This window comes from Plantactinospora sp. ZYX-F-223 (assembly GCF_039649625.1).
In the GTDB taxonomy this organism is placed as follows: Bacteria; Actinomycetota; Actinomycetes; order Mycobacteriales; family Micromonosporaceae; genus Plantactinospora.
The window spans coordinates 173014-288356 of record NZ_JBDJAV010000004.1; the positions used below are offsets into that span (position 1 = coordinate 173014).

A 115343-nucleotide genomic window follows, 5' to 3' on the forward strand; every position below is an offset into this window, starting at 1 on the left:
CCCAGCCGGCGGTGCGGATTTCGTCGACGACACCAAGCTGCTACTGCAGTTGGAGATTGAATACACCGACGGTAGTACGCAGACCGTGGCCTCGGACGGGACCTGGCGGGTGACCGAGGGGCCGACAGTTTACGACAACATCGCCACCGGCGAGACATACGACGCCCGGCGGGCGCTGCCGGGTTGGGTTACGCCCGGCTACGACGCCACAGGCTGGTCCAGCGCTGCGGTCCTCTCGCCCCCGGCGCAAGAGATTCGGGCGCAGTCGATGCCTCCGATCACCGCGACCGACATCAAGCCGGTGCGCATCACGGAGCCGAAGCCGGGCGTATATGTGTTTGACATGGGCCGGACCACAGCTGGTTGGGCCAGACTGTCGGTTTCCGGTCCGGCCGGCAGCGAGGTCAGGATGCTGTATGGCGAGGAGTTGAACGACGACGGCACGGTACGGAACCTCGGCCACCACGACCCGGAGCGCAGCGACGCGCCCGGACAGCTCGACATCTATCTCCTCAACGGCAAGGGCAGGGAGGTCTGGGAGCCTGGATTCAGCTACACCGGTTTCCAGTACGTCCAGGTGGAGGGCCTGCCCGAGCGGCCCAGCACCAACACCATCACGGGTCGGCAGGTACACAACGCGGTCGACTCGGTTGGCCGCTTCACGTCGTCCAACCGGCTGTACGGTCGCATCCACGATGCGATGCGGGCCACCATCCTCAACAACCTGCAGAGCATTCCGACCGACAGCCCGACCTTCGAGCGGCGCGGCTGGTCCGGCGACGCGCACGTCGCGCTGCCGACGATGCTCTACAACTTCGACATGGCCGCCTTCTTCAAGAAGTGGCTGGACGACTTCGAGGACAACCAAGTGGATACCGCGCAGAACGGGAGGGTGACGGTCGTCGCGCCATGGCCGAACGACTTCCGATCCGGAAGTATCTCCGCGGCCTGGACCGGCGTGCTTCCGGCACTCACCTGGGCTCTCTACGTCAGTTACGGTGACCGCACCGTGCTCACCGAGCACTACGGGCTGCTGACCAGGTACATGGATTTCATGCAGACGCAGCTCGACGACGGAATCATGAGTGTCGAGCAGTACGGCGACCACTCGTCACCCTTCGGGGCGAACCCTCAGGAAGACCGGCGCCTGGTCGGCACGGCCTATTTCTACAAGTCGGCCCGCGAGATGGCGCAGATCGCCACTGTGCTCGGCCGAGCCGCCGATGCCGCGCGCTACACGGCCCTGGCCGACCATGTGCGGGACCGGTTCAACGCCGTCTACTACGACAAAAACGGCGGCTACTACGACACCTTCGAGGGGTTCGAGTACAAGCAGACCTCCAATGCCGTGCCGCTCGCCTTCGACATGGTGCCGGAGGCGCACAAGGCGTCGGTGGTGCAAAGCCTGGTCGACGACATCAAGGCTCGCGGTTGGCACCTCAACGCCGGAATCCTGGGCACCAGCGTGCTGCTGCCGGTGCTGTCTGCGTACGGTCACCACGACGTTGCGCATCGGATCGCCAGCCAGACCACCTATCCCAGTTGGGGCTACTGGATCGAGAACGGGGCGACCACGATCCCGTCACGCTGGGCCATCCTTCCGGGATCCAACAACCACTACATGCTGGGCACGGTCGACCAGTGGTTCTACAGTGATCTCGCGGGCATCACGCCGTCCCCGTCCGGGCCCGGCTACGAGAAGTTCCTCGTTCGGCCGCGCATCGGTTTACTCGGGCACGCCACCGCGACGCACGAATCCATCCGGGGCCGGATCGCGGTCGGGTGGGAGCGCGACGACGACGTGTTGACGCTCACCGTCACCGTACCGGTCAACTCCTCCGCGACGGTCTATGTGCCCACCAGCGACAGTGACAGTGTCACCGAAGGCCGTCGGCCAGCCGACCGGGCCGAGGGCGTCAGGTACGTCGAGACGCAAGGCGGGTACGCGGTCTACGAGGTGGGTTCGGGCACCTACCATTTCGGCTCGAAACTGTAGACCCCGCGGGACTGGGCTGGGAGCGGGTGCGCACCGAACTCGACGCGTACCTCCAGCGCGTATCGCCGGTCGACTCGGCCTTGCCGCCTCGACCTGCCACGCCGTGCGCCAGCCGGGCCGGGGCGGCCCGGCTGGCGCGCGCTTCGATCGGCTCGCGGGTGTGATGGTAGATCGGCCGGGCGGCAAGGTCGCCTTGGACATCCGGAAGGACATTTCGACCTGCAGTAGCCGGCTGTAGTCGCCGATCACCTGCTCGGGCTCCGGGTTGGGCAGGTTGGTGATGTAGCCCTTGATCCCAGCCAGGGCACGGTTACGGGCTTCCACCGTCCGGTGCACCCTCTTGACCGCCCCGGTCAGCCGCACGTACCGGTTGCGCTTGACCGGCTGAATTTGGGTGCTGATGTTACGCATTAGCCCGGCGGAGGCGTTCGGCTGCCTGCACCCGCAGCGCATCAGCGCCCGCCGGAGCGCCACCGCACAGTGCCATCTCCCGGGCGTTGTACGCAGCCATCCACAGGCTGGCCGCCCATGCGATCTCCAGCTCCACGGCCGTGAACAGGCGCCGTCGAATGTCTTGATAAGCCACCAGGAACGCCTCGGAGCTTTCGATCGGCGCCAGCGTGGGCGGCCCGGAACTGGCGAACGACCCGCTCGCCGCTCCCACAAGCGCCGCCTCCGGCTGCCATGCCAGGCTGTCCCAGTCGTGCACCGCCCACACCTGCCGGCCCTGCCACCGCAGGTTCTGCGCCTCGAAGTCGGCGTGGCCGAGCACGCACGGCAAGCCGGCGGCCAGCAGCCGCTCCCGGGCCCGCTCAGCCGTCTCGACAATGTGCTCGGACACGGCACTCTGGTCCCGGCTGTCGAGAATATCGATCGCCGGCCACACCCCAGAATCGGTGTGGTCCCAGCGCACCCAGGGCGGATTCGGCAGCGGCGGCGCGACACTCACGCCGGCAAGTTCGGCCATCAGCCCGGCGAACACCTCCGCGCAGCGCACAGCAATGTCCGGGGCGTCCCCGTGCAACACCTCGCCTCCGGGCCGGAATTCTTCGGCGTGCACGGCCAGTGCACCGACACCGACCACCGGCGTGAGCGGCCGGGCACACGGAAACCCGCGCTCGGCCAGCCGGGCCTGCGCCGCGACACACGACGAGGCCCGGCCCTCGTCGGCGCGCGCCTTGACCACGATGTCCCTGCCGCCGGCCAACCGCAGACCAAACACCATCGAGACCTGTCGCGACTGGAACAGCACGCCGGCGGGTTCGCCGCCCAGATGGTCACGACACCAAGCCGGCAACCAGTCCGGCAGCTCGTCCAACGCCACACTCAGGACTGTGCCATAGTCACCGAACGCACCGGACCAGACCCGACTGCCGACGCCGCGCCAAGGCTGAGCGGTGACCACGACCGCGCGGACGGCTCCTATCCTGGCGGCTGTGGCCGCCACATGGACGATCGCTGACGCCTGGGTCTTCTCCTCTATCGAGGGAACCGGTCCGGACGACGGCTACACCCTCACCCACGTCATCGCGAAGGCCGACGCCATCAACCACGCCGTCCTGACCGAGGCCGAGTTCACCCAAGCCGTGCCCCGCTTGATCGCCGCCGGCCTCATCGGCGCCCGAGCCGAAGCCGACCGCTACTGGCACACCGAGACCGGACAGGCACTGTATCGACAACGGACGAAACGCCGCGGCGCCTTCGGCTGGACCGATGCAATACCAGCAGCACTACGCAGGCTCGGCAAGCCCCAAGACACCGCGTGGGCACTGCCCACCGGCGTCTTCGACCGCGCGACCCGGGAATATCTACAGCGAGCCGACGCCACCCTCAGCCAACACAGCGTTCGGCCTCAAGATCCAGCAGATCTGCCCTAACGCACCTTGTCGTAGATTTCGAGTTCGTGCACGCGCGCCACGTCGATCTCGTCCGTGGACCGCTCGGTGACCACCAGGCGAACCTGGTCGGTGGGGCCGGAGTCGATCGGGATGTCGACCACCGGAAGGGTGTTGCCGGTGAAGGCGCCGACCTGCGCCCAGGTGCCGTCAGAGCCGCGGGTCTGCACGATGCCGGCGACGATCCGAAGGGAAAGGGTCCCTCCGCCGGTGTAGAGCCGCACCAGCCTCGGCGTGGTCGGCGCGGCGAGGTGGACGGTGATCGACGGCTGCGCGTCGCCGAGGGCGGAGAGCCAGCGGCTGGCGTTCGAGGTGGCGTTGCCGTCCACCGCCAGGTCGCCGGTGTACCGCGGCTGGTATGTCGAGCTGACCTCGACCGGCCGGTTCAGCGCGAGGTTCGGGCCGTCCGGAATGTACACCTCGGGCACCTTCCACTCGGTGCTCGGCGAGTATCCGACGGTCCCGTCCGGCAGGCGGGTGGCGACGCGCACCTGCACCACGGTCGGCCGCTCGAGGGTCGACAGGTCCAGGGTCTGCGTGAAGGCATACCCGGTCTCGTGGGCGGTGTCGGTCCAGGTCTGCGCCCCGGCAACCCGCCACTGCGCCCAGCTCTCGACCGTGGCGAGGTACGACCAGAAGACCAGTGGCGTCAAGGGTTCGCCATCGACCGTGACACCGCGCAACTCCGGCCCCAGCGGGTCGTCGGAGAGGCTCACGTCGACAGCGAGGACGGCGACGCCGTTCGGGGGCAGTGAGAGCGACCACTCGGCGTCGCCGGTCCTGGCGACCTTTCCGGTGACGGCCCGCCAGCCCGTCCAACTGGCGCGACGGCCCGGTTCGACGCCGCGCGGGTTGAGCGTCACGGTCGCCGAGGTGGCCCGGCCGAGTTGGTTGAGCGCCACCACGTACGCTCGGGTGCCGTCGGTGGAGCGCGCGGTGATGACGTCCACATTGGGGTCGTCGACGGTGAGCAGGGTCCGTGGCATCCACAGGTCCACCGGCTGTCCGTACAGCCGGCCGGCGGCGAAGCCGTACGGCCGGTGGGAACCCACCTTGGCGGTGCAGAGTCCGGGCGGGAAGCTGACCTTGCCGCCGGTGCGCAGGTGGGCTTCGGCGAGCAGGTAGTCCAGTACCCACCCGATGTGCCACCAGCCGTGCCATGGGTAGACGCTGTCACCGCCGTTGCCGGCCGACCAGTAGTACGACGGGATGCCGCTGCTGGCACCGACGAAGGCGTCGCGGCCGCGGGCCGCGGCCCGGGCCAGGTCGAGAAAGTGCACGTCGCCGGTGAGCTGGAAGAACCGCACGAACGCACCGGCGTGGCTGGCCAGCAGGATGGGCCCGGCCCATCTCGCGCTGCCGGTGTAGCCGGACCGCTCGTAGCTGAGGCCGACCTGGCTTGTCTGCCAGTCCGCCATTTCGACACCGTGGAAGGTCTTCGTGGTCGTGGTGGCGGTGGGATGGTCGAAGATGTGCAGCGTGTAGAAGCGGGCGCACGCGATCGCCGCGTCCCGATAGAACGGGACGCCGGTCAGCTCGTGCAGGTCGAGCAGGGCCTGCGCGGCGAAGATGACGGAGAAGTCGCGGGTCAGCCGGGCGTCGTCGCAGACCCCGACGAAGTCACCGGTGGTGACCGCGTGCTCGATGAACCAGTCGGCGCCGCGGCGGGCCGCGGCCAGGTACCGGGCGTCGCCGAGGATCCGGTACGCGGCGACGAAGCCGTACCAGGTGGCACGCAGATCGGGCAGCTCCGGGTACTGCCGGACGTCCGGCTTCTCCCGCTGGTAGCCGATGTCGAAGCTGCCGTCGTCGTGCTGCCAGCTCAACAGCTTTTCGGCGCCGAGCCGGATCCGATCCCGGATCTCGGTGTCCGACGGGTCGAACAGGGCGATGTTGCCCATGTCGGCGAGCGTGTAGAAGGTGGTGAAGATCGGCGAAACGTAGTCCGGGGTGGGGTTGTTGGTCCAGGGAAGCTCGCTGACCCAGCCACCGTTCATGAAGTACTCGCCGAGCGCGGCGCCGTGGAACGGCCCCTCGGTGGTCTGCTGTTGGGCCAGCTTGAAGTTCCGGGCCACCGGCAGCCGGTCATGGCGGATGATCGGGTCACCGGTGAGCCTGTCCATCATCCACATCGCACCGACGTCGGAGAGCTTGCCGCTCTCCGCGCCGAGGGTCAGCCCGGCGTACTCCCAGGTGTGCCACTGGGAGCGTGGCGAGACGATGAAGTCGTGCATCCGGTTGATCCGATGCGACAGCGAGTTGGCCGCACTCGCCAGGGCCAGATAGTCGCCCAGCCGGTACACGTCCCGGGTGGCATGTTTGGCCACCTCGTACCAGCCGTCGTCGCTGAGCACGTACCGGAACGTCGCCGTGACCGACTCGCCGGCGGCGAGCTGCGAGCCGGCCTGCCCGAGCACCGGGTAGACGCTCGTCGGGCTGAGTTCGCCGGTGAGCGCCCGTAGCGACATGCCCACCTGCCAGGTGCTCTGCGTGGAGGCGTTGCTGGCCCACGGGTCGCGGGCCAGCGACGGGTCGGCGATGACGGCGAGAGTGACGTCCTGGGTGCGGCTCCGCAGGATGGCGCTGAGGCTGGTCGTCGTGGCCTCCGTGGTCACCAGCGGTACCGTCGGCACGCCCACCTGGTACTGGTAGGTCAACGTGTCGTCGGTCGCCGAGGTCGCCGACGACCAGTAGCCAGGAATGACGCCCCAGCCGAGGTCGTCGTCGGCAAGAGTGCCGAGCGTCGGGCTGGGGATGGAATACCAGCCGGCGCTGTTCGGCGTCCAGGTGAGGGTCACCAGGACGTCGGTCGCGGCGGCAGGGTCGAGCCGCCACACCGCCCGCATGGTGCCGGTGGGCTGCGTCGCGACGAAGGTGATCGTCTGCCCCCGCCGGCTCGCCCGCTGCGGAAGGAACGACATCCGGGTTCCGGCGGTCACCCGCCGCACACTGTCGGCGTCCGGAGCCGAGCCGGCCGACCAGATGCCGTACCGGCCGGACGGCGTGAGGACGGTCCGCCAGCCGTTGTGCCGCTTTCTCCGCAGCCAGGTCAATGCCCAACCGTCGGGGGTGTGCTGCCATCTCAGGCTGATCGCGTGGTTCTGCAGGACAAGGGCGTCACCGTCGCCGCCGCCGTCGGTGGTGCCGGCGGCGGCACCGGATGCCAGCAGGGCGGGCACTGCGGCGCCGGCGCCTCCGGCCGCGGCGTACCGGAGCAGGGCGCGGCGGGCGAGTCCCGCTTCGGGCCGGGTCATGGGAACCTCCGAGTGCGGTCGAGCAGGTGCCTGCGAGAGCCGACGGTCTATCTGCGGGGAGATTGGCTCGACGGTGCGAACGCGAGCGGGCGTCATCGACCGGGCGGGACCTGCGTCAGGCGGATGTGGTCGAGGCCGAGTCCGGTCCCGCCGCCGGGTCCGGGTCCGTCGACCGCGAGTCGCAGCCGGTAGGTGCCGGGGCGGGCGATGGTGAAGCGTCCGCAGGAGAACTCGCGGAAGGCGGTGCCGACGTCGATGGCCGGCGCGAAGGTCTCTCCCGGTCCGACGCCGACGATCGAGGCACTGACGACGCCCGCTGCGGCGTCCTGCCGGCACCGGGCCGTCACGACGTAGACACCGGGCAGCGGTACCGGCACGGACAGCTCGAGGTGGTCGCCCGGTGCCGCCGCCGCGTAGTCGAGCAGGCGGTATCCCGACGCGTTCGGATCGACGACGGCCTCGGCGGCACCCCCGCTGACCCGCCACCGCGCGGTCTCGGCCGGCAGGCGGAACTCCCTGATCCGGGGACCCCGCCGCAGCGAGTCCTCACCACCAGTGAGCCATGCCAGGTCGAAGCGCGCGAGCGCGACGTGGTCGACGGCGTTGTTGGTGCTGACATCCTTGCCGTACAACACCAGGATCGTCCCGTCGGCGAGCCGGGCGATGTCCGAGTAGCTCGACCGTCCGGGGTAGACGGTCCTGCTGTAGGGGTAGCTGCATCCCTCGTCGTAGCTGAGGCTCACGGTCAGGTTCTCCCGCGCAGCGGTGCTGTCCGGCCGGCTGAACAGCGTCCGGGAGACGGCATGGCTGCCCGGACCACCGGTGTAGCGGGTGAAGCTGGCATCCACGGCGGTGAAGTGTGCCACCGACGAGTCGAACACCAGTGGCGACCACGACTCGCCCCGGTCGACGCTGACCGCGGTGATCCGGGGGTGGACGCCGCCGCTGGAGTACCGGCCGTTGAGGACGATCGAACCGTCGGGCCGCTGCACCAGGCGTGACTCGTTGACCGGGTATATCGGCGACACCGGGGCCACCCCGCCGGCCCGCCAGGTGGCGCCGTGATCGTCGCTGACGATCACGCCGACCCCGTACCGCCGCTGGTCGGCCGGGAACGCCACGCCGCGCCGGTGCCACACCTGCTGCACGAGCCGGCCGTCGGCGAGCTGGATCCCGTGGCCCGGCCCGGGCAGATGGAACGTCCATTCGTGCTCGTCACCGTCGAAGAGACCGGTCACCTCGCTGCGGTCGGACCAGCTTCGACCGTCGTCGTCGGTGAACCGGAAAAACACCCGGCTCGCCGCGTTGTGCTCGTTGAGCGCGTAGAAGACGAAGACCCGGCCGGTCCACCGGTCGACGAGCGGCGTCGGGTTCGCCCAACTCTCCTCCCCCTCGCTTGCCTCGATCGCGATGCTGTCGCCCCAGGTGGCCCCGCCGTCGACGCTGCGTCGGCACACCACGTGGTGTGCGCCGTCATCAGCGCGGCTCAGGCGCGCCTCGCTGAAAGCCAGCACCGTGTCCCGAGTAGTGACCGCCAGGCCGTAGACGAAGTGCGTCACCACCCCGTCCTCGCCACTGGCCCAGACCGTCGACTCGGCGAAGAACCCGTCGCGTGCCACTGGTGTGGAGCCGGAGCCGAGGGCGGGACGCGCGCCGAGGACCGCCGCGCCCGCTGCGGCCGCACCGGCGGCCAGGACGGTTCGTCGTGGTACGCCGTGCCGGCTGATGGGCAGGACCATGCGAATGTCTCCTTGGACGGAGGGCTCCGGGCATTGCACGACGTCGACGAGGTTTTCCGGACGTTACCGCCGTCCTGATCATGACACCAGACGCTAATGGGTATTAGCATTTCCGGCTCGTTTCTTGCCGCTGGCCGTCAGGAGACTCGTGCCAGCTCCCTTGACACTGCCGCAACCCCCGGGTGAAGCTTGCGATCACCACAGTCGGGCGCATTAGCAAGGGGCAGGAATGACCCGCGGACCGGCGAGGCGACCGATCCAGGCCGACGTCGCCCGCCTCGCCGGCGTCAGCCAGACGACGGTCTCGCTCGTGCTGAACGAGCGCGACGCGGGCGTGCGGATAAGCCCGGCGACCCGGGAGCGGGTGCTGAGCGTCATCCGCGAGTTGGGCTACGTCGCCAATGCCTCCGCGCGGTCGCTCGCCGGCGGGCGCAACAGGATCATCGGCGTCTACACCTTTGAACCGGTCTTCCCCACCACCAGCCTCGACTTCTACTTCCCGTTCCTGCTCGGCATGGAGCAGGAGGCCGCCGAGCTCGGGTACGATCTGCTGCTGTTCACCGGCGTTGCCGGCGGCCGGCAGATCTTCCGGGACGGGTCGACGCGGCTGGCCCTGGCCGACGGTGCGCTGCTCCTCGGCCGCTATCCGAATGTCGAGGAGATCGAGCAGCTTCGCGACTCCGGTTACCCGTTCGTCTACGTGGGACATCGCGAGGTCAGCGGTCCGCCGATCCCCTATGTCGCCGCCGACTACGCCCGAGCGACGCAGCGGCTCACCGAGCGGCTGTTCGAGGTGGGACACGAGCGGGTCGTGTACGCGCGGATCGGCAACGGTGACGCCCAACCGAGCCGCGACCGGGAGAAGGGGTTCCGGCGCGCGGTGCCGGCCGGAGACCTGCGCCGGCCCGTCGGCCCGGTGTGGACACTCGAGTCGCCGGACGAGGTGGCGGGGTTGCTCGCGGAGATCCGGCGGGCCGGCGTCACCGCGGTCGTCGCGGAGCAGCACGTCCTCGCCCAGGAGCTCCTGGCGTGCGGTGAGCGGCAGGGCATGTCGGTTCCGGGCGACCTGAGCATCGTCGTTCTCGGTGACTCCACGGGTGCCCGCGGTGACGACACGCCCTGGACCGGGCTGGTGGTGCCCCGCGAGCAGATGGGCCGACAGGCGACCCGGCTGCTGGTTCGGCTGTTGAAGCCGGCAGAGGAAGCGGAGGCGACGGAGGCGGCCCAGTGCGAGAGCGCCGAGTGCCCGCTCGTGCCGGGCGCCACCGTCGCGCCGCCGCCCGTACCGTCGAGACAGCGGCGACCCCGCCGACAACCACGGCAGACCCGAGTGTCGACATCATGATGCCGGCTCTCCGGACCGCGACCACACCGACGGCTCACGACAGCCGCGCACGCACACGCCGGGCGCGCCCGAAGCCGAGCCCGTCCCGGTGGTACGGGCCGGTGGGCCGGCTCGTACCACCGGGACGGTTCCCGCCGGTCGATCAGTAGCGCATCGGCGGCCCGTCGGGCCGGAGCGACGAGCTGAACCGGGGCTCGCGTACCAGATCCTTCCTCGGCTGGTCGGGGCCGCGCCGGACGCCCGGCGCCGCCGGCTTGGTCGTGCTGTAGAGCCATGCGGCGAAGAACTCGTCGAGAGACTTCCCGGAGATCTGCTCGGCGAGCGCGATGAATTCGTCGGTGCTGACCGTGCCACCCGCCCGGGAAGCCGTCCAGGTGCGCAGGATGTCGAAGAAGGCGGCGTCGCCGACGGTGACCCGCAGCGCCTGTAGCGTCATCGCCCCGCGGCTGTAGACGACCGGGGAGAGCAGCTCCGCCGCACCGGGATCGCCGATCTTCAGCTGCCAGCTCGGTGATTCGGCGGGGAACTCCCGGTAGTAGTAGTCGAAGGTTTCCTGGGGCGTCGAGCCGCCGTCGTGCTCCTCCCAGAGCCACTCGGCGTAGGTCGCGAACCCCTCGTTGAGCCAGATGTCCCGCCACTGCCGGACCGTCAGGGCGTCGCCGAACCACTGGTGGGCCAGTTCGTGGACCACGACGCTGTCGGCCTGGCTCTGGTACGCGAAGAAGTCGGGTGAGTAGACGGGCCGGGTCTGGGTCTCGAGCGCGAAGCCGAGTGGCGCCTTGTCGACGATGGCGCCCGCCGTGGGGAACGGGTACGGGCCGAACGCGTCGGCGAGGAACTCGATGATCTCGGGCTGGCGGCCGAGTGCCCGATCGATGACGCTGCCTGCGGACGGCAGCCCGTCGACCGTGGTGGCGGCCCAGGTGTTCGGGTTGGCGGGACTGCCCGCCGGAGCGCCCGGCGTGGTCCAGCCGTCCAGGACATCCCCGTCCGCCTCGAAGGAGGTGTTGCCGGCCCCGGTGGAGACGGTGAGGTCGTCCAGGTATACGCCGGTGCGCTCGGTCGTGTCGTCGGCCGGGCCCGGCGCCTTGGTGACGTAGGAGAGCGAGACCTCCACCCGCTTGCCTGCGTACGCGGCCAGATCGACCGTCCACCTGCCGTACTCGCTGCCATAGTTGAACGAACTCTGCGCGAACCACCTGCCGGTGGTGCCGGATGGCGCGCACGTGCCGTCGGGCCCGACGCTCAGGTAGTGGGCGAGGAAGGGATGCGTGCCGGGGATGCTGTCGCACATCGACCCGGCGTAGTCCCTGGCGTAGCCGTCGGCGTCCGGCAGGGTGGTCCAGTCGTCCGACCCGACGGTGTGCGCCTCGACGAAGAAGAAGCCCGGGTCCGGCGTGTCCAGGCTGGCCCAGAAGCTGAGCTGCGCGCCGTCGGCGGGGACGTCGATGGTCCGGGAGAGCCGCTTGTAGCCAGGCGCGCCGCTCCGGGAGTAGAGCAGCCGGTCCCCGGTGCGTGGCCGCACGACCGGCCCGGTCAGCTCGCTGTCGACCGCGTCCCAGTAGCGGATCCCGTCCCGTTCGTACGCGCGCAGGTCGAACCGGCCCACCGTGGCGGTGGCCAGGTATGAAGCCATCGGCTGCCGGGCGTCCCAGCTCCACGTGGTCCGGCCGTCCCGGCTGGAGCGGCCGGTCAGGACGCCGTTCGAGACCGCCGTCAGGCCGTCCGGCACGGTGATCCGGATGGTGTACGACGCCTTGTCGCTCGGGTGGTCGTTGACCGGGAACCAGGTGGCGGCGACGTGCGGTTGGCCGGCCACGACCATGCCGTCTGCGGTGTGGACGAAGCCGGAGGTGCCGATCGCCGGGTCGTCGATCGTCTGCGGTACGCCGTCGTAGCGCACCACGGTGGTGAAGGTGGCATTCCGGGCGACGCCCCACGCCGGGGTGACCGTCAACTCGCCCCCGTCCCGGCTCCACCTGGCCGAGTGCCCGCCGACCGTGACCGAACGGACGGTCAGCCCGTCGAGGTCGAGGTTGAAGGCGGAGAGGTTCTGCCTGGCGACCGAGGTGATCGTCGCGACGCCGGTCAGCACGTCGGTGGCGGGGGTGTAGCCGATCTCCAGCCGGTAGTGCTGGACGTCGTACCCCCCGTTGCCGTCGAGGGGGAGGTAGGGGTCGCCCGCACCCGCCGCGCCGGGGCTGAAGGTGCCCTGGGCGGCGGCCATCGCACCGGCCGGAGTCGGGGCCAGGACGACGGCGAGTGCGGTCGAGATGACGAGTGTCGCTCTGCGTAACATTTGTTCTCCGCGGGGAGCTGGGACGACTCTTCCTCGGCGGCCGACGTGGACCTCGGTCCGGTGCGCCCTCCTATCGACTCCGTAGGCCAGCGCGACCACCGACGCGCTCACGATACGGAGCGGAGCGGCCTGACCCGCTGTCTACTGCCGACACATTCCGGCCCTACACCTTGTCGGTACCGCTGGCAGCGGTCTGGTGGGGCACTTCCGATGGAACAGGTCGAGCGCCGGGTGGGCGTGATCCGCGGATCTCCGGTACCGCCCCGGCGGCACTTCGGACCGGTCGCAGCCCGGACTCGTCAACAACAGGGAAGGACTGCCGAGGCACCGAGTGGTCGCCCCGTCGTGAGCACGCGTACTCAGGGAGGCTCGGCCCGGGTGCCTTCCATCGATTGTCGGCGATGGGCATGATGGTCCGCATGCGAAGGACACTGATTGTGATCACGGCCCTGATCCTGGCGGTCGTGTCGGTTGGCGGGCCGGCGGTGGCGCAGCAGCGGCCACCGGAAATCCCTGACCGGGTCATGTTGCAACCGGAGGATCTCCGGGGGGCCGTGCCGGGGCCGGTGGAGGACGGACTGAGGTGGCCGCTGCTGCCCCAACCGTGCCCGGACACGCCAATGCCGCAGCCGGTCGTGAGCCGCGCCGAGGCAGCGGACCTCAGTACCCGGTTCCGGGTCTACCAGAACGTCGCCTGGTACCGCGGCGACGGGGCACATGCGTACGTCACCGAGCTGAAGGCGCAGCTCGCCCGGTGCGGGGTAGGTGGCTACGACGAGGGCTTCGACCCGGTCGCCGAAGACCACCTCGGGCCGGACACGGTGCTGTTCCTCCGCACCTACGACGAAGGCGACCGCTACGTCGGCTACGTCGCGGCTGCGGTCGGCCACTACCTGGTGGTGGTCATGATGTCGGACTCATACCTGGGAGCGGCCGACCTGACCACGCTGAACGGGCTGGCCGGTACCGCGATGAGCCGAGCGGCGGCGTAGCCGGCGAGGCCGGGGATCACCCCCTCGAACGGTCACCGGGCATCGACTGCTCCGGCTGCACCCTTCCGGGTTGCCGGCGCCGCGAGCAGCGCCGGCAACCCGGGAACCGGTCAGCGGTCGATGGAGACGAAGAACGGATCGTTGTTGAGGATCCGCTGGGGCTGGTAGAAGCCCAGATTCAGGTACCGGCGGCCGGATTCCTGGTTGTCGAGTTCTCCGATGAGCCGAGAGGATCCGTGCCAGGTCCGCCACCCGTTGGTGTCTCCGTCGGCTGCGCTACTGCTGGAGCCCGCCTCGTCCAGGTCATCGGGTGCTGGCGCCACGCTCCCATCACTCCGGACACCAGGTCCGACGAGTGCACGCAGAGCGCGACCACCCCGCGGGCGGGCGACCGCAGGACCGCGATCGCCCGCACGCCGCCTGGCAAGGTCACTTCGTCAGCGCCTGCATCTGCTCGCGGGCCGTGGTCAGGGCGTCCTTCGGGGACGCCTTCCCCACCAGTACGGCCTGTACGCCGGTGGCGAGGGCCTGTTCGATCTGGGCGAACTGAGGGTAGATCCAGAACGGGTCGGGTTCGGCGGACGCCCCGATGCTGGCGGTGAACTCCTTGGTGAACACGTCCGCCTGGACCTCCGCACCGGACAGCCCCGCCGTGGTGGTGGGCGGAAGCCCTGCCTTGGCGAACCAATCGGCGCCGTACTTCGGGTCGCTGGTGAGCGTCGCGGCGAACTTGGTCGCCGCCTCGGCACCGCTGCCCTGCACGACCGCGATCGCGTGTCCCCAGGCCAGGTTGCGCGACTTCGCTCCGGTGGTCAGCACTGGCCGGGGGGTGGGCCGCAGCTTCTCGCCGAGTTGCTTGTCCGGGGCGGTCTTGAGGACCGCGCCCCGGCCCGCGATGGCGTCCTCGTAGTAGCCGACCTTTCCCTGCGCGAACAGGGCACGGGCGTCGAACCGGTTCACGTCGGGGGCGATGAGCTTCTCGTCGTACAGCTTCTTGTACCAGGTGAGCGCCGCTACGCTGGCGTCGTCGCCGACGACCACCTGGCCATCCTGGACGACCGGCGAGCCGAACGCCCACATCCAGGCGATGAAGTCCTTGAGCTGGTCGACCTTGGTCATCGCCGCCCACGGCACGATCCCGTTACCGAGCCCCTTGAGCGCGCGCAGCGCCTGCTCGAAGTCCTCGATGGTGGTCGGCGGGGTGCTGATGCCGGCCTTGCCGAGCAGTTCGGAGTTGCCGATCAGGCCGATCCCCGCCGTGGTCCAGGGCAGTCCGTACTGCTTGCCCTGGACCTTCCCGATGTCCAGCGCCGCCTGGGTGTAGCCGCCACCGGTCGCCGGCGAGCCGAACTCCACCAGCTTCCCGGTGGCGGCCAGGGTGGCGAGCCAGGCGACGTCCACCTGTACGGCGCCGGTGAGCGTGCCGCCACGGACCTGCAGCAGCACCTGGTTGAGATAGTCGTTGTACGGGTACGACGCGGTGGTGATCTTCGCGCCGTTGGCGCTGGCGTACGTGTCGAGGAGCGCCTGGAGCGCGTCCTTCGTCGACGCCTCGTTGAGCGACCACCCGGTGAACGAGAAGTCCTTCCCGCCGTCGTCGCTCGACGACCCGGCGGATCCGGTGGTCGACGGGGCGCAGCCGGCGAGGGCCCCCGCGCCCAGCGTGGCGCCGGCACCGAGGCCCACGAGCCGGAGCAGGTTACGGCGGGACAGCGAGCTGGCGGGAAGACTGCCTGACGATGTCATCTGGAATCTCCTGTGGTTTCGGGACGAGGTGTGTGGCGTCATGTCCGGGCCGCCCGGAGCCGGGACGGTCGGCGCGGGATGCGGGGCGTCAGCCCTTGACCGCGCCGGCGGTGAGGCCGGCGACGAGGTAGCGCTGGAGGATGATGAAACCGATGACGACAGGTAGCGATACGACGAGCGAGGCGGCCATGAGGTCGGGCCAGGCTGCCTGGAACTCGCCCAGGTAGGTGTTGACCAGCCCGGGAGGAAGGGTCTGCTTCTCCGGGCCGGCGAGGGTGAGGGCGAAGATGAAGTCGTTCCAGCCGCGGATGAAGGCGAACAGTCCGGTGGCGACGAGGCCGGGCAGGCTCACCGGCAGCACGATGCGGTGGATGATGGCGCCCTGCCCCGCGCCGTCCACCTTGGCCGCCTCGATCAGTTCGTCCGGGATCGTGTCGAAGAAGCCCTTGAGTATCCAGACACAGAGCGGCAGCGTGAACGTCGTGAAGGAGAGCACCAGCGCCAGGTAGGTGTTGAGCAGCCCGTACGCGCTGAAGACCAGGTAGAGCGTGATGAGCAGGAGCGCCTGCGGGAACATCTGGGAGGCCAGCACCAGGTACATCAACGACCGCCGGCCGCGGTAGCGGAACTTCGCGAAGGAGTACGCGGTGTAGCCGGAGACGATCACCGTGAGGACCGCGGTCAGCAGCGAGACGACAAGGCTGTTGCCCAGATAGCGGGCCAGCGCCGGGTTGTCGGCGAGGTTGGTGAAGTGCTCGAAGGTCACCGTCCGGGGCCACAGCCGGGGCGGGAAGGCGAACACCTCGTCGTTCGGGGTGAGTGCGGTGACCAGCAGCCAGTAGACCGGGCTGAAGGCGAAGGCGCCGATCACGGCGACGGTGACGGCCGCACCGAACGGCCGGGGCCGGCGTTGGCGTCGGGCGCCTGGCGAGGCGGCGGGGGTACCGGCATCCTTTGCCGGCAGAGTCCTGGATTCGGCGATCGTCACGACTTCTCCCCTCGTTCGGCGGCCCAGACGTACACCACGACGAGGACCGACAGCAGCGCCATCCAGAGCGCGCCGAGCGCGGCGGCGCGGCCCAGGTCGAAGCCCTTGAACGCGGTGTCGTAGACCGAGACGGCAAAAGTCGTGGTGGCACCGGCGGGCCCGCCGCCGGTCAGCACGTAGATCGTGTCGAAGTGCTGGAAGTTCCAGATGGTCTCCAGCAACAGCACCACCCCGACGATGCCGCGCAGGTGGGGCAGGGTGACGTGCCAGAACCGGCGTAGCGTACCGGCCCCGTCGAGCGCGGCCGCCTCGTGCAGCGTCTGCGGCACGGTCTGGAGGCCGGCCAGCAGCATCACCATCATCCAGGGGAAGCTGGCCCAGGACTTGGCGACGATCACCGCGAGCATCGCCGTACCGGGCTGCCCGAGCCAACTGATCGGGTCGTCGACCAGGCCGAGGCGTACCAGCAGGCCGTTCAGGACCCCGTAGTTGGCGTTGAAGATCCACATCCAGACGAACGAGACCACGACGCCGGGGATGATCCACGGGAAGAGGAACAGCCCTCGGAGTACGGCCCGGCCGGGCAGCCGGGTGTGCAGCGCGAGCGCGAGGGCGAAGCCGATCGCGAACGGGATGAGCGTGCTGGCGACGGTGAACACGAGGGTGTTCTGCAGCACCGGCCAGAACTGGTCCGCGAGGACGGTCCGGAAGTTGTCCAGCCCGGCGAAGCTGCGCCCGGGCAGCACCAGGCTCTGCCGGAACAGGCTCGTGGTCAAGGACCCGACCAGGGGATAGAGCACGATCGCGCTGAACAGCACCAGCGCCGGCAGGGTGAGCAGGAAGCCGAAGGTACGGTCGGAGAGCCGGCGGCCGACGCTCATGACACCACCTCTGGCGTGCTGAACCGCTGCGGTGTGACGTGGGCCGGGCCGACATAGCCGAGACCGATGCTGATCGAGTCGGCCGCTTCGATCACGGCCCGCACGAGTTCCGCCTCGCGGTGCGGCAGGTCGATCGCGGACAGCGGGCCGGACACCGACAGGCCGGCCACCACCGCTCCGGATCCGTCCCGGATCGGCGTCGCGACGCAGGCCCGGCCGAGGGCCAACTCCTCGATCTCGGTGGCGTAGCCCCGGGCCAGCGTACGGGCGATCTCCTCGTCGAGCTGCTCGTGGCTGGTGACCGTGTGGGGCGTGTAGGCCGGCAGCGTCTCGCCCGGCAGCACGCTGCGCCGCTGGTCGGCGGTGAGCCCGGAGAGCAGCGCCTTGCCGAGACCGGTGGCGTGCAGCGGGTTGTACTGCCCGGCGAGGACGAACGACCGGGGGGCGTTCCGGCCCTCGAAGTTGAGCAGGTAGAACAGCCGGTCACCACGTCGTACCGCGACGTTGGCGCCCAGCCCGAGCTCGGCGGCGAGGTTCTGCGCCGTCTGCCGGGCCTCCCGGTGCACCGGGTGGTTGTTCAGGACCGAACCGCCGAGCGAGACCAGGTCGAGCCCGAGCCGGTAGAGGCCGCTGATCGGGTCGCGGTCGACGAAGCCGGCGCTCTCCAGGGTGGCCAACAGCCGGGACGCGGTGGAGAGGCCGAGGCCGGTCGCCTTGGCCACGTCGGAGACGCGCATCTCGGACCGCCCGGCGCTCAGGGCGCGCAGCACGCCCAGTGCCCGCTCGACGCTCTGGTTGCTGCCGGATTCCGCTGCCATGTGAGACCCTCTCTGAAAGTTACTTGCGCGATCCGGGAAGTTAATCCCGGAGGTTGCACGCGGTCAACGCCCGGATGCCGTGGCGATCGGCCTCGGCATCCGGCGTCGACCGCTCGTCAGGGCCGGGTGAAGCGGACCGCGTCCGCCCGGGTGGCGCCGGAACCCGCCGTCAGCGTCACCGCGGCGAGTCCCGCCGGTAGCTGGTACGTGCCGATCGAGTGCCACGACCCGCCGGTGGCGCACTGGTCGACCGGCACCGTCACCCCGCCGACCGTGTACCTCGCGTCGGCGCTGCAGACCGTGTTCCCGGGTGACCAGACCTCGACCTGGTAACTGCCGGCCGGCAGGACCGCGCGCCAGGTGGCGGTGAGCCCGGCCGTTCGGGTGTACCGGCTGCCCGACCCGTCGAAGCCCTTCAGGCTGCTGGAGAGCCAGCTACCCGACTCGCTGTACGCCGGGTTGTCCGGATCGCAGGTCGACGGCGTCCCCTCGTTGGTGACGACGACGGCCTGCGCCACCTCGCCGGGCAACGGCTCGATCGAATGCGGCTCCGACGGCTCTCCGCCGCCGACGCTGTTCGTCGCGGTCACCCGGTAGGTGCCGGCGACACCCTCGTTGTCGAACACCAGACTGGTGCCGGTCGCCGACCCGACGACCAACTCCGGCGTGGTGCTGCCGCACTCCTGCCGCAGTTGCGCCGTCACCACGTACGACCGGGTGCCCTCGACCGGGTCCCAGCTCAGCGTCGTGGTCCCGGTGCCGGTGTCGTGCTCCAGGCCGGTGACCCGCCCAGGCACGGCGGTGTCCCGCGCGACGGTGTGCCCGGCGGTGCCGCCGCCGGTGAGCCGGTACGTGTGTCCCTCGGCGACCGGGAAGCGCAGCGCACCCGTGACCGGGTCGATCCGGTAGCCGACCCGGGCGCCGGTCCTGGTGTCCCGCACGGTCAGCGAGCGGGGATCCCAGCCGGTGTTGGCGTTGGAGACGGTGACCGCGTCGCGGCCCCGGCCTGCGGTGTAGCGGGAGCCGGTCGAGACCGGGTACACCTCGGCCGTCAGCGCCCCGGCCTTGCCGGTGACCAGGACACCCTTGCCGCCGGCAAAGGCGGGGATCCGGTCGGCGCCGATCGCGTAGTTGCGCAGGGTCGTCGGTCCGTGGAACACCGCTCCGGTCTCGATGTCGATCCACTTGCCCGCCGGCAGGTAGACATCGCGCGTCTGCGCCGTGCCGAAGTCGGCGCCGAAGACCGGGGTGGCGAGCAGCGACTCGCCGAACATCCACTCGTACTGCCGGGTGGTGTCGTTCGCCAGGCCGTAGGTGGCCGGGTCGTCCGGGTAGGCCAGCGGCAGCGGGGTCACCGCGCTCGGGAACCCGGTCTCGTACCCGTCCAGCACGGCGTCGTAGATATACGGCCGCAGCGCCTCGTGCCACAGCGCCAGCCGCTTCACCGACGCCGCGTAGTCCTCGCGGCCGAGTTCCCACGGGCCCTTGCCGAAGGTCAGCACCGGCAGCATCGCGTTGAACTGGGCGTTGCGGACGAAGTACCGCTGGTACGCCGGGTCCCCCAGCGACGGTCCCGGGGTGCCGCCGACGATGTCGGGGGACAGGTTGCCGGCGCCGGAGGCGGCGTAGTTGAGCAGGTTCACCGGCATCCGGTCCGGGTCCTCGTGGTAGACCTCGCCGGTGCCGTAGATGGTGTCGTTGATCCGGAGCATGTCACCCGGCACCGAGTACGCCGCGTTGCGCACCATCAGCAGTTCGCTGGCGTCGTGCAGCGCGTTCTGGACCGCGTTCCAGTTGCCGTCGAGGTGGAAGTTCGGGTCGTAGAGCATGGTGTCCTCCTTGAACCCGTCCACCCCCCACAGCCGCAGCCGGTCGACAAACCAGCGCACCGCCTCCGGGTTGGTGCCGTCCAGGACGTAGCTGGCGCCGGACGGGAACTGGGCCCGGGTCACCACCCGCGGCGTACCGTCGGCGTTGCGGAGCAGGTAGCCGTGGTCCAGCGCCTCCTGCAGGAACGGCCCGTCGTAGCTCGGGTTGTGGTTGCCGCCGTCGGCCGGCAGGGCCTTGAAGTTGTTGCGGGCGCCGAGCAGGAGCTTGATGTCGTTGTCGGCGAAGAGCTTCTTCAGCGCGTCCGGATCGGGGTAGCGCGGGTTGGGCAGCCCGTCGTCGCGGCCCTCCTCGGCGGTGTCGTCCCACATCCCGAAGCTGTTCGTGGTGCCCTCGACCTTGTTTCCGCGCGGTCCCGGCCAGAAGCCGGACCCGACCACGCCCCAGCTCAGCGGGTAGCCGTGGTCGAGGAACCCCTGGACCGTGTCCATCACCGAGGACTGGTACGTGTTCCAGGCGAGCGCGCCGTACGCCTCCCAGCCGAGCCCGAAGGCCGACTCGGCGGGCTTGGCGTCGACGTACCCGTGCCGGTGCCGGGCCTGCCGGTAGTCGGCGTACACCTGGCGCAGGTCGCGGCCGACGAAGTAGTACAGGCTCTGCACCTCGTCGACGCCGGCGGCGCCGAGCCGGTTCTCGTCCGTGGTGAGACCGACCCGCTTCTGGCCCTCGGCGAACCACACCTGGCCGAACCGCTGCTTCGGAAAGACGGTGAAGGTGGTGATGAAGCGCTTGCAGCTACCCTCGTTGGTCAGGTTGTCCAGCACCAGGCCGGTCAGCTCGGTGCTCGGCCGGACCTGGACGTTGCCGCTGCACGGTGTGCCCTGCTCCGGCTGCCCGTCGGCGAACGAACCGTAGTCGCCGAGCCCGTACGCCGGGGCCACCCCGCCGGTACGGAAGTCGACCGTGCTGCTCTGCCCGGGCAGGTCCGGCACGGTGACCCGGGCGTACGTGTCGGTCGGCTGGATGTGCACGGTGACCCGCGCGCCGTCCGTCATCGTGACGGCCAGCACGGCGGTGGCGGCCCGAGGGCTGGAGACCAGCCGGGTCTCGGCGGCATTGCTGAAGTCGGTCGCGGCGGAGGTCTTGATCCGCAGGCCGGAGGTCGGGTGGGCCGGCGCGACGGGCTTGCCGGTCGGGGTCTCGAACGAGTACCGGAAGCCGTCCTTGACGATCCGCATCCGGTAGGTCGTACCACGGATCACGATGCTGTCACCGGCGTCGACCACCCGCCGGTCCGGTCGGTCGGTGTCGGGTTGGCCGGCGGCGGGGGCTGCGGCGGTGAGGCCGAACCCGACTATGACCGTGGTGGCGACCGCGGTTGTCCGCGTGGCGCGTTTCCGCATGATGGGCTCCTGAGTCACCGGGCGGCGGGGGCACGCCCTGGGGTGAAGGTGTGGAGTGAGCGACCCTGTATGGAAGTTGCTTGCGCGATACGGCAAGATATCCCGCATGTTGCACAAGGTCAACCGCCAGCCGGGAGTCTGTAGTGGAGATTGAGCGGGTCGAGACCCACGTGGTGAAACTGCGTCCACCGGAGGCGTACCTCGGGGCGCGGCCGGACGGCGGCGACGGCGACTCGTACTATCTCCGGCCCCCGTGGCGCAGCCTCTACTCCGACCGGTTCGAGACGCTGCTGGTCAAACTCACCTGCGTCGACGGCACGTACGGCTGGGGTGAGGCCCTCGCCCCGGTGGCGCCGGAGGTGCCCCAGGCAATCGTCGACCGGCTGCTCAGCCCCGCGCTGATCGGCCAGGACCCGCGCCGGGTACGCCCGCTCTGGGCCCGGCTCACCGGGCTCATGCGGGAACGCGGTCACCTCGTCGGGCACCAGGCCGACGCGCTGGCCGCCGTCGACACCGCCCTGTGGGACCTCGCCGGCAAGGCGTACGGCGCACCGGTGCACGCCCTGCTCGGCGGCGCGTACCGCACCGAGGTGCCGACGTACGTCTCCGGGCTGCCCAAGCCCACCGACGCGGCCCGCGCCGAACTCGCCCGCGACTGGGTCCGCCAGGGGGTACGCGCCATCAAGCTGCACCTCGGCCACGGGGTCGACGCCGACCTCGCCACCTACGACGCGGTCGCCGCCGCCCACCCCGAGCTACGCGTCGCGGTCGATGCGCACTGGGCCTACGACAGCGCGGACGCCCTGCGCCTGGGTCGGGCCCTGGACGAACGGCGGGCCTGGTTCCTGGAGGCTCCGCTGGTTCCCGAGGACGTCGACGGCCACCGGGAACTGGCCGCGGCGATCGCCACCCCGGTCGCCATCGGCGAGGCGCTGCGCAACCGGTACGAGTTCCGGACCTGGCTCGCCGCCCGCGCGGTCGACCTGTGCCAACCGGACGTGGCCCGGACCGGGATCACCGAGGCGATGGCGGTCGCGGAACTCGCCGCGGCCCACCACGTACCGGTCGCTCCGCACCATTCGGTCGGCCTCGGGGTCGCGGTCGCCGCCGGCTTGCACCTCGCCGCCGCCGTCGAGGCGATGCCGGCGTTCGAGTTCCAGCCGGGAACCATGGCCGTCGCCAGCCGCATCCTCACCGCGCCGCTGCCCGGTGGCCCGGTCTCCTTCCCACTCCCCGACACCCCCGGCCTCGGTGTGGACGTCGACCTATCTCTCCTGGAGGACATGTGACCCGATCGTCCGAGGTACGCGGCCTGATCCCGGTGCTCGCCACCCCGTTCGCCGACAACGGTGAGCTCGACCTCGACTCGTTGCGCCGGCTGGTCGAGTTCCAGGTCGCGACCGGCGTCGACGGGGTCGCGCTGTTCGGTTTCGCCAGCGAGGGCTTCGCCCTCTCCGACACCGAGCGCGCCCGGATCCTTGACGTCGTGACCAGCGTGGTGAGCCCACACCTCCCGGTGGTCGCCGGGGTGGCGGCCACCGGTACCGCCGAGGCCGTCGAGCAGGCGCGCCGCGCCGCGGACCGTGGGGCGAGCACCGTGATGGTGGTACCGCCCTTCATGGTGAAGCCCAGCGCCGCGCAGGTGGTCGACTTCTACGGCGCGGTCGCCCGGGACGGCGGCCTGCCGGTGATGGTGCAGGACGCCCCGGGAAGCACCGGAGTGACCATGCCGGTGCCGCTGATCGCGGAGGTGTCCAAGCTGGACGGCGTCGCCTCGGTCAAGGTGGAAGCCCCGCCGACCGCGCCCAAGATCGGGGCGGTGGTCGAGGCCGTCGCCCCGGACCTCCTGGTGCTCGGCGGGCAGAACGCGCTGTTCCTGCTGGAGGAGTACCGCCTCGGCGCCGTCGGCACCATGCCCGCCTGCGAGTTCCCGGACCTGCTGCGGCCGGTGCTGGAGACCTGGGCGGCGGGCGAGGTCCGGTCCGCCCGCGCCGCGTTCAACCGGCTGCTCCCGCTCATCCGGTTCGGCCTGCAACCGGGAATCGCCTGGTCGGTCCACAAGCACGTCCTGGTCCGTCGCGGCATCATCGACTCCCCGGCGGTCCGGCCACCAGCGGTGGACGCCACCCCGGGCACCCTGGCCGCGCTCGCCGACATCCTCGACGACCTGGGGCTCCGGTGACCCGGGGAGTCCTGGTCGTCGGCTCCGGCTCGCCGATCGGCCGGGCGATCGGCCGCGCCTTCGCCGACGCCGGGGACACCGTGGTGGGTGCCGCGTTGGAGCAGGTCGACGACTCCCCGTACGCGGCGGACCTGGTCGGGGACTGCGCAACCGCGACCGGAGCCGAGGCCGCGGTAGGCGTCACCGTCGAGCTGGCCGGCCGGCTCGACGTGGTGGTACTCGCGGCGGCCGCCATGCCGGTGGCGCCGATCACCGCGACCACCGATGCGCAGTGGCGCTCGGCGCTCGACGCCACGCTCGGCACGGCGTTCGCGGTCAGCCGCGCGGCGCTGCCGCTGCTGGCGGCGACCGCCCGGCCCGACCGCCCTCGGCTGGCCGGCCCCGCCATCGTCGCGGTGAGCTCGGTCAACGCCACCCTCGCCGCACCCGGCCTGCCCGGGTACGCGACCGCCAAGGCCGGGCTGGAGGGGCTCGTCCGCCAACTCGCCCTGGAATACGGCCCGGTGGGCGTACGGGTCAACGCCGTAGCGCCCGGCCTGATCGGCGGCGACGGGATTCCCGACGCGTCGGCGGGCTACCCGCTGGGACGTACCGGCACGCCGGAGGAGGTGGCGGCGGCGGTGTTCTTCCTCGCCGGCGCGGGCTTCGTCACGGGCGCGGTGCTGCCGGTGGACGGCGGCCTCACGATCGCCTCCCCCGCCGCCTTCCTCCGGCCGGACCTGCGGGCCAGATGGCTGGCACCCGGCGGAGCGCCGTAGGGCTGGCACCGCACCCGACGCCGGACCTCCGCCCGGTCTTGGACACGACGAGCGGGAAACATGGTGGGCCCAGAACCCGACGCCTGGACGCCGTGCCCAGCCCTCGGCCAGGTCAGCCGCCGCCGTCGCTGGTGACCTTGACGGCGGCACCGAGGGTCGGTGCCGCCGTCCTGGCGAGTTCGCCGGCACGGTCCAGATCCGCGCTGTTCGCCACGACGATGCTCACCGCCGATCCTGTCGCACGATCGCGTCGCAGCGTCGCGCCGACGACGCGGTACCGAGCGACCACCGCGTCGTACGCGGCGATCGCCTCGGCGGGGAAACCGTCGTTGAAGTCGGTCTCGACCCGGAGCGAGGGCCGCACGCCACGCTCGGTGCTGACCTCTAGCGAGGTCACTTTCGAGAGTGGCTGGTGCTGGTCGCCGTCGGCCATCATGTCCTTGAACAGCGCCATCGCCCCGGCGGAATCGACCGCGGTGACCTTGATCTCCCAGCGGTCGGTCTTCTCTTTCCAGGGCGCATCCTTGATGTCGCCGGTCACCACCCGGTGGTCGTCCGTCAGTGAGTGCCACAGCGCCAGTGCCTTGCCGGCGCGGGTCTTGTCCGCGACAACGGTGAAGGTGATGCCGTCCGCCGTGATCCGGCCGGTGGTGTTGTCGTGACCGGCGACGTACTCCCTCAGCTTGTTCGCCAGCTCGGTCACCCGGTCGGCCGAGGTGCCGTCCTTGAGGATCAACACGCCGCTCGCCGTTCCGAGGAAGGGCAGCGTGTTGTTGTCGGTGGTGTGGATTTCGGCGACGTCCGGCGTGCCGGCCCAGTCGTCCTCGAAATCCGCGGCGAGTGCCGAGCCCTTGTCGATGGCGCAGCCGGTCAACAAGGTCAGGCCCAGCGCGAACGCGATGATCGACACCGGCCACCGCAGGCCGTTTCTTCCCAATGTCGTCTCCTTCAAGGGGTAACCGGCCGGGGCCGATCAGGCCGAGACCTGGCCTGCAGGGGTCGCGACCATCTGAAGCCTGCGGTGGTGTTCGCCGACGGTAAGCAGGTTAGCCTCCTTGATCAAGGCGAGGGCGCACCGGGGGCCTGATCGCCAGCTTCTCCCGCGGCACATGGTCGGCGCCGTCGTGGCCCTGCGCCGGCGGTCGGCCAGGGCCTGACCGGGTGCTGCCGAGTGGGCCCTCGCTCGGTCACGCTCCGGAGCTGCCGCACACTATGCCGACGACCCGACGGGAGGGTGCTGTGACAGTCCGCGGAACAGGCCGGCCGGTGATCCGACCGGAGCTCGCCGAGGAGCACGACGGCCGGGCCGGAGGGCCACGACATCGCCACCACCGTCCACGACCACGGAACCCGACCGTGGTCGACCGCGTCCGACGGGTCATGGCGATCGGCCGTACGGCAACCCGGATCGGGGTGGTGGTTGCGCTCGCCGTCACGATGCTGGGAGTCGATCCCGCGACGTCCGGCGCCTGCGCCTGCGGGGCGTTCGTCGCCAACGACAAGCTGCGTGCGCAGCAGGAGACCGCGCTGGTGGAGCTGACCGGCCGCACCGAGTCGATCACCCTCTCGGTACAGGCGCGTTCCGAGGCGACCCAGGCGGCGTTCCTGATGCCGGTTCCCGCCCGCGCCCGGTTCGAGGTGGCCAACGGGGAACTGTTCAGCGAGCTCGACCGGATCAGCCGCCCGGACGTCGAGGTGCGGCGCGTGCGGGTGGACGGTGACGGCGCGGGTGCACCCCCGCGGTCCGATCGCGGCGCCACCGTCGTCGACCACATCGAGATCGGGCCCTACGAGGTCGCCCAACTCGCCGGCACCGACGCCACCGCCGTGGCGCGCTGGCTGGGCGACAACGAATTCACCCTGCCCGCCGCCCTCGAAGGCGCGCTCGGACCGTACCTCGCGGAGGGTTGGCTCGTCGTCGCGGTGCGCCTGGCCCCGACCTCCGGCAGCCTCTCCGCCGGACTGCCGCCGATGCGGCTGGAGTTCGAGACCGACACTCCGGTCTACCCGATGCGACTGTCGGCCACGGCCGAGGGCAGTCAGCCGCTGCGCCTGTACGTGCTGGCCGACCACCGGATGGATATCAGCAATCCGGCGCCCAGCGGCAAGGCGCCCGATCTGACGTTCGCGGGCGAGGTGAAGCCGGACCCGCAATATCCGACGCTGTCCGCGGCGTTGGTCGGCCCGCGTTTCCTGACCCGCTACGACGGGGAGTTCAGGCCGGCGCAGATCACCGACGACATCCGCCTCACCCGCTCCGCGACCGATGAGCCCCACCGCGCGGTCGTGATCGTCAAGGAGTACGTCCGCTCGCCGTGGCCGATGCCCGCGGTGCCGCTGATCCTGCTGGGCTCGGCGCTGGTCGCCATCGCCATCGCCGTCGTGGTCGTACGCCGGCGGTCGGCCAGGGCCTGACGGCGTGCTCCTTGCTGGGGCTCACCCGATCACGCTCCGGAGTTGACGCACACTGTGCCGACGACCCGACGGGAGAGTGCTGGGACAGTCCGCGGAACCGCCGGCCGGTGACTCGCCGCTACGCCCCTGAGCATCCCTTACCCGCAGTACGGGAAGGTCGACGTGTCGCCAGTGGACACGCCTGCGGTGCGACGGCAAAAACGATTTGACGGCGACGATAGTCTGATCCTCCGTACTTTCGGCGGACCGCGAGTCGCGAGGGGGCCCCCTGCCCTCTCCAGACTCAGGAGCCGCAATGCGCCGGGCGCCCGCCCTCTCCTTTCTCCTCGTCACTGTCTTCCTCGACATGCTCGGGCTCGGCCTGATCGTGCCGATCGTGCCGGCCCTGATGACGGCCGTCACCGAGGACGCCGCCGCCGCGGTCTTCTGGTCCGGCCTGCTCGGCTCGATCTACGGCCTGCTGCAGTTCGCCGTCTCGCCGCTGCTCGGTCGGCTCTCCGACCGGTACGGCCGACGGCCCGTCCTGCTCGCGTCGCTGGCCTGCCTCGGCCTCGACTGGCTGGCCCATGCGATGTCACCCAGCCCCTGGACGCTCCTGGTGTTCCACGCCCTCGCCGGTGCGTGCGCGGGAACGAACACCGTGGTCAACGCGTACATCGCGGACGTCACGGAGCCCGGGTCGCGGGCTCGCGCGTACGGGTTGATCGGCTCCGCGTTCGGGCTCGGCTTCGTCGCCGGCCCGACCATCGGCGGCCTGCTCGGCGCCGTCGACGTACGCCTGCCGTTCTTCGCCGCGGCCGCGCTGTCCTTCGCCAACGTCGCGTACGGCTGGTTCGTCCTGCCCGAGTCGCGGCCCGGTGACCGGACCACCCCGCTCACCCTGCGGCTGGCGAACCCGGCCGGCGCGGTCGCCGTCGTCCTGGGCCGGCCGGTGCTCGGACGGCTCGGGTACGCCCGCTTCTGCGCCGATGTCGCCCGCATGACCCACCAGTCGATCTGGACGTTCTTCCTCACGTACCAGTTCGCTTGGAGCACCACGCACGTCGGCGTCGTGATGGCGGCGGGCGCGTTCGCCGGCGCGGTCTTCCAGGCGCGGGCCGTCGGTCCGGTCGTCCGACGGCTCGGCGACAAGCGTGCCGCGGTGGCCGGCAGCCTGCTCGGCGTCGCGTCGCTGGCAGGTACGGCGTTCGTGTCCGTGCCGTGGATGCTCTACGTCCTACAGGCGGTCGGCGTGCTCGGCTCGGTCGGCGGTGCGGCCGCGCGATCGTGGATCTCCCGCAACGTCCGGGCCGACGAACAGGGGACCGTGCAGGGCGCGCTGACCGGGATCGGCGCCATTGCCGAGACCGTGGTGCCGGTTGCGGCTGGCACGGCGTTCGGGTGGTCGCTGACGTACGCATCACCAGGTCTGGTCTTCGTCGGTGCGGCCGCTTTCGCGGCCGTGTCGACGCTGCTGCTCGCCGCTACGCCCGACACCCGGACGGCGCCGATCGGCTAATGCCGGTGCGGTCGTCTGGGCATGCACAGGACTCCGAGGGTTTCCTGCGCCGCCCGGACGACCGCGCCTCAACTCGTGGCGCGACTCCACCGACGTGCGGCGGCTGTGAGCGTCGTGCCGGACCTTCGGCGTGGACGCGACGAGTTCGACGAGGGGCGTCTATGCTGCCTCGCACGCCGGGCACGTGCTGCGGGGCGCCGAGCACGAGGACCGAAGGGACACCGGTGACACATCCACGCCAGCGAGCTGGAGCGAACGGGCAGCGTGCGCTGTCCGGAGAGCTGGGGACGGCATGAGCGGACTCGGGAGGTGGAGCCTCGGTATCGGGATCGGGCTCCTGGTCGTGGCCGTACTGTGCTCGGTGCTGACCCTGGTCCCGGTCGCGGTGATCACCGGCATCCTGGGCCTGGTCGCGCTCGGCATCGCCGGGTACGACGCGGTCTACTACTGGCTGGACCGGGTCGGCCAGCGCCGTCGGGAAGCCAGGGCCCGGGAACGCCAGGCCCGCGAGGGCCGCTGAACCGGAGAGCCGGAGAACCGGAGGCCGTTCCCGCACAGGAACGCCAGACCCCGAACCGAGTTCGGCACCCTACAGGTGTCCACGAGGTCTCCGGTTCAGGTTCCGCGTGGTCGCTGAACCCACACCGGAGACCTCGCTACATCACGACCTCCGAGATGCGAAGACTGGTCGAATCCCGGGACCCATTCGTCGCCCGCTCCGGCGCCTCAGTACGTGTAGAAGTACCAACCGATGTCGTAAAAGCAGCCGTGCGTGCGTTGTCCGGTCGCGGCCACCGCGTACTTCCAGTAGTTGCAGGTTCCCTCATCGGCGTAAGGGCCGTAGTAGGTAGCCGATTCCGTGGCCCGTACGGGGGCGACGGAGAGTAGCAGTGTCGCGAGGGTGGCGGCCGCCGTCATAGCGATCCCCCTGGTGATGTGTCGTTTCATGCGACCGGTCCTTCCCGTCGAATCGTCGTGGTACGGCTGGCTGCCCGAGTACGAACCAGTGTTTGCAGCCACCGTTCGCCTTACGGAGAAAGCGACGCTAGCTGCGCCTCCCAACGCTCGCCTCATCCACGTGCGCACGCTACAACCGCGTGGTTTCAACCCGGCTTCATCCGATTAGGGAAAGCAATCCTGCCCCGACGTCCGGCCACGCCCCGGCATGTCTGCGCCAGCCGGAGGGACGTGGCCCCCTCCGGACCGTCGGCGGCCGGCCCGGATGAAGGTCTCGACCCGGGCTTACCCCGCGCCCCTGTCGGGGGTGCTGCCCGGATCCTTTGCGGTATGTCCAGTATTCGGACAAAAACTCGCTATCGTCGGTTGGGTGGATGTTCGGGGCTGAGGCGGCGGGAGGGGGACGGGCGATGTCGCGGGAGCGGGTCGGTGACCGTGTCATCGGGGCGGTCGGTGCCGCCGCGGGTACCGCCGCGGATCCCAGGGCCGGGGTGGGGCAGCTCCGCGGCCGGGTGGCCCGGCCGGCTGCGGTCGGGATCGCGGTCGCCCTGGTCGTCGGTTATCTGCTCGGCCGCCGCCGTCGCTGAACCAGTTCGGCCGGCCGGATACGGGGGACCAGTCATGCAGGAGATTGTCGGAGAGGTCGTTGCCCGCCGCCTGGTCGAGTGGGGCGTCGACACGATCTTCGGGCTGCCCGGCGACGGGATCAACGGCCTGATGGAAGGCTTCCGTCGACAGCGGGAGCGGCTGCGGTTCGTACTGGTCCACCACGAGGAGGCCGCGGCCTTCATGGCCACCGGGTACGCCAAGGCGACCGGGCGGCTCGGCGTCTGCGCCGCCACCTCTGGCCCAGGAGCGATCCACCTGCTCAACGGGTTGTACGACGCGAAACTCGACCACGTCCCGGTACTGGCCCTCACCGGCATGTCGGAGACCTCGGTCATCGGCTCCCAATACCAGCAGGAGGTGCACACCGACCTGCTCTTTCAGGACGTCGCCGGCTACAACGTGGTGGTCATGAACCCGCAGCAGGTGCCGGGTGTGGTCGACATCGCCGTCCGCACCGCCCTGGCCAGGCACACGGTGGCGCACCTGACCTTTCCGAACGACGTGCAGGTGGCGGCGGCCGCGGCCGACCCGTACCGGCATGTCAGCCCGGGAGCCCCGCCACGCAGCAGCCCGTCGGTCGCCCGTCCTCCGGTGCCGGCCGTGCAGGAGGAACTGGAGCGGGCCGCCGAGGTGCTCAACGCCGGCCGCAAGGTCGCGATACTGGTCGGCGTCGGCGCCCGGAACGCCCGCGACGAGGTGTTGGCCGCCGCCGACCGCCTGGCCGCGCCGATCGTCAAGACGCTCCCCGGCAAGCAGGTCGTTCCCGACGAGCATCCGCTCGCCACCGGCGGTCTCGGGCTGTTGGGCACGAAGCCGAGCGAGGAACTGATGGAGGAGTGCGACACCCTCCTGATGGTCGGAACGAACTTCCCGTACGCCAGTTACCTGCCCTCTCCCGGGCAGGCGAAGGTGGTCCAGATCGACCGGGACACCGACCAGATCGGCATGCGGCTGCCGGTAGCGGCGGCGGTCACCGCCGACGCCGGGCTGGCGCTCAAGCAGCTCGTACCGATGCTGCGACCGGCCTCGGACCGCTCCTTCCTCGGCAAGTACCAGCGGGCCCGCGACGAGTGGCAGGCAGACATGAAGTCGCTCTGCGACCCGAGCCGGCACCCGATCGCCCCGCAGTACGTGGTCGGCTGCCTGGACGAGATGGCCGCCGACGACGCGATTCTCACCTGCGACTCCGGCACCATCGCCACCTGGTCGGCACGGCACTGGACGATCCGGGGCGGCCGGGAGTACTACCTCTCCGGCAACCTCGCCACGATGGCGTGCGGCCTGCCGTACGCCATCGCCATCCAGCGCGCGTACCCCGGTCGGCAGGTGATCGCGTACGTCGGGGACGGTGGCTTTGCGATGCTGATGGCGGAGTTCCTCACCGCGGTCCGGCACGAACTGCCGATCAAGGTGATCGTCAACAACAACAACGCGTACGGGCAGATCCTCTGGGAGCAGATCGTCCTCGGCTATCCCGAGTACGCCGTCCGGCACCCGCAGCCGGAGCCCGACTTCGCCGCCTGGGCCCAGAGCTGCGGCGGGTACGGTGCCAAGATCACGGAGCCGGGCCGGGTCTCCGCCGCGATCCGGGCGGCCCTGGCCCACCCGGGGCCGGCGCTGTTGGACTGCCAGGTCAACGCCGACGAGCCGCCGATGCCCGGCAAGGTGCGCTACGAGCAGGCGAAGGCGTTCACCGAAGCGTTCCTGCGCGGCGAGCCGAACCGGATGGCCAAGCTGGCCACGGTCACCCGCGACAAGATCAACCAGCTTCGGTCATGAGCGAGTGTGGCGAGCGGGTCATCGGGCGCGGCGTGCCGGCTGGCGGCACGGAGCGAACCGGAGTACCGAGATGAGTGCGATACACCTGCCCGACCCGGTCACCCGGGCCCCCGGGCCCGTCGAGGGGATCGACCTGTCGGGGCTCGCGGCCGACCTGCGCGCCGTGGTGGACGGGGAGGTGCGATTCGACGCCGGCTCCCGGGCCGCGTACTCGACCGATGCCTCCAACTACCGCCAGGTCCCGCTCGGGGTGGTGCTGCCACGTACCGTGGAGGCGGCCGTGGCGGCGGTGGCGGTCTGCCGGCGGTACGCGGCCCCGGTGCTGTCCCGTGGCGGCGGTACGAGCCTGATCGGCGAGTGCACCAACGTGGCCGTGGTGCTGGACTGGTCGAAGTACTGCCACCGGGTGCTGGAGGTCGACCAGGAGCGGCGGACCTGCCTGGTCGAGCCGGGCATCGTCCGGGACACCCTCAACGAGCGGCTGGCGTCGTACGGGTTGGAGTTCGGCCCGATGCCGGCTACCCACGACCACTGCACCGTCGGCGGCATGCTCGGCAACAACTCCTGCGGTGCCAGCGCCCAGCGCACCGGCAAAGTGGTCGACAACGTCGTCGAACTGGAGGTGCTGCTCTACGACGGCACCCGGATGTGGGTGGGCGAGACCAGCGACGAGCAGTACGCCGAGATCCAGCGCGGCGGCGGCCGGCGGGCCGAGATCTATCGGCAGCTCCGGGCGCTGCGCGACGAGTACGCCGACGACATCCGCGCCCGCTTCCCGAAGATCCCCCGCCGGGTCTCGGGCTACAACCTCGACAGCCTGCTGCCGGAGAACCGGTTCCACGTCGGCCAGGCGCTGGTCGGCGCGGAGGGAACCCTGGTCACGATCCTGCGTGCCCGGTTGCGTCTGCTGCCCACGATCAAGGCACGGTGTCTGGTCGTGCTCGGCTATCCGGATCTCGCCGCCGCCGCCGACGACGTGCCGCGCGTCCTGCCGTACGACCCGATCGCCCTGGAGGGGATCGACGACAAGCTCATCGACTTCGAGAAGCGCAAGCACCTGCACCCGGCGGCCCTGCACCTGCTGCCACCGGGCGGCGGCTGGCTGATGGTTCAGTTCGGTGCGGACACCGAGCGGGAGGCCGACGAGGCCGCGCAGCGGTTCAGCGCGGAGATCCAGGGCCTGGACGGGCCGATCGTCTTCCGCTTCGAGAAGGAGGCCGACGAGGCGCAGCTCTGGACGGTCCGGGAGGCCGGCCTCGGCGCCACCGCCTGGGTGCCCGGCATGGCCGACACCTATCCCGGTTGGGAAGACTCGGCCGTCCCGCCCGAGCGGCTCGGCGCCTACCTGCGCGACCTCGATCGGCTCTACCAGGAGTTCGGGTTCGAGCAGGCGTCCCGCTACGGGCACTTCGGGCAGGGATGCGTGCACAGCCGGATCCCCTTCGAACCGCGCACCGCCGACGGCGTACGACAGTTCCGGTCCTTCGTGGAGCGCGCAGCGGACCTGGTCGTCTCGTACGGCGGCTCGTTCTCCGGCGAGCACGGGGACGGGCAGGCCACCGGCGAACTGCTGCCCCGGATGTTCGGCGAGCGGGTGGCTCGCGCCTTCGGCCAGTTCAAGGCCATCTTCGATCCGACCGACCGGATGAACCCCGGCAAGGTGACGCCCGCGTACCCGATGGACACCCAGTTACGGCTCGGCGTGGACTACAACCACGGCCCGGTCGACACGGTGTTCCGCTACCCGGAGGACGCCGGCAGCTTCCCCCGGGCGGTACTGCGCTGCGTCGGGGTGGGCAAGTGCCGCCGCGAACACGGCGGGGTGATGTGCCCGTCGTACATGGTGACCCGGGAGGAGGAGCACTCCACCCGGGGCCGGGCGCGGCTGCTCTTCGAGATGCTCGACGGTACCGACCGGGGCGGCACGATCGGCGACGGCTGGCGCTCCACCGCGGTCCGCGACGCCCTCGACCTCTGCCTCGCCTGCAAGGGCTGCAAGTCCGACTGTCCGGTGAACGTCGACATGGCCACCTACAAGGCCGAGTTCCTCTCCCACCACTACGCCGGGCGGCTGCGACCCCGCGCGCACTACTCGATGGGCTGGCTGCCCGCCCTGGCCACGGCCGCGTCGCGGGTGCCCTGGCTGGTCAACAGCCTGACCCACGCGCCTGGCCTGGCCCGGCTGGTCAAGTCGGCGGCGGGCCTGGACCACCGCCGTGAGCTGCCGCTCTTCGCCGAGCAGACGCTCCAGCGCTGGTTCGCCGACCGGACCCCGAGCGGCGACGGGTCGCGGGGCGAGGTGGTGCTCTGGCCGGACACCTTCACCAACCGGTTCCACCCGTCGGTCGGCCGGGCCGCCGTCGAGCTGCTGGAAGCCGCCGGCTGGCGGGTACGCATGCCGGCCGAGACCGTCTGCTGCGGCCTCACCTGGATCTCCACCGGCCAGTTGCACACCGCCAGACGGGTGTTGCGGCGTACGGTGGCCTCGCTGCGGCGTCATCTGCGGGCCGGCGCACTGGTGGTCGGTCTGGAACCCTCCTGCACCGCGGTGTTCCGGGCGGACGCCTTCGACCTGTTTCCCGACGACGAGGACGTGCGCCGGCTCAAGCGGCAGACCGTGACCCTGGCCGAACTGCTCCACGAGCACACCCCCGGCTGGCGGCCGCCCCGGCTCTCCCGGACCGCGTTGATCCAGACCCACTGCCACCAGCACGCCGTGCTCGGCACAACCGCCGAAGAGGCGGTGCTGCGCCAGGCCGGGGTGACGGCGCACTTCCTCGACTCCGGCTGTTGCGGGCTGGCCGGCAACTTCGGCTTCGAACGGGGGCACTACGAGGTCTCCGAGGCCTGCGCCGAACGGGTGCTGCTGCCGGCGGTACGCGCCGCCGAACCGGGCGATGTCATCCTCGCCGACGGGTTCAGCTGCCGTACCCAGATCGCGCAGGGTGCGGCGGACGGGCGCGCCGCGATCCACCTCGCCGAGCTGCTCCGCGCCGGGCTGCGCGGCGACCACGGCGAACCGATGCCGGAACGCCGCTGGGCGCAGCGCCCGGACCAGCCCACCGCGCCGCTGCGGGCGCTGGTCGGCGCGGCGGCCGGGGTCGCGGCGACCGGCGCGCTGATCGGCGCGCTGACCGCGCTGGCCGGCACCCGTGTCCCGGGGCGCGGGCCGGGCGCGTCCGGGACCGGCACCACTCGCCGGCGGTGAGCGGAGTGCGGCTGGTCGCCCGGGCCTACCGGGTGCCGACCGACGCGCCCGAAGCAGACGCCACGCTCACCTGGTCCAGCACCACCCTGGTGCTGGCCGAGGCGAGCGCGGACGGGTTCACCGGGCTCGGCTGGACGTACGGGCCGGCGGCCACCGTCGGTGTCGTCACCGAGTTGCTCGCGCCGGCCGTGGCGCGGATCGACCCGGACGACGTACCGGCCGCCTGGCTGGCGATGCACCGCGAACTGCGCAACGCCGGCCGGCCCGGGATCGGGGCGCTGGCCCTCTCCGCGGCGGACAACGCACTCTGGGACCTCAAGGCCCGCCGGCTGAACCTGCCGCTGGCCCGCCTGCTCGGTACCGTACGGCGTCGGCTGCCGGTCTACGCCAGCGGCGGATTCACCAGCTACGACAGGGAGCGGCAGCACCGGCAGTTGGCTGCCTGGACACGGGAGCAGGGCATCCCCCGGGTGAAGATCAAGATCGGCGGCTCCTGGGGGGCCGAGGAGGAACGCGACCTGGCCCGGATGGCAGCCGCCCGTCGCAGCATCGGCGAGGACGCCGAACTCTACGTCGACGCCAACGGCGGTTACCGGCGCAAGCAGGCGATCCGGGTGCTGCGGGCGGCCGGCGACCTCGACATCCGGTGGTTCGAGGAGCCGGTCAGCTCCGATGACCTGGCCGGGCTGGGCATGGTCCGGGACCGGGTGACCGCCGACGTGGCGGCCGGCGAGTACGGCTACGACCTGGCCTACTTCCAGCGCATGGTGCCGTATGTGGACTGCCAGCAGGTCGATGTGACTCGGTGCGGTGGGATCAGTGAGTTTCTCCGGGCGGCGACGGTGGCCGCAGCGGCCGGACTGGAGGTCTCCGCGCACACCGCGCCGAACCAGCACCTCGCCGTCGCCGCGGCGGTGTCGAACCTACGACATCTGGAGTGGTTCCACGACCACGTCCGCATCGAGGCACTCCTCTTCGACGGCGCGGTGCAGGCACTCGGCGGCGACGCCCCGGTGAACCTGACGGAACCGGGCAACGGGCTGGCGCTGCGGCACACCGACGCCGAGCCGTTGCGGATAGCCTGACGGCCTCTGATCCACCGACCGCCGGATTTCCCCGCCCGTCGGGGTCGGACAAGCCACGCACCCGACGGCGACTTCGGCCAACTCGGTCCATGCCAATACTAATAGACGATCGTTGATATTTCGAACCGTAGGTGTGATACTTGCTGGAAGCGCTCCCACAGTGATCGTCAGCGCCGAGGAACGGAGGATGTACAGTGCGTTCACACAAGCCCGATCAATCCGGTGGGCGATCTCGGTCAGCCGCCCGCAAGCCCCTTCGAGCGCTTGTCGTTGTGCTCAGCATGGTGCTCGGCACGCTGACCTGGACCGGCACGGCTCAAGCTCACGGCACCATCATCAACCCGTCGTCTCGGGCCTACCAGTGCTGGAAGGACTGGGGAAACAACCACACGAACCCGGCCATGCAGCAACAGGACCCCATGTGCTACCAGGCGTTCCAGGCCAACCCTGACACCATGTGGAACTGGATGAGCGCGTTGCGCGACGGCCTCGGTGGACAGTTCCAAGCCCGTACCCCCGACGGACAGCTGTGCAGCAACGCCCTCTCCAGGAACAACAGCCTGAACAACCCCGGATCGTGGAAGGCGACCAACGTCGGCCGCAGCTTCACGGTCCAGCTGTACGACCAGGCCAGCCACGGTGCCGACTACTTCCGGGTCTACGTCACCAAGCAGGGGTTCAACCCAACCACCCAGCGCCTCGGTTGGGGAAACCTCGACTTGATCACGACGACCGGGCGTTACGCGCCGGCGCAGAACATCTCGTTCAACGTCTCGACCTCTGGGCGCACCGGCCACCACATCCTCTTCGTGATCTGGCAGGCATCGCACCTGGACCAGGCCTACATGTGGTGCAGCGACATCAACATCTCCTGATCCGCAGGAACGACAGCCGCGGAACTACTCCGGCCCAGGACATCGTCCTGGGCCGGAGTAGTTCCACCGACGGTGGCCCAGCCGGCCGTGCGGAAAGACCGACCGGCAACCGGGCTGCTAGCGTTCGGCGGCATGTGGACCGAGGCGCTCGTGGCCGGGCGCCCGGCATGGCGGCACACCCCGTCCGGGGTGGTGTTCCGGAAGGTTCCGGGCGGCACGTTCCGGATGGCGCCGCCGACCTCTCTCCCTGGCAAGGCTGCGACGAGTGGCTGCTGCTACTCTCCGCCACCCGGTACGAGCACGCCCAGTTCACCGCGGTACGCCCGGTCGCACCACTGCCACCCCACTGAGAGCTGTCCCCAGCGGATCCAGCTTCTGGCCAGTGCCAGCGTAGAGGCTTGGTCACGACAACCCGGCGAGCAGGTGCCGTGCCCGGGCCCGGTCGTCGGCGCATACATCGTCGAGATCGCCCGGCACCGGTGTGTCCAGGCACAAGCGAAGCATTTCGACGGCCTCGGCGCGCCGGCCCTGCCGGGCCATCAGATCGCCGAGACAGCAGAGGACGACAACCCTGGTGACACCGCCGGTGTCGGCATCCCCGGCGGCCAGCGCGTCCCTGAGCGTGCCCTCCGCCCGCGTCACCTCGCCCCGGTCGAGCAGACGAAGCGCCTTGGCCAGAAGCAAAGGTGCGGGCAGCGGCATGGAAGCATGATGACAGTTCACCGAGCAGTCCTGAGCAACCAGCCGCTGCCGCAGCCTCGACCGCACGACGCCCAGATCGCCACAGATGACGAGGACGTCACGCCTCACCCGCTGCCACGAACGTGACGCCCCCTCCCCTCACTCTCCCCGGACTGGACACCGGTCAGGGTCGCGGTGAGGCCCCAGGTGGCGTACGGCAGCGTGACGGAGCCGCCCAGATCGTCGACCGCCGTGCCCACGTCCGCCAGCACCGCCGCCACCCGGTCTGGCGGCAGACTACTGAGCCCGCCCGAGGTCGACACGAGGTCCAAGAGCTCGTCGCGGGTGTACGAGCGCTTCCAGTCGTACCGCCACAGTTCGGGCTCGCTGAACCCGCCCGCCTCGCGGATCCCGTCCGCAGCCCTGGCGTACAGCGCCTGGTACCCGTCGAGGATCGAGCCGTCGGCAGGGCCGCCGAGGTTGAGCGGTGAGTCAGGGACCACGCGGCGGTACGCCGCGGCGAGGGCGTCCGCCACGGTGGGCGGAAGCTGGTACACGTGCCCGAACGGCGCCAGCACGCCGGCCGGCCGCAGGATCCGTGCCGCCTTCGCCGCACCTGCGATCGGGTCGACCCAGTGCCAGGCCGTACCGGAGACGACCGCGTCGAAGGTGCGCCCGGCCGGCTCCCACGCCTCGAAGGTCGCGACCTCGACCTTGAGGCCGGTCCCGCGCGCGAAGCCGGCCATCCGGGGATCGGCCTCGACACCGAGCACCGCGCGGCCGGCGGCCAGGAACTGGCGGGCTTCGATGCCGGTGCCGCAACCGATGTCGAGGAAGTCGGTGCCCGGGCTGAGAGCCACGATCCGCTCGATCATGGCGTCGGGGTACGGGGGCCGGCTCCGGTCGTACCGTTCGGGGTCGACCCCGAACGACTCCGCCATGCGGCGGTGCAGGTGCGGGTTTGGGGTGGGCGAGGACGGTACAGTGGGCATGCGCCCACAGTAGTGGGCGCATGCCCACTACTGCAATCGTGTTCGCTCAGTGAGGGAAGGACGCCCGTTGCCGACCGGCGTAGCATTACAAGATCCACGCCGACAACTCTTCGACGCCGCGGTGCGGGTGCTGGTCCACGACGGTGTCACCGGCCTCACCAGTCGGGCGGTCACCACGGAGGCGGGCGTCGCCAAGGGGGTCCTGCATCGGCACTTCGCCGACTTCGACGCCTTCCTCGCCGAGCTGGTGCTGGAGCGCATCGCTCAGGTCGAGGCCCAGGCCAGTGCCCTGCGGGAGGCAGCCGGGACCGGTAGCGTCGCCGACAACCTGACCCGTGCCCTGATGACCCTCTTCGAGCCGGTCATGGTCGCGATCGTGGTCCTCGTCATCGCCCGGGACGAACTGCGCACGCGGCTGCGTGCGGCCGGCACCGCCCGGTTTCCGCTCGTCGGCGAGGGCGTGGCCATGATCGCCGGGTACCTGACGGCCGAGCGGGACCATGGCCGGATCGCCTCCGACACCGACATCGACACCCTCGCACCCACCCTGATCGGCACCGCGCACCTGCTCTTCACCGAGCAGCCGGGCAGCCCACCGGAGCCCGCGGCCGTCCGCAAGGTCGTGACCACGGTCCTGGCCAGCGCCATACGGTGACTGCCGCCCCATCCCCGACCCAGGCAGTCAAGGGATTCGCTCATCGACTTCTCGTCACCGGTGGTACGCCCATTTAAAACGACGTGGGGATCGGGGCAGTCCGGAACGTCCGGCAACTGCCGGCGCCCTGCGCCGGTCGCGACACGTCAGGCGCGGCCCGCCGACTTGTTGTCCTGCCGGCCCGTGTCTACTGTGCGGTGATGCTCTCGCGACTGTTGACGGTAACCTTCGATGCGCACGACGCGGCTCGCCTGGCGCAGTTCTGGGCCGGCGTCCTCGGCCGGGAGGTCGTCGAGGAAACCGGCAGTGCGCTCCTGCCCGGCGACGATGCCCAGCTCAGTCTCCGGTTCGTCCCGAGCCGCGCGGAGAGGGTGGGGCTGAACCGCATGCACCTTCACCTGACCAGCACCAGCCTCGCCGACCAGCAGCACAAGGTGGCGACGGCGCTGGGGCTCGGCGCCGGCCACCTCGACGTCGGGCAGCGCCCCGAGGAGGGGCACGTCGTCCTGGCCGACCCCGAGGGCAACGAGTTCTGCGTGATCGAGCCGGGCAACGCCTTCCTTGCCGGTTGCGGCCTGCTCGGGGAGCTCGCCTGCGACGGCACCCGGGAGGTCGGCCTCTTCTGGAGCGAGGCGCTGGGCTGGCCGCTGGTGTGGGACCAGGACCAGGAGACCGCGATCCAGTCACCGAACGGCGGTACGAAGGTCGCGTGGGGAGGCCCGCCCGTGGCCCCGAAAGAGGTGAGGAACCGGCAGCGCTTCGACCTCGCCCCGGCCGGCGGTGACCAGCAGGCGGAGGTCGACCGGCTGGTCTCCCTCGGGGCCACTCGGCTCGAGGTCGACCAGGACGGCGCCGTCGTGCTGGCCGATCCGGACGGCAACGAGTTCTGCGTCAGGGGGAGCTGACCACAGCGCGACCGGGTTGCCCAGGAGGTCAGGGCGGCGCCCGCAGGTGGGCGCCACCACCGGCGGCCACGGCCAGGATCAGCCGATCAACGGCAGCGATATCTGATAGCGGGGCATCCATCACCGGGTCCCGGCCTCACCTGGCTGGCCCGGGACTCCAGGTAACGTCGCTCGGCGATGCTGGCGGTGGACTTCGCGGCGCGCCGGTAGTGGTCGTACGCCCCGGCCGTGTCGCCGGTCTTCTCCAGTAGATGCGCCCGTACGGACAGCAGCCGGTGATGCCCGGCCATCCGCTCGTCGTCATCGAGTGTGCAGAGCAAGGCCAGTCCGGCCGACGGCCCCTCGATCTCGGCGAGCGCGACCGCCCGATTGAGGGTGACCATCGGGTTCGGAGCGATTCGTTCCAGGATCAGATAGAGGGCGTGCACCTGCGCCCAGTTGGTCTCCTCGGCCGTGGTCGCGTCGTCGTGCGTGGCCGCGATGGCGGCCTGTAGCTGGTACGGCCCCAGCGCCGGGCCGGCCAATGACGCCTTGGCCAGTTCGGTGCCCTCGTCGATCAGTCCGCGGTCCCACTTCGTGCGGTCTTGCTCGTCCAGCGGCACCAGGTCGCCGGCTGCCGTCGTACGCGCCTTCCGGCGAGCGTGGGTCAGCAGCATCAGCGCGAGCAGCCCGGTCACCTCGTCGTCCTCGGGCAGTTGGGCGTGCACCATCCTGGTCAGCCGGATCGCCTCGTGCGCGAGGTCGGCACGGTGCACCTCGGTGCCGGAGGAGGCGGCGTACCCCTCGTTGAAGATCAGGTAGAGCACGTGCAGGACGACCCGTAGCCGCTCCTCGCGCTCCGCGCCCTGCGGCAGGCGGAACGAGCTGCCGGCCGCCTTGATGCGCTGCTTGGCCCGGCTGATCCTGGCCGCCATCGTCGCCTCCGGCACCAGGAACGCGCGGGCGATCTCGGCGGTGGTCAGGCCGCCGACCGCCCGCAACGTCAGGGCGATCTGTGAGGCCGCGGTCAGCGTCGGATGACAGCACAGGAACAGCAGGACAAGGGTGTCGTCGGTGTCCGGTACGTCCTCGGGCACCAGTTCGGTGGCTACGGCCGACTCCCGCTCGCGGCGCGCGCGGTCACTGCGCAGCTGGTCGATGAACCGCCGGGACGCGACGGTCACCAGCCAGCCGCGCGGATTGTCCGGCACCCCCTCGGCCGGCCACCGCACGGTGGCGGCGAGCACGGCCTCCTGCACGGCGTCCTCACACCCTTCGAACTGGCCGTGCCGACGCACCAGCGCGCCGAGGACCTGCGGCGTCAGCTCACGCAGCAGGTCCTCGATGCCTCGTGCCGTCATGCCTCCAATTGTCCGTCAGCGAACATCACCTGCCGCACCTCGACACCCAGACCCTCAATCGCGGCGTCCGGGATCTGCAGTGCCAGCTCGATCGCCCGCTCCTTGTTCTCGCAGTCGATCAGGTAGAAACCGCCCAGATACTCCTTCGACTCCAGAAAAGGGCCGTCGGTCACCACCGGCTGGCCGTTGCGTACGCGCACCACAGCGGCCTGCGACGGATCCACCAACGCCTGCGTGGTGATCAGCTCGCCGGACTCCTTCAGCGCCTCGATGAACGTGCCGTGGCCGTCGCCGATCGCCGCCCTCTCCTCGTCGGTCAGCGCGTCCAGCACGGCCGGGTTGATGTGCAGGCTGATCAGGAACTGCATCCTGGTACTCCTCGTGGTTCGCGAGCCCTGGTTGGCCCTTCGCCGGTTGGTCGGAGCCGCCGCCGCCGTCTTGACGTCCCGGCCAGGACTTTCGCATGAGGTTCTCCACCGTCGCACCACCCGGACCGCGAGGTCGTCATTTCGGGTGACGCCCGCCGTGGCAGACGGGAGAGATTTCTCCCGTACTGATGTCAAGAAGCTCTCGGCCGTTCCGACCAACCTGCGACACGTCGAGAGAACAGGAAATTTCGGATATGCGAGTCAACCGGGCATGGCTGGGACTGGCCGTCCTCATGATGCCGACGTCGCTCGTCGCGATCGATACGACGGCGTTGCTCCTCGCGCTCCCACGGCTGAGCGCCGACCTGGGTGCCACCAACGTCCAGCAGTTGTGGATCAGCGACAGCTACGGCTTCATGGTGGCCGGCCTGGTCATCACGATGGGTACGCTCGGCGACCGGATCGGCCGCCGCCGGCTGCTGATGATCGGCGGGGCGGCCTTCGCGGTGCTGTCAGTCGTGGCGGCCTTCGCGGCCAACCCGCTGGTGCTGATCGTCGCGCGTGCGCTGCTGGGCGTTGCCGGCGCCTCCCTGGCGCCGTCCACCCTTGCCCTGATCACCAACATGTTCCGGGACGTCCGACAGCGCGGGCGGGCCATCGCGATCTGGGCGGCCTGCCAGTTCACCGGCGGCGCGCTCGGTCCCGTACTCGCCGGACTCCTGCTCCAGCACTTCTGGTGGGGATCGGTGTTCCTCGCCGCCGTGCCGGCGATGGTGCTGCTGCTGGTCGCCGGGCCGGCCCTGCTGCCGGAGTTCCGCAGCGACCACGTCGGCAGGCTGGACCTGGCCAGCGTCGGGCTGTCGCTCGCGGCCGTGCTTCTGATGGTCTTCGGCATCAAGCAGTTGACCGTCGAGCACGTGTCGGTCGTACCGGCCGCGGCCCTCGTCCTCGGCGCGGTCATCGGCTACCTGTTCGTACGCCGGCAGTTGCGGCTGGATACACCGCTGCTGGACCTGCGGCTGTTCCGCAGCCGCCCGTTCACGGCCGTACTCATCGCGCTGGCCTTCGCCGGGATCGCCATGGCGGGTACGGGACTGCTGGTGACCCAGTATCTGCAGGGCGTGCTGGGATTCTCGCCGGTCGCGTCGGCGATGCTGTTCGCACCAATGGGCCTGGGCACCGCGGTCGGCACCATGGCCGCGCCGGCGCTGACCCGGCGGATGAGGCCGGCGACCGCGATCGCCGGTGGGCTGGTGGGGTCTGCGCTCGGCAGCCTGCTGCTGGTCGGCGTGCACGGTGCGGGCGCCCTGCCGATGGTGATGATCGGCATCGCCGTGCTGGCGTTGGGCACCGGTCCGCTGTTCGCGCTGGGAACCGGGCTGGTCGTCGGGTCCGTACCGCCCGAGCGGGCCGGTTCGGCGGCCTCGATGTCGGAGACCGGCAACTACTTCGGTGGCTCGCTCGGCTTCGCGCTGCTGGGCGTGCTGGCCGCGGTGGTCTACCGCAGCGGGATGGACGGCACGTCCGACTCTCTGGCCGGCGCGGTCGCCGCGAGCCGGCATCTTCCCGCCGGTCAGGGCGCGGATCTGCTGCACAGCGCGCGGGAGGCGTTCACCACCAGCCTGCACGTCACCGGCGTCGCCGCCGCGATCATCTTCACCGGACTGGCCGTACTGGTCCTGACCATGCGCCCGGCAACCCGGACCGCCCCGGCCGTACTCCCCGAATACGAGACGACTCGCGGATAGGACCCTGCCGGTCGCTCGCGGCGGAAGTCCACCGGCAGGGACTCCGTCGTAGGCTGCTATCTCGCACGTGGTGGACAGGAGGTTGAGATGGCCGAGACGACGCTGACCGAGACGATGCTGGCCGAGGTGATGGCCGAGCTGGCCGAGCTCGAGGACCCGAAGATCCGCAAGGTGAACGAGAAACACGGTGACGATCATGGTGTGAACCTCGGCAAGCTGCGCGCACTCGCGAAGCGGCTGAAGACGCAGCAGGAACTCGCGCGCCAACTCTGGGAGACGGATGAGACCGCGGCGAGACTGCTGGCGATCCTGATCTGCCGACCGAGGGCGTTCGGGCGTGACGAGTTGGACGTCATGTTGCGTGCGGCGCGCACACCCAAGGTGCACGACTGGCTCGTGAACTACGTGGTGAAGAACAACCCGCACTCCGAAGAGCTTCGCCTGGCCTGGTTTGCCGATCCGGATCCGGTGGTCGCGAGTGCCGGCTGGGCGCTGACCACCGAGCGCGTGGCCAAGAAACCCGAGGGCCTCGACCTCGCAGGACTGCTCGACGTCGTCGAGGCGGAGATGAAGGACGCCCCGGATCGCCTGCAGTGGGCGATGAACCACTGCCTGGCTCAGATCGGGATCGAGCACGCCGAGCACCGGGCCCGTGCGATCGCCATCGGCGAGCGCCTGGAGGTGCTCAAGGACTACCCGACTCCCCCGGGCTGCACGTCTCCGTTCGCGCCCATCTGGATCAGCGAGATGGTGCGCCGACAGCAGGCCCAGTAGGAAGGTTCACCCGCACGCTCGTTGACCGTCGGGCCGCCGGCGACGAGGACTGGAGCGGGTGGCAGGCCGCAGCTCGGACGTGGTGCGCGGATATGCCAGACCAGGTACCCTGCGCGCGGCAGATATGGGCGCGATTCTGGCTGGCGGGGACCGCGCTCACATGATCATAGATCGATCGGTTCGATGACCTGCTTGCGGGCGTGCTGGTAGATGATCGAGCTGCGGAAGCCGACGATCTCGCGGCGTCCGCTGAACTTGTCCATGAGGAAGGCGTGCCGGCCGTCCACGCTGGGCACGGCGACGTGGACCAGGAAGTCGTCGCCGCCCGCCACGACGAACACCGACAGCACCTCGGGCAGATCCATCGCGTACTTCTTGAAACGGTCGATGACCGTACGGCTCAGGGGCCGGACCTGCACGTGCAGCAGGGCTTGGACACCGCGGTTGAGCGCGGGCAGGCTGATCTCGGCGTGGAATCCGGTGATCACGCCGCGTTCCCGGAGGGCGCGTACCCGCTCGAGGCAGGTGGACGGCGCGATGCCGACCGCGCGGGCCAGTTCGCGGTTGGTCTGCCGTGCATCCGTTTGCAGGCGTTCGATGATCGCCGTATCAAGTTCGTCCACGACCCAGATCTTGCCACTTCTGTCGAACGATGTTCGGGAAGAGCCGGACGGCGCCGGTCACCTGCCTAATGTCGGCCCGCTGCGGCAAACGAACGGCAGGGAGCCATCATGGTCATGAGCGGGATCGACACCGACTTCACGCACGAACACGTCGTCGTCAGGCAAGGCGCACGATCGGGCCTGCCGATCGTGGTCGCGGTGCACTCCACCAAGCTCGGGCAGGCCATCGGCGGCTGCCGGCTCGCACCCTACCCGCACTGGAGTGACGGGCTCACCGACGCGCTGCGGCTCTCCGCCGCGATGTCGGACAAGTGCGCGCTCGCCGGTCTGCCCAACGGCGGTGGCAAGACCGTCGTCGCCCTGCCCGTGGGCGGCCCGCCGAGCACTGCCGACCGCACGGCGGTGCTGCACGACGTGGGCGACGTCATCGCCGGTCTGGGCGGCAGCTACGCCACCGGCCCGGACGTGGGCACCGGACCGGACGACATGGTCACGATCGCCGAGCGCACCCCGTACGCGTTCTGCCGACCGGTCGACGCCGGCGGCAGCGGCGACTCCTCCGAGTACACCGCGGTCGGGGTACTCGCCGCACTGCACGCTCTGTGCTCCGAAAGGTTCGGCTCGGACGACCTGTCCCTGCGCAGCTTCGCCGTGCTCGGCCTCGGCCGGGTCGGTGGCCACGTGCTGCGGATGCTCGCCGACGCCGGCGCGACCCTGGTCGCCAGCGACATCGACGAGAGCTTGCGTCCGCTCGCCGACGCCGCCGGTGCCGCCTGGGTCACTCCGCAGGAGTGCCTGAGCGCCGACGTGGAGGTGCTCGTTCCCGCCGCTCTCGGCGGCCTGCTGACCGCGCGTTCGGTGCCGGCGCTGCGCTGCGTCGCGATCGCCGGACCGGCCAACAACCAACTCGACACCCCGGCCACCGCCGACCTGCTGCACCAGCGCGGCATCCTCTGGGCGCCGGACATCGTCGTCAGTGCCGGCGGCATCATCCACGCCACCGCCGTCGAGCTGCTGAACGAGACCTCCGCCCAGGCCACCGTCCGGGTCAGCGGCATCGCCGACACCCTCGCCAGCATCCTGCATACCGCCCGAACCACCGGCTCGACCCCGGCCGAAGCCGCGCGCTCCCGCGCCCGCCAGCGCATTCACGGCGGTCGTGGCTAGCCTCTGCCGCCACCACTCGGCACTGCAAAGGCAAGGCCACGCTCGGCCAGCGCGGCGGCCAGGATGCTGACCGCCCGCGGCCCGACCCCGTGCAAGGCCAGTAGATCCCGGCGCCGGTGGGCGGCCACTTCCGCCAGCGTCGTGATACCGGCTTCGAGCAAGGCGCTGTTGGCTGGCCGTCCGATCGGTGGCAGGTCACCGATCTGCACGGGCACATGGCGAGTACTCACGCGATCACGATAGTTCCGCCGCGCTGCCGACCCGCGACCCCACGGAGTGCGGCGGCTCCGACCTGCCGCAGGGCTCCCGCAGTGCTGCCATCATCCCGACCTCCAGGCTCCGCCTCGTGCGTGCGGTCACCGGGTCTCCGGGCCGATCGGGTTTGCGGTCAGGCCCGGCACCGCATCGGCGTGGATACCGGTCCAGGTCACGCACCCGGACTCCGCCAGTACGAAGATCGCCGGGAATCCCTCGATACCGAACGCGTGCCGCATCGCCTCGTCTGCGTCGACGACGATCCGGGCCACCGGGTCCAACTGGTTGAGGAACCGGGCCGACGCGCCGGGTCCCGTCACCACGGCGAGCACCCGCCCGGAGCCGCCCGGCCACCGGGCCGCCACCACCCGGAACCGTGCGCGCTCGCGGCGGCAGGATGCGCAGGTGGGGCTGAAGAAGCCGACCAGCGTGTCCGCCGGTACGTCCGGAGTGACCGGGCGGCCGCGGGTGTCGTGAGCGAGAAAGCCTCCCACGGTGTCACCGCGGGACAGTGCACGCGCGGGAACTCCCTGCCTCTCCACCTCCGACAGCAGTTCGGACTGGTAGCGCAGGCGCCGCACGACCGCCGCCAGCAGGGCGGTGTTGAACGCGCACACGATGCTGTTGAGCACGACGGCGGCGACGAGCACGGACATGACGCGGCCTCACAGACGAGCGGTGAACAGGGAGGTGATCTCGTGCAGGCGGGTGATGAAGGTGGCCAGCGCGACGGCGGCCAGCGCACATAGCAGGATGGCGTCCCAGCGCATCGATACGGCCCCGGTCGCGAGGTGGCTGCTCACGAGTCCGCCGAACACCACGCCCAGCAGCAGGACGTTACGGGCGATGGCGGTGTGGCGGGTGGCGGAAACCGACGAGCCGAAGCAGCCGCACTCCAGTGCCTGCCCGGATTCCGGGGACCGCGCCAGTGCCCAGGTGAAGCCGCACAGCAGCACGCCGGCCACGCCGAGTCCAGCGGTGGAGAGCGGGCCCGCGGATGTGGTCACCGCCACGGTCACCTCGCCGGCGACGACGAGCCGGGCCAGCGCCGAGGCCGGTTCCTCCGGCAGGCCCGTCAACAGGCGGGTGGAACGTCGGAACCGCGCGTACGCCGCCCGGCTGCGAAGCTTGCCGAACGCAGAGAGCGCGAACACCACGACGACCGCGCCACGGCAGACCAGGCAGAGGTACGGGAGCACCGCGCTCATCCGAGTTCCTGGCGGTTCTCGGCGGCGACGGTCAGCAGGGGGATGTGGAAGTCCTCCGGGTACGGCTCGTCCACCGCGGCGCCGTCCACCGAGACCCAGGCATGCGCACCAAAAGGCGGATACCGCCGTACGCCGGCGTGCCACACCGGCCAGCCGCCTTCGAGCCGGCACAGCAGCACGGTGGCGATCGAACGCGGCAGGCATCCGAGTGGACCGCTACAGAAGGCGCTGATCGCGACGGTGTCCCGGCGTGCGGTGGCCGCCTCCGCACGACTCGCCGGACGCGCGCCACGGCTCAGGCGGTGCAGTACTCGATGAATGCGATCGGGCTTCTGCACGGCCAGCAGCCTGGCCATGGCAACGACCGCGCGCACGACCAGCCGCCGCCGCATACCCAGGCGCCGGGGGTCGTGTTTGAGTACCTGTTCCGAGGTCACGCCGCGACCACCAGTCCAGCCGCCTCCAGGTCGGCGATCAGCCCGGGCACGTCCGCGGCCATCGCCGCGGCATCGCCGTCGAACTCCTCCTCGAGTCGTGCCGCCGCGTGCTCGGGGCTCCCGTCGGCCAGCAGCGAGGCGAGCACCGCCGCCGCGGTCGGGTTGAGCGTCCAGTACTCGCCGGAGCTGGAGTCCAGGAGCACGCCGCCGTACTCGGTCGGCGTCCAGGACACCCGGTCGGGTAGCTTCCACGTCATGGTCGTTCCTCATCGGATAGCGGGTGCGGGCTCCACGGTGCGTAGCCAGGTCTCGCAGGCCAGAGTCTGGTCGAGGTCGTACCAGGTGCGGTCGTCCGGATCGCGAACGGCCGCGCGCAGTGCATCGGCGTCCACGAGGCCGTGTCCGGCCAGCCGCGAATCGTCGGCGAGTGCGAGCAGGTCGTCGCGGTACCGGTGGGCGCCACGGGCGGCGGCGATCGAGGTGTCGGCCTTGGTGTCCCGCGCCAGCAGAGCCGGTGACAGCACTCCCTGCATGGCGGCGCGGATCAGGGGCTTGTAGTCCCGGGGTGAGGTGATGTGTGCGGGGTGCGCCGCCAGGCATGCCTCGAGGACCTGGTCGTCGAGGTACGGCAGAGCCGCGGTCACCCCGGCCCGGCGGGTCGATTGGGCGAGGTGCCGGGCATTTGCCGCACCTGCGTACACCCCGGCGAGCCGGCCGTGTAGCCCGCGGTCGCCGGAGAGCGGCACTGCCGCGGCCGCCCGCTCGCGCAGTGCCTCGCCCAGCCCCGCCCTGGCATCCGCGGTGAGCCACGGCGCGATCGCGACCGGTGCTCCCCAGCCGAGGAGCGGACGCACCCGCGCGCTCCCGGCACCGTCAAGGTCCTCGCCGAGCGACGCCATCCAGCGGCCGTACGAGCGCCTGTCCACGACCGCCCGCAGCGTGTCCCGGCGTCGCCACCGGTATGCCGCGCGCAGCAGTCGCAGGTGACGAAGAGCCTGCCACGGATGCGTTGCCAGCAGGGTCAGTTGCATCATGGGGTCGGCGGTGAGCAGTTCGTCACCGCCGAACCCGGTGAGACGGGTACGAGCGCCGTGCGCGGCAGCCCGGCGGGACACGGCGAGGAAGCTCGCTCGGTACAGCACCGCGGCGGTCGGCTCGTCGAAGCGGTCCTCCGCCCGGAGGATGCCCTCGTACGGCAGGGGGTTCGCCTCGCCGTCCACCACCTCGTGGGTCACGGAGCCGAGTTCGGCGGCGGCCCGGCGGGCCCACGGCAGGTCGTCGTCGAGCGGGTCCGGGCTCACGCACGTCAGCCCTACCACCCGGCTGCCGCTGCCGACGGCCAGCGCGCACAGCGACGTCGAATCCATGCCGCTCAGGTCGCTCGCTATCACGTCGTGGGCGCCCGCGCGTACGGCCACGGCCTCGGACAGCGCCCGACGCAGCCGGTCGGCGGCGGTGGCCAGGTCGAGCACGGGTTCGGGAGCGCGCCATCGGGTCACGATGCGCGGTGCCGCGGCACGATCCAGAAGTAGCCGCCCGTCCGGAGGTACGGCGTGCACTCCGCGCCAGACCGGCTGCCAGAAGATCGGCCAGGGGGCGTACGGGGCAAGCATCCGCAGGGCAAGCGCCTCGTCGTCGACCTGCGCGCCGCCCAGCCCGGCCAGTACGTCGGCCCGGTCGCCGGCGGCGGTCTGCTCCCCCACCGAGACGAAATAGACCCGGCGGTATCCGGACAGGCTGCCGTGCACCGCCGTCCCCGCCGGGGTCGCGGCGAGCGCGTGGAAGCTTCCGGGCAGGCCCTGCAGGGCAGCGCACATCTGCGCGGCGTCGCGGGCGCCCGCACCGCGTCGTTCGAGGTCATCCGTTGAGAGACGGTGTTCGCCGAGCGCGACGAGGCGGCGGTCGCCCAACTCGGCCACCGCCACCTCGTCGTCCGTCCACCGGCCGAGCAGCCATGGGCGTCCGGAGGCATGGGTGAGCATCCGCAGCCCCGTGGCCCGCTGCCGGAGCGGCTCGGCGAGCGCGCGACCGGCCTCGGTGTCTGGGACGACCACGAACCACGAAAGCCCGGATGCCATGTCCGGAACGGCCACCATGGGCACTACCCCTCTGTCTCGGTACGGTGGGCTCGTGCCGTCAGCTGCAGATCGAACGCGGCTTCTGGGTGACGAACGACTCCCGGCAGCTGGTGAAAAGGCTGCCAGCCGTCTTGCGGGCGAAGCTGCCTTCCTTCGACAGGGTGGGCCGCTCGTAGGCCTTCTTCTTCACCATCTCGATGTACCTCCTCGGTGTGAGTCGGGCTCCGGCGTCCTGAGCCCGTCGTGCGAGCACTATCCGAGGTGGATCTATACTGCCGCGATATCGGAGCTTTGTTTCCGCACCTGCGCACCGGCTCCGGTGAGCAACTGGGTCGCGGCCAGCCCGCGGTAGAGCTCGCAGCCGTCCACGAGGTCGGCGTGCGTGCCTACCGCACGAATCCGGCCCGCGTCCAGCACGACGATGCGGTCGGCCCGGGTCACCGTGGACAGCCGGTGCGCCACCATCACCACCGTGGTGGTCCGCGAGACGGCGGCGACGATCTCACCGAGCGCACGTTCGTTCATGGCGTCGAGCTGCGAGGTCGGCTCGTCGAGCAGCAGCAGCCCCGGTCGGCGCAGCAGGGCACGGGCGATCGCGATGCGCTGCCGTTCCCCGCCGGACAGCGACGCACCGCGATGGCCGACCTCGGTGCCGAGGCCGTCCGGCAGCCGCCGTAGCAGCGGCACGAGGCGGGTCCGTTCGAGGACCTCCGCGAGCCACGGCTCCGGCACGTGTGCCGCGCCCATCGTCACGTTGTCCCGCAGCGTTCCGGACAGGACCGGAGCGTCCTGCTCGACGTAGCCGATCCGGGCGCGCAGGTTGGCCAGGGGCCATTCCCGTACGTCGCGGCCGTCGATCTCGACCCGACCGGTGGTGGGATCGTAGAAGCGCTCGATCAGCGCCAGCAGGGTCGTCTTCCCGGCACCGGAGGGCCCCACGATGGCGGTGAGGCCGGTCGCCGGCAGCCGCAGGTCGACGTGCTCCAGGATCGCCGGGCCGCCGGGCCGATGTCGCAGCGAGACGTCCCGGAACGTCACCGTCACGGGCGCCGCGGTGCTGCCCGCCGGGGCGTCCACGGGCCGGTCCAGGTCCTCGGCGGCGAGTTCGGCGATCCCGTCGATACGCCGGACCGCGGCCAGGCCCGCCTGTAGCCCGGTGAAGCCGCCCACCAGCTGGGTCACCGGGCCGCCGAGGTAGAAGAGGTACAGCAGGAAGGCCACCAGAGACGACACGGCGAGACCGCCGGCGGCGACCCGCGCCCCGCCCACCCCCAGCACCACGATGAAGGCGACCTGGACCGCGAGGCCGGTGGCGATGCCGGCCAGCGAGACCCACCGCGCCGCCTGCCGCCCGCGCCGCCACGCCTGCCGGGCCGCGTCGTGCACCGCGGCGGCCTGCCGCTCCTCGGCGCCGTTGGCCTTGACCGTCCGAAAGGCGCCCAGCGTACGCTCGAGGACCGCTCCCATCCCGCCGACCGCCTCCTGCGCCTGTTCCCCGGCGCTGCGGATCCGCGGGACCAGGGCCAGCGTCACCGCGGCGAGCATCAGCAGCACAGTCAGTACCACCGTGAGCAGGACCGCATCGAGCCGCGCCATCAGGACCACCGCGCCCGCGATCTGGAAGGTCCCCGCCACCAGGTCGATCACGTTGCTGGTGGCCGCCGCCCGCAGTTGCGTGGTGTCGCCCGTCGCCCGCGACAGCAGGTCCCCGGGCTCGGCGCCGTCCACGACCGCGACGCGCAGGCGCAGCAACCGGGTGACAAGCCGCCGGCGCGCGGTCAGCACGACGCTCTCGGCGGTCAACTCCACGAGGTACATGCCCCAGACCCCGACGATCACGCTGAGCAGCAGCAGCGATACCAGCAGCAGCATCGGCTGGTGGTACGGGGTGCCGCCGGTCAGCGCGTCGATCAGGCTCTTGACCACCATCGGCTGGGCGAGATTGGCCAGTCCGCCGAGGAACATCAGGACCGCTCCGCCGAGCAGTCCACGGGCGTGCGGACGGACGTAGCTCAGCAGGGACGCCAGCGGCGCCCGGCCGGCGGCACGGGTGATGGGAAGCATGCCGTCGTCCTCACCGGGTGTCGGAGGTGCCGGTCGGGATCGGCGCCGGCCCACCGACACCCTCCGGCGTGGCCCGATACTCCAGCTATATCGGAACCTTGTGGCGGCGGACCGCAACCACCCGCCCGGCGACCGCGCCGCGCGCCCTCCCAGCCTGATCACCATCTCGCGCAGCCCGGCAGGCAACCCTGCCGCCCGGATCCGTCGACCGGCCGACGGATCCGGGCGGGCGCGTCACCCCTGCCTGGCGGCGGCCAGGGCCAGGACGGGGTGGCGAAGGTTGTACGACCCGGTGGTGTGCAGGACGGCCTTCTTGAGCATCGCCACCGGACGGCCGGTGCGCACCTTCCCGCGCGGGCTGCCGTCGAGGTCGGTGGGCTGGAGCAGGCCGTCCCACTGGCCGAGGCTGACGCACAGGGCATCCGTGCTGACGCGCAGCGGCGTGGGGGTGCGCCCGGCCAGGCGGTCGGTGATCGCATGGAAGGCGCACGCCGCCGCCAGCCCACCGGGTCCGCAGCCCATCCGCAGCACCTGCCCGTCGCGGGTGTGCGCGGCGGCGGCGTCCCCGATGCCGTAGACCTCCGGGTGCGACTCCGAGCGCAGAGTGCCGTCCACGAGCATCCGGCCGCGCTCGTCCACGGCCAGTCCGGCCTCGCGCGCCAGCTCCGGTACCCGGAATCCGGCGGTCCACGCCACCGTGTCGGCGTCGATGCGCGTGCCGTCCCCCAGCAGCAGGCCCTCCGCGTCGACCTTGGCGACCTTGGCGTCTTCCCACAGCTCGATGCGGAGGCGGTCGACGGCCCGGTGCAGGTACTCCCGGCCCCGCTCGGACAGCCCCTCGCCCAGAATCCCACTGGTGACCAGCCGCACCGTGCGGTCGGGGTAGGTCTCGGCCAGTTCGGTGGCCGTCTCCAGACCGGTCGGCCCGGCACCGACCACCGCGACCGTGCCGGCGGTACGCATTCGATCGCGCAGTTGCTCGGCCTGCTCGGCAACGGCGACGGCGACGGCGTGCCCGGCCGCGCCGGGGACGGCGCCCAGGTCGGCGTGGCTGCCCAGCGCGTACACCAGCAGGTCGTAGCCGACCGGCTCGGCGGCGTTGGCCAGTTCCACCCGCCGCCCCTCGGTGTCGATGCGCGTGACCTGGTCGATGATCAGCCGGATGCCGGTGCCCCTGAACAGGTCGTGCAGTGGCGTGTGCCGCACCTGCTGGCCGGAGGCGAGCTGGTGGTTACGCATCCGCTCCACGAACCGGTCGCGGTTGTTGACCACCGTGACGGTCGCGCTGGTGCGCCTGGCGAGCACCTTGGCAATCATCACGCCGGTGTAGCCGGCGCCCAGGACCGCGATGTGCGGTGTCGTTGTCATGAACGTTCTCCCTCAGTCGTTCGACACCGGATGAACGGGAGACGGAGGCGATTCGTGACAACGCGACCAGCGGAACGATCACCTCTTCTGCCTGGCGAAGAAGGCCAGCTTGTCCGGGTTGGTGATGGTACGGAGGGCGATGATGCGATCGCCGTCGAACTCGGGGACGGTGACCCCGGAGAGCTGGCCGTCCAGGTACAGCACGAGGGCGGGCTCCCCGTTCACCACGTCCGGCGTCATGCGGATCCGCTGCGCGTACCCGGTCAGGGCGACCAGGTAGCGCAGGACCTCCTCCCGGCCGACCAGCGGGCGCCGCATTGCCGGCGCCTTGCCGCCACCATCGGCCCAGGCGACCACGTCCTCGGCGAGCAGCCGCTCCAACGCCGGCACGTCGCCGCCGAGGGCGGCCGCCAGGAACCGCTCCAGAAGCTGTCGGCGCTGCGCGGGCGGGACGGGGAACCGCTTGCGCGCCGCCGCGACATGCTGCCGCGCCCGGCGGTACAACTGCCGGACGTGCGGCTCGGTCACCTCCAGGATCTCCGCGATCTCGCGGTGGCTGTGACCGAACGCCTCACGTAGCACGAACACCGCCCGCTCCGGCGGAGTGAGCCGCTCCAGCAGTACCAGCATCCCCAGCGACAGCAACTCCCGCTGCTGCACAGTCTCCAGCGGGTCGAGCCCGCCGCTGCCGGTGACGACCGGCTCAGGCAGCCACGGCCCGACATAGCGCTCCCGCTGCGCCCGCGCCGAGGTGAGCCGATCCAGACACAGGTTGGTGACCACCTTGGTCAGCCACGCCTCCGGCGAGACGACGGTGTCGGTACGCTCCCAGCGTAGATAGGCGTCCTGCACCACGTCCTCGGCCTCGGACGCCTCCCCGAGCAGCCGGTACGCCACCCCGAACAGGCGCCGGCGGTTGGCCTCGAACCGCTCCAGCCGCTCCTGGGTCACGCCCATGACCGACTCCGGCCCGCGCCAGTGGAGGCCGGGGCGGGCGCGACCTTGCTCGCACGTCGGTCGCGCGGGTGGGGGGTGAAGGACATCACGGACGCACTTCCGATCGGCTCCCGGCAAGGTCGGACACCGACCAGCGTAACCACCTGCTCGTCGGGGCCGGTCGAGCGACCGCTGCGGGTCGACGCGCTCCGATCCGTCGTCGTCCAGTGTGCTCCGGACGCGGAGGGCGGTCAGGGTACTGAACCTGACCGCCCTTGCCCGCACCTGGCGGTACCCGTACGCGATGGGTTTGAATTCGGTGGAATGGCGCCAAGCGCGACCTGTGTTGACCGCCGGTGGCCGGTTCTGCCCGGTCACCGGCGGTCGGGGTGCTTCGCTACCCGATGGCGAAGCTGGGGTGCGGCGGTTGGTTGTAGGCGGTGTTCTGCCAGGCGACGGCGACCCGGTACTGCCGGTCCTGCATCAAGGAGGGCCGGGCGATGCTGGTGGAGTCGGTGGTGGAGTAGATGCGCAGCGCCGAGTTGTTCGACGTACGCCAGATGACCTCCTCCCGCCAGTCACCGAGGATGTCGGCGGAGAGTGCCGGGGTGGACTTGGTGCCGTTGTTCGAGGCGACCCCGGATCCGGTGAGCAGCCGGGTGTCGCCGCCGGTCCCGTACTTGTCGATGTGGGTGCCGTCGAGCAACTCCCGCTGCGCGTCGCCGTCCCACCAGATGACGAAGTTCGCCGAGGACGGGTTCCGGCCGATCGAGGCGCCGGAGCTGTTGTACAGGTTGCCCATCTGGGTGCCGGAGCCCCAGAACTCCGCGCCGGGGCTGCCCGCGTAGATGTCGGCGGCCACGCCACGGCCGGGTCCCTCCGCTCCCCCGTTGTTCGGCCGCTGCCAGATGACCTGGCCGTTGCTGCCGGCGTGCACGTCGGCAGCCGGCTGACTGCCGGACTCGTGGATGGTGAACACCTCAAGGCCGGCCCGGTTGGGGATCAGGTCGCCGACATGCATCGCGTCGCCGTGCCCGAAGCCGGTGGAGTACATCAGGGTGCCGTTGTCGTTGATGGTGGCCGCACCGTAGACGATCTCGTCACGGCCGTCGGCGTCGACGTCGGCGATGGACAGGTTGTGGTTGCCCTGCCCGTACGCACCGCCGCTGCCGGAGTCGTAGGTCCAGCGCCGGGTCAGACTGCCGTTGCGGAAATCCCACGCGACGATCACGGCCCGGGTGTAGTAGCCCCGCGCCATGATCAGCGACGGTCGCTGCCCGTCAACGTACGCGGTGCCGGCCAGGAACCGGTCCACCCGGTTGCCGTAGTTGTCTCCCCAGGAGGAGACGTTGCCGCGCGCCGGCTCGTAGTTCACGGTGGACAGTACGGCGCCGGTCTGGCCGTTGAACATGGTGAGGAACTCCGGGCCGGCGAGGATGTAGCCGCTGGAGTTGCGGTGGTCGGCGTTGGCGTTGCCGATCACCTGCCCGGTGCCGGAGCGGGTGCCGTCGGCGGTCTTCATCGCCACTTCCGCGCGGCCGTCGCCGTCGTAGTCGAAGACCTGGAACTGGGTGTAGTGAGCACCGGCCCGGATGTTGCGGCCGAGATCTATCCGCCACAGCCGGGTGCCGTTGAGCTTGTAGGCGTCGATGTAGACGTTGCCGGTGTAGCCCGACTGTGAGTTGTCCTTGGCGTTGGACGGGTCCCACTTGAGCACGATCTCGTACTCGCCGTCGCCGTCCAGGTCCCCGACGCTGGCGTCGTTGGCCGAGTAGCTGTACGACTCACCGCTGGGCGTTGAGCCGCCGGGCGGGATCTGCAAGGGCACGTCACGTGAAGTGGCGAACGGTACGACCTCGGGCTCGGCCGCGGAGCGCAACTCCACCCCTGCGCTGATCGGGCGGACGGAGTAGGTCGCTTCTGCGGGCGCACCGGCGTCCAGGTAGCTGGTGGCCGTGGTGATCGGCGTGGGATTGATCCTGACTGAGCCCCGATAGACGTTGAAGGCGGTGCCGGGCGGATCGGTGCGCAGCAACCGCCAGGACACGAAGTTGCCCCGGTCGGAGCGGATGGCGATCACTCCGCGGTTCAGCTTCTCCGTCGTCGCGTGTGCGCCGGCCGGCGCGGAAGCGGCTCGGCCGGGGAACGGGCCGGTCGCGGCGTGTGCGCCGGTCGGGGTGACGATGCCGGCAGCCGCGACGGTGATGGCGGTTGCCGCGGCGAGCACGAGCCGCGGAGCTGACCGGACCTGGCACAGACCGGTCGGGGGGCGGTGGTTGATACGTTTCATTGGGACCGTCCAGGTAAGGGGTGCACAGGAACGCGCACCGAGGGATGTGCGTGGCCTCGTACCGGGCGATGCTCGTGACGTTCGATGTTGCGCTGTCTACAGAGGACGACGGCCGGTGTCGACAAGAACGGCATCGTCCTTGAGCGGCGTCGGCCCACCGGCCGCGACTGTTAGCGCTAACAGATGCGACGACGCTCCGGACGAGGCCGCCCCGCCCGCCGCGCACCCCGAGCCCGGTCCCGAGTCCCCCGCCGCCCCTGGGTCGGTCTACAGGACAGCCGCCACAAGATCGGTCAATACGCTTACATAGACGAATGTAAACATCGAGCGTATGCGCGTCAAGTGCTCTCCGACGGACCAGCCAGGACAAACACCGCTCCTCCGCCGCCGGTCCGGGCACTTATGCCGGCACCCAGAAGCGAGCACCGAACCCGTTCACGAGCGCAGAGCCCCCTCCCCGACCAGCCCGAGGCGCACCGTCGTCAACCTTGACATCGCAGTTACAAGCGTCAACACTTCAGCACAAGCCCGAAACAACCGCCCCCGACAGAACCAGGCGGATGTGAACGCTAACATCAAATTGACCTGATCCGCAGCCCGGCCGGGTCGGCGCCGACAGGCTCGCCACGTTCTCGTCTCGGCACCTGGCGGTGTCCCACAGCCTGCTGGAGGACCCATGATCAAGCGCAGGACGCTGCTCGTCGCCGCGGGCGCCGGAGCGATAGGTGGCGCGATCGCTGGCGGCCCAGCCCGCGCCGACGCCACGATCGCGATCGATCCTCGCGCCGACCACGGCGGGTGGGAAGGTTGGGGCACGTCGCTGGCCTGGTGGGCCAACGTGTTCGGCGACCGGGACGACTTCGCGGACATCTTCTTCACCACCAGGTCCGTGGCGTACAACGGCGGCACGCTACCCGGCCTCGGACTGAACATCGCCCGCTACAACCTGGGCGCCTGCAGTTGGAACAGCGTCAACGGCGAGACGATGGTGGCCTCCCCCAACATCCCCCGCTTCAAGCAGATCGAGGGCTTCTGGCAGGACTGGCACAACGAGGACCCGGCGTCGTCGGCGTGGAACTGGAACGTCGACGCCAAACAACGCGCCGCGCTGGGCAAGGCGGTCCAGCGGGGGGCGATCGCCGAACTGTTCGCGAACTCCCCGATGTGGTGGATGTGCCTCAATCACAACCCGTCCGGCGCTGCGGACGGCGGTCTCAACCTCCAGTCGTGGAACCACCGTCAACATGCCCTGCACCTGGCGGTGACCGCACGCTACGCCCGCGACCGCTGGGGCGTCACCTTCCGCACCGTGGATCCCTTCAACGAACCGTCGTCGAACTGGTGGCGGGCCGACGGCACGCAGGAAGGGTGCCACATCGACGCCACCACGCAGCGCAGCGTACTGGCCAACCTGCGCACCGAACTGGACCGGCAGGGCCTGACCGGGATCGCCATCTCGGCGTCCGACGAAACCAGCTACGACCTGGCGCGTACCACCTGGAACAGCTTCGACGCCGGCACCAGAGCGGTGGTACGGCAGGTCAACGTGCACGGATACCAGGGCGCCGGCGGTCGACGCGATCTGCTGTACAGCGACGTGCGCGCCGCCGGGAAGATTCTCTGGAACTCGGAGGCCGGCGACAGTGACGGCACCGGCATCACCATGGCGCGCAACCTGTGCCTGGACTGGCGCTGGCTGCATCCGACCGCGTGGTGCTACTGGCAGGTGATGGACCCGAGTGCGGGCTGGGCAGCCATCCAGTACGACTTCAACACCCTGCGCGCCGGCGCCGTGCAGCCGAAATACTACGTACTTGCCCAGTTCACCCGGCACATCCGCCCCGGCATGCGGATCATCGACACCGGCGTGGACTACGCCGTCGCCGGGTATGACCCCGCCGCTCGCCGGCTGGTCATCGTCGCCGTCAACACGGGCGCCGCCCAGACCCTCACCTTCGACATGTCCGGCTTCGGCCAGGTGACCGGCGGCTCGGGCGGCCTGGTGCCGCGCTGGTCCACCGTGCCGGCCGGTGGTGACCGCTACACCGAACGCCAGGACGCCCGGGTCGACGGCAAACGGGTCAGTGTCGCCTTCCCCGCGGCATCGGTGCAGACCCTCCAGGTCGACGGCGTCACTGTGTAGCCCCGCGACCGGACCTCGACCGATCACCGGGTCGCACCGCGACGAGATCTCAGGGATGGCCATGGACCAGTTGCAGCGGATGAGGTGCGACACCCGCGACGAACGGGCACGGTGCCTCGACCAGTACGCGACGTCGCCGTGGAGTGCCCGGATCCCACCGCCGGTATCGGCACCACGATGCCAGACGTCCGAACCCACCGACCATCGCCGTCGCACAGTCAGGGTTAACGCAGCCGTGCCGTTCTGTGCCGCCCATGACGCCCGGACCGGGCCATCGCAGCGCTCCGTTCGAAGCGTCCCGTCTCCAGGAGTTGAACATGTTCGTCGTTGACCGGCCCGCCGGCCTGGACCGTCGGCCACGTCGCCTCGGCGCCGCGGTGGCCAGCACGGTGCTCGTCGCCGGCCTCATCACGCTCATCCCCGGCCAGCAGGCCAACGCCGCCGCGATCGACCCGTTGGCGTACTACCAGATCGTGTCCCGGCACAGCGGAAAGGCGGTCGAGATCGCCGGCCAGTCCACCGCCGACGGGGCGGCCGTTCAGCAGTGGGCCCGGACCGGTCAGACCAACCAGCAGTTCCAGTTCGTCGACGCCGGCGGCGGTTACTACAAGCTGCGTGCCCGGCACAGCGGCAGCCTCGTCGACATCTCGGGCGCCTCCACCGCCGACGGCGCCAATGTCGTGCAGTGGCCCGACAACGGCGGTACCAACCAGCAGTTCCGGGTCGTGGACACCGACAGCGGGTACGTCAAGCTCGTCAACCGCAACAGCGGCAAGGCCCTGGAAGTGTGGGACTGGTCGACCGCGGACGGCGGCCGGATCTCGCAGTACACCGACACCGGCGGTGCAAACCAGCAGTGGCAACTTGTCCGCACCGACGCGCCCGTGCCCACCACCTACGCCGGCTACCTGTTCAGCTACATGACCGGCGAGGGTAGCGCCAACGGCGAGCAGATCTACTTCGGGTTGAGCCAGGGCAACGACCCGGTCCGGTGGCGCCAGCTCAACGGCGGACAGCCGGTCCTCACCTCCAACGTCGGCACCAGGGGTGCGCGGGACCCGTTCATCATCCGCTCTCCGCAGGGCGACCGGTTCTACCAGATAGCGACCGACCTGCGCATCTACGGCGGCGGGAACTGGGACGCCGCGCAGCGCACCGGCAGCAAGTCCATCGTGGTCTGGGAGTCCACCGACCTGGTGACCTGGAGCGCCCCCCGGCTGGTCCGGGTCTCGCCCGACACCGCCGGCAACACCTGGGCGCCGGAGGCATACTACGACGACAGCATCGGCCAGTACGTGGTCTTCTGGGCTTCGAAGCTCTACGCCGCCACCGACCCGAACCACACCGGCAGCAGCTACAACCGGATGATGTACGCGACCACGCGCGACTTCCGCACCTTCAGCCCCGCGCAGGTCTGGGTGGACAAGGGCTACTCCACCATCGACTCCACGCTCATCAAGCACAACGGCACCTACTACCGCTACACCAAAGACGAGCGCAGCTCCTCCCAGTCGGCGTGCGGCAAGTTCATCCTGGCCGAGCGGTCCACCACGGTCCTCAACCGAAACTACTCGTTCGTCCGGGAGTGCATCGGCCAGGGCTCGCTGAGCCAGGGCGAGGGACCGCTGGTGTTCAAATCAAACACCGAGAACCGGTGGTACCTCTACATCGACGAGTACGGCGGCCGTGGCTACATCCCATTCAGCACGACCGACCTGACCACCGGCCAGTGGAGCATGGTCTCCGGCTACACCATGCCGGGGCGGCCCCGCCACGGCACCGTCCTCCCGCTGACCCAGGCCGAGTACGACGGCCTCGCACGACGCTGGGGATGAGGAGCGCACAGCCGTCGGGTAGCTCCGGGCACCGAGGTAGGCCGACGCTCCGGGCCACGACGCCCGCTCAGCGCTGGTCCTGGCGGACGCCACGCGCACGGTCCTCGCTGGCCGGATCGACGTCCTGGACATGATCACGCCAACGGGTCAGGTGATCGAAGTGTCGGCTCAGCACGCACGCGTACGCCTCGGATCGGGCAACCTCGCGTAGGCTGACCTGTTCCTCCAGGACCTCTCGGGCGAACCTCCGCATCTCCTGGTCCGGCGCGCGGTCCCGGAGTTGGCGTAAGCCCGCCAGCAGTACTCGGGCGGCCTGCTGGTCGCCCCCGGTCATCGTCACCAACTCGTCGTAGACGGTCACGGTTGCCTCGGGTGGTCGTACGGTTGGGCGGGCAGCTTCAACGACTTGAGCGCGTCCAGGTCGGTCAGGGCCTTCACCGCTCCGGCGATGGCCTGCAGAGCGGTGGTGGCGGCCTGGATCTTGCCGGCTGCCTTCTGGATCAGCTGCTGGATGCGCAGCACCTGTGAGGCGGCCAGGGTACCGCCGGCCCAGCCGCCGATCCCGGACCAACTCGTCAGCACACCCAGCCCGGCGCCGAGTCCGCCGACCAGCACCGCGTCGGTGATCGCGCTGATGATCCCGGCGACCTGGTTGGCGAGCAGCCAAACGCCCTGCGCGGCCTCCTGGTACTGCGCGGACACCTCACGCAGCACGGACTGCGCTCGGTGGCATGCCGCCGCCACCTCGACGAAGTACGCCGTCGCGCCGCTCGCCGCGTTGCCGGTCCAGTACTGGTCGACCTCGTCCGTGGCGTGCTGGATATTGCGGCCCACCTCGGCCAGACACGCACCCAACCGGTCCAGGGCGAGGCCGTAGCGGGCCAGCGCTCGCCAGTCACCGGTGAACGGTGTGGTCAGCGACCTGATGACGTCGTAGCCGAGGGTCTCGCGGAGCAGCCAGTTCAGCCAGGATGCCGGACTGACAGGTTCGAAGACCGCGTTCAGGTCGAGGTACCCGTTGCCGACGCTGGCTTCCGGTTCACCGGGGTCGGTCAGATGGTGAGTGGGGTCGCTCCCGGCGTACAGCGGCCCGGGCGGGACCGCGGCCGTCTCGCGCCAACCCGGCGGCTGGTACCACGCCACGGGCGCGGCGTAGCCGCGGTCCAGTTCGGCGGCGGCGGCAATGTCGGTGTTGACGTAGTAGTGCGCGGCGGAGAACAGCTCGAAGGCCGACTCGCTCAGCAGGTCCTCCAGGTGGCGCAGCGCGTCGACGAGGTCGTCGCTCGCGCTCTCGTGGGCGGAGCGAAAGAGGCTGATCAGCCCCTCTTCCTGCCAGCTGAAATCGGCGTATCCGTAGATGTAGGACCGGGCCGCGAACACATCCCGGCCGAGGTCGCCGATGCGCGAGGCGAACGATTCAAGCCCGGTTGCCTCAACGCGCAATGTGCTCATCCCGCTCCCCGCGTCGCCGTGCCTGGTTCGTCCTCGCGTGTCGAGCCGGCGCCGTGAGCCGGTGCACGGTGCCAGCCAGTGCCTCCGCATCCGGTACACCACCGACCGGGCGGCGCAGTCGGCCCGGCGGCAGCGCCGCCGAGGTGGCGTATCACGGCTATCAGGGTATTGACGTGCGGACCTGAGCTGTGTCAGGTGAACACCCCACACATGTTCATTCTCGGTACCGTTGGCGGCGTTAGAGTGTCTGCCGGCCTGCCTGACAAGCTGAGGGGCGGTGGGCACGGTTCCAGGCTTCGGTGGTGTGGTGAAGGCGACCGACGGCGGGGAGCCGTTGGTGCTCCTGTCGCGGTTCGGCCGGCGCTTCGCGGCCGTTGTCCGGGTCGCGATCTTCGGGCCGGTCGCCGTCATCGGGCTGCTTCGTGCCACGGACGAGCACGTGGCGTCGACGGCACTGGTGGTCGGCGGCGTCGCGGTGTGGAGCGCGGTGTACGTGTGGTGGCTGCTCCGACGCACGGACCTGTGGGGAGCCGGGGTGGACGCCGCGGTCATGGCCCTGGTGTGCCTGAGCATCTTCTGGACCGACGCGGCGGAGCACGAGAACATCGGTTGGATACGCCTGCTGGTCAGCTTCGCCTGCGTGACCTATCAGTGGTATACGCCGCTGGCGTACGGCATTGCGGCGACCGCGATGGCTGCCGGGACGTTGCTTGCCGTCGTGCTGATGTCGGCTGCGGCGGCGAATGTGGTGCACGCCGCGATCTGGGTGCTGGCGATCGCGACGCTGTCCCGGGTGGCGTGGCTGCTCGTGGAGCAGGGGGCCCGCAGCGCGGATCGTCTGGCCCGGGACGCGGAGAACGCGCGCAGGGCGCACCAGGTCGCGGCCGCGGTCCGCGCCGACGAGCGGGAACTGGTCAACGCGCTGCACGACACCGCTGCCACGACTCTGTTGATGGTGGGCGGCGGTGAGGTGCGGCCCCGGAACGACTGGCTCGTACCACGGGCCCGGCGGGACCTTGAGATGCTCCGTGCGTACGGCGAGCAGGTGGATTCTCACGCCGATCTGGTGCAGCTCCTAGGGGCGGAGGTGGAGGCGGTGAGCCGGCTGCCGGTACACCTCTCGACCCCCTCGGAACTGCGGGTGCCCTACCGCGTCGGCCGCGCGCTGGCTGACGCGGCGCGCGAGGCGATGAACAATGCCGTCCGGCATGCCCGCGCACCGGAGATCAGGGTGCGGCTCAGTGGAGGGCCGGCCCGGTTGCGGCTGGATGTCGCCGACGATGGCGCGGGCTTCATCCCCGAACAGGTGCCTGCCACCAGGCGAGGTCTGCGGGACTGCATCAGCGGCCGGTTGGCCGCGATCGGCGGTACTGCGACGGTCACCTCCCGGCTCGGCGAGGGCACGCTGGTGCGGCTGGAGTGGCACGGTGGATGACGATCCCCGGCAGGCGATCGAGCGAGCCACCCGCGCCCAGCTGATCGCTCGGCTGCGGGTCGGGGTCCTGGCCGTCGCAGCGAGCGGTCTGCTGCTGCTGAGCCTGCCCAACATTCTGCGGCACTGGAAGCTGTACGAGCCGGCGTGGGTGCAGATGTGCGCGTTCGCCCTGCTCGCCGGGCTACTGTCCGTCGAGACGGTACTGGTGGCCCGTGGCCGACTCTGGCCGGTGGCGTGGCGATGGCCGGCCGTGGCGGTGGTCCTGCTCTGTTCAGCGCTGTCGTACGCGGCGCTGCCCTACGGCCACGCGGCCCTGGCCGGTGACTGGATCTTCGGCGAGGCGACCTGGGTCGGCCTGGTGATCCTGCTGAGTCAACCGCTGCGGGTCCATCTCGGATTTCTCGGCGCCCACTGGAGCGTGGCGCTGGTGAACGTCCTGTTGTCCAGCGACGGCGATCGGGCCATGCTCCTGCGGTTCGCCACGGGGTCGATCGGGGTCATCGGCTACCCGATGTGCATGGCGATAGCTGCCGCCGCGTTCCGGAACATCGCCGCGTCGGCGGCCACCGCCACATGGGAAACCGAGCGGATATCGGTCGCGGAGGCCGCGGCGGCCGAATCACACCGACGGCGACAGCAGCGGCTGGCCGACTTGGACCACAGCACGATCCCGTTGCTGGAAGGGCTGTCCAGCGGACGGCTCGACCCCCTCGACCAACAGGTCCGCCGCGCTTGCGCCATCGAGTCGGCCCGGATGCGGCGGCTGTTCGCCGAGGTCGACATCGCGCAGAACCAGCTCTTGCACGAGCTGCGGCACTGCGCGGATGTCGCGGACCGCAAAGGCGTACTCGTGGAGCTGGACGTCCGAGGCCAATGCCCGGACCTTCCGCTGCCGGTCCGTCGCGACCTCACCGAGGCCCCGCTCACCATGCTGGCCACGGCGGCGTCGTGGGCGCGGGTCACCGTCATCGGCACTCCCGACCTGGTTTCGGTCAGCGTCGTCGCCGACTGCGGCCAGGTCGACCTGCCGCGGCCCGAGGTGCCGGGGGTACGGCTCGACACGTTTCGTAACGAGGAGAAGCTGTGGGTGGAGGTGCGATGGCGGGCGGACCCATCACGGCAGTGATCGTTGACGACCATGTAGCGATCGCCGCAGGCGTGCGCTACTGGTGCAGCCAGGCGCGGCCACCGATCGAGCTGATCGACGCGCAGGCCCGGTTGGCAAACGTGTGGACGGGCCCGGGCGCAAAGGCCGACGTGGTCATCCTCGACCTGGAACTGATGCCCAAGACGCCCGCCTTCGGCGAGCTGAGCCGGCTTGTCGACCACGGTCGCCGGGTCATCGTCTACTCCCAGCACACCGACAGCCGTACCGTGCTCAAGTGCGTGAACCTCGGTGCGCTCGCGTACCTGACCAAAACCGAGGGGCAGGAGCACCTGGTACCGGCCATCCAGGCGGCCGCGAACGGCAAGCCGTACACTGCGCCTTCGCTCGGCGGAGTGCTGATAACCGACGATGATCCGGGCCGCCCCCGGATCTCCCGTCGCGAGGCCGAGGTGTTGCGCGCCTGGTTCGCCTCCTCCTCCAAGGAACTCGTCGCCGCCAGGCTGAACATCAGCGTGAAAACCGTGGACACGCACATCGAGCGGGTACGGGTCAAGTACGCCAATGTCGGCCGGCCGGCCCGTACCAAGAGCGACCTCGTGACCCGAGCCCTCCATGACGGCCTGATCACACTCGACGAGCTGGACGAGTAAGCCGTCACGAACTGGACAGGCCGATTCGACAAGTATCGACCGAGTCACGCCGGTCATCCAGGCAGAGGTTCTCCCCGGATGAGTCGGACCCGTTCCAGGCGGCCGGCAGTGCGCGACGTGGTTACGACAGGCCAGCCTGGTGGGCGAGAATGGCGGCCTGGACCCGGTTCTGTGCGTCGAGCTTGATGAGGATCGAGCTGACGTGGGCCTTCACGGTTCCCTCGACGACGTGCAGGGAGCGGGCGATCTGGCTGTTGGAGTGTCCGGCGCCGAGCAGCGCGAGAACCTCGCGTTCCCGCTCGGTCAGCGACCCGACGCGCCGTGCCGCATCGGCGGCCCGGCGGCGGTGGCTGTCGCGGTAGGTTCCGATGACCTGCCGGGCGATGGCCGGCGAGAGGAAGGCGGCTCCGTCGCTGACGGCGTGCACCGCGGCGATCAGTTCGCGCGGGTCGGCGGCCTTGAGCAGGAACCCGGCGGCGCCGCCGCCGAGCGCCCGGGCGATGTACTCCTCCTCGCCGAAGGTGGTGAGCATCACGATGCTGGTGGCCGGTACCGTGGCGGCGATCTCGTCGGCCGCGGCGAGTCCGTCGAGAACCGGCATCCGGATGTCCAGCAGCGCGATGTCGGGACGGTGGGCGCGGCACAGCTCTACGGCTCGGCGTCCGTCCGCGGCCTCGGCGACGACCTCGATACGGTCGTCGGTGTCGAGGATCGCCCGGACACCGGCGCGGATCATGGCCTCGTCGTCGGCCAGCAGTACCCGGATCGGGGTCACCGTTACATCCTCTCCATCCGGTCCTTGGCGACGAGTACGTCTTCGCTGAAGCAGAGTCGGTAGAGGCCGGCGGCCTCGCTGAACAGGCTGGCCCCGGCTTGGAAGTAGGTGCAGGTCGAGCCGGCCGGTTTGGATGGCTCGTTCAGGATTCGCGGCACCGGGTCGATGTCGCGTGGCGGCAGCTGCGGCTGGATCTGCGCACGCGTCTGGCCGAGCCGCAGGTCGTGGTACAGCTCGTCGGAGAGCCCGGTGCGTGACACGGTGTACATCTGCAGGAGGACGAGGGCCGCGACGAGCAGCAGCGCGGCGCCGAGGGGAAGGGCGGCGGACTGCATCTGCCGGCGGCGGGTGAGCCGTCTCGTGCCTTGCAGTTCGAACGCGGCGGGACCGTCGTCGGGCCGCGATCCGGCGTCGTCGGGCAGCACGGCGGTGACAGCCCAGCCGCCGTCCGGCCGGGGTCCGGCCTCGAGCCGGCCGCCGACCAGCCGGACCCGTTCGTCCAGCCCGATCAGCCCCTGCCCGCTGCCGGTACCGTCGCCGGGCCGGACCGGTGCCTCGTTCACGACGTCGATCCGGGTGCCGGCGTGCTGGCGGGCAATGGTGACGGTGACCTGCGCACCGGGTGCGTGTCGGGCGGCGTTGGTCAACGACTCCTGGACCACGCGGTGCACCGCCTGGCTGGTCATCGGCAACCACGCCGGACCTGGTCCGTCACGGCGAAGCCGCACCGGCATGCCGGCCGTGACGGCGCGACGGACCAATTCGTCGATGCTCTCGTCGGCCGGTTGCAGATCGGCGGCGGCATCGGCGTTGCCGAGTACCCGGAGGATGTCGCGCAGCCGTTCGGTGGCCCGGACCGCGCTCGCCCGCAGTTCGCCGGCGGCGTGACGGTGCTTGTCGGTGAGGTCGCCGGCCAGCTCCAACGCACCGCTGCGCAGCGCGATCAGGGCCAGTTCGTGTCCGAGCGAGTCATGCATGTCCCGTGCGATCGTCGCCCGCTCGCGCAGCCGGGCCTGTCCCGCGACGATCGTGCGCTCGCGCTCGCCGTGCTCGGCACTCAGGCGCCGGTAGCGGCCCACCCACCACGGCAGCACCGAGACGACGAACAACAGCAGGACCAGCGAGAGCCAGTACGACAACGGATCGGTGGAGCGCCACAGCGACACCCCGAGCCCGGCGGATGCCGCCGCCGTGAAGACCCACAGCGCGACCGAAAGCGAAGCCATCCGCCGCCCGGCCACGAAAGCCGGCACGATCGCCACCAGGGGCAGCCAGGCGCCGGTGGTGAAGACCTCCGAGACCGAGGCTCCGGCCGACACGATCAGCAGCGGTGTCCACATCCGGTCCGCCCGGTCGTAACGCACCAGGCCACGATACATACGCCGGTGCCGGCGGCACCCTTGACGAAAGTCAGGGGCGGGCCTGACGACAGACCGATGTCCGGCAGGCCGGCTCCTCGTAGCGTCCGGGACATGATCAGAGCCCAAGGACTGCATAAACGGTACGGCGGGAAGGTCGCCGTCGATGATCTCTCGTTCGATGTACTTCCGGGTATGGTGACGGGTTTCCTCGGTCCCAACGGGGCCGGTAAATCCACCACCATGCGTCTGATGCTCGACCTCGACCACGGCGGCGGCGAGACCCTGTTCGACGGACGCCGGTTCGGCACGATCCGGCATCCGATGCGCCAGATCGGTGCCGTACTGGAGGCCAGGGCGTTCCACCCGACCCGCACTGCCCGGAACCATCTGCGGATGCTGGCCGCCGGCGGCGGGATCCCGGCGGCCCGGGCGGACGAGGTGTTGGAGTTCGTCGGGTTGGCGGAGGTGGCCCGGAAGAAGCCGCGGAGCTTCTCGCTGGGCATGGCGCAGCGGCTGGGGCTGGCGCAGGCCCTGTTGGGGGATCCGCGGACGCTGATTCTCGACGAGCCGGCCAACGGGCTGGACCCGCACGGCATCCACTGGCTGCGCGACATATTGAAGTCGCTGGCGGCGCAGGGCCGCACCATCCTCGTCTCCAGTCACCTGCTGTCGGAGATGGAGCTGATGGCCGACGAACTGGTGGTGATCGGCCGCGGAAAAATGATCTACAACGGCGACGTGGACGGGTTCGTGAGGCAGTTCACCCAGGCGACCGTCCAGATCCGCAGTCCCAGGGCCGACCGGCTCGCCCAGGCGCTGAAGGGCACCCACGGCGTCGAGGTCGACGTCGCCGATGACGGTACCCTGCGGGTGTCCGGGGCCGATGCGGCCGCCGTGGGCGAGATCGCGTTCGCCAACAGCATCCCACTGCACGAGTTGACCACCCTGACCGCGTCGCTGGAAACGGCGTTCATCTCCGCCACCGGCGCATCAGAGGAGTACGTCGCCCGTCAACTCAGCACCGCCGGCGGTGCCGCATGATCGACGCGTTGCGCTTCGAATGGGTACGCCTGCGTACCATCCACTCGACGTACTGGCTCGTCGGCCTGGCCCTGCTCGTCAACGCCGCGGTGGCGCTCCTGGTCAATCTGGCCACCCGTAACAACCCGCTGGACACCGACATCGTCGGGGCTACGGTGACCGGCGGAGGCACCGCCTCGCCGCTGCCGCTGCTGGCGGTGTTCATGGCCGCCGTCGGCATCCTCGCCACCGGTCACGAGTACCGGTACGGCACGATCCAGCCAACACTGACCACCATTCCGCGACGAACCACGGTCCTGACCGCCAAGCTCGCGGTCGTCGCGGCGGCGGCGGTGGCGGTGGCGGTCGCGTCCATGCTCGTCAACGTCGCCGTCGGCCTCGTCTTCTGGGGTGAATTCCCCGAGCTGACCGAGCAGCCTCTCGGTGCGGCGCTGCCCGGCTACGTCCTGCTCGTCGTGCTGTGGGCGGTGCTGGGCGCCGCACTGGCCCAGGTGTTCCGCAGCGTGCCGGCGGCACTGGTGGTGATCCTCGTGACGCCACTCGTCGTGGAACAGACGATCTTCAGGCTGTCGCTCGTCCCCGCGCTCGACTGGCTCGCACCCGTGATCAAGTTTCTGCCGTTCTCCGCCGGCCTGCGGCTGGTCGACCTCAGCGGAACCGCCGCTCTCACCGACGCCGACAACTTCGACCTGTTCGGCCGCTGGGCAGCCGGTGGCGTCTTCACCGCCTTCGTCGCCATCATCCTGACCGCCGCCTGGGCGTTGTTCGCGCGCCGGGACGCCTGATGGGAGCCCTGCCCCCTCGGTCAGCCTCGGGTACCGGCCGGCGTCGCGACACTCTCGTATGCCGGATCGGTGTCCGGTGCGCCGACATCCGCCGGCTCGACGGGCGCGGCCGCCGGCTCGACCTCGGTACCGGCCACGCGCCGCCGACGGCGACGCCACCAGAGCAGAACCAGCACCGCGCCGACCAGCACGAGCAGGTAGAGCAGTGTCCACGGAACCGTCCAGGCCGTCCCGCTACGGGTCACGGCGGGCAGTGCTTGCTCGCTGCTCGTGGCGTCGACGCGCACCGTGGCGGTGAGCATGCCGGCCGGTAGCACGCCGTCGACCCGGTGGACCAGGGTCACCCGTGCGCCGGGCAGCAACTCCGGCAGGGTGACGTCCTGGCTGCCGGAGAGCGGTACGCCGAACAGGCCGGTGGTCCGCAGCCGGGCGGCGCCGCCGACCCGGACGTTGCCGGGGTTGCGGAGCCGGAAGGTGATCGTCGCCGGGCCCCGGGCGAACGGCACAGCCGGATTGGCGTACGAGACCTGCACCGACTCGACGTCGACCATCGGTGCCAGCGGCCCGTTCACCCGCAGGTAGATCCGTACGCCGACCCTCCGCTCCACGTTGACCCGCTGCCCCGCCGCGTCGGTGCGCGCTTCGGCGACCGAGGCGACGATCCCGGCAGCGTGGTCGCCGGGGGTCGCGTTCCGTGGAACGGTCACCCGGAACGGCAGGACGATCCGCTCACCGGGGCGCAGGGTCCGGGTCTGCCGGCCGAGGTCGACCCAGGCGCCGACGTCGCGCGCCGGCTGGCTGGCCGGCGGAAGGGCGAACGCCCCGTCCGTCGAGGTGGACGCGTCGGTGGCGTACACGGTGAAGGTGAGCGGCCCGGTTGACCGGTTGGTCACCACCACCCGGTCGTCGTGTTGCTGGCCCGGGCCGAGGTCGTAGCTGAACTGGCTGCGCGGGCCGGTACCGGCCGCGGCGGCAGGCTCCACGGTCCAGCGGAACTCGTCGCCGGGGGCGGCACCGGCAGGACCGGGGACCGCCGTCGACAGGATCGTGGCGACGGCCAGCGCGGCGACGACGCGGCAGGGTCGGGGTGCGGTCATGGTGGCTCCTCGCTCGTCGTCGCGACGACCTGGTCGACCGGGCGGCCGACGTCCTCGCGGCGCCCGGTCCCGGAAGCGGCTCTGGGATGGTGTGTGACGGCGGACGTGCGGCGGAGGTACCACGGCTGCCCGTGGTACCTCCGCCGCCGGTCGGCCGTCGGCCGGTCGGACCCGGGTGGGTCAGACCAGCGTCAGGGTGAGGTTGCCGGCGTAGCTGCCCGGCGTGGTGGTGTCCGGGATGCCGAGGCTCAGCCCGGCACCGCACTCGAAGGTGCCGGCGCTGCTGCCCTCGTCGGCCCGGCACAGCGTCCTGGCCTCCCCGAGGCCGGAGCCCGGCGCCGCAGCGGCACCCGCGGTCGCGTTGCCGCTGCCGCTGACCCTGCTGGCCTTCGGCGTCCAGCCGAGCTGGTTGCCGTCGATGGTGGCGGCGGCCGGTCCCACGAAGTCGTCCACCTGGCCGGTCAGGTTCCAGCCCGCGCTGGTGCCGCGCAGGTCGGTCACCGTCGCCGAGTTCAGCGTGCCGGTGGCCGTGCCGCCGACGACGCCGCCGGAGAGTGCGACGTTGGTACCCGCCACCTCCAGGGAGAGCCCGCCGCCGAGGATCTCGGCCGTGATCCGCTGATCCTTGTCGACGGCGCCCGGGGCGGTCACCTGGACCCTCACCTCGGTGGAGGTCGACGGCTGGTACGCCGCCGGGTCCGCCGGGGTGAACTGGGCGGTCAACGAGTTGTTCCCCACCGGCAGGGCGGAGGTGGTGATCCGGGCGGTACCCCCGGAGACCGGTGCGGTGCCCAGCGAGCTGCTGCCGTTGCGGAAGGCGACCGTGCCGGCCGCGACGGCCGGGTCCACGGTGGCGGTGAGGGTCACGGCGGTGCCGGCCTCGACCGGACCGGCCGGGCTGGTGCCGAGCGCGGTGCTGGTCGGCACGGCCGGGTCGACGGCGCCCTTGACCCGCCAGTTGCCGCCGTCGACCGTGATGACGGTCTCGAAGCGGTCCTGGTGTACGCCGTTGAGCTCGCTGAGGCACTCGATGACGACGACGTAGTCGCCGTTCGCCGGCGTGCCGGCCAGCGCGGTGGCCATCGACCGGTTCGCGGCGAGGGTGAACGGAGCGGTGTCGTAGCCGGTGTCGCTGGCGATCCGGTTGAGGTTGGCCACCTGACCGCCGACGGGGCCGACCCGCAGCGCGGCCTGGTCGCCGAAGCCGGTGGGGCAGGCCGTCGAGGTGGTGGCCTGGGTCAACATCGGGTTGTCGGTGACGGTGCCACCGGTCGGGTTGAGGGTAAGGGTGCCCGCCGCCGCGGCCTGGGCCGGCGCCGCGACGCCGACCAGGCCGACCGCGGTCAGCGCGACCGTGCCGGCCAGGGCAGCCGCCCGGCCGAGCAGGGCCTCTGTTGCTCTCATGAATCACTTCCTTTTGCCAGGAGTGCGGTGCGGCGGCTCTCCCACGTCGGGAGCGGTCACCTGCCGCGACCTCGATCAGGCTGCACACGGGCCGTGACCCGTCGTGCAGGCCATCGCCAAGGCCGGACATGCGGCAGGAGAATTGCGGGTTACCGCCGAACCGACGTAGGGCTGACGGCGCGAGGAATCGGGTTGATCCACCGTGTGAATGGCAGGTGTCAAAGGCGGCGCGAGCAGGCTGTTCACCTTCTGGTAGCCATCGCCGACCCGGTGGACGCGACCGACCGGTCGGCGCGACGGACTAACCGAACCGTCCGTGCACATAGTCGTAGGTACGAGAGTCCTGTGGACTGTCGAACATCACCTCGGTCGGACCATGCTCGACGATGGCACCGGGCGTACCGTGCTCGGCGAGGAAGAACGCGCACTGGTTGGAGACCCGTGCCGCCTGCTGCATGTTGTGCGTGACGATGACGATGGTCACCTCGGTCACCAGTTCGGCGATGGTCTCCTCGATGCGCCGGGTCGAGGTCGGGTCGAGCGCCGAGCAGGGCTCGTCCATCAGCAGTACCCGCGGCCGGACCGCCAACGAGCGGGCGATGCAGAGTCGTTGCTGCTGCCCGCCGGAGAGCGCGCCGCCCGGGGAGCGGAGCCGGTCCCGGACCTCCTTCCAGAGCCCGGCCTTGGTCAGGCACTCCTCGACCAGCGCGTCCCGGTCGTTACGGCTGATCCGGGTGCCGGTGAGCTTCAGTCCCGCGACGACGTTGTCGTAGATCGACATCGTCGGGAAGGGGTTGGGCTTCTGGAAGACCATTCCGACCTGCCGCCGGGCGTCGGTGATCCGGCGGACCGGTGCGTACAGGTCCTGGCCGTCGAGCAACACCTCACCGGCCAGCGCGGCGCCGGGGATCAGCTCGTGCATCCGGTTGAGGATCCGCAGGAACGTGGACTTCCCACAGCCCGACGGGCCGATCAGGGCGGTCACCTCACCGGCGGCCATGGTGAGCGACACCCGGTCGAGCACCTTGTGCTGGCCGAACCACGCGGAGATCGACCGGGCTTGCAGGGCCGCCAGACCGCCGTACGGCCCGGTCGGGGCGGTGGGCATCACGGACGTACTGTCGAGGCTCATCTCGGCTCCGTCGTCAGTAGAGGTTGGGCAGGAGTCGGACGGCCTGGTCCGCCACGGTGAGGCCCAGGACGGTGAGCGGCGGCATCCCCGACACCCATGCCTGCCAGCCACCCCAGCGGGCCCAGGCCCAGCTCACCGCGTAGGCGGTGATCAGCAGCGCCTGACCCCACAGCACCAGCGGCACCCACGCGGCGGGGTCCCCGGCCATCGCCTGCTCGGCCGCCGTCAGGGACTGCGCCCCGAACCGCCGCTGCGGGGACGGTTGGACCGGCGAGACCAGGTCGGCGTCGGCGTACAGAATGTTGTCCGGCAGGTACGGCCGGCCGTCCGCGGTGGCCAGGGTGAGCCGGCCCGCCCCGTCGGCCAGCCGGGGCGGCAGCGGGTCGCCCGGCCGGCGCAGACCGGTGACCCGGTACCGGTGCTCGCCCTGCCCGGTCACCACGACGATCTCGTCGCCGGGGGTCAGCAGCGACAGCCCGGCGAACGGGCCGCCGTACCCGGCGCGCCGGCCCAGCAGGACGCTGGTCCCGGCCTGGCCGGGCAGCACCGTGTCGCGGCGGTGCCCGGGACCGTTTTGCAGCACGGCTCCGGTGGTCCCCTCGAAGACCACCTGCCGGGTGCCGAGCACGGGGATCCGGAGCACCGCGACCGAGGTACCGGGGCGCAGGAGGTCACCGTCGAGATCGGTCTGGCCGACCGGTGCGATCCCCTCGGCCAGGTCCTTGCGGAAGTCGGCGTACGCCGTCTGCTGGGCCCGCTCGTAGCGGAACTGGGAGATCAGCGTCAGGTGTACGACGAAGGCCAGCAGCAGCACGCCGAGCAGCGTCAGTACGGTGCCGGTGACGCGTACCGCCGGGATCTCGACGGGTCGGGGCCTGCGGGTCGGGGCGGCCCGCGACGGCGAACCCGCCGGGCCAGCCGGTACGGCACCGGCAGCGGCATCGGGTGCCGACCGGGGTGGCGCGGCCGCCGGTCCCTGGTGGCGGCCGACCGGTGGCACGGTCGGTGGGTCGACGGTCGCGGTCACGGCTGCCTGCTCCCTCGTCGGCGGATCAGCGGTACGGCGGCCACACACGCCAGCAGGGCGATCCCACCGAGGGCCCAGGGCAACGGTGAGGCGCCCTCGTCCGGCCGCGAGGCCAGGTCGGCCGAGGGGCCTGCCGAGGTGGCCGCGATGGTCGGTTCCCCGGGGGCACCGGTCGGCGCGGAGGGCGATGTCGGGGTCGCACCAGGGTTGGCGCCGGACGGCGAGCCGGTGGTCCCCGGTGCCGCGCCGGCGGTCGGTGCGGCCCGGCCCCCGGTGCCGTTCCTGACCCGCCAGGTGTCGCCGCTCACCACGATCCGCGACTCGAAGCGGTCGGGGTGCGTACCCAGGGTGTCGCTGACGCACTCGACGACGATCGCGTACTCGCCGTCGCCGGGCGGCCTGCCCTGGGAGGTGGCCATGGACCGGTTCGGGTGCATGGTGATCGGTGTCCTGTCGTAGCCGCCCGCCCCGCCCGGCCGGGCGATGTTGCTGTACGGGCCGCCGGCGGGGCCGACCCGCAGCAGCGCCGCGGAGCCGTACCCGGCCGGGCAGGGTGCCGAGGTGGTCGCCGAGACGAGCATCGGGTTACCGCCGACGCTTCCACTGGTGGGCGTGATGGTGAGCGTGCCGAGAACCGCGCGCCGGGCCGGCACCGCCGCCGCACTTGGCGACTGTGCCGAGAGCCCGGCCGCGGCCGCCAGGACGGCCGGGAGCAGCAGCGCCGCTCCCCGACGTCTCAGTGAACCCCTTCCCACCGCCCCTTGCGGTCGGTGGTGTCCGCCGGCGGGAGTCGGGGCGTACCCGCCGGGAGGTTCAGGTCGGCCAAGGTCCAGTGATCCGGGTACGGACATGTTTTCCTCTCTCCTGCCCTGGGCGGACGGGCCGACCGGGCTTCCGGCGGCGGACGACCGGCGTTGTCGTGTCCGGCTACCGGGCCGGCCGGTTTCCCGCACCGGCACCGGTCGGTCCGGCGCGCTCGCCCGGACGATCCGGCTATGCCTGGGTGTCGCGGCGCCGGGCCAGCAGCATCGCGGCCACGCCGGTGCCGACGAGGACGAATCCACCGGTCAGCAGGGTCGGCAGCGAAGCGCCGGTAAGCGCCAGGTTGCCGCCTCCGCCGCCCTGGACCGGACTCGGGCTCTCCGTCTCGGTCGGAGTCGGGCTGCCCGTCTCGGTCGGGGTCGGGCTGGGGCTGCCCGTCTCGGTCGGGGTCGGGCTCGCCGTCCCGGTTGGGGTGGGCGTGGGGCTGCCCGTCGGGGTCTGACTCGCGGTCGGGGTCACCGTGGGGGTCGGTGTGGCGGAACCGGTCGGGGTGGGTGAACCGGTCGGCGCCTGCTTGACCGACCAGGTCGAGCCGCTGATCGTGACCACCGCCTGGAACCAGTGCTCGTGCGGTTCGGCCAGCTCGGTCAGGCACTCGATGGTGATCCGGTAGTCGCCGTCCGCCGGCGCCGGGTGGTTTCCGTCGTCGGGGGTCGGGTCCAGCGCTCTGCTGATCGACCGGTTGGTGCCGAGGGTGAAGGGGCCGGCGTCGTAACCGGTGGCGCTGGCGATCCGGTCGAGGTTGCCGCCCGTCGGGCTGCCCGACTGATCGGCCGGACTGATCCTTATCTGCGCCTGGGCCCCCCAGCCAGCCGGGCAGCCCGCCGAGGTCCGCGCGGTGAACGCGGGTGCCTGTGCCGAGCCGTCTGTGACGTTGCCGCTGGTCGGGTCGATGGTGAGGGTGCCGAGCGAGGGTGCCGCCTGGACGGGTGAGGTGAGCCCGACCAGCGCCGCGGCGATCAGGCCGGCGCCGGAGAGCAGCCCGACCGCGACGACGGTTGAGCCGGCCCGTCCGAGCCGGCGGATTGGGGTCTTCACAGCGTTCCTTCCTGTCGATGACACGGATGGTGGCCGGACGTCCACAAGGGACCTCCGACCACCCGGGTGCGCGCCTCGGGCGCGCCGGATCAACCGATCACGAGGTAACAGATCTGCGACGTCGAGGCCGCGAACAGCCGCGGGTCCTCCGGGGTGAAGGTGGCCCTGAGCTGGAGCAGCCCGGTCGGCAGGGTGGTGGTGGCGAGAACCGCCCTGCCGTCGGTGAGGGGTGCCGTGCCGACGCTGGTGGAGCCGGCGAAGAACTCGACGCTGCCGGTCACGTTGCCCCGCACCGTGGCGGTCAGCGTCACCCGCTGGCCCTCGAAGGCGAACAGACCGGGCTTGGCGGTCAGCCTGGTGGTGGTGGCGGCCGCGTCCTTCACCGCCCAGGTGTCGCCGGTGACCGTGATCAGGGTCGAGAAGTCCTTCGGGGCTGCCCCGGTCGTACCGGAGCAGGAGATGGCCACCTCGTAGGTGCCGTCCGCCGGGGCTGCGCCGAGGGCGGTGGCGAGGGAACGGTTCGCCGCGAGGCTGAACGGCGCCTGGTCGTAGTCGGCGAGTCCGCCGATGCGGGCGAGCGGGCTGTACGGGCCACCGAGCGGACCGACCTTCAGCGCGGCATTCTCACCGAAGCCGGCCGGGCAGGCCGTGGAGGTGGTGGCCGCCGTCACGAACGGGTTGTCGTGCACGCCGCCGCCGGTGGGCGTCAGCGCAACGGTGCCGAGAACCGGGCTTTCCGCCTGGGCGGGGCCGGCCGGGCCGACGAGCGCCAGGGTCGCGATCGCGGCGGTCGACAGCGCTACCGCCGTCCGGACGAACAGAGACTTGGCCTTGCTCACGAAGCACTTCCTCTCGGTGCGGTTCACGGTTCGCTGTTCCCGGGATCGCGCCCCCGGCATCGGATCGGCGGCGGAGAAGCCGCCATGGTGGTACGCAATGGGGGAAGTGGAGACGATGGAACGAGGTGCCGTTTCGGCCCACCCGCCACCCGCGGAACGGACCGCAATCAGCATTCCCTGCCCGCCGGGTACGTCGACACCCGCGCCTCGCGAACGTTTCGTGCTCAATGCTTCGCCATCATGAAGGCCAGATGAACCCGAAGCAGGATCCGACGTCCGGCGGAACCCCCGAACCGCCGGTCGGCGACATGGTGCCGGATGAACGCTTTTCCACCTGACCCGCACGGCGGATGCGCCCCGACATCCATCTGCGACCACGATGGGCTGTGAGGGACGGCGGAAAACGGTTCGATGGATGTCGTGCTCCGTCCGTTCGACATGGCACTCGCGACCAGCGCGGAACGCCGGTCGCGAGTGCGGTCGATGACGCGCTCCCGGGCACTACGCCCCGGGTGTCAGGCCGGCGGCCAGCCGGCGGTGTTCAGGTTGCCGGTCAGCGTGGTGGACCCGCAGTCGCCGATGGTCGCGAAACCGTAGGTGGTGATCACCCCGCCCTGGTCGCAGAGCAGCGAGCCGAAGTTCCCGCCGGCGGTGAAGACCCGGTCGATCCACTCCTCGGTCAGCTCGCTGGAGGCGACGATGTTGTACACCCGCCGGTTGAGCGGGAAGGCGGGGTTCAACGCCTCGTTCGGCGGGGTGCTGCCGGCCGCGTACGGCGACACGGTGTTGATGCTGCCCAGCAGCGACGGGCCCCGCCGGTCCTCGACACCCGGCAGGGCGTTGCCCTGGGCGATGTGCTGGGCGATCGAGAACGGCATGACGTAGTCGTTGTGGCCGACCAGTTCCCGGCCGTCGTGCTCCTGCACCGGCGGGACCCCGGTGCCGTCCGGCACCGTCGCCGACGCCGGCACCAGGCAGGGGTAGTCACCGGCGTTGATCTCGGCGTCGGTGATGCCCATCTGCTGGTTCCAGAACTGCCGGGTGCCGGATCCGGGCTGGATCAGCAGCGGCTGGACCGGGAACGAGCCGACCGTCCCGGTGACGCACTTGTAGATGTTCTGCAACAGCGAGAGGGACATGTTGGTCGGCAGGTCGCTGTTCTCGTTGATCGCGTACGTCACCGCGTCCAGGGCGAACGGGATCCAGGTCCCGTTGCCACCGGCGACCTGGGTGGTACTGCTCGACGAGCGGGCGAAGTCGACGCAGTCCTCGATCGTGCTCGCCGCCGGGGCCTGCACCTTCGAGGCCCACAGCGAGCGGTTGCCCTCGGTCGAGCCGTTCGGCCGCTGGAACACGCAGTTGTCGACCTTGGTCTTGATCGGCGAGGTGCCGCGCGCGTCCCAGGACGCGAGTACGGTGCCGCCGCCGATCGCCGCACCCAGGCCGTTCAGCACGTCCTGGGTGGTGTCCGACCCGGTGCCCGCCAGGGTCCGGTAGGCGGCAGCGTCGGTCGGGAACGGGGGAAACCCGCTGAACGGGTCGGCCGAGGCCGGGGTGGCCACCGCCGTGACGGCGAGCGCGGCCGCGAGCGCCGTCCCCACCGCCTTTCCGAGGAACTTAACCTGCATTGCTCTCCCTTTCGCCAGAGAGACCGGAGGTCGACCCATTCCCCTATACGAATGGGTCTCAATCAGCATTCCCCTGATTCCCGTACGCCCGACACCGGTATTTGAAGAACGTTCCGTGCCCAATCCTTCGCCCACATGAAGGCCAGATGAATCGGTTCGACCACCGAGAGTAATCGGCCGGCAGATACATGACCGTCACGCCGGTCACGAGGGAATTCCGTCACCTCGACGCGTCTGCGGCACGGAGCTCCCGGCGGTACCCGCAAAAAATCGCGCCCGCGACCGACGCCACGCCGGCCACGAGCACGATCGGATCGAAGAGAGTTTCAGCGAACGGCGGTCACAGGGTTGCCGCGCAGCACGACGGAACCGCAGTCGGTGGCGACCCCGAAGCCGTACCGCTGGATGAGGGCGCCCTGCTGGCAGATCAGCGAGTCCGAACCGGTGAAGACCTGGTCGATCACGCCGTTGTTCAGGTCGGCGGTCGGGACGATGTTGTACACCGTCCGCCGCAGCGGGAAGTGCGCGATGTGCTGCGCGATCGAGTACGGCATGATGTGGTCGGTGTGCCCGTCCAGCACCCGGGCGTCGTGCTCCTGTACCTCCGGCAGGCCGGTCCCGTCCGGCAGCGCCGGCGACGCCGGCACCAGGCACGGGTAGTCGCCGAGGGCGATCTCCTGGTCGGTGATGGACATCTGCCCGTTCCAGAACTGCCGAGTGCCGGAGCCGGCCTGTAGCAGCAGCGGCTGGATCGGGAGGCCACCGATGTGGCTGATCACGCACTTGTAGATGTTCTGTAGCAGCGCCACCGACATGTTGATCGGCAGATCGCTGTTCCGGTTGATCGCGAAGGTGACCGCGTCCACTGCGAACGGAACCCACGTCCCGGTGCCGGCCGGGACATTGGTGGTGCTGCTGGACGACCGGGCGAAGTCGACACAGCCGGCGGTGGGGCGACCGGGCAGTTCCGAGTCCCGCAGCGCGGTCCGGCCGGCGGACGAACCGTTCGGCCGGGCCAGCTCGCAGGCCGTGGCCTTGGTCTTGACGGTCGCGGTGCCACGCGCGTCCCAGGATGCGATCACCTTCTGACCGCCGACGGTGATCGCCTCGCCGAGCCCGTTGAGCACGTCCTGGGTGGTGTCCGAACCGACCCCGGCCAGCGTCCGGTAGTCGGTCACCGGGTTCGGGTCGGCCGCGGCCGGGCCGGCCCCCGCCGCGACACCGACGGCGGCGACGAGGGCCGCGCCCACCGCCGCAGCGATTATCCTCACCTGCATCGTTCTCCCTTTTCTCCAGAAGGAGGTTCGGCTCGATGCTCTTTCTGAGTGAGCCGAGCGGAGCATCAATCCCCGGACCGGAGCCGCGATACCTGCGTCGGGGGAACGTTTCGGCGCGCAATATTTCGCACACATGTAGGCCGAATGAATCGCCTGCCATATATATTGAAATCTTTTTCGCCATCTCCCTGCGGTCCGTCGTGGTCGCAGGTGGATGTCGGGTCGCACACGCCGCGCGGTTCAGGTTGCAAATGGTTCGAGGCGGCGACCGGTGCCCGTGGAATTCATCCCGTCCCGGTCCCGGTCGCACGGCGATAGCCGAGCATCAACATGATCGGACCGGAGATACCGCTCGCCATCCCGACCCCGAGGACGCCGAGCAACAGGAACCGCATCCATCCTACCGGCTCGCCGGGGGTCGGCGTCGTCGCGGCGACCGGTGCGGCGACGGCCGGAGGTGTCGGGGTGGCCGGCGCGGTCGCACCGGGGCTCGGTGTCACCCCGCCCGCCGGAGTGGACGGGGCTAGGGACGGGGGTGCCGGATCCGGCCCGGACGCCGGGGCGGGGACGGTCGGCGTGGGCGAGGGAGACGTGGTCCGGGCCAGTTCCAGTTGGGCGGCCACCGCGAGGGTCTGGTCCCGCAGCGGCTGCGGCAGGGGTGCGTAGCCGGGCGGGAGCTGTCCGGGCTTGGACCCGACCGTCTGCCCGTCCGTGGCGATGTAGCGCAGCAGCCGGGCGTACTCGCGGCGGGCCGGCTCCGCCCGGTCGAGGTTGGCCGCGGCGTAGGTCAGCATGGTGAGCGGGTAGGCGCCGGGCGCGGACCGGGTCGGGTCGGGCTGCAACACCCCGTCGACCTGACCGGGTTCCATCGCGTCGACCCCGGCCAGCAGGCCGGCGGTGTCCGCGTTGACGCAGTTCTCGCCCTCCGCGTCGCACAGGCTCGCGGTGGCCAGCCCGTACCGGGCCGCCGACGCCGCGTCGGTGATCCCGAGCCCGAACTTCCGGCCCGGTAGCGGCGGCGGTGCCGCCTTGTAGTCGCCCAGCCGCGCCTGGGGATTCGCCGGGTCGACGCCGCCGGCGGTCTCGTCCCAGACGATCCGCTGCCGGGCGTCGCTGCGCAGCGTCTGCCGCGCGGCGATCTCCAGGCTCTCGGCCCAGGGCGCGAAGCCCGGCATGCAGTACGGGAACTTCGGTACGCCGTTCGTCGGCTCCCCGGTACGGCAGCTCGGGTCTTCCTTCGGAAAGCGCGGCAGGCCCTGCCCGTCACCGAACACCAACGGCGCGTAGGCCGGGTTGACCCGCATTCCGTTCTCGTCGGGGACCCTGGAGAGCCACCTGCGGGCCGCCTCGTCCGCCAGGATCCACTGCCACACCCGGTGGGCCAGCACCGACTCACCGTCGGGCAACTGGATCGGATAGTGCCTCGACGTCGGGAAGAAGCTGTCGAATACCGGATTCAGCCTGACGAACTCCTCGTCGACCCGGATGGACCGCGGATTCCCGGCGAGGTCCGAGGTCTCGCTCGGGTTGGGTACGTCCTGCTGGTACGACTGGGTCAGCAGCTTGGCCAAGAGTCGCGGGGTGAGTTTCAGTTCCGGCAGCGGCTGGCCGTTGATCCGCTGCGCCTCCGGTTTCGAGCCCGGGACCTCCGACTTCGACGTCCGGGCCTCGATCTGGAAGGCGACCACCGCCGCGTTCACGGTGATCGGGGCGTGCACGACCATCGGATCGGTCTCCTCGCGTACCACCGGCTTGTCGACGTAGGCGACCCCTCGGCCCTCGGGGCCCGGGGAGAGGACGGCCGCGTCCGCGGTCGTCTCCGTGGTGACCGTGTGCGAGAACGCCGCCCGGCCACCCGTGCAGAGACTGGCCTGCCAGCTCACCGTGGCCGGCGCCACCAGTTCGGAGCCGACGGTGTCGAAGACCTGGCCGCCGAGCGGGCACGGTGGGCGGACAGGCTCGAACTCCAACGGGAACACGATCCGGTTGGCGAAATAGCTGGGCAGCAGCGGTGACCCGCTCATCCGTCTCGGGCTCTGGTAGACGTCGCCGTGGAAGTCCCGCTCTCCGCGAGGAACGACGACCAACCAGCAACGCCGGCCAGCGGGAAAGCCGGCCACCACCTCGCCGCAGTTGAGTCCCTTGGCGTCCGACCCGCGCTGGACCTCGAAGATGGTCCGGCCGACTCCGTCCGACGCGGTCCGAGCGGCCACCACCTCGTTGGTCTCGTCCCGCCGGAAGAAGTCCTCAATGTCGGGGACGCCGTCGTCCGGCGCACCTTCCGGCGGGAAGTCCTTCATCCGGGTACGTTGGCCGTCGGAGGAGCGGAACGGGATGACCTGCGCGTCGGCCGGCAGGCGGTCGGACGGGTCCCGACCGGCCGGGTTCCCGCTGGCGTCCAGGTTGAAGTCGACGGATCGGCTGGAGGCCGAGACGCCCACCTGGAGTTCTTGTTCCTCGCTGACCTCCCCCTTGGCCGTCAGGCCGCCGAACTGGCAGGTCTCGCGGAAGTCCGGGGCGTCGGGATCGGGTCCCCAGCACTGCATGATCTGTAGGTAGCTGGTGCCGTAGGCGCTCTCCGGCGCGGTCGCCCTGCCGCCGGTCCAGGTGATCTCGATGCCCTGGGTGACGAGATTCCTGGTCTGCGAGACGGTGACGCTGAGGTCGGAGAAGTCCTCGAACTGGCCACGCCGGCCGTGCTGTGTCATGGCCGACTCGGTGAGCCGGTCACCGGGTACGGCCGCCACCGCCGGCCGCCCGGCGTCCAGCCCGCCGACGGCGAGCAACGCGGTCGGCGCGACCAGCGCTCCCACCACCGCAGCCGTCCAGCGCCGCCGCAGCGACGGGTGACTCGCCCGGCGCCTCACCGGTCCTGCCCCTCGGTGCCGGCGCGGGTGACCCCGGACCGCCGGAAGATCAACGGTGGCCCGATCACCAGGGCGAGCAGTACGACGCCGGCGAGCACCATCATGGTGTGCCGCAGTCGCCACCCGCCCTCGCCGTCCAGCGAGACCGGTACCCCCGCGACGAACTGCTGACCTCCGCCGCCGTCGCCGGTGCCGATCACCTCACCCGTGGCCGGGTCGATTAGTCCCGGCCCGGCCGACTGGCTCGCCGTCGGGTTGGCCGTGGCATTCGGTCCGCTGCCACCGGGGTTGCCCGGGCCGCCGGGGTTGCCGGTGGTCGGGTTGCCGCCACCACTGGGGTTGCTGTTCCCCGTGGGAGTGCCGGCGGCACCACCTGTGCCGGCGGTGCACTGCTGGCCGTTGCCCTTCCGGTCGCACTCCGGGGGGTTGAGGGCGGTCCGGGCGAGGGTGTTGGTGCCGTCGGTGGAGAACGTCGGGTTGTTGCAGCTACGGATCGGCCGCGCCTCCTGCACCACGCCGGGGATCCGCTTCACCTGGTTGAAGCCCGCCTCCACCAGGTTGATCGGCAGCGGGGAGTAACCGAGCAGGTCGACCTTCTGCTGGCCCTGGCAGAGGAAGTAGTAGGCGAACCGCCCGAGCGTGTACGCCTTGTCCTCGGTGACCCCGTTCTCGTGCGCGAGCGGGATGATCATGTACGAGTACGAGGAGAGCGGATACGTACGCCGATCCCGGTCGTTGTAGACGCCCTCCAGTTTCTGCGTGAGGTAGTTCTGGGCGTTCGGGTTGCTCGTCTCGATCTGCGCCTTGGTCAGCGCCACCGCGACGCTGTTGGCCGTCGGCTCAACGTAGTAACCAGCCTTGTTGAGCACCTTGACCACCGGAAAACCGTTCTCCTTGGCGTACGAGTACTCGACGTAGGTGATGGCGCCCTCGGCGTTGCTGCCCGCGACGTATCCGGCGATCTGGCTCGACCCGGCCTGTGCGGTGAACCCGGGTGGATAGAACGACAGCACGTTGCACTGCGCCTCGGTCCGGCCCTTGTCCTTGCACCAGGGACGCCAGATCGACGGGTACTGGTTGTTCATCCACTTGACGAACTGGGCGGTGGTGCCGGAGCCGTCGGAGCGGACCACCGGGACGATCCGCCGGGCCGGCATGTTGAGCCCGGGGTTGTCGGCCCGGATCGCGGGGTCGTTCCACTTGTCGATCGACCCGGTGAAGATCTTGGCGATCACGTCGCCGGAGAGCCGCAGGTTCGTCACCCGCCGGCCGCCGATCTTCAGGTTGTACATGAAGGCGGTTCCCCCGGCCACGATCGGCATGTACGCGAACTTCCGGCCTGGGACGGCCTCGTTCGCCTCCGCGCCGAACTCGATCTCGGAGACCGCGAAGTCGACAGTGCCCTGGGCGAAGGCGTTGCGGCCGGCCGTCGAGCCGACGCCGCTGTAGTGCACGGTGATGTTGTTCTGCCGGACATCGGCCCGCCACTGGTCGAGCGCGTTCTGGCTCCAGGTCGAGCCGGATCCGGTGATCGAGACGAGCCGAGGGGCGGCGGCGGCCGGCACGCCCAGCAGCACCGATGCCGCGACCAGGGCGAGCGTGAGCAGCCGGGCCACCCCCCGGCGCGTCCGGGTAGCGGTCTCAGCCATCGCGATTCTCCTTCTCGGGTGGGGAAACGGCGTGCACACCGTGCTGGTCGGCGCCGGCCGGCGCAGGAGGGGCCGTCGCAGGGCGCGGCGCCGGAGCGGGCGCCGCCGGGTAACCGGCGGGGCCACCGGCGCGGCGGGCGTACCGCGTCACGTCCCGAGCCGACTCCCGGGACCGGCGCCGCAGTTGACCCCGACTCAGCTGTCCCGGGCCGCGCCCGCCGACCAGCCGGGCCAGCACGAAGAGCAGCAGCACCAGCATCATCAGGGTCGCGGCGGTGCCGAAGCCCCGGACGATGAAGCTCTCCTCCGGCGAACGGGTCAGCGAGTAGGTGACCAGCGGCAACGAGTTGTTCCAGCCGTCGAACGGGTTCAGGTTGACACTGGTGGCGCCGCCCGCGGTCAGCAGCACCGGAGACGTCTCGCCGATCCCCCGCGCGGTACCGAGGATCACCGCCGTGGTCAGCCCGGAACGGGCGGTCGGGAGCACCACGTGCCAGACCGTCCGCCACTGTGCGGCGCCCAGCGCCAGCGCGGCCTCCCGCAGGTTTCCCGGTACCAGCCGGATCACGACGTCGGCGGCGCGGATGATGATCGGCAACATCATCACGCTGATCGCCAGCGACGTGGCGAAGCTGGAGTGGCGGTAGCCGAGTGCGAGGATCAGGGTCGCGTAGATGAACAGACCGGCCACGATGGACGGCAGTGCGGTCATCGCCTCGGCGATCGTCCGGACCAGCCGGCTCAGCCGCCCCGGGATCTCGCTGAGGAAGACGGCGCAGATCACCGCCAGCGGCACGGTGAACAGCAGGGCCAGGGCGATCTGCTGCAACGTGCCGACGATCGCGTGCAGCGCGCCGCCCTGGCTGAGTGGTTCGAGGGGGCCGGTGATCGACATGTCCTCGGTGAGGAAGTTGAGGTGCGTCAACGGCGGCCAGCCCTCGGCGAAGGTGTAGAAGACCACCAGCGCCAGTACGGCGAGGACCAGGAAGCCGAGGCTGTGCACCACGGCGCCGACCAGCCGGTCCCGTACGGCGGGACCGTCCTCGTCCAGTGACACCAGCAGCCCGTAGAAGCCGAGGAAGGCGAGGTAGGCGATCACGACGAAGCCGAGTACGCCGTCGAACGGGGCGAGTTGGGTGTAGAGCAGGGCGGTCACGCTCAGCGCGGCGACCGCCGCGCCGATCGCCGCGAAGATGTCGGTACGCCGCACCGTGGCGCTGATCCGCCGCACCTCGACCACGTCCGGCTGCTCGGGACGTACCGGAAGGGTGGTGCTCCGTCCCCGGTCCGACCGCACCCGCGCGACCGGTACCGCCGCATCGACCGGACGCGGCGGTTGGTCGACGGTCGCCGGCCCGGTCTCGCCCGGCACCGCCGGGCCGGGTCCGACCGGTGCCTCTGTCTGCTCGTCGATCGCGTGCTTCGGGCTCATCGTCGGCGCACCTTGCTCGTCGTACTGCTCATCGTCGGCACCGGTCAGACCTCGCTCGCCGCGCCGGACCGGCTGCGAGCGATGATCATCGAGGCGAGGAAGTTCACGATCAGGGTCATCACGAACAGGGCCAGCCCGGCGGCGAAGAGAGCCGAGATGCCGGCCTCGGTGGAATCGCCGTAGCGCAGAGCGATCAATGCCGCGACCGAGCTGGCACCGTTCTCCAGAATGCGTGGCTGGATCTGGAAGACCGGAGAAATAATCATGACGATGGCGATCGTCTCGCCGAGCGCACGGCCCAGCCCGAGCATGGTGCCACCGATCATGCCGCCGCGCCCGAACGGGAGTACGACGGCCCGGATCATTCCCCACTTCGTCGCACCGAGCGCGTACGCGCCCTCCCGTTCCCCGGCCGGTGCCTGGGAGAAGACCTCCCGCATGATCGAGCAGACGATAGGTGTGATCATCATGCCCACCACCAGCCCGGCGATAAATGTCGACGAGGTGTAGACCGTCATCGTCGAGAGCGGATCGCGCGGATCGGAGTCCTTGACGTCGAAGATCGGGATCCACCCGAAATAGGTGGCGATCCAGTTGCTCAACCCCAACACGTTGTCCTGGAGTAGGAAGAATCCCCACAGCCCGTACACGACACTCGGTACGGCGGCCATCAGGTCGACCAGGCTGATCAGGGTCTGCCTGATCCGCCTCGGCGCGTACTCGGAGATGTAGAGCGCCGCACCCGTCGCCAACGGCACCGCGACCACGATGGCCACCAGGGCGATCAGCACGGTACCCGTCAGCACGGCGGCGATCCCGAACCGCCCGGCGCCCGCGTCGGGGTCCCACTCCTGAGTGGTCAGGAACGACCAACCGGCGACCCCGAGCGCGTCCTGCGCCCGGTAGAGCAGGAAGCCGCCGACGAGCAGCATGACGCACAGCACGACAACGCCGCCACCGCGAGCCAGACCACGGAACAGCAGGTCGCCGCCGCCGCGCCGCTCCCGCACCCGGCGGGGCTGGTCCGTCGCCCCGTCCGCGGGCGCCGGGATCGTGGTCCGGGAGACCTCTACCGTGGCCATCGCTGGATCCTCGTCTCGGAGCCGGTCCGCCGGCCGGCATCGGTCCCCAGCGGCCGCCGCAGATCACCTTGGCCGTCATCCACCCAGGGCAGGACGGCGGGCGGCGCGGCGTGCCCGGCCGGCTGGTCACCCCGCGACACCACGCGGCGTCCCCTGCGCACCAGGCGGGTGCCCTCCACGATTTCGGCCAGCGGAATCGCGGCGAGAAATCGTTCCAGGTTGTAGTTGCATTCCCTGGCCCGCAGGTAGGACCGGCTGGAAATGGCGACCGTCTCGCCGTCCAGTTCCAGCCGCCACGCCCACTGGCCGGTGAACTCGTCGGTCAGGGCCAGCGCACTCGCCCGATGATGCTGCTCGCGCAACCGCTTGACGGCCGCCCAGCATTCCACGTACGTCCGGTAGCCCACCTCGCCACGACCGAGCTTTCGGTTGTTGGGCGAGACGAGCATCCAGATGACCTCCTCGGCAGCCTCGTCCACCCGGGTACCCGACCCTGCGGACATGGCCAGGAAGACGAAGCTCGGCTGGTGCACCGGATCCTCCCGTGGGGCTTGACACGCCCATTTGAATGGCCCCGATCGGCAACCACCGCGATCATGTTGTGCACGACCAATGACGCACTGCAGAGCCGAATGCTCACGCCAGACGTGCACGGGGTAAACATCAGTTCACCTGGAGTCACGAAATAGGACGTATTCTGCATTGGCTCGATAACGCGCCGGTAGCCGACTTGCCACTCATTCCGATGATTCACCGCAGACCGAATTCCGGCTCACGGAACCGCCGACCGGCGACGGGCCAGGAACCGCAGCCCGATCCCGATCGCCAGCAGGAACGCGCCGCCTGCGATCAACGACACCAGCGACCAACCGGTACGCGGCAGATCTCCGCCGGACCCACCAGGCGGGGTACGGGTCTCCGTCGGGCCCGGGCTCGCCGTGGGACTCGGGCCGACCGTGGGACTCGGACTGCCGGAGGGCGCGACCTCGACCCTGACGCCCAGGCCGACATCGCCCGGTCCGGGGCTCGGTGCCGCGGTCGCGTACCCGGGCACGCCGACCACGGCTGCGCCCAGCAGCACGATCAACCCCACCCGCCAACGGCATCGCCCCGGCATCCGGCGCCCTCGTCCAGCCGGCCCGTACTCGGCATTATCGATCGTCACAGGGTGTAAACGTTAGGCATACCCAGTGGCGATCGGCGCACGCCGACACGCACGCCGGACATGGGGCGGGTTAAGAGCAGGCAGCTTGTGGCGGCCAGCACGGCCGCAGGGCGTAGCCCCGGCCGCCGAGAGCACGGTGGCGACGAGGGCCTCCGTCGTCACCCGGGCACGACGCGGTCGGCCGGCCGTCGCGAGGCCGTCGGGGCGCTCGGATGCCCCGGGCGAGGTCACCGTCCTGCGGACAACGAGCGGCGACCCGGCGGCTGACGGAGCCCGGCGCAGCTCGGACGCCAGTCCGCCCCGTCCCGACTGTCCACCGTCAGACCGGCCGCCGAGGCCAGTCCGAGCCCGAGCAGGAACAGCAGAAGCAGGAGAAGCGACATAACGTTGCCCACCTCAGTCATTTAGTTGACTGAGTCAACAGTATCACCGAGCCGTGCCGCACGGGAACCCAGCCATGCGCGCACGGGTGGCGGTCAGTCGAAGGTGATCACGGACCGCTTGCCGGAATGACCCTTGGCCATGTTGTCGAGCACCGTGTCGGCGTCGCGCAGCCCGATCGGGGTGATCTCGGGCAGGATGTTGTGCGCCGCCGAGAACGCGAGGGTGTCGCGGAGGTCGTGCGGGGAGCCGGACGGATTGGCCATGACGTGCAGCCGGTTGAGGACCATCGTCTGGGTGGGCAGGGTCAGCGGCTCCGGGTCGTACCCGCAGAGCACGAGCCAGCCGTCGGGCGCCAGACCGGCGAGCGTCGCCGCGGCCGCCGAGGTGGACGGCGTGGCGTTGAGGACGAGGTTCGCACCGCAGCCGTCCCAGGCCCTGAGGGCCTCGGCCGGGTCGGTCTCCTGGGTGGCGATGAACTGCTCGGCGCCCATCTCCCTCGCCGCCGCTTCGCCCCGGTTCGACCGGCCGATGACGGCCACGCGGGCTCCCATGGCGACGGCGTAGCGGGTCGCCAGCGCGCCGACACCCCCGGTGCCGATGACCGCGACGCGCGAGGTGGCGGTGATCCCGCCCTGCCGCAGGCTGTTGAAGGCGGTCAGGCCCGCGCACATCAGCGGGGCCGCGGCGACCGGGTCGAGCCCCTCCGGCAGCGGGGTCACGAAGTCGGCCTTCAGCACCGCGTACTCGGCATAACCGCCGTCCATCACGATGCCCGTGATGCGCTTGCGGGGGCAGAGGATCTGCTCGCCGCGCACGCAGTAGTCGCAGTGCCGGCAGGAGTCGCCGAGGAACTGGGCGCCCACGGACGTGCCGACCTCCGGCCACGACACCCCGGGGCCGGTAGCGGCCACCACGCCGGTGATCTCGTGGCCGGGGACGACCGGGAAACGGGCGATGGGCCAGTGGCCCTGGAGCAGGTCCAGGTCCGTGTAGCAGATCCCGCACGCGGTGATCCTGACTACGACCTCGCCCTGTCCGGGTTCGGGTACCTGGCGTTCGGCGACTGTGAGCGGCTCACCAACTGCGGTGGCAATGGCCGCAAGCATGGGCAAACCTCATTCCTGTCCGGATAAGCGGTCGGATGTCCCCTCCCACGACGACGGGGCCGCGCACAGCGGAGATCCGGCCACCCACGCACGAAGCCCACGCCTACCCGCTCGGCCAGCCGAGACACCTGGACCGTCACCGCGTCAGGTCGTGACAGGGCGCTATGCGGGTTGGTCGCAGGAGGGCGGGACGTCGAATACCCTGATCACGGCTGAGCGCCCACACATCCGGTACTTCGCCGGGTACGACTGCGGCCACCTACGCTGCCAGCCCCCGCGCGGGCGTCCGCACCTCCGCCTCGTACGTGGTCGAGGACGGGCGACCCGGCGCGCGAAGGTCCAGCGTCCGGAACGCCTAGGCTGGCAGGGTGATCCGGCTGCGGATGGGTCTGGCTGACGTGGCCAGAATGCGGTTTGCGTTCTCGCCGCTCGCCGAGGTGATCGAGAGCCTGTACCAACTGTCGTCGGGGCGGGTGGCACCGCTGCACCAGGGCTGGCTGGCGGCGACGCGGGACGGCCTGCGCGGGGTGGACATGGCGCTGTTGGGCGCGGTGGTGCCGGCGAGCGCGTACGTGGCGGACTTCCTGTTCGTGGCGGCCACCGATGCCGGCACCATCGACGACCAGCTGCGGCTGGTTGCCGAGTCGCCTGTGGCGGGAATCCGTGCCGACCTGGCAGCGGTGTGGGAGCGGAAGCCCATGCCGGCGCCGGCCCAGGCGTTGGTTGCCGACGGGGCGGCTGGCGCGCGACGGTTGGCCGACGAGCTGTGGCGGTACTGGTCGGTGGCGGTCGAACCGCATTGGCGGGAGCTACGCGCGGTGCTGGAGGACGATGTCGCGTACCGAGCCGGCCGGCTGACCGGCGGTGGCGTCGACGCGCTGCTGTCGAGCCTGCACCCGGAGATCAGTGTGCGGGGTGACATCCTGCGGATCGACAAGCCCCGACACTCGGTGGAACACGACCTGGCCGGTGACGGGCTCGTGCTGGTGCCGTCGGTCTTCGCGTGGCCGAACCTGGTGGTGGACAAGAGCCCCGACCGACCGGCGAGCCTCATCTATGCCTGCCGAGGAGTCGGCACGCTGTGGGGAGGCGAGTCCCGGGACGCCGACTACGACGACCACGCGCTGGGTGCGCTGCTGGGTCACAGCCGCGCGGCGATCCTCAGCTGTCTCACGCTGCCGAAATCGACCACCGACCTCGCCCGTGAACTCGGTCAGAGCGCACCGTCGGTCAGCTTCCACCTGTCGGTGCTGCGCCGCAACGGCCTGGTGACGTCGTGGCGGTCCGGGCGCCGGGTGTTGTACCGGCGTACGCCGCTGGCCAGCGTACTGGTCACCGGCGGTGGTCCCGGGTTCGAGCAGGGCTGGCCGGATCCCGGCTGAGGTGTCGGCGGCGGCGCCGGATTCCAGCGCCATCGAATCGTTGGTGACCTCCGGGCAGGGCTGCCACGGTGAGCGGACGCAGGCATCCGACGCGCTACGGTGCCGGTCGAGTCGCAATCTGGTGTCGATGGTGACCGTCACCGCAGGCCGTCGCCCTTGCCGATCACCGGAACAAGGAAGGCAGGAATCGTGCGGAACGAAGATACGCGTGGCCTGACCCGTCGTACGGCCTTGCGGGCGGCCGCGACGGTCGGCGCCGTCGCCGGCCCGCTCGGGCTGGTGGGTACAGCGGGATCCCCGGCGTCTGCCGAGCCCGGGGCGACGTTGCCGGCGGCCACCACCGAGGTGACACCGTTCCGGTTGTCGGTGTCGGACAGCGCGCTGCGCGATCTGCAGCGGCGGTTGGCGGCGGCCCGGCTTCCGGAGCGGGAGACCGTTCCCGACGGGTCCCAGGGCGTGCCGCTGGAGCGGGTACGCGGCCTGGTCGAGCACTGGCGGACGCGGTACGACTGGCGTCGGGTCGAGGCGCGGCTGAACGGGTTCGGCCAGTTCCGCACCCAGATCGACGGGTTGGGGATCCATTTTCTACACGTACGCTCCCGGCACGCCAGCGCCGTACCGGTGGTGCTGACCCACGGCTGGCCGGGTTCGGTGGTGGAATTCCTCGACATGATCGGGCCGTTGACCGATCCGACGGCGTTCGGCGGGAGTGCCGCGGACGCGTTCCATGTCGTGGTGCCGTCCCTACCGGGCTTCGGGTTCTCCGACAAGCCGAGCACGACCGGGTGGAACATCCAGCGGATCGCTAAAGCCTGGGCGGAGCTCATGTCCCGGCTCGGCTACCGTCGCTGGCTCGCTCAGGGCGGCGACCTGGGCGGCTCCGTAACGCATGAACTCGGCAAGCTCGGGCCCAGCGGACTCGCCGGGATCCACCTCAACTTCTTCCCCGTGTTCCAGCCCCCGGTCAGCGACCCTCCGACGCCGCCGGAGCAGGAGGCGCTGGACAAGCTGCGGCGGTTCTTCGACGACGGCGCCGGCTTCATCTACCAGCAGTCCACCCGCCCCCAGACGCTGGGGTACGCGTTGACCGACTCTCCGGTGGGGCAGGCGGCGTGGATCTACGAGAAGTTCATGGAGTGGACCGACAGCGACGGCAATCCCGAACGGGTCCTCGGGGTCGACCGGATGCTCGACGACATCATGCTGTACTGGCTGCCCGGCACCGCCGCCTCCTCGGCGCGGATCTATTGGGAGGACGCGCGGGCCGCCGGCACGGCCGACGACTTCACGGTCCCGGTCGGGTTCACGGTCTTTCCCCGCGAGATCATCCCAACTCCGAGAATCTGGGCCGAACGCGTCTACAAGTCCAGGCTCGTCTACTTCAACACGGTCACCCGTGGCGGCCATTTCGCCGCGTTCGAACAACCGGACATCCTCACCGAGGAGCTGCGGAGGTTTGCTCGCCTGATCCGTTGACCACCAGGCACGGTATCGGGCCGCTGAGCATCCTCGGTGGCAGTCGGCCGACGACCGGCTGACCGGGTACGACCGTCGCGGGGTGGGCGCCCACTTCCGTACCGCCCCGCGACGGGCCGCCCCCGCGACGGGCCGTCCGGTGGGGGCATCCCGCGACGGCCTGTTCCGAGATATCGCGTCGCGTTGTGGTCGTTCCTGTCCGGCTCTGGTGGAGACGGTGCCGGGACAATTTCCCCCGGCAGACCGTGTGCGCCGTGGTAGCGGCGGCCGTAGTGCGGCAGCGGTAGCGTGTTGGGCTGATACCCGGACCCGTGGCTGAGCTTGGAGGGCGGATGGAGCGCGAGGCGGCGGCCCGCACGGTGTGGGAGGCGGACCGGACGATCGCCCGGCTGTGCGCCAGGAGCTACGTGCAACAGGTGTTTCCCGGAGCGGTACCGCTCTGGGGCGGGGACGGCGAGCCGACCGAACCCGACGAGCTCGACGCGGTCTGGCGAGTGCCGGACGACGACGGCGCGCGGCTGCTCGTGGTCACCGCGCTGGCCGGCGAGTACACGCTGCCACGGCGGCAGTTTCCGGGTGGCACAACGGTGTCGCCGGCACCCGCGACTACCTGCGGCACGCCGCCGACCGCCTCCGCGAGCACGGGTGGGGCGATCTCGCCGGGGCGATCGAACAGGACATGTACGCCGACCGGCTGTGGTACTTCGAGCTGACCGCCGTACTGGCCGTTGTCGATGGGGAGCACCGGGTGGAGACCGTCGAGGCCCGGCAGTACGACATCAGCGACGCCAGCCTGCTGCATGCCCTGCTGGCGGCGATCCGCGCCGGCGACCGCGGCGCGGTGGAGCGGTTGCGGCAACCGTTCGGTGAGAACCTACTCAAGGCTCTGGTCGAGGCGTACCCCTCGCTGGACGACTGGACACAACGCGCCCACCTGATCCGGGCAGTTTCCGGCAACCACGATCCAGTGGTCGCCCCGGTGATGGCGGCCATCCTCGACATCCCGGACGACGCCGGTGGGCCAGGCGACCCCGACATGGCGCGCGAGGTCCGGGCCATCGGGCTGAGCATGTTGGAGACCGGCGGCTCCGTGGAGCGTTTCATCCGCTACTACGAGGACGACGAGGCCGCCGCCGCGTCGATCGCCCGGTACCGGGCCGGGTAGCCGCGACTCCTCGCCCCCGACCGGACCAGTCAAGATCTGTAGCGGTATGGAGCAACGCCAGGAGCCATAGAATGTCGTGGTGAGCGAATCGGACCGTGAGCCGGTCCCGTGGACACAGGTGCACCTGACTACTCGACGCTCGGCTCGCTGGGAGAGGATCGTCACCACCTCGGCGCTCGGGGGCACGCTCATCGGGATCGGCGTCTTCATCGTGAACAGCGATGCGTGGTGGCAAACGCTGCTCCTGGTCGTGACCGGCCTGATCCTGGCGGTGATCGGGCTCGCTGCGTGGTTCTCCGCGGGCCAGGCTGCCGAGGCCACCGAGAAACTGCGGGCCTCCGGGGTCAGAGCACGCGCCGAGATCCTCTCAGCGGAGGAGGAGCACGGCGGCGACGACATCGTGTACCGGCTGGATCTGCGCATCGTTCCCCTCGGGGTCGAGGCGTTCGAGGTTGCGCACCGATGCACGAAACACGTCTGCCGGCAGGCTGCGAAGCAGACCCCTCCGGCCCACCTGACTGCCCTGGTCGGCCCCGACGAGCGCACCTGGGGCATCGTGCACCGTTGACCGCACGTGCGTGGCCGGCGGCGGCCGATCTCGAAGGTCAGGGCTGGGCGGTCTGGTCGCATGCGGTGGTGTCAGACGTCTCCCTTGGCAGGACCGGCGCTTCCCCCGATCGCCGCCACCGGGGTCAGGGGTGGTCAAGGGCCTCGGCCAGGTCCACCCCGTCCAGCCGGGCCAGCACCATCTCCTGGAACCGCGGGCACGACTGGTAGTCCGGGTGCCGGCAGCGCAACCCGTGCTCCAACAGCGTCTGCGACAGCGCCAACCGGGCCATCCGCGCCCGCACCTGGGCCAGTTGACCGCGTAGCACCTCCCGCCGCCGGTCGCGGTCCGGGGCGGTGAACAATTCCCGCAACTGCTCAAGGCTGAAGCCGGCATCCTTGCCCAGCAGGATCTCCGCCACCCGGGTCACGTGCGTCGGCCCGTACACCCGCCGGCCGGCCACCCGCCGGGCCGGGGACAGCAGGCCCATCTCCTCCCAGTGCCGCAACACATGCGTGGCCAGCCCGAACCGGGCCGCCAACTCCCCGATCGTGTATTCCACCCACCACCACCCCAGTTCAGGTCCACCTTAACAGGCGCCGGGTTGACTTCAGGTCAACCTGAAGTCGCACACTCGGACCATGGCCGACACGCACACCGCCTACACCGACACCGACACCCTGATCCGGGTACTCGACGCCGCCGACGCCATGCCCGGTGCCGCCGAGTTGCGCGCGCGTACCTATGAATTGCTGCGGCTGGCGCCGGGCGCGACCGTGGTCGATGTCGGCTGCGGCACCGGGCGGGCCGTCGCCGAACTGGCCGGACAGGGCGCCACCGCGATCGGCGTGGACCCGGATCCGGCGATGCTGACCGCCGCCCACACCCGGTTCCCCGACATCGACGTACGCGCCGCGGACGCCGCCGACCTGCCGCTGCCCGACGGGCAGGCGCGCGGGTACCGGGCGGACAAGGTCTACCACATCCTGCCTGACCCGCAGGCCGCGCTGGCCGAGGCCCGCCGGGTCCTCGCTCCTGATGGACGGGTCGTCCTGCTCGGCCAGGACTGGGACACCCTGGTGATCGACTCCAACCAGCCCACCCTGACCCGCCGCATCGTGCACGCCCGCGCCGACACCCTCCCCCACCCCCGCATCGCCCGTGCCTACCGCACCCTGCTCCTCGACGCGGGCTTCCAGAACGTCGAAATCGAGGTCCACACCACGGTGTTCACCGACACCACGATTCTGCCGATCCTCACCGGACACGCCACCGCCGCACGCAAGACGGGGGCCATCAGCGACGACCAGGCCCAGAACTGGATCGACGAGCAGACCCGCCGGGCTCGGGACGGACGGCTGCTGGTCGCCGTCCCGATGTTCCTGGCTTCCGCCACCCGCTGAGCACCCACCCGCCCGGGGCGCTACCTCCCCGCCGCCGAGGCATTCTCCCTCGTTCACGTCGAGAAGCAGGGTGACCGACGGGTGCGCGACCATGGCGATGTCCACCAGGGCTGGGGCACGGTCCCGGTGGTGAACTGCACGTGGTGGACGTCGACGGCACGCCGTCCGGGCCGGGCCCACCGCGATCCGCGTATGGCGAGCAGTCTTCCCGAGCGGGTGCTGGCCGCGCTGACCGATGCCGGCCTGACCGGTGTCGCGGAAAACGGCCGCGGGAGGAGCCGGCTCGGCGGCGTCGTCTTCTACCGCGCCGCAGCACGCCGAGAGAAGTAGGCCCTGGCCGTCCTCCGGGTCGAGCGATCCACCCCTGGCCGTCAAAATTGTCGCCCCGGGTTGACGTGTGCTCCCTGATGAACCATTCTGAACGCATGTTCATGAACGTGTGTTCATGTCGATGACGGGGAGGTACCGGTGTCAGGCATCGTCAACACCGCCCAGGCGCAGGCGTGGAACGGCTACGAGGGCGAGCAATGGGCCGCCCACGACGACCGCTATGACGCGGTGAACAGCGGCTTCAACGAGTACCTGCTCGAGGCGGCCGGGATCGGCGAGCGAGATCGGATACTCGACATCGGCTGCGGGAACGGTCAACTGACCCGGCTGGCGGCCGGTCGAGCCCCGCACGGGTACGCAACCGGTGTCGACCTGTCAGCTCCGATGCTCGCCAGGGCGCGGGCCCGCGCGGCGGCCGAGGCTGTTCCCAACGTCACCTTCGAGCAGGGTGACGTGCAGGTCCACCCGTTCCAGGAGGGCGCCTTCGACGTCGCGGTCAGCCGGTTCGGCGTGATGTTCTTCGCCGACCCCGTCGCCGCCTTCGCCAACATCCGTCGCGCGCTGCGCCGGGCGGGCCGGCTCGGGTTCGTGTCCCTGACCGAACTCACCGGCACCGACCTGGGCACCGTGTTCGACGCGATGGCCCCGTACCTGCCGCGCCCGACCGGCGCGGATGGCAGCGGACCCACGTCGTTGGCCGATCCCGCGCGGATCCGCCGCCTGCTGGCTGACGCCGGATTCCAGGAGATCACCTGCACGCGCGTCGAAGCGGACCAGATCTGGGGTCGGGATGTCCCCGACGCGGTCGAGTTCCTCACCGGCTGGGGACCGGTCAGGTACCACATGACGCAGGTCGACCCCGAAGCCGCGGCGCACGCTCGGGACGCGCTCACCACCGCGCTGGGCACCTTCGCCCAGCCCGAGGCCGTCCGGCTGCGCGGCACGGCGTGGCTGGTCACCGCCGCCGCCCCGTAACCTTCTCCTGCCCGATTGGTTCACTGACCACGATGAGGCCGGATGTCACCGAGAAACGCGGCAGCACTGCGCCACGCCGACGACGGGCGAAGCCTACGTGAGCATCTGATCGCCATCACCGAACGCATGATCTCCGCACAGGGTACGGCGGGACTCACCGTGCGGGCGATCGCTCGGCAGGCGGGTGTCGCCGACGGTGTGCTCTACAACTACTTCGCCGACAAGGAGGAGTTACTGGCAAACGCCCTACGCGCGCATGTCCGCACCGTCGAACGAGAGCTGGGTGACCTCCCCGAACCCGGTACCAACACCGTCGAAGCCAATCTGCGCGCCTACCTCGGCTACGGCCTGGCGCTGCACCGGGCGATGCTGCCCGCGTTCGCCGGGTTGCTCGCCCAGCCCACGGTCCTCACCAAGTTCGCGGAGCTGGACGGGCATGGCGAGGACTGGCGCGACCGGCTGGCCCGTTACCTGCACGCGGAGAGAGACCTGGGCCGGCTCGCCGCGGACGCCCAGCTCGACGCCGCCGCTGCAATGATCGTGGGCGTCTGTCACGAGACAGTGCTACCCGCGTTGTTCCAGTACCAGGCGACAGTCGCGGAGCCACCTTCGGTCGGATCCATCGTCAGCACCGTGCTCACCGGAATCGGGCAAGGAGAAAGCACCCCCGGACCGCCCTGAAGTCCAACCCGGACGAGGCGGTTCGCGTCTACCGGTCGGGCGATCGGCGCGGAAGGTGCCTCTCGATCGGCACGCCGACGTCGATCGTGTCTCCAGCTCCGATACGTCTGGTCAAAGCCGTCGGAGCCACGCTCCAGACGCGGACCGCCGACATCGAGGATGAGCGGCTGGGTGTTGCGCCACTGGCCGTCGATGACGACGCACATGCCTGTCGCCGGCTTCAGCCGTCGCCCCTGGCCAGGTTTCAGTTCTGGACGGCGTCGGCTTCGCGGCGGAGTACCTCGCGGGCGATCTCCAGTCGGCTGCGCATGCCGAGCTTGCCGAGGATGTGCGAGACGTGGGTCTGCACGGTGCGCCGGGACAGGTACATGTCCTGCGCGATGACCGGCGTCGAACGACCTTCGGCGATCATGGCGGCCACCCGGCGCTCAGTCGGGGTGAGGGCCTCCCAGCCCGCGGTGGGGCGCGGTGGGCGTACCCCTCGGATGCCTCGCCGGATGCCGTGCCGGCGTAGCCGGCTCTCCGCGCGGCGGATGTCCCAGGCAGCACCGAAGCCGTCGTAGAGGTCGACCGCCTCGTTGAGGACGAGCCGCGCCTCGGCCGCGTCGCCGCGGCCGGCGAGCACGTCGGCGAGATCCTCCAGGGTGCCAGCCAGCGGCACCGGCGGTCCGACCGCCCGGTAATGGGTGGCGGCCGCGCGCAGCGGCGCGGGGTCCCGGTCGAGCAGTCCCCGACAGCGGTGGCTGGCCGCCGCCGCCCGTGCCGGCGGGTCTTCCGCCGCAGCCTCCGACTCGCAGGCGCGCAGCGCGGCCGTCGCGGCCGCGTGGTCGCCGACGTCCAGGGCAATCCGTACCAGGTCCGGCAGCCACTGGTGGGCCAACGTCATCTCACCGGGCCGCCGGGTCAGCATGCCCGACAGAATCGACAGGGCAGCAGCCGGCTTCCCGTCCTGCTCGGCGGCGAGCGCGTGCCCGGCGAGCAGGAAGTCAGAATTCTCCCGGTCCGAGATCGTCACGACGGGGAGGTCCAGTCCGGCGCGCAGGTGCTCGTCCGCCGCCGACCGCTCGGCCCGCCGGCCGGTGATCATCGCGGCGACACCGTGCCACAGCAGCATCGGCCCGCGCTCGCGCAGACCGGAGTAGGTGAGTGTGGTGGCGTCCAGGTCGACCGGGGCCAGCGCGGCCATCGCGTCGTCCCACTGGCCCAGCCAGTAGAGCAGCACGGCGGCGGTCAGCGCCGACGTCACCTGGCCGCAATCGTTCGTATGCTGGATCAGCGCCCGTCCGCGCCGAAGGGCCGCCTCAGCCTCTGGCCAGCGGTCGAGGTTCTGCAGGGTGAAGGTCCGAGCATCGAGCGCGTACGTTCGCAGGTTCGCCAGCTCTGGGTCCTCCGCCAGCACTTCGAGGGCGCGATCGACGTAGTGCAGCGCGGCGGCGTGGTCCCGCCGGACCGAGTGGCTCAACCAGAGATCGATCAACGCGTAGCCCATCGAGAGCGGGTCGGCCGCCTTCTCGCCAACGTCCAGAGCCTCGCGGGCGGTGGCGTCGGCGGCGTCGAGGTCCCCCGTGCTCGCGCGTTGGAACATTGCGAGCGACGCGAGCAGCCGAGCCCGCCACCGGTCGGGCTGCTCCGGCCAGGCGAGCGCGCGCCGCACCTCGGTCACGGCTTCGTCGTTGTCGCCCGCGCTGAACAGCGCCCGGGCCAGCACCCAGTGCATCTCGGCGCGGTGCTGCGGCTCCACCGTGATCGCCAACGCCTGCCGAGCGCGTGCCGCGGCATCCACGTGCCGGCCCATCCGGAGCAGCGTGCGGGCGAGGCCGACGAGCAGGGGCTGCCGGTCACTTTGGTTGGGCAGCGCCGGGTCGAGCGCTCGCTGGAGCAGCTCGACCGCGATGTCGGGCGCCCGCGCGGCCAAGGCCGGAGCGGCCTGAACGAGCCAGCCGCGCGCCCAGTCCCGGCCGGGGTGGTCCGAGGCGAGCAGCTGCTGCGCCACCCGCAGCGGGTCGGCACCGGCTGCGGCCAGCGCCTGGGCCGCCTCGCCGTGCAGCGCCGACCGCAGCGCGGCGGGCATGCTCTCGTAGAGAGCCTGCCGGATCAACGGGTGCCGGAACGCCAGCTCCCGGCCCACTCCGACGAGCAGCCCGGATACGACCGCCTCCTGCACGCCCGCGGCCAGCTCCGAGGCGGGCACCCCCAGCACCGCCGCCAGTTCCGTGACCGTGAACTCGCCACCGAGCAGGGACGCCGTACGCAGTATCCGTGCGGTCTGCGCGGGGAGGGCGCCGAGCCGGTCGCTCAGCGCGGCCGCGTACGAGGGCGGGATGCGGTCGAGCACGGTCTCCGGTACGTCGCCGGAAGGCCCGACGAGCTGCTCCCGGACCAGCGCCTCCACCAGTTCGCGTACGTGCAGCGGGTTACCCATGGCCCGTGCGGTCAACCGGGTCAGGGTCGGCCCTGGCAGCACGCCGATCAAGCCGGCGACCAGGGCCGTGACGTCGGTATCCGGCAGCGCGCCGAGTGAGATCACGGTGCCCCGGCGCCCGGCGGCCGCCCGCAACTCCCGCACCTCCTGCCGGCCGGGCCCCATCCGGCAGACGCCGACCAGCAGCAACGGAAGCTGTTCGGCCGCGATGGCCAGACGGTGCCACACCAGCAACGACGCCTCGTCCGCCCATTGCACGTCGTCCACGACCAGCACGGTGGCGGCCACCGTACACATCTCGTCCACCAGTGACACGAGCATCTCGACCGCGGTGTGCGCGATGTCGTCCGCCTCGAACAGTCCCGGTCGCCGGTCCCGCAGGAACTTTGCGATACCCGCCCGACGGGGATCCGGCGAGCCTGTCCGGACCTGCAAGCAATCCACCATCACGCCCAACGGGAAGCGCTGGGAAAGCTGATCCGCCGTGCCCCACAGCACCTCGTGCCCGCTGTCGCGGGCGGCGCCCAGCGCCGCCGCCACCATGGAGGACTTGCCGATGCCGGCCTCACCCTCCACCCACACCACGGAGCCTGCACCGCGCCCCAGCCCCTCGACCGCGGCGCCGAAGACCGCCAGTTCCTCGTCGCGTCCAACCCAGACATTCGGTCGATCGACGGGAATCACTTCGACACGATAACGCCCCACGTCATGATCAAGACGTCCCCCATGTCGTGAGCACGACATGGGGGGACTCCTGGATCCTGGGTGAGGACGGGTGCGTCATCTGACGTATGGGCTTATCAGGCCGGGGGATGTCTCGACCGACCGGTGGCGTCACTGCGCCGATGTCTGACCCGTATTACTACCGGCACAATTCTCAGATGTTGAGCAGCAGAGGACGGTCGTTAGGAACAATGGCGACATTTCCCCACCGTGTGCGGTCAATTCCAAGAATTCTGACGCTAGTGCTCGTCCTCGCCTTGCTGGCCGTGTCCGAGCCCGTCGGTCTAGCCCGTCCCGCCGCGGCGGCGACGACAATTCCGTCCACCGCGGCGGAGCGTGCCGAACTCGCCCGGTGGTGGGCGCCGGTGCACTTCCAGGACGTCGACACCAGCGGCGAGACCTCATTCGGTGGCGAGTCCGACTACATCACGTCGTACGACTTCGACGGCGACCTCAACGGCCGCAACAACTGGGAGAACGCCAGCGAGCACCCGCTGGCCGCTCGCGTGTACTACTCGGTGGTCCAGACACCGAGCTTCTCCTACCTGATCTACATGTTCTTCCACCCCCGCGACTGGGCGGACGCCGCTCTCGACGACTACGAGGAGGACGCGACCGAGCACGAGAACGACTCCGAAGGCGTCCTGCTCGTCGTGGCCAACGACGGCACCGCGCACGGCGCGCTCAAGGCCGCCATCACCGTGTCGCACAGCGACTTCTACTCCTGGGTACCCGAAGGCAGCGACTTCGCCAGCGGCGAGGAGGACGTCGACGGTGTGATCGCGACGACGAGCAACCCGCACGACGACGACGATCATCAGCGCCCGTGGACGGCCCAGCAGGCCGGCACCCACGCCGCGTGGGCCATGGGTGCTGAGCGGAAGCCATCCCCCGACCTCGGAGACCAGTACCGGAACGGCGACGGCATCCTCTACTACCCCGGCTCCACCGCCGAGGTGCCCGACGGGCCCAACGACCGGGACGTACAGTACACCCTGACCGACATCTTCGCCCCGGACGGCATGTGGGACAACCGCAACCTGACGACGTTGTTCGCCACGCCGAACAATTTCGCCGGCGACGACGGCGGCAACCCGCACGGCGCCGTCTGCGGCGAAGGCGGGGTGGCAGGACCGGCGGACGGCGACTGCCCCACCGACGCCGCCAGCCCGGCGTGGGCCTGGGACGACTCCGATGACGTCCCGGGCAGGGGGTACCTGGCTACCAACCCGGCTGAGCTGGTCCACAACTACTTCAACTGGCCGGGCGAGCCCGACTCCGCCGACCTCGACTACACCTGGAACGCGTACAACGGTGTCACCCCGCCCGACCCCGCCGAGCTCAACGGCGGGGTGGGCGACCCGATGGAGGCGCACGCCGGTGGCGACGACGGCGGCCCCAAGCCGCCGACCGGTGCCCAGCACACCTGCCGACCGGACGGCCTGCCCCCGACCGCGGGCGTGGACACGCCGTACTGCGACGTCTATGACTCCGCTGGCCGGGAGTGGCTCGGCCAGGACCGGTCCCGGCGGGTGATCGGCTACTTCAACGGCGGCCGCACCGGCGCCGACGGCACGCCGCACTACCTGGTCAAGAACATCCCATGGTCGAAGGTGACGCACCTCAACTACGCCTTCGCGCACATCGAGAACAACCGGATATCCGTGGGCGCCGCCGGCCCGAGCAACCCGGCCATCGGTATGACCTGGCCCGGCATCCGGGGCGCCGAAATGGATCCTGGCCTGCCGTACCAGGGGCACTTCAACCTGCTGACCAAGTACAAGGGGCTGCACCCGCGGGTGAAGACGCTGATCTCGGTCGGCGGCTGGGCGGAATCACGCGGCTTCTACGCGATGACCACCAACGCCGACGGCACGGTCAACCAGGGCGGGATCAACACCTTCGCCGACTCGGTGGTGGACTTCCTGCGCCAGTACGGCTTCGACGGGGTGGACATCGACTACGAGTACCCGACCATGCTGGACCAGACCGGTAACCCGAACGACTGGGACGCGGCGCGGTCCCGGCGGCCGGGACTGCCGGCCAGCTACACCGCGCTGATGAAGACGCTGCGCGAGAAGCTGGACCGGGCCGCTGCCGCAGACAACAGGTACTACCTGTTGACCTCCGCGTCGTCGGCGTCGGGCTACCTGGTCCGGGGCATGGCCAACCAGCAGGCGCTGCGGTACCAGGACTTCACCAACCTGATGTCGTACGACTTCCACGGCAGCTGGAACGACGTGGTCGGACCCAACGCCCCGCTCTATGACGACGGCAAGGACGCGGAGCTGACGGACCTCTACGAGACTCCGGAGTACGACGGTATCGGCTACTTCAACACCGACTGGGCGTTCCACTACCTGCGCGGCGCGATGCAGGCGGGGCGGATCAACATCGGTATTCCGTATTACACCCGGGGCTGGCGGGGCGTCACCGGTGGCGAATCCGGCCTGTGGGGGACGTCAGCCGGGACCGACTGCGCGCCCGGCACCGGCCTCGTCCGGCCGTGCGGCAACGGCGCTGTCGGCATCGACAACATCTGGCACGACAAGACCGCCGAGGGCGAGGAGCTGGGTGCCGGCGTCAGCCCCATGTGGCACGCCAAGAACCTGGAGAACAACGTCATGCCCGGGTACGCGGACAACGTGGGCCTGACGCCGGACGACGACCCCTCCGACGAGATCACGGGGCAGTACGTCCGGCACTGGGACGACACCACGAAGACGTCCTGGCTGTGGAACGACAGCAAAGACGTGTTCCTGTCCACGATGGACACCGACGGCATCGACGCGGTCGCCGACTACGTGATCGACAAGGGCGCCGGCGGCGTGATGATGTGGGAGCTGGGCGGCGACTACCACTGCCCGGCGAGCGTGACCGGCCAGAATCCCTGCCGCCTGGGCTACACGATGACCAACAAGCTGCACCAGCGGCTGGCCGGCGTGAGCGCGTACGACGCCAGCCGCAACACGGGCAGCTCCGTGACGATGCCGTCGGCGGCGATCGACGTCACGGCCGACCTGGTCGGCTACGGCTCCACGGCCACGGACCTGTGGCCGATGCAGCCCACACTCCGGATCACCAACAACACCGGCGTCACGATCGGCGGCGGCAAGGACGTCGAATTCCGCTTCGACCTGCCCACCTCCACCCCGCCCCTCATCAAGGACGGCAACTGGCAGACCGGGGCGCAGGGCGGCACATGGCAGGTGGAGCCGGGGCACACCGGCCCCAACGCCGGCAGCGGGCTGAGCGGCGACTTCCACCGGGTCGCCGTGAAACTGGACTACTGCCAGATCATCCCGCCGGGAAAGAGTCTGGACATCCCGATCATCTACTACCTCCCGGCCACCGGACCCGTGAACACCACGCTCGGGGTGGCAACCCAGCGGTTCGCGCTCCTCTCGGAGCACAACCGGGGATCATCCGGGACGGCCCCACCGGCGGGCGGCTGCTCCGCCCCCGCATGGGACGCAAGCAAGGTCTACGATCCGGCGACCCAGCCGATCGAACAGACCACCGTGAAGTACGGCGGCAAGGTCTGGCAAGCCAAGTGGTGGACCCAGGGCAACATCCCGGGTACCGGGGTGGACGCGGACCACGAGCCGTGGAAGCTGATCGGCCCAGCCGGCTGACCCCGCCACCGTGATCTGTGCGGCGTCCCTCAAGCTGGATAGCGGCTTGAGGGACGCCTTGATCATGGGGTCCCTGCCTGAACCACGCGCATACCGGCTGCTGCTTTCCTGGCTGCACCGCAGCCCTGGCGAAGCCGCTCTGCGAATCGCCAGCGAGCCTGTCGGTTTCCCCACCAGCTGATCCGGGTGCCCGATCGTGCCGGATCTGCGCACGCCTTCCGCCCTGCGATTCCGGGGTAGTCAGATCAAGCAGCTTCGTGGTGGCGATGGCCGCGCTCGGGGTGGCCGATGTAAATCCGATGCCAGTCGATGCATGAGCGCGGAGGACTGCCCACTCCTTGCCCTTCCTAACATATAGCGCACCCTGGGGCTTGCCGCAAGACCCGGGTCGTGCTGCAGAATCGCTGGTCGAAGCCGGAGTCCGCAGGAAACGGGGGGTCACAGATGCGGATGTCGGTGCCGAAGGTCCGGTCGCACGGCGACCGCGCAGCAGAAGTGACACGGGCGCGGGCGACCTGACCCCGCCCAGCCCCTAGTCCGGCCCGAAGCGATCAAGACCCGCCACCGGGCGGGTACCAACAGCGCCTCCGTCCCGGCCCGCGTCACCGCGCGGCCGTGATCCGTCGCGTCCATGAAACACCTGACCGTCAGGAGAATCGATGACCGTTCCCTCCGAGCTGGCCTCGTCCGGGACCCCGGCGACGGCCACGCCGGACGATTCGCCCGAGAGGATCGAGCCCTCTCCGCGGATGTCGCACGCCGAGGTGATCCAGGCGCTGTCCGGCCTGATGCTCGGCATCTTCGTCACGATCCTGGCGTCGACGATCGTCTCCAACGCGCTGCCGCGCATCGTCGCCGACCTCGGCGGCACCCAGTCGGTCTACACCTGGGTGATCACCACCGAACTGTTGTCGATGACCGCGACCGTGCCGCTCTGGGGCAAGCTGGCCGATCTCTACAGCAAGAAGCTGCTGATCCAGCTCTCGCTGAGCCTCTTCGTGGTCGGCTCGCTGATCGCCGGCCTCGCGCCGGACGTCACGCTGCTGCTGATCAGCCGGGTCGCGCAGGGCGTGGGCGCCGGCGGCATGGGGGCGCTCGCGATGATCGTGATGGCCGCGATGATCCCGCCACGTGAGCTGGGCCGCTACTCCGGCGTCTTCGGCGCGGTGTTCGGCGTGGCCACGATCGCCGGCCCACTGATCGGCGGGATCCTGGTGGACACCTCGTGGCTGGGCTGGCGCTGGTGTTTCCTCATCGGCGTCCCGTTCTCCCTGGCCGCGATCGCGCTGCTGCAGAGGACGCTGCACCTGCCGGTCGTCCGCCGGCCGGTCACCATCGACTGGCGGGGAGCGTTCCTGATCATGGCCGGCGTCTGCGCCCTGCTGATCTGGTCGAGCCTGGCCGGTCAGCATTTCGCGTGGGGCTCGTGGCAGACCGCGGCCTTCACCGGCGGCGGCCTGCTCCTGCTCGCGCTCGCCGTGCGGACCGAGTCGCGAGCCGCGGACCCGATCGTCCCACTCGGCCTCTTCCGCAACCGCACGGTCACGCTCGCCGTGGTGGCCAGCACGCTGGTCGGCGTGGCGATGTTCGGCGGCACGGTCTTCCTGTCCCAGTACTTCCAGGTGGTGCTCGGTAAATCCCCGACGGTAGCCGGCCTGATGAGCCTCCCGATGATCTTCGGCGTCCTGGTGTCCTCGACCGTCGCCGGACAACTCATCACCCGATTCGGCCGGTGGAAGGCGTATCTGGTGGTGGGCTCGGTCGTGATGACCAGCGGTTTCCTGCTGCTGAGCACGATCGGCGTGCGGACCGGCATGGTGCCGCTGGCGGCGTACATGCTGGTGCTCGGGGTCGGCGTCGGCATGCTCCTGCAGAACCTCGTACTCGCGGCGCAGAACGACGTGCCCGCCGCGCAACTCGGTGCGGCCACCTCGACGCTCACGTTCTTCCGCAGCATGGGCGGCGCGATCGGGGTGAGCGCGCTGGGCGCGGTGCTCACCGCCCGGGTGACCACGCTCTCCGCCGACCACTTCGGTGCGGCCGCGATGGAGGGCGGTGCCAAGGTGCCCGACCTCGAGACGCTTCCCGCACCGGTACTCGCCGCGATCCGCGACATCTACGGCACGGCGACCTCGGACCTGTTCCTGGTCGCCGCGCCGATCGCGTTCCTCGCCGTCCTCGCGGTGGTCTTCATCAAGGAGAAGCCGCTGTCCACCCTCAGCGGCGACGAGCGCCTCGCCCGGGAAGCCACCGGCCGCAACTGACCTCACCTCGGAGCCAAGACATGAACCAGCAGACCACCACCGTGTTCAACCTGCCCGGCACCCTCGCGGCCAAGGCCGACCCGACGCTGATCGCCGACGACGAGCAGCATTTCAGGGCCATGGCGGAGAGCCTGGAGCAGACGTACACCGACCTGTCCGCCCGGCTGGACGCCGCACGCAAGGCGCCCGCCGGCAAGGGCCGGCAGGCGGTGGACCGAGACCAGGAGGTTCGCCGGCTGACCGCGCGGCTGCGTACGCTGCGCCGCTTCAGCCTGGACCTGTGCCTCGGTCGCATGGACGGCGCGGACGACGCCGAGCCGGTCTACGTCGGGCGGCTCGGCCTCACCGACAGCGACGGCCGCCGGCTGCTGGTCGACTGGCGCTCCCCCGCGGCCGCACCGTTCTTCGGGGCGACCCACGCCAACCCGATGGGCCTGGCGAGCCGCCGCCGGTACCGGTGGACCCGTGGCAGGATCACCGACTACTGGGACGAGGTGTTCAACCCCGACGGCCTGCAGGGACACGCCGCGCTCGACGACCAGTCCGCCTTCATCGCCAGCCTGGGCGGCAACCGGTCGGCCCGGATGCGGGACGTGCTCGGCACCATCCAGGCCGACCAGGACGCGATCATCCGGGCCGGATCCCAGGGCGCGCTCGTCGTCGACGGCGGTCCGGGTACGGGCAAGACCGTCGTCGCCCTGCACCGCACCGCGTACCTGCTCTACTCCGATCCCCGGCTCCGTCACCGGCGCGGCGGCGTACTGTTCGTCGGCCCGCATCAGCCGTATCTGGCGTACGTCGCCGACGTGCTGCCCAGCCTGGGCGAGGAGGACGTGCAGACCTGCACGCTGCGGGACCTCGTACCCGAGGGTGCCGCAGCGGTCGCCGAACCCGCCCCGGAGGTGGCCACGCTGAAGTCGTCCGCGGACATGGTCAAGGCGATCGAGGCGGCCGTACGGTTCTACGAGGAGCCGCCCGCGAAGGGGATGACGGTCGCGACCGGGTGGTCCGACATCCGGCTGAGCGCCGACGACTGGGCAGAGGCGTTCGAGGCGGCCGATCCGGGCACGCCACACAACGAGGCGCGCGAGCAGATCTGGGACGCGCTGCTCACGATCCTGCTGGAGAAGTACGACGGCGACGAGCCGGAGGCCCAGTTCCGCGCGTCGATGGAGCGGAACCGGGAACTGCGCGCGGTCCTCCACCGCGCGTGGCCACTGCTCGACGCTCCGAGCCTTGTCGGCGACCTGTGGTCGGTCCCCGCCTACCTGCGCAAGTGCGCCCCATGGCTCAGTACGGACGACATCCGCAAGCTGCAGCGCGCGGACGCCCAGGCATGGACGGTGTCCGACCTGCCGCTGCTGGACGCCGCGCGGCAGCGGCTCGGCGATGCGAAGGCCGCCGAGCGCCGGCACCGGCATGACGCCGCCGTCTCCGCCGGCCGCGAGCAGCTGGCCCGGGTCGTCGACGACCTGATCGCCTCCGCCGCCCACGACGACGGCGAGGGCCTGATGACCATGCTGCGCCAATCGGACCTCCAGGACGCCCTGGCCGACGGTGTCGCGCCGCCGCCCGCCGATGCCCGGGACCTGCTCGCCGGCCCGTTCGCGCACATCGTCGTGGACGAGGCCCAGGAGCTCACCGACGCAGAGTGGCAGATGTTGCTGCTGCGCTGCCCGTCGCGCAGCTTCACCATCGTCGGCGACCGCGCCCAGGCCCGGCACGGGTTCGCCGAGTCGTGGCAGGACCGCCTCCGGCGGGCCGGCCTCGACCGGATCGAGATAGCTTCGCTGAGCATCAACTACCGGACGCCGCAAGAGGTCATGGCGGAAGCCGAGCCGGTCATCCGGGCCGTGCTCCCGGACGCCAACGTGCCGACCTCGATCCGCACCAGCGGCATCCCGGTCGTGCACAGCTCCGCCTCGGAGCTGACCCCGATCCTGGACACCTGGCTCGCCGCGCACGCCGAAGGGATCGCCTGTGTCATCGGCGATCCGGCATTCCGCGAGACGGCCCGCGTCCGGTCGCTGACCCCGGAGCTCGCCAAGGGCCTTGAGTTCGACCTGGTCGTCCTCATCGACCCGGAGAGATTCGGTGAAGGTATCGAGGGAGCGGTCGACCGCTACGTCGCGATGACCCGGGCGACCCGGCAGCTCGTCATCCTGACCACGTGACCGCGGTGACCGCGCCGGTACCCGCGAGTGTCTTCAGCAGCGAACGACCGACGCTGCCCGTCCCGACGACCTGGCGGCGGAGACCTTCCTGGCCGCTTCGGCAACTGGCCCTTTCCGTCGCCGGGTAGCGACGGGGCGAACGGAAACGGACTCGACGACAGGCTGCGCCGGTGGGAGCATCACCGGGTGGTACCACTGCGGATCACCAGAGGCGATGCGACGAGTCCTCAGGCCAAGGGACCAAAGATCATTGCCCACATATGCAACGATCTCGGTGGCTGGGGCAAGGGCTTCGTTCTGGCGGTCTCCCGCCGGTGGCCGGAACCCGAACGTGCCTACCGGCAGTGGCACCGTGAACGCTCCGGCAACGACTTCGGCCTTGGCGCTACCCAGTTGATTCAGGTCCGACCCGACACCTGGGTGGCCAACATGGTCGCCCAGCGCGGGATCCGTACCGGCAGCAGCGGGCCACCGATCCGATACGACGCCGTCGAGCGTTGCCTGAGTGCTGTCGCCGAGCACGCTGCGCGACTGTCCGCTACCGTGCATATGCCGCGCATCGGTTGCGGCTTGGCCGGTGGCCGGTGGGAGCGCATCGAGCCGCTCGTCATCGCCACCTTGTGTGACCACGACATCGCCACCACCGTCTACGACCACGATTGACCGGTCGACACCCCGCTGGCTACACGCTCATCGCGGGACAGAGTGAGCCGGATCTTGTAGCTCCACCCGCTGGCGTGGACGGCCTCTCGCTGCTGCGACTGACACGCGCGGCGGCACTGCCCGCCGCTTGGTTGGGTTGGTGCCGGAATGTCCATTCCAGGCAGAGCTGGACCAGCTCGAGGAGGAACAGCTCGAGGACGGCGGCTGGATGTTCGACTGGCTCGACTGGTCCCAGGGGCAGCGCGTGGAGTGGCGCGGCGCCGTGACACTGCGCGCGCTCGCCACCCTCGCAGCACATGGGCGCGCCGGAGGATGACGTCTGCGCTCATCGGCAGTTCCGACGTCGGCTGACCCATCGCCGGGCCACTCCCTTCCGAGAAGCCCGGGCGGAACGCGGTTCATTTCCGGTAGCGAATTTCCACCCGCCGGTTCTTGGCCCGGCCCGACGGATTGTCCGCTCCGTCCGCGGTGGTGTTCGCGGCGACCGGCCGGCTCTCCCCGTGGCCGGTGACCTCGAAGGTGAGCGGCACATCGGCCAGCAGCGCGGCGAGGTGGGCCCGGACGGCCTCGGCCCGAGCCCGGGAAAGCGTCAGGTTGCTGGATTCGGTACCGATCGAATCGGTGTGCCCGGCGATATGCACCGAACCCGCTGCCTGGGTACGCAGCCGCTCGGCGGCTCCGTCGAGCCGTTGGCGGGCGGCGGGCGTCAGTTCCGCCTTGCCGAAGGCGAAGAGCACGTCGGCGGCGAGGGTCAGCTCGACCTCGCTGCTGGAGTCGGCCTCGGTCTCGTCTCCCTGTACCGTCCCGGTCACCGAGAACACGTCGAGCGCCGGCGTCTGTACCTCGACCACGGGCGTGGTGATCGGACCGACCGGGGGTGCCCCGGTCAGTTCGAGCACCGACGCCGACGGAGCCGGAGTGGGGGTCGGCGCGGCACGCAGCCCGGTCGGCTCCAGGCCGAGCAGCCCTGGCGAGGCGAGCAGCCCGACGACGGCGGCCGCCGAGGCGCGTGGCAGGTGGCGTCCGCGGCTAGGCGAGCGGAACATCTTCGAACGCCTCCACCTGCGGCACGTAGACGTCGACGGCGGCCACGTCGTCCGGCGGGGCGCCGAAGGTGGCATAGAGGCCGATCGTCTGCTGAGGCTGCACATGAATCCCCAGCTTGGTGGAACACAGGCACCCCTTCTGCGCGTCACGTGCGACCAGATACTTCTTGCGGTTCTTCCGGTCGAGCAGATAGACGCTGTCGAAGCCGTCGGCCCCGGCCGAGCCTTCGACGCTGAAGAAGTCCGCCGCGCGCCAACCGAAGACGCCTCCACCGCCCTTCGGAGTCATGTCGGTGATCCGGACATTGACCGTGACGAACCCTTGGTCACGCCGGAGTTCGTACAGCTCGACCTTGATCGGATTGGACCAGTTGGTGCCGGACACCGATCCTTGCCGCGTCGCGACGACGGCCCCAAGCTGACCGGAGCGGCCCGGCCCCCCGGACGGCCCGCCGGAGGGATCGGCCGTCCGCTGCGCGCCTGGCGATCCCGAACCCTGCTCGTCGTCCCCGGTGCAGCCGGCCAGCGCCAGGATCGCGGCGAGGAGCAAGGCCGTCACGTGCGCGGATCTCATTCGCATCGAACCTTTCTCAACCTCCCCTCCCGGTGCGGTCGGCCGCAAGGTCAGACGCGGTGCGTGAGCGCCGCGCGGTTCGGGTTGAAAGAGGTTCATTGGATGGTCCCTCCGATCAGTCCGAACCCGGCCGGGCAGCGAGGCGAGGCCCCGGTCGATGTTCCTGCCGATCCGTCCAACGCCTCGCCGATCGTCTCCCACGTCCCGGCGGCCCTTCGGTAGCCTCCAGTTTCCGGAGGAGGACCTGCCCAGCTTCGCCGGAACGTCCACGCCGGTCCGGACCCGAACCGTGAGGAATACCGCCCGCTCACGCTGAGCTGTCACCGATCATGTCCGCGACCATGTCGTTCCTCCTCGGCGACGACTCTCACGACGGCGAAGCGACTCGTCGTACCCTGGGGAGCCGCGATTCGGCGTGGGGGTGTACCTGCCGACAACGCTAGGACGGGGCCGGGGACTGCCGTGACGGTCATTTGACCCACAAGTCCGGGGAGCTGCGACTACAGCTCGTCCAACCGGACCAGGCCGTCCTGAATGGCCCGGGCAACCAGCGCCGCCTTGGTCGAGGCCGGGCGGCCGGCCTCGGCGTACCTGATGCGGACCCGGTCGATGTAGCTGTTCACCGTACGGACGGAGAGCCCGAGCTTGCGGGCCACCATCTCCTTGGATTCGCAGGCGAACCAGTTGGCCAGCACGTCGAGTTCGCGGGACGTCAGACGTGGCCGGTCCGGCCGGGTGTCCGTGCTGATCGCACGAGCCATCGAGGGAGGCGTGTAGGGCAGGTTCCGGCTCGCCGCGTGGATCGCGTGGACCAGGTGCCCCGGCCCCTCGGTCTTGGCGAGGCAGGCGAACGCGCCGAGGTCGAGGCAGGTGAGGATGGTCTCCCGGTCCTCGCGCATGGTGTAGACGATCACCTGCCGACCCGAGTCGACCAGCCGCCGCAGGTCGGGGTAGGCGGGAACCTGCCCGCTGAGCAGGAGGTCGAACACGACCACGTCGGCGGAGAGGCCGGGGTCGGTCCACGCCACCGCAGGGGTCCGGCCGGAGTCGACGATCTGGACCGGCGGGTCGGCCGCCGCGCACCAGGCCGCGATCCCGGAGATGATCGCCGGATGGTCGTCGATGACCACCACCGTGGTCAGTCCCTCGCGCGCCATGTGGCCTCTACCCACACCTTCGGCCCGTCCACCAGCCGGGTCACGGTGACCCCGCTGCGGTCGACGGCCGTGGCCTCCGGGGCGTCACCGGCCGACCCACCGATCCTAGCGTCGGCGAGAACGCTCACTGTGACGCTGGTCGACGATCCGAGCACCGTGACCCGGGCCTGGGCGGCAGCGGCCGCCAGAATCCGCAACGCCGGTTCGGTCAACGCGCGGCGTACCGCCAACGGCGGCGTCGGCCACGTGCCGAGGGTGCCGAGGTAGACCGCGACTCCGTTACGATCCGCGACGTCGAGACACGCGCGCAGTTCGTGCAACAACGGATCGGACACCTCGTCGTGCTCGGCGAACAGCCGACGCAAGCGTGCCGCGGCCACCGCGTAGCCGGCCCGGACCCGCTCGTCGGTCAGGTCCGCCGAACCGGCCGCCAGGTCGGCCAGCAGCGGTACGGAGGTCGTGGCGAGGTCGGCGTACCGGACCTGGCGGTCCGCGTGCAGGTGTTCCGCGATGGCCTCGGCGGTGCGCACCCGCTCCGCGTCGGCGGCGGCCGCCGACGCGGCGTCGACGAGGCCACGCAGCGCCATGGCACCGGCCAGGACCGGCAGTTCGCCACCGAGCACAACGGCGGTGACGACGACCAGGTCGGCGATCTCGTGCTGCTGCCCGACCAGCGCCAACTGCCCGAAACTCGCGACGGTGTGCGCACCGAGGAACGCGGCTGCGGCCCTGGTGCTGTGGTCCATCAGCACCAGCAGGCCGAACCAGCCGATCACCCCGTAGGACCACTCCTCTTCCGACATGAGCTCGGCGGGCGGAATCCCGGTGGTCGCCAACACCGCCGCCACGCAGACCGCCGCCAACATCACCCAGCGCGGTCGGCCGAGCGGCCTGTCCCGCAGGATCTGCACACCTGCCACGACGGCGACAGCGGTCAACAGCGTGAAGGCCACCACCTGGTGCGCCAGGCTGCGGTAGGTCTCCGGGCTCCCGATCATCAACGGCAGAGCGAAACCGAACAACACGGAGACCGTGATAGCCAAGGTCGCCAACCGCAGGCTCCGGACAAGCCGGCCCGCCATCGGGTACGACGTCGGCTCAGTCATCCGGCACCTCCAGGCTCACCCGGGCGCCGCCGGCGGGACGGGACGTCACGACCGCCCGCCCACCCACCCGCGCCATGCGCTGCCCGATGGAGTGCGACAATCCCCGCCGGTGCTCCGGTACCTGCTCCGGCGCGAAGCCCCTGCCCCGATCGGCGACCTCCACCACGGTCCACCCACCGTTACGCCGCACCGTCAGTTCGGCCGACTCAACCCCGGCATGCCGCGCCACGTTGGTCAGCGCCTCCCGGACGGCCGCGCTGATCGCCGTGGCCCGGAAGCTCGGCATCGGCACCACCGGCGGCGAACACAGCTCCACCGCGATCGGCGCCTGCCGCGCCACCTGGTGCAGCAGTCGCACCAGGTCGGCGTCACCGCCGCCGAGGTCCGGTCGTACGGCGAGGATCTCCAGGTCGCGGGCTGCCTGGTCGGCGAGCCACGGCTCCGTGCCGTCGACCATGCCCGAGCCGACCGCGAGCAGGGTGCTCGCCGCGGTGTCGTGCAGCACCGCCAGGTGCTCTCGTTCGTCCGCGCGCCGGGCGGCCGCGACCGCGGCGTCGCGCCGGGCCTGCTCATTCCGTGCGACAGCCAGGTCAGCCTGCCGGGCACCGGCCCGGACGAGCAGGTACAGCACCCTGGACAGCCCGGCCTCGGCGAAGGTCCAGAGGCCGAGCGGAACGGACCCGGCCGGCGGGTCGGACGACGCGAGGACGTTCCCGGTCAGGTGTGCCGCCACGATCGCCGTGGTCAGCAGCGCGCCCTGGGCCGCACTGGTGAGCCACTGGTGTGCGACGGCCGTGATAGCCGCGACGGCGAGGACCCAGTTCGTGCTGTCGCCGAGCGCATCCGGCGGCACCGTCCACCGCTGGGTCAGGCACAGCAACATGATCACGGATGTGTCCGCGAGCAGCAGCCAACCACGGGTGCCGAAGCGCGCGTACACCACACTCCATGCGCCGAGCCCTACGACCACCACTCCGACCAGTGACCGACGGTCGGGAGTTGCCTGGAACAGCGCCGCACCGCCCGCGCAGACCAGCACCGCCGTGCGTACGAGGACGGCGTACCGGCGGCCCAGCCGGCGCAGCCCGTCCTCCGTCGCACCCGGACGTCCGCCAGACGGCGGAATTGTCAGCCTCGGCCGAGGCGTCAGTGGTGACGACGGCGACCACCACCGACCCGTCATGGCATCCCGCCCTCGACGTGCATCGGTCTCGCCAGCAGCGCCGGGCGATGCCTGGCGATCGGTAGTGGCACCTGAGCTCCTGGGGATCCGTGTCAGCACGTCCACCGGTCCTCGACACGGTCGTAATCGGTATACCTGCTGCCGTCGGGGTTGACCAGGGCGCCCCCGGATGCCGTACGACCCCGGCGACGTTCGTCGACCTGGAAACCCGTGAGCTGCTCCGCACCCGCCGGCCGGTCTGCAACGCACGCCCCCGGCACGGCGGCCGGCGGTGGGCGGCGCCACTCAGGGTCCGGGGTGGGCGCTGAAGAACGCCCAGATCACCGCCGTACCGTCCAGGGCCGGTGACGGCGGGTCGAGCAGTGCCCGTGCCGCCGCACCGCCCGGCCCCGGCTGGCCCGGCCACTGGTGGCCGGCCCCGGCGATGGTGACCAGGGTGACGCCTCGCCCCTCCGGGCAGGTGGCGGCCGAGGTCGTCACGGCGCCCGCGACGCTGACCGTAGCGGGTTCGCACCCGGCAACCCGCCGCCAGGTGTCGATCAGCGCCGGTACCGGTGGGCCGGCGGTGTCGGCCGGCATCGCCCCCTGGCCGCCGTTGTCCCGCCGGCCCGGCCCGCCGCCGTAGGGGATGGTGCGGTCCGCCGTGCCATGGAGGTGGATCACCGACATCGGCGCCGGCGCCGGACACGGGCCCAACAGGGTAGCCGAGGTTACCCCGATCGCCGCGAACAGGGTCGTGTCGCAGCCGAGGCGGTACGCGAGCATTCCGCCGTTGGAGATCCCGGTGGCGTAGATCCGGGCCGGGTCGACCGGCGTCCCGGAGGCGATCGCCGACACCATCCGCTCGACGAACCCGACGTCGTCCACGTTGGACCGGGCGGGCGGGCCGCAGCAGCCGGGACTGACCGCCCAGGCCCGCCGGATCCCGTCCGGGTACGCGACGAGGAATCCCGCGCGGTCCGCCGCGGCATCCCAGCCGTACGACGACTGCGCCTGGCTTCCGCTGCCCAGGGCGCCGTGCAGCATCACCACGAGCGGTGCCGGGGCGGACCGGGCAAGGGTGGCCGGCCGGTACACCCGGAAGGTGCGCCGCTGGCCGGCCACGGTGATCGCGTGCTCGCTGGTGCCGGCGGGCAGTCCCTCGGGCGCCGCCCCGCCGGACGGTGCCGGCGGGGATCCGCCGGGCCGGCGGGGCGGGTCCGCCGACCAGCAGCCGCCGGCCAGGAGCAGCGCGGCAAGCACCGGGGGCAGCACGGACCGGACCCGCCGGTGCCATGCCGGTCGGCCAACCATGCCGGTCCCGCCCTACCCGACGGTCATCTCGATCAGCTCCCAACCGCCTTCCGGAACGGCGTCGTTGGGATCGGTGCGCAGGTTCATCGGGTTGGCCATGCCCAGATACAGCCTGGACCCGTCGGCGAGCATGTTGCGGATCCCGTAGTTGAGGTAGTTGCCGACCCCGACC

At 70.6% G+C, this 115343-nt stretch carries 97 protein-coding genes and 2 pseudogenes (2 of these 99 only partly in view); 41 read left to right on the forward strand and 58 right to left on the reverse strand.

Annotation, left to right across the window (positions count from 1 at the left end; genetic code table 11):
• Nucleotides 1–1996, forward strand: the 3' portion of a protein-coding gene (locus AAH979_RS05800) for a family 78 glycoside hydrolase catalytic domain (RefSeq protein WP_346256981.1). 851 nt of this gene lie to the left of the window's left edge; the window shows 1996 of its 2847 coding nt (coding positions 852–2847); the start codon falls outside the window, past its left edge; it ends in the stop codon at nt 1994–1996.
• Between the two features lie 139 nt (nt 1997–2135).
• Here AAH979_RS05800 and AAH979_RS05805 read toward each other — a convergent pair.
• Nucleotides 2136–2380, reverse strand: a pseudogene (locus AAH979_RS05805) (IS1634 family transposase); the annotation flags it as partial.
• 19 nt (nt 2381–2399) lie between these two features.
• The gene (locus AAH979_RS05810; RefSeq protein WP_346256982.1) at nt 2400–3320 is read right to left on the reverse strand and encodes a hypothetical protein; all 921 of its coding nucleotides are present in this window, start codon (nt 3318–3320) and stop codon (nt 2400–2402) included.
• 112 nt (nt 3321–3432) lie between these two features.
• On the opposite strand from AAH979_RS05810, the gene AAH979_RS05815 reads away from it, so the two are divergent.
• Nucleotides 3433–3873 carry a hypothetical protein gene (locus AAH979_RS05815; protein ID WP_346256983.1) on the forward strand — a complete coding sequence of 147 codons (441 nt, stop codon included), beginning with the start codon at nt 3433–3435 and terminating at the stop codon, nt 3871–3873.
• Here AAH979_RS05815 and AAH979_RS05820 read toward each other — a convergent pair.
• Together AAH979_RS05820 and AAH979_RS05825 are read right to left on the reverse strand one after the other, a co-directional pair.
• Complete coding sequence (locus AAH979_RS05820; RefSeq protein WP_346256984.1) at nt 3870–7145, reverse strand: hypothetical protein; 3276 nt, start codon at nt 7143–7145, stop codon at nt 3870–3872. The two genes, AAH979_RS05815 and AAH979_RS05820, sit on opposite strands and share 4 nt — an antisense overlap.
• A gap of 92 nt (nt 7146–7237) precedes the next feature.
• Entirely contained in the window at nt 7238–8884 is a 1647-nt protein-coding gene (locus AAH979_RS05825) for a sialidase family protein (RefSeq protein ID WP_346256985.1), read from the reverse strand.
• Between the two features lie 229 nt (nt 8885–9113).
• Here AAH979_RS05825 and AAH979_RS05830 point away from each other — a divergent pair, with 229 nt between their 5' ends.
• Nucleotides 9114–10229 (forward strand): LacI family DNA-binding transcriptional regulator, encoded by a 1116-nt coding sequence (locus AAH979_RS05830; protein WP_346256986.1) that lies wholly within the window; start codon nt 9114–9116, stop codon nt 10227–10229.
• Between the two features lie 142 nt (nt 10230–10371).
• Here the strand turns inward: AAH979_RS05830 and AAH979_RS05835 are convergent, their stop codons facing one another.
• Complete coding sequence (locus AAH979_RS05835) at nt 10372–12528, reverse strand: M1 family aminopeptidase (RefSeq protein WP_346256987.1); 2157 nt, start codon at nt 12526–12528, stop codon at nt 10372–10374.
• Nucleotides 12529–13148: 620 nt separating this feature from the next.
• Here AAH979_RS05835 and AAH979_RS05840 point away from each other — a divergent pair.
• Nucleotides 13149–13520, forward strand: a complete 372-nt coding sequence (locus AAH979_RS05840) for a hypothetical protein (protein ID WP_346256988.1) — start codon at nt 13149–13151, stop codon at nt 13518–13520.
• Between the two features lie 110 nt (nt 13521–13630).
• Here AAH979_RS05840 and AAH979_RS05845 read toward each other — a convergent pair whose 3' ends face one another.
• From AAH979_RS05845 to AAH979_RS05870, 6 genes are all read right to left on the reverse strand, one after another.
• Nucleotides 13631–13843 (reverse strand): hypothetical protein, encoded by a 213-nt coding sequence (locus AAH979_RS05845; protein WP_346256989.1) that lies wholly within the window; start codon nt 13841–13843, stop codon nt 13631–13633.
• Nucleotides 13844–13949: 106 nt separating this feature from the next.
• Entirely contained in the window at nt 13950–15266 is a 1317-nt protein-coding gene (locus AAH979_RS05850; protein WP_346256990.1) for an extracellular solute-binding protein, read from the reverse strand.
• 88 nt (nt 15267–15354) lie between these two features.
• The gene (locus AAH979_RS05855) at nt 15355–16254 is read right to left on the reverse strand and encodes a carbohydrate ABC transporter permease (RefSeq protein WP_346256991.1); all 900 of its coding nucleotides are present in this window, start codon (nt 16252–16254) and stop codon (nt 15355–15357) included.
• Nucleotides 16251–17135, reverse strand: coding sequence for a sugar ABC transporter permease (locus AAH979_RS05860; protein ID WP_346256992.1), 885 nt, complete (start codon nt 17133–17135; stop codon nt 16251–16253). The genes AAH979_RS05855 and AAH979_RS05860 overlap by 4 nt, the downstream gene beginning before the upstream one ends.
• On the reverse strand, nt 17132–17953 hold the full coding sequence (locus AAH979_RS05865; protein ID WP_346256993.1) for an IclR family transcriptional regulator: 822 nt from the start codon (nt 17951–17953) through the stop codon (nt 17132–17134). Before AAH979_RS05865 ends, AAH979_RS05860 begins: the two co-directional genes overlap by 4 nt.
• A 116-nt stretch (nt 17954–18069) precedes the next feature.
• On the reverse strand, nt 18070–21183 hold the full coding sequence (locus tag AAH979_RS05870; protein ID WP_346256994.1) for a TIM-barrel domain-containing protein: 3114 nt from the start codon (nt 21181–21183) through the stop codon (nt 18070–18072).
• 143 nt (nt 21184–21326) lie between these two features.
• On the opposite strand from AAH979_RS05870, the gene AAH979_RS05875 reads away from it, so the two are divergent.
• The 3 genes from AAH979_RS05875 to AAH979_RS05885 are packed head-to-tail and all read left to right on the forward strand — an operon-like array spanning nt 21327 to nt 24123.
• A complete protein-coding gene (locus tag AAH979_RS05875; RefSeq protein ID WP_346256995.1) occupies nt 21327–22472 on the forward strand; it encodes a mandelate racemase/muconate lactonizing enzyme family protein in 1146 nt (381 codons plus the stop codon).
• Nucleotides 22469–23365, forward strand: coding sequence for a dihydrodipicolinate synthase family protein (locus AAH979_RS05880; protein WP_346256996.1), 897 nt, complete (start codon nt 22469–22471; stop codon nt 23363–23365). The genes AAH979_RS05875 and AAH979_RS05880 overlap by 4 nt, the downstream gene beginning before the upstream one ends.
• Complete coding sequence (locus AAH979_RS05885) at nt 23362–24123, forward strand: SDR family oxidoreductase (RefSeq protein WP_346256997.1); 762 nt, start codon at nt 23362–23364, stop codon at nt 24121–24123. Before AAH979_RS05880 ends, AAH979_RS05885 begins: the two co-directional genes overlap by 4 nt.
• A gap of 112 nt (nt 24124–24235) precedes the next feature.
• Here AAH979_RS05885 and AAH979_RS05890 read toward each other — a convergent pair whose 3' ends face one another.
• Nucleotides 24236–25060 carry a hypothetical protein gene (locus AAH979_RS05890; protein ID WP_346256998.1) on the reverse strand — a complete coding sequence of 275 codons (825 nt, stop codon included), beginning with the start codon at nt 25058–25060 and terminating at the stop codon, nt 24236–24238.
• A 419-nt stretch (nt 25061–25479) separates the two neighbouring features.
• On the opposite strand from AAH979_RS05890, the gene AAH979_RS05895 reads away from it, so the two are divergent.
• The 3 genes from AAH979_RS05895 to AAH979_RS05905 all read left to right on the forward strand — a co-directional run bounded on the left by AAH979_RS05895 (nt 25480) and on the right by AAH979_RS05905 (nt 28556).
• Nucleotides 25480–26538: a DUF2330 domain-containing protein gene (locus tag AAH979_RS05895; RefSeq protein ID WP_346256999.1), complete on the forward strand. Its 1059-nt coding sequence runs from the start codon at nt 25480–25482 to the stop codon at nt 26536–26538.
• Between the two features lie 295 nt (nt 26539–26833).
• Nucleotides 26834–28036 carry an MFS transporter gene (locus AAH979_RS05900; protein ID WP_346257000.1) on the forward strand — a complete coding sequence of 401 codons (1203 nt, stop codon included), beginning with the start codon at nt 26834–26836 and terminating at the stop codon, nt 28034–28036.
• A 292-nt stretch (nt 28037–28328) separates the two neighbouring features.
• Nucleotides 28329–28556, forward strand: a complete 228-nt coding sequence (locus AAH979_RS05905) for a hypothetical protein (RefSeq protein ID WP_346257001.1) — start codon at nt 28329–28331, stop codon at nt 28554–28556.
• 206 nt (nt 28557–28762) lie between these two features.
• On the opposite strand, the gene AAH979_RS05910 is transcribed toward AAH979_RS05905, so the two are convergent.
• On the reverse strand, nt 28763–28984 hold the full coding sequence (locus tag AAH979_RS05910; RefSeq protein WP_346257002.1) for a hypothetical protein: 222 nt from the start codon (nt 28982–28984) through the stop codon (nt 28763–28765).
• A gap of 419 nt (nt 28985–29403) precedes the next feature.
• Between AAH979_RS05910 and AAH979_RS05915 the strand changes: the two genes are divergently transcribed.
• The 6 genes from AAH979_RS05915 to AAH979_RS05940 all read left to right on the forward strand — a co-directional run bounded on the left by AAH979_RS05915 (nt 29404) and on the right by AAH979_RS05940 (nt 36899).
• Nucleotides 29404–29580 carry a hypothetical protein gene (locus tag AAH979_RS05915; RefSeq protein ID WP_346257003.1) on the forward strand — a complete coding sequence of 59 codons (177 nt, stop codon included), beginning with the start codon at nt 29404–29406 and terminating at the stop codon, nt 29578–29580.
• Nucleotides 29581–29614: 34 nt separating this feature from the next.
• The gene (locus tag AAH979_RS05920) at nt 29615–31381 is read left to right on the forward strand and encodes a thiamine pyrophosphate-dependent enzyme (protein ID WP_346257004.1); all 1767 of its coding nucleotides are present in this window, start codon (nt 29615–29617) and stop codon (nt 31379–31381) included.
• 70 nt (nt 31382–31451) lie between these two features.
• The gene (locus tag AAH979_RS05925; protein ID WP_346257005.1) at nt 31452–34589 is read left to right on the forward strand and encodes an FAD-linked oxidase C-terminal domain-containing protein; all 3138 of its coding nucleotides are present in this window, start codon (nt 31452–31454) and stop codon (nt 34587–34589) included.
• Nucleotides 34586–35674 (forward strand): enolase C-terminal domain-like protein, encoded by a 1089-nt coding sequence (locus AAH979_RS05930; RefSeq protein ID WP_346257006.1) that lies wholly within the window; start codon nt 34586–34588, stop codon nt 35672–35674. The genes AAH979_RS05925 and AAH979_RS05930 overlap by 4 nt, the downstream gene beginning before the upstream one ends.
• 281 nt (nt 35675–35955) lie before the next feature.
• Nucleotides 35956–36549, forward strand: coding sequence for a lytic polysaccharide monooxygenase (locus tag AAH979_RS05935; protein WP_346257007.1), 594 nt, complete (start codon nt 35956–35958; stop codon nt 36547–36549).
• A gap of 167 nt (nt 36550–36716) precedes the next feature.
• On the forward strand, nt 36717–36899 hold the full coding sequence (locus AAH979_RS05940; protein ID WP_346257097.1) for a hypothetical protein: 183 nt from the start codon (nt 36717–36719) through the stop codon (nt 36897–36899).
• A 52-nt stretch (nt 36900–36951) separates the two neighbouring features.
• On the opposite strand, the gene AAH979_RS05945 is transcribed toward AAH979_RS05940, so the two are convergent.
• Both AAH979_RS05945 and AAH979_RS05950 read right to left on the reverse strand, forming a co-directional pair.
• Nucleotides 36952–37251, reverse strand: a complete 300-nt coding sequence (locus AAH979_RS05945; protein ID WP_346257008.1) for a hypothetical protein — start codon at nt 37249–37251, stop codon at nt 36952–36954.
• A gap of 104 nt (nt 37252–37355) precedes the next feature.
• Nucleotides 37356–38222, reverse strand: coding sequence for a class I SAM-dependent methyltransferase (locus AAH979_RS05950; protein ID WP_346257009.1), 867 nt, complete (start codon nt 38220–38222; stop codon nt 37356–37358).
• A 67-nt stretch (nt 38223–38289) separates the two neighbouring features.
• On the opposite strand from AAH979_RS05950, the gene AAH979_RS05955 reads away from it, so the two are divergent.
• Nucleotides 38290–38877 (forward strand): TetR family transcriptional regulator, encoded by a 588-nt coding sequence (locus AAH979_RS05955; protein ID WP_346257010.1) that lies wholly within the window; start codon nt 38290–38292, stop codon nt 38875–38877.
• 200 nt (nt 38878–39077) lie between these two features.
• Nucleotides 39078–39782, forward strand: a complete 705-nt coding sequence (locus AAH979_RS05960) for a VOC family protein (protein WP_346257011.1) — start codon at nt 39078–39080, stop codon at nt 39780–39782.
• Nucleotides 39783–39868: 86 nt separating this feature from the next.
• On the opposite strand, the gene AAH979_RS05965 is transcribed toward AAH979_RS05960, so the two are convergent.
• Complete coding sequence (locus AAH979_RS05965; RefSeq protein ID WP_346257012.1) at nt 39869–41122, reverse strand: sigma-70 family RNA polymerase sigma factor; 1254 nt, start codon at nt 41120–41122, stop codon at nt 39869–39871.
• Nucleotides 41119–41490, reverse strand: a complete 372-nt coding sequence (locus tag AAH979_RS05970; RefSeq protein WP_346257013.1) for a YciI family protein — start codon at nt 41488–41490, stop codon at nt 41119–41121. Before AAH979_RS05970 ends, AAH979_RS05965 begins: the two co-directional genes overlap by 4 nt.
• Nucleotides 41491–41744: 254 nt before the next feature.
• Between AAH979_RS05970 and AAH979_RS05975 the strand changes: the two genes are divergently transcribed.
• Complete coding sequence (locus tag AAH979_RS05975) at nt 41745–43238, forward strand: MFS transporter (protein ID WP_346257014.1); 1494 nt, start codon at nt 41745–41747, stop codon at nt 43236–43238.
• 87 nt (nt 43239–43325) lie between these two features.
• Nucleotides 43326–44012: a DNA alkylation repair protein gene (locus AAH979_RS05980; protein ID WP_346257015.1), complete on the forward strand. Its 687-nt coding sequence runs from the start codon at nt 43326–43328 to the stop codon at nt 44010–44012.
• A 164-nt stretch (nt 44013–44176) separates the two neighbouring features.
• On the opposite strand, the gene AAH979_RS05985 is transcribed toward AAH979_RS05980, so the two are convergent.
• Nucleotides 44177–44635, reverse strand: a complete 459-nt coding sequence (locus AAH979_RS05985) for an Lrp/AsnC family transcriptional regulator (RefSeq protein ID WP_346257016.1) — start codon at nt 44633–44635, stop codon at nt 44177–44179.
• Between the two features lie 114 nt (nt 44636–44749).
• Here AAH979_RS05985 and AAH979_RS05990 point away from each other — a divergent pair, with 114 nt between their 5' ends.
• Nucleotides 44750–45802 (forward strand): Glu/Leu/Phe/Val dehydrogenase dimerization domain-containing protein, encoded by a 1053-nt coding sequence (locus tag AAH979_RS05990; protein ID WP_346257017.1) that lies wholly within the window; start codon nt 44750–44752, stop codon nt 45800–45802.
• Here the strand turns inward: AAH979_RS05990 and AAH979_RS05995 are convergent.
• The 11 genes from AAH979_RS05995 to AAH979_RS06045 form a co-directional block, all read right to left on the reverse strand.
• Entirely contained in the window at nt 45799–46032 is a 234-nt protein-coding gene (locus AAH979_RS05995) for a DNA-binding protein (protein ID WP_346257018.1), read from the reverse strand. The two genes, AAH979_RS05990 and AAH979_RS05995, sit on opposite strands and share 4 nt — an antisense overlap.
• A gap of 126 nt (nt 46033–46158) precedes the next feature.
• Nucleotides 46159–46713 (reverse strand): hypothetical protein, encoded by a 555-nt coding sequence (locus AAH979_RS06000; protein ID WP_346257019.1) that lies wholly within the window; start codon nt 46711–46713, stop codon nt 46159–46161.
• Nucleotides 46714–46722: 9 nt separating this feature from the next.
• Nucleotides 46723–47265, reverse strand: a complete 543-nt coding sequence (locus AAH979_RS06005) for a MauE/DoxX family redox-associated membrane protein (RefSeq protein WP_346257020.1) — start codon at nt 47263–47265, stop codon at nt 46723–46725.
• Nucleotides 47262–47702 (reverse strand): lasso peptide biosynthesis B2 protein, encoded by a 441-nt coding sequence (locus AAH979_RS06010; protein ID WP_346257021.1) that lies wholly within the window; start codon nt 47700–47702, stop codon nt 47262–47264. Before AAH979_RS06010 ends, AAH979_RS06005 begins: the two co-directional genes overlap by 4 nt.
• Complete coding sequence (locus AAH979_RS06015; protein ID WP_346257022.1) at nt 47699–47959, reverse strand: lasso peptide biosynthesis PqqD family chaperone; 261 nt, start codon at nt 47957–47959, stop codon at nt 47699–47701. The genes AAH979_RS06010 and AAH979_RS06015 overlap by 4 nt, the downstream gene beginning before the upstream one ends.
• 9 nt (nt 47960–47968) lie before the next feature.
• Nucleotides 47969–49780, reverse strand: coding sequence for an asparagine synthase-related protein (locus AAH979_RS06020; RefSeq protein ID WP_346257023.1), 1812 nt, complete (start codon nt 49778–49780; stop codon nt 47969–47971).
• A gap of 58 nt (nt 49781–49838) precedes the next feature.
• Nucleotides 49839–49973, reverse strand: coding sequence for a keywimysin-related RiPP (locus tag AAH979_RS06025; protein WP_346257024.1), 135 nt, complete (start codon nt 49971–49973; stop codon nt 49839–49841).
• 74 nt (nt 49974–50047) lie between these two features.
• Nucleotides 50048–51844: an ABC transporter ATP-binding protein gene (locus AAH979_RS06030; RefSeq protein ID WP_346257025.1), complete on the reverse strand. Its 1797-nt coding sequence runs from the start codon at nt 51842–51844 to the stop codon at nt 50048–50050.
• Between the two features lie 234 nt (nt 51845–52078).
• Nucleotides 52079–53212, reverse strand: coding sequence for an FAD-dependent oxidoreductase (locus AAH979_RS06035; RefSeq protein ID WP_346257026.1), 1134 nt, complete (start codon nt 53210–53212; stop codon nt 52079–52081).
• 78 nt (nt 53213–53290) lie between these two features.
• A complete protein-coding gene (locus AAH979_RS06040; protein ID WP_346257027.1) occupies nt 53291–54169 on the reverse strand; it encodes an RNA polymerase sigma-70 factor in 879 nt (292 codons plus the stop codon).
• Nucleotides 54170–54545: 376 nt separating this feature from the next.
• On the reverse strand, nt 54546–56438 hold the full coding sequence (locus AAH979_RS06045; RefSeq protein WP_346257028.1) for a rhamnogalacturonan lyase: 1893 nt from the start codon (nt 56436–56438) through the stop codon (nt 54546–54548).
• Between the two features lie 676 nt (nt 56439–57114).
• On the opposite strand from AAH979_RS06045, the gene AAH979_RS06050 reads away from it, so the two are divergent.
• Nucleotides 57115–58581, forward strand: a complete 1467-nt coding sequence (locus AAH979_RS06050) for a hypothetical protein (RefSeq protein ID WP_346257029.1) — start codon at nt 57115–57117, stop codon at nt 58579–58581.
• Nucleotides 58582–58898: 317 nt separating this feature from the next.
• Entirely contained in the window at nt 58899–60416 is a 1518-nt protein-coding gene (locus AAH979_RS06055; protein ID WP_346257030.1) for an RICIN domain-containing protein, read from the forward strand.
• Between the two features lie 67 nt (nt 60417–60483).
• Here the strand turns inward: AAH979_RS06055 and AAH979_RS06060 are convergent, their stop codons facing one another.
• Both AAH979_RS06060 and AAH979_RS06065 read right to left on the reverse strand, forming a co-directional pair.
• Entirely contained in the window at nt 60484–60777 is a 294-nt protein-coding gene (locus AAH979_RS06060) for a hypothetical protein (RefSeq protein WP_346257031.1), read from the reverse strand.
• On the reverse strand, nt 60774–61868 hold the full coding sequence (locus tag AAH979_RS06065; RefSeq protein WP_346257032.1) for a type VII secretion target: 1095 nt from the start codon (nt 61866–61868) through the stop codon (nt 60774–60776). The genes AAH979_RS06060 and AAH979_RS06065 overlap by 4 nt, the downstream gene beginning before the upstream one ends.
• A 277-nt stretch (nt 61869–62145) precedes the next feature.
• Between AAH979_RS06065 and AAH979_RS06070 the strand changes: the two genes are divergently transcribed.
• Genes AAH979_RS06070 through AAH979_RS06080 form a run of 3 tightly spaced genes read left to right on the forward strand, consistent with a single transcriptional unit; the run spans nt 62146 to nt 65061 of the window.
• On the forward strand, nt 62146–63303 hold the full coding sequence (locus AAH979_RS06070; protein WP_346257033.1) for an ATP-binding protein: 1158 nt from the start codon (nt 62146–62148) through the stop codon (nt 63301–63303).
• Nucleotides 63296–64429, forward strand: coding sequence for a hypothetical protein (locus AAH979_RS06075; protein WP_346257034.1), 1134 nt, complete (start codon nt 63296–63298; stop codon nt 64427–64429). Before AAH979_RS06070 ends, AAH979_RS06075 begins: the two co-directional genes overlap by 8 nt.
• Complete coding sequence (locus tag AAH979_RS06080; protein ID WP_346257035.1) at nt 64402–65061, forward strand: response regulator transcription factor; 660 nt, start codon at nt 64402–64404, stop codon at nt 65059–65061. Before AAH979_RS06075 ends, AAH979_RS06080 begins: the two co-directional genes overlap by 28 nt.
• Before the next feature lie 121 nt (nt 65062–65182).
• On the opposite strand, the gene AAH979_RS06085 is transcribed toward AAH979_RS06080, so the two are convergent.
• Nucleotides 65183–65836: a response regulator transcription factor gene (locus AAH979_RS06085; protein ID WP_346257036.1), complete on the reverse strand. Its 654-nt coding sequence runs from the start codon at nt 65834–65836 to the stop codon at nt 65183–65185.
• Between the two features lie 2 nt (nt 65837–65838).
• On the reverse strand, nt 65839–67200 hold the full coding sequence (locus AAH979_RS06090) for a histidine kinase (protein WP_346257037.1): 1362 nt from the start codon (nt 67198–67200) through the stop codon (nt 65839–65841).
• Nucleotides 67201–67308: 108 nt separating this feature from the next.
• Here AAH979_RS06090 and AAH979_RS06095 point away from each other — a divergent pair, with 108 nt between their 5' ends.
• Both AAH979_RS06095 and AAH979_RS06100 read left to right on the forward strand, forming a co-directional pair.
• Nucleotides 67309–68238, forward strand: a complete 930-nt coding sequence (locus tag AAH979_RS06095; protein WP_346257038.1) for an ATP-binding cassette domain-containing protein — start codon at nt 67309–67311, stop codon at nt 68236–68238.
• Nucleotides 68235–69023, forward strand: a complete 789-nt coding sequence (locus AAH979_RS06100) for an ABC transporter permease (RefSeq protein ID WP_346257039.1) — start codon at nt 68235–68237, stop codon at nt 69021–69023. The genes AAH979_RS06095 and AAH979_RS06100 overlap by 4 nt, the downstream gene beginning before the upstream one ends.
• A gap of 20 nt (nt 69024–69043) precedes the next feature.
• On the opposite strand, the gene AAH979_RS06105 is transcribed toward AAH979_RS06100, so the two are convergent.
• The 16 genes from AAH979_RS06105 to AAH979_RS06180 form a co-directional block, all read right to left on the reverse strand.
• The gene (locus AAH979_RS06105) at nt 69044–70120 is read right to left on the reverse strand and encodes a DUF916 domain-containing protein (protein ID WP_346257040.1); all 1077 of its coding nucleotides are present in this window, start codon (nt 70118–70120) and stop codon (nt 69044–69046) included.
• Between the two features lie 180 nt (nt 70121–70300).
• On the reverse strand, nt 70301–71524 hold the full coding sequence (locus AAH979_RS06110) for an Ig-like domain-containing protein (protein ID WP_346257041.1): 1224 nt from the start codon (nt 71522–71524) through the stop codon (nt 70301–70303).
• Nucleotides 71525–71825: 301 nt separating this feature from the next.
• A complete protein-coding gene (locus tag AAH979_RS06115; RefSeq protein WP_346257095.1) occupies nt 71826–72632 on the reverse strand; it encodes a phosphate ABC transporter ATP-binding protein in 807 nt (268 codons plus the stop codon).
• 37 nt (nt 72633–72669) lie between these two features.
• A complete protein-coding gene (locus AAH979_RS06120; protein ID WP_346257042.1) occupies nt 72670–73683 on the reverse strand; it encodes a sortase in 1014 nt (337 codons plus the stop codon).
• Nucleotides 73680–74438: a hypothetical protein gene (locus tag AAH979_RS06125; RefSeq protein WP_346257043.1), complete on the reverse strand. Its 759-nt coding sequence runs from the start codon at nt 74436–74438 to the stop codon at nt 73680–73682. Before AAH979_RS06125 ends, AAH979_RS06120 begins: the two co-directional genes overlap by 4 nt.
• Before the next feature lie 238 nt (nt 74439–74676).
• The gene (locus AAH979_RS06130) at nt 74677–75543 is read right to left on the reverse strand and encodes a hypothetical protein (RefSeq protein ID WP_346257044.1); all 867 of its coding nucleotides are present in this window, start codon (nt 75541–75543) and stop codon (nt 74677–74679) included.
• Nucleotides 75544–75632: 89 nt separating this feature from the next.
• Nucleotides 75633–76382, reverse strand: a complete 750-nt coding sequence (locus AAH979_RS06135) for an Ig-like domain-containing protein (RefSeq protein ID WP_346257045.1) — start codon at nt 76380–76382, stop codon at nt 75633–75635.
• Between the two features lie 515 nt (nt 76383–76897).
• Nucleotides 76898–78010 (reverse strand): hypothetical protein, encoded by a 1113-nt coding sequence (locus tag AAH979_RS06140; protein ID WP_346257046.1) that lies wholly within the window; start codon nt 78008–78010, stop codon nt 76898–76900.
• A gap of 326 nt (nt 78011–78336) precedes the next feature.
• On the reverse strand, nt 78337–79281 hold the full coding sequence (locus AAH979_RS06145) for a hypothetical protein (RefSeq protein ID WP_346257047.1): 945 nt from the start codon (nt 79279–79281) through the stop codon (nt 78337–78339).
• Nucleotides 79282–79571: 290 nt separating this feature from the next.
• On the reverse strand, nt 79572–82154 hold the full coding sequence (locus AAH979_RS06150; RefSeq protein ID WP_346257048.1) for a hypothetical protein: 2583 nt from the start codon (nt 82152–82154) through the stop codon (nt 79572–79574).
• Entirely contained in the window at nt 82151–83803 is a 1653-nt protein-coding gene (pstS, locus tag AAH979_RS06155) for a phosphate ABC transporter substrate-binding protein PstS (protein ID WP_346257049.1), read from the reverse strand. The genes AAH979_RS06150 and pstS overlap by 4 nt, the downstream gene beginning before the upstream one ends.
• Nucleotides 83796–85235 (reverse strand): phosphate ABC transporter permease PstA, encoded by a 1440-nt coding sequence (gene pstA, locus AAH979_RS06160; RefSeq protein WP_346257050.1) that lies wholly within the window; start codon nt 85233–85235, stop codon nt 83796–83798. Before pstA ends, pstS begins: the two co-directional genes overlap by 8 nt.
• 44 nt (nt 85236–85279) lie before the next feature.
• Nucleotides 85280–86317, reverse strand: coding sequence for a phosphate ABC transporter permease subunit PstC (pstC, locus tag AAH979_RS06165; protein ID WP_346257051.1), 1038 nt, complete (start codon nt 86315–86317; stop codon nt 85280–85282).
• A complete protein-coding gene (locus AAH979_RS06170) occupies nt 86305–86796 on the reverse strand; it encodes a hypothetical protein (protein ID WP_346257052.1) in 492 nt (163 codons plus the stop codon). Before AAH979_RS06170 ends, pstC begins: the two co-directional genes overlap by 13 nt.
• Before the next feature lie 293 nt (nt 86797–87089).
• A complete protein-coding gene (locus AAH979_RS06175) occupies nt 87090–87410 on the reverse strand; it encodes a hypothetical protein (protein ID WP_346257053.1) in 321 nt (106 codons plus the stop codon).
• Nucleotides 87411–87958: 548 nt separating this feature from the next.
• On the reverse strand, nt 87959–88972 hold the full coding sequence (locus AAH979_RS06180; protein WP_346257054.1) for an alcohol dehydrogenase catalytic domain-containing protein: 1014 nt from the start codon (nt 88970–88972) through the stop codon (nt 87959–87961).
• Nucleotides 88973–89379: 407 nt separating this feature from the next.
• On the opposite strand from AAH979_RS06180, the gene AAH979_RS06185 reads away from it, so the two are divergent.
• The 5 genes from AAH979_RS06185 (at nt 89380) to AAH979_RS06205 (ending at nt 93563) form a co-directional block, all read left to right on the forward strand.
• Entirely contained in the window at nt 89380–90354 is a 975-nt protein-coding gene (locus AAH979_RS06185) for a DUF5937 family protein (protein ID WP_346257055.1), read from the forward strand.
• A gap of 189 nt (nt 90355–90543) precedes the next feature.
• A complete protein-coding gene (locus AAH979_RS06190; RefSeq protein ID WP_346257056.1) occupies nt 90544–91830 on the forward strand; it encodes an epoxide hydrolase family protein in 1287 nt (428 codons plus the stop codon).
• Between the two features lie 311 nt (nt 91831–92141).
• Nucleotides 92142–92543 carry a hypothetical protein gene (locus tag AAH979_RS06195; RefSeq protein ID WP_346257057.1) on the forward strand — a complete coding sequence of 134 codons (402 nt, stop codon included), beginning with the start codon at nt 92142–92144 and terminating at the stop codon, nt 92541–92543.
• Entirely contained in the window at nt 92510–92995 is a 486-nt protein-coding gene (locus tag AAH979_RS06200; RefSeq protein WP_346257058.1) for a hypothetical protein, read from the forward strand. The genes AAH979_RS06195 and AAH979_RS06200 overlap by 34 nt, the downstream gene beginning before the upstream one ends.
• A 79-nt stretch (nt 92996–93074) precedes the next feature.
• Complete coding sequence (locus AAH979_RS06205) at nt 93075–93563, forward strand: hypothetical protein (protein ID WP_346257059.1); 489 nt, start codon at nt 93075–93077, stop codon at nt 93561–93563.
• Nucleotides 93564–93687: 124 nt separating this feature from the next.
• On the opposite strand, the gene AAH979_RS06210 is transcribed toward AAH979_RS06205, so the two are convergent.
• Complete coding sequence (locus AAH979_RS06210; protein ID WP_346257060.1) at nt 93688–94104, reverse strand: MerR family transcriptional regulator; 417 nt, start codon at nt 94102–94104, stop codon at nt 93688–93690.
• Nucleotides 94105–94183: 79 nt separating this feature from the next.
• On the opposite strand from AAH979_RS06210, the gene AAH979_RS06215 reads away from it, so the two are divergent.
• From AAH979_RS06215 to AAH979_RS06230, 4 genes and pseudogenes are all read left to right on the forward strand, one after another.
• Nucleotides 94184–94945: a methyltransferase domain-containing protein gene (locus tag AAH979_RS06215; RefSeq protein WP_346257061.1), complete on the forward strand. Its 762-nt coding sequence runs from the start codon at nt 94184–94186 to the stop codon at nt 94943–94945.
• Between the two features lie 122 nt (nt 94946–95067).
• A pseudogene (locus AAH979_RS06220) lies at nt 95068–95275 on the forward strand (methyltransferase type 11); the annotation flags it as partial.
• Between the two features lie 138 nt (nt 95276–95413).
• Nucleotides 95414–96250, forward strand: coding sequence for a class I SAM-dependent methyltransferase (locus AAH979_RS06225; RefSeq protein WP_346257062.1), 837 nt, complete (start codon nt 95414–95416; stop codon nt 96248–96250).
• A 42-nt stretch (nt 96251–96292) separates the two neighbouring features.
• Nucleotides 96293–96931 carry a TetR/AcrR family transcriptional regulator gene (locus AAH979_RS06230; protein ID WP_346257063.1) on the forward strand — a complete coding sequence of 213 codons (639 nt, stop codon included), beginning with the start codon at nt 96293–96295 and terminating at the stop codon, nt 96929–96931.
• Nucleotides 96932–97175: 244 nt separating this feature from the next.
• On the opposite strand, the gene AAH979_RS06235 is transcribed toward AAH979_RS06230, so the two are convergent.
• On the reverse strand, nt 97176–100037 hold the full coding sequence (locus AAH979_RS06235; RefSeq protein WP_346257064.1) for an AAA family ATPase: 2862 nt from the start codon (nt 100035–100037) through the stop codon (nt 97176–97178).
• Between the two features lie 305 nt (nt 100038–100342).
• Between AAH979_RS06235 and AAH979_RS06240 the strand changes: the two genes are divergently transcribed.
• The 4 genes from AAH979_RS06240 (at nt 100343) to AAH979_RS06255 (ending at nt 108812) form a co-directional block, all read left to right on the forward strand.
• Nucleotides 100343–103711, forward strand: a complete 3369-nt coding sequence (locus tag AAH979_RS06240; RefSeq protein ID WP_346257065.1) for a glycosyl hydrolase family 18 protein — start codon at nt 100343–100345, stop codon at nt 103709–103711.
• A gap of 749 nt (nt 103712–104460) precedes the next feature.
• Entirely contained in the window at nt 104461–105975 is a 1515-nt protein-coding gene (locus AAH979_RS06245) for an MDR family MFS transporter (RefSeq protein ID WP_346257096.1), read from the forward strand.
• Nucleotides 105976–105995: 20 nt separating this feature from the next.
• Nucleotides 105996–108149 carry an RNA polymerase recycling motor ATPase HelR gene (gene helR / locus AAH979_RS06250; protein WP_346257066.1) on the forward strand — a complete coding sequence of 718 codons (2154 nt, stop codon included), beginning with the start codon at nt 105996–105998 and terminating at the stop codon, nt 108147–108149.
• A gap of 186 nt (nt 108150–108335) precedes the next feature.
• The gene (locus AAH979_RS06255) at nt 108336–108812 is read left to right on the forward strand and encodes a macro domain-containing protein (RefSeq protein WP_346257067.1); all 477 of its coding nucleotides are present in this window, start codon (nt 108336–108338) and stop codon (nt 108810–108812) included.
• A 398-nt stretch (nt 108813–109210) separates the two neighbouring features.
• Here the strand turns inward: AAH979_RS06255 and AAH979_RS06260 are convergent, their stop codons facing one another.
• From AAH979_RS06260 to AAH979_RS06290, 7 genes are all read right to left on the reverse strand, one after another.
• On the reverse strand, nt 109211–109858 hold the full coding sequence (locus AAH979_RS06260; protein ID WP_346257068.1) for an OmpA family protein: 648 nt from the start codon (nt 109856–109858) through the stop codon (nt 109211–109213).
• On the reverse strand, nt 109842–110432 hold the full coding sequence (locus tag AAH979_RS06265; protein ID WP_346257069.1) for a hypothetical protein: 591 nt from the start codon (nt 110430–110432) through the stop codon (nt 109842–109844). Before AAH979_RS06265 ends, AAH979_RS06260 begins: the two co-directional genes overlap by 17 nt.
• Before the next feature lie 500 nt (nt 110433–110932).
• The gene (locus AAH979_RS06270; RefSeq protein ID WP_346257070.1) at nt 110933–111589 is read right to left on the reverse strand and encodes a response regulator transcription factor; all 657 of its coding nucleotides are present in this window, start codon (nt 111587–111589) and stop codon (nt 110933–110935) included.
• Nucleotides 111571–112695 carry a hypothetical protein gene (locus AAH979_RS06275; protein ID WP_346257071.1) on the reverse strand — a complete coding sequence of 375 codons (1125 nt, stop codon included), beginning with the start codon at nt 112693–112695 and terminating at the stop codon, nt 111571–111573. The genes AAH979_RS06270 and AAH979_RS06275 overlap by 19 nt, the downstream gene beginning before the upstream one ends.
• Complete coding sequence (locus AAH979_RS06280; protein ID WP_346257072.1) at nt 112688–113878, reverse strand: ATP-binding protein; 1191 nt, start codon at nt 113876–113878, stop codon at nt 112688–112690. Before AAH979_RS06280 ends, AAH979_RS06275 begins: the two co-directional genes overlap by 8 nt.
• A 285-nt stretch (nt 113879–114163) precedes the next feature.
• Nucleotides 114164–115132, reverse strand: coding sequence for a PHB depolymerase family esterase (locus tag AAH979_RS06285; protein ID WP_346257073.1), 969 nt, complete (start codon nt 115130–115132; stop codon nt 114164–114166).
• Between the two features lie 51 nt (nt 115133–115183).
• Nucleotides 115184–115343, reverse strand: the 3' portion of a protein-coding gene (locus AAH979_RS06290) for a hypothetical protein (RefSeq protein ID WP_346257074.1). 1592 nt of this gene lie beyond the right edge of the window; only the last 160 of its 1752 coding nucleotides appear in the window; its start codon lies beyond the right edge, outside the window; the stop codon is at nt 115184–115186.

Coding starts and splice junctions, on each gene's coding strand:
- AAH979_RS06105 (WP_346257040.1), bottom strand. CDS start 70,120: ATGACCGCACCCCGACCCTGCCGCGTCGTCGCCGCGCTGGCCGTCGCC.
- helR (WP_346257066.1), top strand. CDS start 105,996: ATGAACCAGCAGACCACCACCGTGTTCAACCTGCCCGGCACCCTCGCG.
- AAH979_RS05970 (WP_346257013.1), bottom strand. CDS start 41,490: ATGCAGTTCCTGATCAGCCTGCACATCAACCCGGCCGTGCTGGACGCG.
- AAH979_RS05960 (WP_346257011.1), top strand. CDS start 39,078: ATGCTCTCGCGACTGTTGACGGTAACCTTCGATGCGCACGACGCGGCT.
- AAH979_RS05990 (WP_346257017.1), top strand. CDS start 44,750: ATGAGCGGGATCGACACCGACTTCACGCACGAACACGTCGTCGTCAGG.
- AAH979_RS06000 (WP_346257019.1), bottom strand. CDS start 46,713: ATGTCCGTGCTCGTCGCCGCCGTCGTGCTCAACAGCATCGTGTGCGCG.
- AAH979_RS05840 (WP_346256988.1), top strand. CDS start 13,149: ATGCCGCAGCCGGTCGTGAGCCGCGCCGAGGCAGCGGACCTCAGTACC.
- AAH979_RS06065 (WP_346257032.1), bottom strand. CDS start 61,868: ATGAGCACATTGCGCGTTGAGGCAACCGGGCTTGAATCGTTCGCCTCG.
- AAH979_RS06275 (WP_346257071.1), bottom strand. CDS start 112,695: ATGACTGAGCCGACGTCGTACCCGATGGCGGGCCGGCTTGTCCGGAGC.
- AAH979_RS05925 (WP_346257005.1), top strand. CDS start 31,452: ATGAGTGCGATACACCTGCCCGACCCGGTCACCCGGGCCCCCGGGCCC.
- AAH979_RS05860 (WP_346256992.1), bottom strand. CDS start 17,135: ATGAGCGTCGGCCGCCGGCTCTCCGACCGTACCTTCGGCTTCCTGCTC.
- AAH979_RS05865 (WP_346256993.1), bottom strand. CDS start 17,953: ATGGCAGCGGAATCCGGCAGCAACCAGAGCGTCGAGCGGGCACTGGGC.
- pstC (WP_346257051.1), bottom strand. CDS start 86,317: ATGGCCACGGTAGAGGTCTCCCGGACCACGATCCCGGCGCCCGCGGAC.
- AAH979_RS05870 (WP_346256994.1), bottom strand. CDS start 21,183: ATGCGGAAACGCGCCACGCGGACAACCGCGGTCGCCACCACGGTCATA.
- AAH979_RS06180 (WP_346257054.1), bottom strand. CDS start 88,972: ATGCTTGCGGCCATTGCCACCGCAGTTGGTGAGCCGCTCACAGTCGCC.
- AAH979_RS05835 (WP_346256987.1), bottom strand. CDS start 12,528: ATGTTACGCAGAGCGACACTCGTCATCTCGACCGCACTCGCCGTCGTC.
- AAH979_RS05830 (WP_346256986.1), top strand. CDS start 9,114: ATGACCCGCGGACCGGCGAGGCGACCGATCCAGGCCGACGTCGCCCGC.
- AAH979_RS05950 (WP_346257009.1), bottom strand. CDS start 38,222: ATGCCCACTGTACCGTCCTCGCCCACCCCAAACCCGCACCTGCACCGC.
- AAH979_RS05965 (WP_346257012.1), bottom strand. CDS start 41,122: ATGACGGCACGAGGCATCGAGGACCTGCTGCGTGAGCTGACGCCGCAG.
- AAH979_RS05915 (WP_346257003.1), top strand. CDS start 29,404: ATGTCGCGGGAGCGGGTCGGTGACCGTGTCATCGGGGCGGTCGGTGCC.
- AAH979_RS05975 (WP_346257014.1), top strand. CDS start 41,745: ATGCGAGTCAACCGGGCATGGCTGGGACTGGCCGTCCTCATGATGCCG.
- AAH979_RS06045 (WP_346257028.1), bottom strand. CDS start 56,438: ATGAAACGTATCAACCACCGCCCCCCGACCGGTCTGTGCCAGGTCCGG.
- AAH979_RS06260 (WP_346257068.1), bottom strand. CDS start 109,858: ATGTTCCGCTCGCCTAGCCGCGGACGCCACCTGCCACGCGCCTCGGCG.
- AAH979_RS06185 (WP_346257055.1), top strand. CDS start 89,380: ATGCGGTTTGCGTTCTCGCCGCTCGCCGAGGTGATCGAGAGCCTGTAC.
- AAH979_RS06215 (WP_346257061.1), top strand. CDS start 94,184: ATGGCCGACACGCACACCGCCTACACCGACACCGACACCCTGATCCGG.
- AAH979_RS06280 (WP_346257072.1), bottom strand. CDS start 113,878: ATGACGGGTCGGTGGTGGTCGCCGTCGTCACCACTGACGCCTCGGCCG.
- AAH979_RS05905 (WP_346257001.1), top strand. CDS start 28,329: ATGAGCGGACTCGGGAGGTGGAGCCTCGGTATCGGGATCGGGCTCCTG.
- AAH979_RS06110 (WP_346257041.1), bottom strand. CDS start 71,524: ATGAGAGCAACAGAGGCCCTGCTCGGCCGGGCGGCTGCCCTGGCCGGC.
- AAH979_RS06095 (WP_346257038.1), top strand. CDS start 67,309: ATGATCAGAGCCCAAGGACTGCATAAACGGTACGGCGGGAAGGTCGCC.
- AAH979_RS06115 (WP_346257095.1), bottom strand. CDS start 72,632: ATGCCCACCGCCCCGACCGGGCCGTACGGCGGTCTGGCGGCCCTGCAA.
- AAH979_RS06100 (WP_346257039.1), top strand. CDS start 68,235: ATGATCGACGCGTTGCGCTTCGAATGGGTACGCCTGCGTACCATCCAC.
- AAH979_RS05910 (WP_346257002.1), bottom strand. CDS start 28,984: ATGAAACGACACATCACCAGGGGGATCGCTATGACGGCGGCCGCCACC.
- AAH979_RS06025 (WP_346257024.1), bottom strand. CDS start 49,973: ATGGTGAAGAAGAAGGCCTACGAGCGGCCCACCCTGTCGAAGGAAGGC.
- AAH979_RS06230 (WP_346257063.1), top strand. CDS start 96,293: ATGTCACCGAGAAACGCGGCAGCACTGCGCCACGCCGACGACGGGCGA.
- AAH979_RS06015 (WP_346257022.1), bottom strand. CDS start 47,959: ATGACGTGGAAGCTACCCGACCGGGTGTCCTGGACGCCGACCGAGTAC.
- AAH979_RS06055 (WP_346257030.1), top strand. CDS start 58,899: ATGTTCGTCGTTGACCGGCCCGCCGGCCTGGACCGTCGGCCACGTCGC.
- AAH979_RS06050 (WP_346257029.1), top strand. CDS start 57,115: ATGATCAAGCGCAGGACGCTGCTCGTCGCCGCGGGCGCCGGAGCGATA.
- AAH979_RS06265 (WP_346257069.1), bottom strand. CDS start 110,432: ATGAGATCCGCGCACGTGACGGCCTTGCTCCTCGCCGCGATCCTGGCG.
- AAH979_RS05920 (WP_346257004.1), top strand. CDS start 29,615: ATGCAGGAGATTGTCGGAGAGGTCGTTGCCCGCCGCCTGGTCGAGTGG.
- AAH979_RS06245 (WP_346257096.1), top strand. CDS start 104,461: ATGTCGCACGCCGAGGTGATCCAGGCGCTGTCCGGCCTGATGCTCGGC.
- AAH979_RS06005 (WP_346257020.1), bottom strand. CDS start 47,265: ATGAGCGCGGTGCTCCCGTACCTCTGCCTGGTCTGCCGTGGCGCGGTC.
- AAH979_RS06140 (WP_346257046.1), bottom strand. CDS start 78,010: ATGCAGGTTAAGTTCCTCGGAAAGGCGGTGGGGACGGCGCTCGCGGCC.
- AAH979_RS06035 (WP_346257026.1), bottom strand. CDS start 53,212: ATGACAACGACACCGCACATCGCGGTCCTGGGCGCCGGCTACACCGGC.
- AAH979_RS05820 (WP_346256984.1), bottom strand. CDS start 7,145: ATGACCCGGCCCGAAGCGGGACTCGCCCGCCGCGCCCTGCTCCGGTAC.
- AAH979_RS05980 (WP_346257015.1), top strand. CDS start 43,326: ATGGCCGAGACGACGCTGACCGAGACGATGCTGGCCGAGGTGATGGCC.
- AAH979_RS06080 (WP_346257035.1), top strand. CDS start 64,402: ATGGCGGGCGGACCCATCACGGCAGTGATCGTTGACGACCATGTAGCG.
- AAH979_RS05945 (WP_346257008.1), bottom strand. CDS start 37,251: ATGCCGCTGCCCGCACCTTTGCTTCTGGCCAAGGCGCTTCGTCTGCTC.
- pstA (WP_346257050.1), bottom strand. CDS start 85,235: ATGAGCCCGAAGCACGCGATCGACGAGCAGACAGAGGCACCGGTCGGA.
- AAH979_RS06030 (WP_346257025.1), bottom strand. CDS start 51,844: ATGCTTCCCATCACCCGTGCCGCCGGCCGGGCGCCGCTGGCGTCCCTG.
- AAH979_RS05900 (WP_346257000.1), top strand. CDS start 26,834: ATGCGCCGGGCGCCCGCCCTCTCCTTTCTCCTCGTCACTGTCTTCCTC.
- AAH979_RS06040 (WP_346257027.1), bottom strand. CDS start 54,169: ATGGGCGTGACCCAGGAGCGGCTGGAGCGGTTCGAGGCCAACCGCCGG.
- AAH979_RS05935 (WP_346257007.1), top strand. CDS start 35,956: ATGGTGCTCGGCACGCTGACCTGGACCGGCACGGCTCAAGCTCACGGC.
- AAH979_RS06270 (WP_346257070.1), bottom strand. CDS start 111,589: ATGGCGCGCGAGGGACTGACCACGGTGGTGGTCATCGACGACCATCCG.
- pstS (WP_346257049.1), bottom strand. CDS start 83,803: ATGGCTGAGACCGCTACCCGGACGCGCCGGGGGGTGGCCCGGCTGCTC.
- AAH979_RS05850 (WP_346256990.1), bottom strand. CDS start 15,266: ATGACATCGTCAGGCAGTCTTCCCGCCAGCTCGCTGTCCCGCCGTAAC.
- AAH979_RS06020 (WP_346257023.1), bottom strand. CDS start 49,780: ATGGCATCCGGGCTTTCGTGGTTCGTGGTCGTCCCAGACACCGAGGCC.
- AAH979_RS06200 (WP_346257058.1), top strand. CDS start 92,510: ATGTACGCCGACCGGCTGTGGTACTTCGAGCTGACCGCCGTACTGGCC.
- AAH979_RS05940 (WP_346257097.1), top strand. CDS start 36,717: ATGGCGGCACACCCCGTCCGGGGTGGTGTTCCGGAAGGTTCCGGGCGG.
- AAH979_RS05825 (WP_346256985.1), bottom strand. CDS start 8,884: ATGGTCCTGCCCATCAGCCGGCACGGCGTACCACGACGAACCGTCCTG.